Raw genomic sequence first — 111,395 nt, forward strand, 5'->3', positions numbered from 1 at the left:
TCGGTGGCGGGGTCGTAGGAGAGCTTGGCGGAGGACTCGAGCAGCCGGCGGGCCGCGTCGCGCTCGGGCTGCCGGGCCTGCTCCGCCGGCCGGACGGTGCTGCTTGCCATGGTGCGGCTCCTTGAGGACCTCGGGGGGCGGGAAGGGAGGCTTGTTAGACACCGTGTCTAGCAAGCTGTTGGACGGAAGGTATAGCAAGACGGCCCGCTCGCCTACCCGTCGGTACGAATTCCTTGCCGCGGACCGCCGGCCGGGAGAGGATGCGGCCATGATCGAGACCACCGGGAACGCCACGGAGCAGGCCGCCGTCGCCGCCGCCATGGCCGGCGAACTGCGCCTCATGGACCCCGCCGCCCGCGTCTCCGCGGCCGAGGCGCGCGACCTCCTCGACCCCGAGTTCGTCGAGGTCGGCGCCTCGGGCCGGCGCTGGACCTACGAGGAGATGCTCGCCGCGCTGCCCGAGCTGGACGGGGCCACCGAGGACGGCCCGCGCTACGAGCCCTCCGCGATGCGCGGAGTTCTCCTCGCCCCCGGCCTCGTCCACCTCACCTACGAGACCGTCATCGCCGGCCGCCGGGCCCGCCGCAGCTCCATCTGGCGTGCGCGGGCGCACGCCGGCGCGGGCGCGGACGGAGCCGGCTGGCGGCTCTGGTACCACCAGGCCACCCCCGTCCCGGAGAGCTGAACGCACGTGCTTTCATGAGGCGTTCACGCAGGTGGGACGACCGGGGGAGTGGCAGGACATGACGACGACCGACGACGGCGCGGCGCTGACCGAGCGGTTCGAGCGGGACCGGGGCCACCTCCGGGCGGTGGCGTACCGGATGCTCGGCTCGCTCGCCGAGGCCGACGACGCCCTCCAGGAGGCGTGGCTGCGCGCGAACAGCGCCGGGACCGCCGGCGTGGAGAACCTCGGCGGCTGGCTCACCACCGTCGTGTCCCGGGTCTGCCTCAACATGCTCAGGTCCCGGGACCGGCGCCGCGAGGACTCCCTCGAGGACCGGCTGAGCGAGCCCGACGCCGTCCTCCCCGGGCGCGACCCCGAGGAGGAGGCCCTGATGGCCGACTCCGTCGGCGTCGCCCTGCTCGTCGTGCTCGACACCCTCGGACCGGCCGAGCGCCTCGCCTTCGTGCTCCACGACATGTTCGCCGTCCCCTTCGAGGACATCGCGCCCATGCTGGAGCGCACGCCGGCCGCCGTGCGCCAGCTCGCCAGCCGGGCCCGGCGCCGTGTCAGGGGCGGCACCGTCGTCGCCGCCGAGAGGGACGTGGCCCGTCGGCGGAGCGTGGTGGAGGCCTTCCTCGCGGCGACCCGAGGCGGCGACTTCGAGGCCCTGGTGGCCCTGCTCCACCCGGACGTCGTCCTCCACGCCGACCGGATGGTCGTCCCGACGCCGGAGCCGATCGTCGTCGCCGGCGGCTGCACCGTCGCGCAGGGCGCCATGGCGGCCGTGGGCCGCGCCCGCTTCACCGGCGTGGCGCTCGTCGACGGCACGTTCGGCCTGGCGATGGCGCCGCAGGGCCGCCTGCGCGTGGTGCTCACCTTCACCGTCACGGACGGCCTGATCACGGGCATCGAGGTCGTCGCGGAGCCGGAGCGGCTCGCGGCCATGGAGATCGCGGTGGCGGAGGCGGACCTGAACCTGAAGGACCTCGACGAGCCGGAGGCCGGCGAGTCGGCGTGAGTCGCGGCGCCCCGGGGAGGGGCGCCCGTGACGTCGCGGTGCCCTCCGGGCACCTCGGCGTCTCTCGGTCCCGGCGAGCGCGCCGTCCCGACCCGCGCCACGGTCACGGGCCCGGCCTGCGCGCCGCTCGTCGGTTCGGCCGGGCTCGCCCGGGCGGTCAGGAACCGGCCTGGGGAACTCCCGCCCGCGGCGTCGACGGCGCCGCGACCCTGAGCGGGCCGGGAGCCGGGCGCGCCCGCCGCGCCCAGCGGACGGCCAGGGGGGCGACGAGGCCGGTGAGGGCGAACAGCGCCCCGATGACGTACCAGCCGGGCCGGCCCCAGCCGATGCAGAGGGCGATGAGCAGGGCCGGACCGAAGCCCTCGGCGAGCCCGGCGCCCAGCCCGAACACACCGAGGTACTGGCCCGTCGCGTGCTCCGGCGCGAGCGCGAAGGAGAGCTCGAAACCGGCGGCGGCGTGCCACAGTTCACCGATCGTGTGCACCACGACGGCGGTGAGCACGAGTGCCACGGCCGCCCAGGCGGGAGTTCCGGCGGCGAGCGAGACGAGCGCGCAGGACACCAGGAAGGCCACGCCCGCACGGCGGTAGGCCCGTGCGCCGGCGGCGGGGGAGTCGATGCCGCGGCCGGCCCGTACCTGGAGCACGATGACGATGACGGTGTTGACCAGCATGGTGCCCGCGATCAGCCCACGGGGCGCGTCCGTCGCCTCGACCAGCCACAACGGGATCGCCACGGTGAGGACCTTGAACTGGACCGACATCACGCCGTCGACGGCGGTGAGCAGCAGATAGGGCCGGTCCCGCAGCGCGATCCAGCGGGGTCCGCCCGCGTCGGGCACGGGCGGCACCGGCGGGAGCAGGACCAGGAGGGCCGCGGAGGCGGCGAAGCCGGCGGTGGTGCCGAGGACCAGCAGCTGGTACGCCGTGAGGGTGCCGGCCTGCACGGCCCAGCCCGCGCCCAGCGCGCCCAGCGAGATGCCCACGTTGGTGACGGCGCGGAGGTACGCCCGGAACTCCTGCGGCCGGTCACCGCCGTGGCGCCGGATGATCGGGCTGCGCGCGGCGAGCCCGGCGGCCTGCGCGGCGGTGGCCGCGCAGACGGTCAGGACGAACACCCACAGGCGGTCCGCGAGGAGGAAACCCCCGGTCGCCGCCGCCCGCACCACGAGCGTGGCCGCGTACACGCCGCGGGCCTCGCGCCGGTCCGCCAGATGCCCGGCGGCGATGCCCACGACCAGCGACACGAGTCCGGCCGCGCCGAGCCCGAGCCCCACCTGCGCCGCGGGGAGGCGCATCGCCTGGGTGAAGTACAGGACGCCGGCGGTCAGATAGAGCCCGCTGCCCATCGTGTTGACGAGGTTGGAGGCCGCGATGACGCGTTGTGGTCCGGTGTCCGGCACGAGCTTGGGCATGGCGAGTCTCCGCATCCTGGGCACACGTAAGGGCCCCACCAGCTTGTTGCACATTACTCGCAACAGCAAGAGGGATGCGGAGAAAGCCCGGTGACCTTCCGTCAGCTCCCCGAGTCCGACGGCACCGCGTTGCGCCACACGGTCACGTCCAGGGTCATGTACGTGCTGGGCGAGCCCTCCGGGGAGAAGCCCTTCACCGTGACCAGGCCCATGTGGCCGGTGCCCGTGGTGACGCAGACCTGTCGGCCCTTGGACAGCTTGTTCACGTAGACCTCCCGCGTGAACCGGGTTTCCGCGAGGCAGGTCTCCAGCGAGCCCTCCTGGCCGGGGTCGAGCAGCACCAGGTTGCCGCCGTTGCTCTCGGCGTCGAGGTAGCCGCCCGTGTCGTAGGAGAGTTCGTAGTTGCCGTCCTCGCCGTCCTGGGGCCGTACGACGTCCTCCCCGAGGGTCAGGTGATAGCCGGCCGTGAGATTGATGTTCTTGAAGTCGGCCGGCTGCGGCGCGGGCTTGGCCGACACCTTGGGGGCGGACGACGAGCCGCCCTGGCTCGGCGCGTCGCCGGTCTTGCCGTTGCCGCCGCCGTTGCCGTTGCCGTTCGCCGCGTTCGCCTGGCCCTTGTCCTTCATCAGGACGTACGCGGTCGTGGCGCCCCCGACGCCGAAGACGAGGGCGGCGGCGAGCCCGATGAGCAGCGCCCGCCGGCCCGCGTTGCGCGCCGGCGCCGGGGCCGGCGCGCCCGGTGCGCGGTAGGGCCCCGGCATCGGGAACGCGGCCGGGGCCGGGCCCTGCGTCGGGGCGTAGGCGTGCGCGTAGGCCTGGGCCGCCGGGTGGGGCACCTGGCCGGGAGCCGGCGTCGGGTACGCCGGAGTGGCCGGCACCGGTGCCGGCGGCGGGGTCGCGGCCGGCTGGGTGGGGGCCGCTCCGGCCGGCCCGCCCGGCGCGGTCGCGGGGTAGGCGGGGGCGGTGGGTGAGTACGCCGGCGCGGTGGGGGCGTGCGCGGGCGGTGCGGGGGCGTGCGCGGGCGCGGTGGGGGGCTGTGCGGGCGCGGTGGGGGAGTAGCCCACCGAGGGGGCCGTCGCCGGAGGGGGCGGCGTCTGCGCCGGCCCGGGAGTCGCGGTCCGGGCGGTGATGTCCGCCGAGACCGCGGTCGGCAGCCAGTCCTCCGGGCGTCGCAGTACCGTGGCCGCGTTCGCCTCCTGGCAGAGGCGGATCACCTCGGCGACGGACGGCCGGGCCTCGGGATCCTTCGCGAGACAGCGGCCCACGAGCTCCGACAGCCGCTCCGGGACCGCGCTCAGGTCCGGCTGCTCGTGGACGATCCGGTACAGCACGCCGTGCGAGGTCCCCTCGCCGAAGGCGGGGACGCCCGTCGCCGCGTACACCGCGACCTGCCCCAGGGCGAAGATGTCGGTCGCCGCCGTCACGCGGCTTCCCGCGGCCTGCTCCGGGGCCATGAACGAAGGCGTGCCGATGGTGACGCCGCTGCCGGTGAGCGAGGTCGCGTCGGCGGCGTGGGCGATGCCGAAGTCGATGACGCGCGGGCCGTCGGCGGCGAGCAGCACGTTGGACGGCTTGAGGTCCCGGTGCACGAGCCCCGCGCCGTGGATGACGTGCAGGGCCTCGGCCATTCCCGCGACCAGCAGCAGCACCGTCTCGACGGGCAGCGCCCCGTGCGCCACGACCGCGTCGGCGAGCGAGGGGCCGGGCACGTAGGCGGTGACCAGCCACGGCTGCGCGCCCTCGGCGTCGGCGTCGATGACGGGCGCCGTGAACAGTCCCTGCACCCGCTGCGCCGACCGCACCTCCTGGGCGAAACGACGCCGGAACTCGGCGTCCTCGCCGAACTCGGGCCGGATCACCTTGACCGCGACGGGGCGGCCGCCGGGGGTGTACGACAGGTACACCTTGCCCATGCCGCCGGCGCCGAGCCGTGCCGCCAGCCGGTAACCGGCGACGGTCGTGGGATCGTCGGCGGCGAGCGGCTGGAAGACCGCGGAGGATCCGGCGCCGGCCGGCTGCTGACCACTCATCAATTCTTTCTCCCCGTGCGGAACTAAGGATCCCGTTTCTCGCCGGGAACCCTATCGGCTGTACCGGGCCCGCGGGACCGGAGTCTCGCGTGCGAGGGGTGGCCGGAAGGCGCCGGCGGAAGACGCCGGCGGGAGCCGCGGCCGGGAGCGGGCCGGAACAGGGCGCGGGAGCGGGTGGGACCGACGGCGGGGCGGCGGGGAACGACGCCGGGAGCGGGCGGGAAGGGGGCGGGGCAGGAACGGGAAAGGGCCGGGAATGCGCCGGCGGGAGGAGCTGTTACACCCGGCGAGGCTGGCATGGCCGAGTCAAACGAGCTCGGACCGCGGCCGGAAGGAGCACCATGTCCCGAACCACCCAGCGCCCCGTGGTCACCCTCAGGTCCACCGCCGGTACCGGCGCCACCTACGTGACCCGCAAGAACCGCCAGAACGACCCCGACCGCCTGGTCCTGCGCAAGTACGACCCGGTCGTCGGCGCCCACGTCGAGTTCCGCGAGGAACGCTGACCCCGAGGTGCGGCCCGCCAGGGCCGCCCGCCGGCCCCCGGGCCCCCCCCCCCCCCCCCCCCGCCCCCCCCCCCCCCCCGGGGGGGGGGGGCCCCCGGGGCCGGGGTGCGTGAGGATCGCGATCCCCGCACGAGCGCGTTCCCTGCACGAGAGCGATCCCCGCACGGCGCGTTTACGTGCTCGTCGTCGCCCGCCGCGGACGTCAGTCCTCGGTGAAGGCCGCCACGACGAGGTCGGTGAGCAGCGCGCCGGCGGTGCCGTCGGGGTCGAGGTCGGGGTCGTAGATGGTGACGTTGAGCCCGACGCAGCGCGCCGAGCGGACGAGCGGGCGCAGCAGTGCGGTCACCTCGTGCGGCAGCAGTCCGCCGGGGTCGGGGCTGTCGACGGCCGGCATGACCGTCGGGTCGAGGACGTCCGCGTCCAGGTGCACCCAGAAGCCGTCCAGGGCGGGCGTCTCCAGGCTGAGCGCGGTGGCGGCGCCGAGCTCCGCCGGACCCCACGAGCGGAGTTCCGCGACGGTGACGACGGGGATCTTCCGGGCGCGCAGGTCGACGATCTCGGGGTCCTCCTCGTAGGCGTCGCGGGTCCCGAAGACCCGTACGTCCTCGTCCCGCAGATAGGGCCGCCGCCCCTCCAGGTCGGTCAGGTCGGCCTGGCCGCGCCCGGTCGCCAGGGCCAGCTCCTCGCCGCCGGCCGCGCCGATCCGGTCCGAGTTGCCCGGGTGGCGGAAGTCGGGGGAGGCGTCGACCGAGGCGAGCCCGTAACGGCCGAGCCGGCGCAGGGCGAGCGCGGCGCCCAGCTGGATGGAGCAGTCGCCGCCGAGGACGAGCGCGAAGTCACCGGCCGTCACGTGCCGTTCGATCCGGTCGGCGAGCCGGACGGTGTACGCGGCCAGCGCGGCGGCGTTGAACACACCGTCGCCCTCCCGCCAGTCGCCCCGGTCGTAGCGGGGCGGCACGACCACCCCGCCCTCGGACGCCCCGAGCCGCCGCACGATCCCGTTCTCGCGCAGCGCTCCCGCGAGCTTGTAGCACCCGGGCACGGTGCCGGGAGCGGGCGGCCGCAGACCGAGGTTGGAGGGGGCGTCGATGACCACGATGTTCCGCATGCCGCCCATCCTCACGGCCCGGCCACCCGACCGCAACGAACACGACCACGGCGGCGCCCCCTCCGGACGGCCCGCGTCGGCTTTGGAACGCGGCGTTCCGGGGTCGTTCCGACGGTGGGTCAACTTCCTTCGGTGTGCGCCCCCTTGCGCGCCTCCGGGGCGGCCCCTACTCTCGCCCCAGCGAAAGTTAGGAAGCTTTCCTATTAGTCTCCTCCGAGAAGTGGAGTGACATGCCCCCCACCATCAACGCGCTCCGGCGCCACCGCACGGCGGCCCTCGTCGCCGCCGCGGCCACCGGTCTTCTGTTCCCCGCCCTGTCCGGCCTCACGCCCGCCACCGCCGCGACCGGCAACCTCGCCCAGGGCCGCGCCGTCACCACCTCCTCCACGGAGACCAGCACCCTCACCGGCGCCAAGGCCGTCGACGGTTCGACCTCCACCCGCTGGGCCAGCGCCGAAGGCGTCGACAACCAGTGGATACGGATCGACCTCGGCGCGGGCACCGTCGTCAAGCGCGTCGTCCTCAAGTGGGAGGCCGCCTACGCCAAGGCCTACCGGGTCGAGGTCTCCGACGACGGCTCCACCTGGCGCCAGCTCTACGCCACCACCTCCGGCGACGGCGGCACCGACGACCTCACCGTCGACGGCACCGGCCGCTACCTGCGCGTCTTCGGCACCCAGCGCGGCACCCCGTACGGCTACTCCCTGTGGGAGGTCGAGGCGTACGGCACCGGGTCGACCACCCCGCCGTCCACCGGCAAGAACCTCGACGACCCGGCCAAGAAGGAGATCGCCATGAAACTGGTGTCCTCCTTCGAGAACTCCTCGCTCGACTGGCGTGCCCAGTTCGCCTACATCGAGGACATCGACGACGGCCGCGGCTACACCGCCGGCATCATCGGCTTCTGTTCCGGCACGGGCGACATGCTGGACCTGGTCGAGCGGTACACCGCCAAGAAGCCGAGCAACCCGCTCGCGTCCTACCTGCCCGCCCTGCGCAGGGTGAACGGCACCGACTCCCACGAGGGCCTCGACCCGGGCTTCCCCAACGCCTGGCGCCAGGCCGCCCAGGACTCGGTCTTCCAGCAGACCCAGGAGGAGGAGCGCGACCGGGTGTACTTCAACCCCGCGCTCTCCCAGGCCAAGGCCGACGGCCTGCGCGCGCTCGGCCAGTTCGCCTACTACGACTCCGCCGTGATGCACGGCGAGGACGGCTTCCGCTCCATCCGCCAGGTGGCCCTCTCCCGGGCCCTCCCGCCGTCCCGCGGCGGCGACGAGAAGGCCTACCTCAACGCCTTCCTCGACGCCCGCGAGGAGGAGATGCGCAAGGAGGAGGCGCACAGCGACACCACCCGCGTGAGCACCGCCCAGCGCCGCTTCCTCAACGAGAACAACTTCGACCTCAACACCCCGCTGTACTGGAGCGTCTACGGAGAGGCGTTCTCCCTCACCAGCTGACGCGGGCCACGCACGGCGCGGCGGCGGTACGGGGCGGACCCCCCGTACCGCCGCCGCGCCCCGTGCCGGGCCGTGCGAGCGGAGCTCAGGACGTCAGCGCCACGCCGGGTGGCCCTCCGGCACGTCGCCGGTCGTCAGGCGCCGCTCGCCCGTGCCGTCCGCCCGGACCGCCCAGACGACCGGCGTCTCGTACGGTCCGCGCACGAAGGCCAGCCAGCTGCCGTCCGCGGACCACGCCGGGTCCATCTCGTGCACCGCCGTCCGGACCAGCGGCCGGTCCCCGGTGCCGTCGGTGCGCACCAGATGGATGTCGCCCTGCGTCGCCCCCCGGTAGGTCCCGGCGGTGTACGCGAAGGTCTTGCCGTCCGGGGACCAGACGGCGTCGAGCGCCGGGTGCGGAAGCCGGGTCACCTGCTGGGGCTCCTTGTCGGGGTTCGACGGATCCACCAGGTAGATCTGCCAGTCGCCCGGGGAGGACGCCTCCTGGGAGACGGCGATGCGCGAGCCGTCCGGGGACCACGACGGATCCTCCACCCGCCCGGTCCCATGGGTGAGTCGGCGGGCCGAGCCGTCGGCGACCGTCACCTCGAAGAGCTGCTGCACCCCGTTCTCCTTGCGCAGCACCGCGAGCCTCGTGCCGTCCGGCGACCACGACACCCGCCCGCCCGAGATCGCCGCCACCCGCCGCGCCCCGGAGCCGTCGGCCTTCGCCGTCCACACCGCCGCGCCCTCGGACGTGATGCGCGTGAACGCGAACGAGGCCCGGTCGGGAGCCCATTGCGGCAGGATGTCGCACGTCCCGTTCGGCACCAGCTGCCGCGGCTCGTCCTTCGTCGACGGGCGGACGGCGATCACCGCGTGGCAGTTCCGGGGCCAGCCGGGCGCGGTGTCCCGACGGATCAGGAGCTGCGTGTCGGGGAAGGCGGCGGGGCCGCCGGCGGTGGACGACGTGCCGCCCCCGGGCTTCGTCCCAGGGCCGGGCTCACCCTTCCACGGCTGCCAGACGAGGAGGCCGGCGGCGACGGCCGCCGCCACGACGAGGGCGGCCGCCACGGCCGCGCGGCGGCGCCGGGGCGTGCGCGACGGGGCCGGATGCGTGGCGGGCCGGTCCGGCGACGGTACGGGCCCGGGCGGGGGCGTCGGCGCCACCGGCCCGGGGGTGGCGGGTCGCACCGGAACCGGAACGGGTGGCGGCGGAGTACCCGGCCCGGCGGCCGTCGGCTCGCCCGCCGTCCCGCCCCCGATCGGCGCGGTCGGCGCACCGGCCGTCCCGCCCCCGGACGGGGCCGTCGGCGCACCGGCCGCCCCTGGCGCGGAGACGTCCGCCGGCTCGCTCGCCGTCCCCGGTCCGGACGCCGTCCCCGGCCCGCTCGCGGCGGTCGGCTCGGGCGGGCCGCCCGTCGGCTCCGGCTCGACCGCCGTCGGCTCGCGCGGCGTCCCCGCCGCGCCGGGTTCCTCCCGTACGACCGAGGTGGGCGGATGCGCCGGGACGGTGCCCAGGAGGCGGGTGGCCGCGTCCGGGAGCCAGCCGCCGTCCGGGCGGTGGTGGACCGTCAGCGCGTCGAGGAAGGCCGCGGGGGTGGGGCGGGCCGCCGGGTCCTTGGCCAGACAGGCGGCGACGAGCGCCCGCAGGGACGCGGGGACGCGGCTCAGGTCCGGCTCCTCGTGGACGACCCGGTAGAGCCAGCCCACCGACGAGCCGTCGCCGAACGGCGAGCCGCCCGCCGCCTGGCCGAGGACGACTCCCAGCGCGAACATGTCGACGGCCGGCGTGATCGTGCCACCGGTGAGCTGCTCGGGCGCGAGGTAGCCCGGCGTGCCGACCTGGAGGCCGGTACGGGTGAGGGCGGCCGTGCCGTCCAGGGCGCGGGCGATCCCGAAGTCGATGACGCGCGGCCCGTCCTCGGCGACGATGATGTTCGCCGGCTTGAGGTCGCGGTGGACCACCCCGGCCCGGTGGATCGCGTCGAGGGCCTCCGCGAGGCCGGCGGCCAGGACGGTGAGGGTGTCCTCGGGGAGCGCTCCGACCTCGTCGAGCACCGCCCGCAGGGTGGGCCCGGGCACGTACGCGGTCACCAGCCAGGCCGGATGGCCCTCGGGGTCCGCGTCGACGACCGGCGCCGTGTGGAAGCCGCCGACCTGCCGCGCCGCCGTCACCTCACGCGCGAAGCGGCGCCGGAACTCGGGGTCGGTGCTCAGGTCCGGACGTACGACCTTGACCGCGACCGCCCGGCCGGACCGGGAACGGCCGAGGTAGACCACCCCCATGCCGCCCTGGCCCAAGCGCCCCATCAACCGGTACCGGCCGTGGCCGACCGATTCCGGATCCCCCGCCTCCAACGGCTTCATGCTGCCCCCTCACCAGACGTACTGTGCAGGGTTCTCCTACCAGCCGCGCGGTGCCCGGGTCGAGCACCGCGCGTTCCGAGCCTCGGGAGCGGCGACGGGCGGCTCCCGCTCAGCCCTCCAGGGAGTGCTCCTCCCAGGTCTCGTCGTCGGCGTCGTACTCGGTCCGCGCGGACTCCCACGTGGCGGAGGCCAGCTCCACGCCGGGGACCTCGCCGAGGAGGGCGATCGGGTCGATGAAGTGGGCGAGGGAACCGGACGGGTCGAGGTCGATGGCCTCGACGGACTGGGCGCGCTCCGCCTCGTCCATGTACTCGTCGTCCTGGACCTGGGCGAGCGCGGCGGCCTTGAGGGCCTCCTCGTCGGTGATCTCGGCGACGAGTTCGATGGTGACCCGCACGTAGCGCGGGCCGGACTGCTCGGATGCGGGTTCGAAGGTGGTCATCCGCGAAGCTTAGGCGACGTCCGGAACGCCGGCGTCCGGGCCCTCCGGGAGGGGGCGCGCGACGACGCCCTGCGGGGGTTGCTGGTGTCCGCCGGAGGCCAGGACGCGTACTTCGTCGCGGTCGCTGATCTCCGCGCGGATGATGCCGGTCGGGTCGGTGTAGATGGGATGGCCGCCGGGGCCGGTGGCCGTGGTGCGCTCGACGACGAGGACGTCCGGGGCGGAGCCTCCCGCGTCCGAGAACACCAGCTCGTACCTGCGTGCGCTCATTCGGCCATTTTACGCCCGCCCCCGGATCAGGGGCGGGCGTACGTCGTATCCCGGGCGGATCCGGGCGGACGCACCCGTAAGGGTTCGGGCAGCTAGTCGCCCGCCGCGTCCGTCACCGCGTCGACCAGGGCGGCCAGGGCGACGCCCAGGGCCCGCGCCCCCGGCCCGGCCGGACCGCCTGGCTCGGTCATGTACAGGTCGCGGCGGATCTCCACCATGAGCGCGCTCACCCGTCCGTCCCGGCCGTAGTGCGCGAGCGGCACGTACGCCCCGGCGAACGGACTGTCCGTGCCCACTCCGCCGAACCCCGCGAGGGCCCGCCGCGCCGCCGCCAGGAGGGCGGGCGGTGTGTGGAAGGAGTCCGTGCCGAGGCAGACGGGCGGCCGCGGGCCGTCGCCGTGCAGCTCGTACGGGAGCGCCGCGGTCGGGTACGAGTGCACGTCGACGACCACCGCTCGTCCGGTCGCCGCGAGCCGCTCGTCGACCGCCCGCGTCATGGCCTCGGCGTACGGATCGAAGTACCGCTCCACCAGCGGCGCGGGGTCGAATCCGGCCGGGCGGAGCTCGGCGCGGTGCGTGGTCCGCGTGTACACCGCGCCCATGCCGACGGCGACCATCTCCTCACGGTCGTCGGGGAAGCGTTCGGGGTCGACGACCAGCCGGGACAGGCGGTTGACGAAGCGCCACGGCGTGGTGGCGGCCGATGTCGCGGCCACGGCGGCGACGACGTCCGTGTGCCCGTCCGTGATGTGGTCGAGCTCGCGCTCCAGCTCCGCGTCGCCGAGGACGATGCCGGCCCGGACGTCCGGCGGGACGATCCGGGACGCGTGCGGCACGTGCAGCAGGACGGGCGAGTCCGGGTCACCGGCGACGAGTTCGAAGGAGGGTGCGGAGGCGGACGGCTGGGCGGCATCGGTCATCGGGCGGGACTCCTCGGGGCGGACGAACGGGTCGGCGGGGGCGTTCGCCGGGGGCGCGGTTCGGAGGGCGTTCGGTACGGATGCCGGCGGGAGTGGTGCGGGCCGCGCCGGCGGGGGCGTTCGGCCGCGGCCGCGAGGCGCCGGAGCGGGTGCGCCGCCGGACGCCCGCTACGGCAGGGCGGCACCGCGAGCGGTGATCCACAGCCGGTACCACTCCTCGTGGTCGAGGTCCGGGGCGTCGACGGCGGCGTCCCGGCAGGCGCGGATGCGCCCGGGATCGGTGGTGCCGACCACGGGCGAGACGCGGGCGGGGTGCCGCCGCAGCCACCAGAGCACGATCGTCTCCGGAGTGGTGCCCTTGGCCTTGGCGAGTTCGGCGACGAGCTCGGCCGTGGCGTACTCCTCCGGGGTCTGCTGGCGCCCGGTGTAGCGCCCCTGCGCCAGCGGGCCCCAGGCCTGGAGGGCGATGCCGCGGTCGAGGCAGTGCTCGACGGTGCCCGCGGGGAAGCCGACGCCCGCCGAGGCGGGCGTGTTGACGAGGACGCCGTCCTCCAGCCAGTCCCTGCGCAGCAGGCTCATCTCCAACTGGTTCGCGACCAGCGGCAGTCCGAGGTGCGCCTGGAGCCGCCCGATCTGGGCGGCGTTCATGTTGGAGACGCCGAAGCGGCGCACGATCCCCTGCCGGTGCAGCGACTCCAGGGCCTCGGCGACCTCGGCCGGGTCGGCGAGCGGGTCGGGCCGGTGCAGCAGGAGCACGTCGAGGAAGTCGGTACGCAGCCGGGTCAGGCTCTTCTCGACCTTCCGGACGATGGTCGGCCCGCGCAGGTCGTACAGGCCGGGCCGGTCCCCGTCGGCGAGCCGGATGCCGCACTTCGACTGGAGCGTGATCCGCTCGCGCAGCCCCGGCGTGCGCGCGAGGACCTCGCCGAACACGGCCTCGGCCTTGCCGTGCCGGTAGATGTCGGCGTGGTCGAAGGCGGTGATGCCGCTCTCCAGGGCCGCCGTGATCACGGCCTCGGCGGCGTCGACGTCGGCGGGGGAGTAGGGGCTGGGGTCCCAGCTGCCGCCGAGCCCCATGCAGCCGAGGAGGACGCGGTCGGCCGGCGGGCGGGGGTCGGTCGAGGTTTCGGTGGCGGTCACGGGGCTCACCCTGCCACAGCCGGCCGGCGGGCCGAACAGGTACGCCGGCCGGACCGAGCGGCCTGGTCGCCCTCGGCGGGGAGCCGGTGTGATCCCACCCACCCGCCTCGTCGCAGCTTCAACGATTTGTATACAATCCGGCTGGAGCGCAGCCCCCACCAGGGCGGCGCCGGCGTGGGCGCAAGGGCGGGCCGACTGTCGATCACAGAGTCCGTACGCCTGCTCTCCCCGATCCCCGTCCTCTCCCGGTCTCCGAGCTCCGGCCTCCTGCCGGCCCGGGATCGCCTGCCAGGAAACACCGTCCCATGAGCACCGACACCGCAGCCCCCGAGACCCCGGCCAGGCCCCGCATCGCGGGCCGCGCCCCGGCCCGCCCGGCCCCGGCGGCGGCGTTGCGCAGCGTCAGCACCGTCACCTTCGTCCTGCTCGGCCTGGTCGCGATCGGCGCGGCCATCCACGAGCCCGTGCTGATCCCGCCCCTGGCCGCGAGCGCCGCCCTGGTGCACAGCGCGCCCATGCTGCCCTTCTCGCAGCCCCGCAGCGTCGTCGTCAGCCAGCTCCTGGCGGCCGCCGCCGGTTACGCCACCCTCGCCGTGGCGGGCGCGGGCTCCGCCGCCGCGGCCGTGGCCGCCGGCGTCACGCTGGCCCTGACGACCCTCGCCCGCACCCCGCACGCGCCCGCGTGCGCCACGGCCGTGGTGATCGTGCTCCAGTCCCCGTCCCCGGCCCGCTTCGTCCCGCTCCTCGTCGGCGCCTCGGTCCTCCTCGTCCTCATGGAGTTCACGGTCTCCCGCATGCGCCGCGGCGCGCCCCGCTATCCGTCCTACTGGTGGTGACCACCGGTGCCGGGCCCGGTGTGCGGGCCGGACGGGCGTCCGCCGGGGCGGAACACGCGGAGGTCGCGGACCTCGTACGACATCGCCGTCGCGTCCGCGTCGGGCGCCGGGTGGTAGCGGCCCGCGCAGACCGACAGGTTGACGATCAGGTGGGCGTGCCAGCGGCGGCCGACCCCCCGGCCGTCCGCGAAGACCTCCACGTCGTCGAGCCACCACACCACGGAGCGGGCGCCGAACTCGGTGCGCAGCCGGATCCACCCGCCCGGCCGCACGGCGGCGGAGTGGTGGTAACGGTGCGTTCCGCGCACGTGGTTGGACAGCTCCAGCAGGTCGGGGTTGTCGGGGTGGTACTCGAAGACGTCGACCTCGTGCCCGCCGTCGCGCCATGTCCAGATCGCCGGCCACGCGCCCGTCTCCTCGGGCAGCCGCACCCGCGCCTCCAGCACGTCACCGGCCCGTAGCTCGAACCCTTCCGGACTTCCCTCGGTGGTGAGGAGGCCGGTGTCCCACAGGCCGTCCGGGCGGCGGGTCGCCCGGAAGACCCCGGACCGGGCGTACCCCGGATCGTCCGACAGATGGTCCAGTTTGTTGTCGCCCCTGTTGGTCGGTCCGCCGTCGGGATAGGCCCACGAGCGCCCCAGGACCCACTGCTCCGACGAGCCGAAGTCGGCGGTGAAGACCGGCTCCCCGGCCGGTGACGGTGTCGACATGACTGCTCCTCGCCTCGGTGGCCCCGCGGGGCCGGCCGTCTCCGGCTGACATGCCCGCAGCGCGCACCGGAATGCGGAAGGAGCCGCTCCTTGTCTGCAAGTCGCCATCCGAGCTCACGGACGAGGCGCGTCGTCCAGCTGCGTGGTCATCACCCGGGGCAGCGCGCCCGGATGCTCGCGCGACAGCCAGCCGACCAGCTCCTCCCGTACCGCGCAGCGGGTCGTCCACAGGTCGTCGGCGTCCTTGGCGGTGACCAGGGCGCGGACCGTGACGCAGGTGGGGGAGGTGTCGGTGACGGCCAGGTCCCAGGCGCGGCCGTCCCAGGTGGGGCAGGTGGCCAGGAACTCCCGCAGGTGTTCGCGCATCAGCGCGACCGGCACGGAGTGGTCGCACGCCACGAAGACCGTGCCGGTCATCTCGGCACCGCCGCGCGACCAGTTCTCGAACGGGCGGGACGTGAAGTACGAGACGGGCAGCGTGACCCGGCGCTCGTCCCAGGTCCGCACGGTCAGGAAGGTCAGGGTCACCTCGTCGACGACTCCCCACTCCCCGTCCACGACGACCGTGTCGCCGAGCCGGACCATGTCGCCGAACGCTATCTGGAAGCCGGCGAAGAGATTGCCCAGCGTCGACTGCGCCGCCACACCGGCCACGATGCCGATGATCCCGGCCGAGGCGAGCAGCGAGGTCCCCACGGTCCGGAACGCCGGGAACGTCACCAGCGCCACCGCCGCGGCCAGCACCCCGACGGCGACCGACACCACCCGCATGATCAGCGTGACCTGCGTACGGACCCGCCGGAGCCGGGCCGCGTCACGGGACCGCACCGCGTAGCGCGCGTACGAGGACTCCACGACGGCCGCGGCGACCCGTACGGCCAGCCAGGCGCCGCCGCCGATCAGGCACAGCACCAGGACGTGCTCCACCAGCGCGGCGTGGTCCTCCAGCGGCGCCCAGCCCGTCGCGCGGAAGGTCCACCCCAGCAGGGCGGTGAAGAGGACGACGTACAGCGGGGTGCGGCAGCGGCGCAGCAGACCCCACAGCGGGGTCTCCGGGTGCCGCGCGTCGGCGTGGCGTGCGAGCAGGTCCGCCGCGCGGACCGCGGCCAGGGCCACCGCCGCCGAACCGCCCAGGACGATCAGCAGTCGAAGAAGGTTCTCCATGGCTCCTCAGCAGATGGATGTGACGAGTGCGGGAGGCGTACGTACGGGGCGAGGGGACCGCGCACCTCAGCGGTCCACCTCGGCGGTCCACCAGCGGTCCACCGGCACCACCGCGCGCACCGTCTTGCCCTCGGGGCGCACGTCCACCGTCACCTCCCGGCACAGGTGCAGCACGATCGGCCAGCCGAAGCCGCCCGGCCGCAGGTCCCGTGGCAGCGTGTACCGAGGCGTCCGGCGGCTGGAGTCGCTCACCGACACCGTCACGCTGTCCCGGCCCACCGCCAGCCCGAAGCCGGTCACCCCTCCCGCGTGCCGCTGCGCGTTGGTGACCAGCTCGGACGCGACCAGCAACACGTCGTCGACCTGCGCGGCCGTCGCACCGGGCTCCAGGGCGCGCCGGATCGACCGGCGCGCCTGCGCCGAGGTACGGACGTGCGCCTCGCCGAGGCCCCTGGCGACACGGTGCTCCCTCACGGGCGCCTGCGGGTCGGACCGTGCGTCGCCCTGACTGTTCATCACGGGACCCTTTCCTCCCGGTTGGTGTATTTCGTGCAGTGCCCACCTGCCCGGGCGCGCCGGAAAGATGCCTGCCGGAATCCGGTACGCGTGCACGCGCGCAGGGCGGGTAGGCGAACTTCCACAGGCGAACGTTCGGCGAGAAACAGGAGGTTGTCCCCGTGCGGACCGAGATGGTCGAGGCGACGACAACGGCCGCGAACGACGGCACGTGCCAGGACCTGCCCGTGCTCGAGGCTCCTCACGAGGTCGCGCCCCAGGACGCGCGCGCCCTGACGAAGGTGTTCCTCCGCGAGTTGGCGGTGCGCGAGGAAGGAACGGAAGGCCACCAGTACGTCCGTGGCACCCTGATCGAGATGAACATGTCGCTCGTCCGGTACGCGGCAGGCCGGTTCCGCGCCCGCGGCGACGAGATGGAGGACATCGTCCAGGTCGGGACCATCGGCCTGATCAAGGCGATCGACCGGTTCGACCTGAGCCGCGAGGTGGAGTTCGCGACGTTCGCCGTGCCGTACATCGTGGGGGAGATCAAGCGCTTCTTCCGCGACACGACCTGGGCCGTGCACGTGCCGCGCCGCCTCCAGGAGGCGCGCGTGGAGCTGGCGAAGGCCAACGAGGACCTGAGCGCGCGGCTCGGCCGGCCGCCCCGCGTGGGCGAACTCGCGAAGGCGATGGACCTCTCCGAGGAAGAGGTGATCGAGGCGCAGATCGCCGCCAACGGCTACCACTCCACGTCGCTCGACGCCGCCCTCGGCGGCGCCGACGAGGACGACGACGCCTCGCTCGCCGACTTCATCGGCGAGGAGGACCCGGCGCTCGCGCTCTTCGAGGACTTCCACACCCTCGCCCCGCTCGTCGAGCAGCTCGACGAACGCGACCGGCTGCTGCTGCACCTGCGGTTCGTGGAGGAGCTGACCCAGTCGGAGATCGGCGCCCGGCTCGGCGTGTCCCAGATGCACGTCTCGCGGCTGCTCGCCCGCAGCCTCGCCCGGCTGCGCGAGGGGCTGCTGCCCGACCAGCCCGCCAGGCCCTGACCGGCCGGAGCGGGCACGCCGACGGCCGGGCCCGGGGCCGTACCACCTGACACCGTACGCCCCCGGGCCCGGCGCTCTACCACCGCGCGCCACCCCCGGAACGACCTGCCTCAGCATCGGACCGAGCCTCACCTGACGGAGCGCAGGAACGCCCTCGTCCGCGCGTGGGCCGGCGCGTCGAGCAGTTGAGCCGGCCGCCCCGACTCCACGATCCGGCCCCGGTCGAACATCAGGATCCGGTCCGAGACGTCCCGGGCGAAGCCCATCTCGTGCGTGACGCACAGCAGCGTGATGTCGGTGTCCCGCGCGACGTCCCGCAGGACGTCCAGCACCTCCGCCACCAGCTCGGGGTCGAGCGCGGACGTCACCTCGTCGAGGAGCAGGATCTCCGGCCGCATCGCCAGCGCCCGGGCGATCGCCACCCGCTGCTGCTGACCGCCGGAGAGCCGGGTCGGCCGGGCGTCCACCCTGTCGGCGAGACCGACCATGCCGAGCAGCTCCCTGGCGCGCGCCTCCGCCTCCTCGCGGCTCTCGCGGAGCACGTGCACGGGCGCCTCGACGACGTTCTCCAGCACGCTCATGTGGGGGAACAGGTTGAAGTGCTGGAAGACCATGCCGACCCCGCGCCGGCGCTCCGCGAGATACCGCTCGCTCGCCGGCACCAGTGCGCCGCCGGGCCCGCCCGGCATGTGCGAGTAGGGCGCCCCGTCGACGTGGATGACGCCCTCCGTCACCCGCTCCAGGGTCATGAGCAGTCGCAGGATCGTCGTCTTGCCCGAGCCGCTCGGCCCGATGAGCGTCACCCGCTCGCCCTGACCGACCGTCAGGTCGAGGCCGTCGAGCACCGTGTGGTCCCCGTACCGCTTGGTGACCCGGTCGAAGCGCACCGCGACGGCGGCGTCCGCCGGCGCGCCCCCGGTCTTCTGCAGCGGCAGCCGTCCGCTCCCGCCCTCGGGCCCTCGCGGGGGCAGCCGCCCCTCCAGGGGCGCCTCCCCGCTCTTGTTCTCAGTGGGCAAGGCGTGCCTCCAGTCGTCGTACCAGCACGGACGTCGGCCAGCTCGCCAGCAGGAACACCGCGGCGGCCAGCGTGAAGCTCTCCAGATAGGCGAAGTGCGTACTGCCGAACGTGCTCGCCGAATGCACCATCTCGTGCACCGTGATCACCGACAGCAGCGGCGTCTCCTTGAACATGGACACGGCGTAGTTGCCGAGCGGCGGCAGCACGTTGCGCACCGCCTGCGGCAGCACCACCGCCCGCCACACGCGCCGTCGCGGCAGCGACAGCGCCGTGCACGCCTCCCACTGGCCCTTCGGCACCGCGTCGATGCCCGTCCGGTACACCTCGGAGAGGTACGTGGCGTAGTGCACCCCGAGGACCAGGACCCCCAGCGCGAGCGCGTCCAGACCCGGGACGAGCACCCACGCCGCGAACAACTGCACCAGCAGGGGCGTCGAACGGACGAACGCGGCGGCACCGTTCACCGGCGCGGCCACCCACCGCGGGCCGGCGCGCCCCACGAGGGCCAGGGCCAGTCCCAGCAGCGCCGCCACTCCGAATCCGAGCACGGTCGCCACCAGCGTGACCCCGAAGCCCTCCAGCACGACGGGCAGCGCGGCCCACGCGGCCTCCCCGTCCCACATCACGCACCACCGCCCATCCCGAGCCGGGTCTTGGCGGCCCGCTCCAGCGCGTTCATCGACAGACTCAGGACCCCGGCCAGCGCCCCGTACACCCCGAGCAGCACCAGATACGCCGCCGCCGTGTCACCCGTCGCCGACCGCAACTGGTCGATCTCGAAGGTGAGGTCGGGCACCGTCACCAGCGACAGCAGCGGCGTCGCCTTCAGCAGCTGCACCAGCAGGTTCTTGAAGGGCGCGACCATCAGCGCGTGCGCCTGCGGCAGCACCACCCGCCGCAGCCGCAGTCCGGGCCCCATGCCCAGCGCGACCGCCGCCTCGGTCTGCGCCCGCGGCACCGCCGCGACGGCGCCCCGGACCACCTCGGCGCCGTACGCGCCGTAGTTGAGCCCGAGCGCGAGGACGGCGCAGGCCAGCGGCTCCAGCCGGAAACCCAGCATCGGCAGCGCGAAGAACAGCCAGAAGAGCTGCACGTAGAGGGAGGTGCCCCGGAAGAACTCCACCACCAGCCGCACCGCGCCGCGCACGGCGAGCCGCCGGGAGCGGGACAGGAGCCCGAGGGCGTACGCCACGACCAGGGCGGCCACGGCGCCCAGCACCGTGGCCTCCACCGTGACCAGCAGCCCCTCGCCCAGGCGCGGCAGGGCCCGCCGGAGCTCCGGCAGGAACTCCGTCATGCCGGCCCCTTGCCCGCGCACAGGTCGGCGGTCCGCAGCGAACGGGGCGGCGCCTCCTTCGCGGTGAACCCGTAGCGGCCGATCAGCCCCACATAACGGCCCGGGTCGCCGGTGATCTTCGCGAGCTCACGGTCGAAGGCGTCCCGCAGGTCCCGCGCCCCCGGCCGGAAGACGGCCCCGCCCGCGCTCCACTGCTCGACCCCGCCGACCTCGGGGACGAACGGGGTGCCCACCTCCACCGCCGCGCCCCGGTTCGTCCGGGCGAGCCAGCGCAGCGAGATGCCGGTCAGCGCGAAGGCGTCGATCCGGCCCGCGAGCAGCGCGTCGAGGCCGTCCTGCTGCTTGGCCAGCGTCTTCACGGCCTGGTCGGGGACCCCCGCGGCCTTCGCGTAGGAGGCCTCCACGGCCGCGGCGAGCACCCCCACGACGGCACCCTCGCGCGCACAGGACGCGAAGTCGCTCAGCCCCTTCGGATTTCCCCGGCGGACCATCAGCGCGGTGGGGGAGACGAACTCCGGCTGCGAGAAGATCACCTTGCCGCAGCGCTCGGGCGTGATCGACATCCCCGCGCTCACCACGTCGAAACGGCCCGCGAGCAGGCCCGGGATCAGGGAGCCGAAGTCGGTGAGCGTCGGCCGGAGTTCGCGCACGCCGAGCGCCCCGAATATCTCGCGGTGGAGGGTCGGGGCCTCGCCGGCGAGCTCGCCGCCGTCCTGGAAGCCGTACGGCGCCTCACCGGCGAAGCCGACCCGCACGAAGCCCTGCTCGCGCAGCTTCGCCAGCAGTCCCGCGTCCTCCTTCGGCGCCCCCGTGCCCACCTCGGTGCGGCTGCAGCCGGCCAGCAGTCCGCCCGCCGCGATCGCGGGCGCCAGGGCGAGGAAGCCACGCCGGTCGAGGGGTGCGGGACGGGACATGACGGTCCTTCCGGAAGGGGGGCGGGGAGGGTGGAGCGAAGGGCGTGGGGAGGTCACCCGACGGGCGTGAACTCGCGCGAGGCGACGAACGAGGGCCGCCGCACCGGAGCGGCGAACGGAGCCTCCGGGCGGTTCTCCACGCTGTTGAAGACGAGGAACACGTTGCTGCGCGGATACGGGGTGATGTTGTCGCCCGAACCGTGCATCGCGTTGCAGTCGAACCAGGTCGCCGACCCCGGCGCGCCCGTGAACTGGCGGATGCCGCACGCCTCCGCGAAGCGGGTCAGCGCCTCGTCGGACGGCGTGCCCGCGTCCTGCATCTGCAGGGACTTCTTGTAGTTGTCCTTCGGGGTCTCGCCGGCGCAGCCGAGGAAGGTCCGGTGCGAACCCGGCATGATCATCAGGCTGCCGTTGGTCGTGTGGTTCGCGGTCAGCGCGATCGACACCGACACGGTCCGCATCTGCGGCAGGCCGTCCTCGGCGTGCCAGGTCTCGAAGTCGGAGTGCCAGTAGAAGCCGCTGGCCCCGAAGCCGGGCTTCACGTTGACCCGCGACTGGTGGACGTACACGTCGGAGCCGAGGATCTGCCGGGCGCGCCCGACGACCCGGGGGTCGGCGGCGAGGCGGGCGAAGACCTCGCTGATCCGGTGCACCTCGAAGACGGAACGGATCTCCCGCGAGCGCGGCTCCACGACGGCCCGCTCGTCCTCGCGCACCTTGGGGTCGGTGACGAGCCGGTCCAGCTCGGCCCGCAGCTCCACGACCTCGTCCGGGGTGACGAGCGCGTCGACCGTGGCGAAGCCGTCGCGCTCGAACTCCTCCAGCTCACGGGCCCAGAGGGGGCCGGGCGTTCCGGGGGCGGACCAGACGACGGGGTCCTTGCGGCCGATGAGCACCTCTTCGGTGCCGCGGGTGGGGTAGAGGTCGACGGGACGGGTGGGGGCGGAGGTCATGAGGGGCGGTGCCTGCCTTTCTCGTGTCTCGGGTGTCTCGTGTCTCGTGACGTGTAAGGCCGCGGCGCGGACATGGCGCGCCCGCGGCGTGGCGTCAGGCCGGGTCCGGCTCGGTGAGCAGCGGGTAGACGCCGTTCTCGTCGTGGTCCTCGCGGCCCGTGACGGGCGGGTTGAAGACGCACAGGCAGCGGAAGTCCTGCTTGACCTTGAGGGTGTGCCGCTCGTGCCCGTCGAGCAGGTACATGGTTCCGGGCACGATCGTGTACGTGCGGCCCGTCTCGTGGTCGGTGAGCTCGGCCTCGCCGGCCGTGCACACCACGGCCTCGACGTGGTTCGCGTACCACATGGACGTCTCGGTCCCGGCGTACAGCACGGTCTCGTGCAGGGAGAAGCCCACCCGCTCGCGGGCCAGGACGATGCGCTTGCTCTCCCAGGTACCGGAGGCGGCACGGACGTGGCGGTCGGTGTTCTCGATCTCGGCGAAGCTACGGACGATCATGGATGAGGTCTCCTCTCGGCGGGGGTCAGGCGGCGACGCGGTCGGCGGCGTGCCGCACGGAGCGGGCCAGGATGCCGAGCCCCTCGTCGAGCTCGTCGTCCGTCGCCGTCAGGGGCGGCAGCAGCTTGACCACCTCGCCGTGCGGCCCCGAGGTCTCCAGCAGCAGTCCGAGCTCGAAGGCCCGCCGGCACACGGCCTCGGCGCGCTCGCCGTCGGCGAACTCCAGGCCCCAGACGAGGCCCCGGCCCCGGTACCCGACGCCCATGCGCCCGTCGTCGCCGCACAGGTCGCCGAGCGCCCGCTCGACCCGGTCGGCCCGGCCGAGGGTCCGGTCGCGCAGGGCGCCGTCACGCCAGTACGTGTCGAGCGCGGCGGTGGCGGTCACGAAGGCCGGGTTGTTGCCGCGGAAGGTGCCGTTGTGCTCGCCCGGCTGCCACTGGTCCAGCTCCGGGCGGAACAGGCAGAGCGCCATGGGCAGGCCGTAGCCGCTGATGGACTTGGACAGGGTGACGATGTCGGGCGTGATGCCCGCCTCCTCGAAGGAGAAGAAGTCCCCGGTGCGCCCGCAGCCCATCTGGACGTCGTCGACGATCAGCAGCATCTCGTGGCGCCGGCACAGGTCGGCGAGCCCGCGCAGCCACTCGGCGCGCGCCACGTTGATCCCGCCCTCGCCCTGCACCGTCTCGACGATCACGGCCGCCGGGTGGTCCAGGCCGGAGCCGGGGTCCGCGAGCAGTTTCTCGAACCACAGGAAGTCCGGCGTCAGACCGCCGAGGTAGTGGTCGAACGGCATCTGCGCGGCGTGGTTGAGGGGGACGCCCGCGCCGGCCCGCTTGGTCGCGTTGCCGGTGACGGCGAGCGAGCCGAGCGACATGCCGTGGAAGGCGTTGGTGAACGAGACGACGGTCTCCCGCCCCGTCACCTTGCGGGCGAGCTTCAGCGCCGCCTCGACGGCGTTGGTGCCGGTGGGGCCCGGGAACATCACCTTGTAGGGGAGGGCCCGCGGTTCGAGGATCGCCTCGCGGAAGGTCTCCAGGAAGTCGCGTTTGGCGGTCGTCGACATGTCGAGGCCGTGGGTGACGCCGTCACCGGCGAGGTAGTCGAGCAGGGCCCGCTTGAGGACCGGGTTGTTGTGGCCGTAGTTGAGGGAGCCCGCTCCGGCGAAGAAGTCGAGGAAGGGGCGCCCGTGTTCGTCGTACAGCCGGCTTCCCCGAGCCTGTTCGAAGACCACCGGCCAGGCGCGGCAGTAGCTGCGCACCTCGGACTCGACGGTCTCGAAGACGGACGGGGCGATGTCGGTGAGGGTCACGGTTCTCCCGGATCTCGATGAAATGGTCAGGAAAGTCGGGCGTGCTGCTCCGCCGGCTGTGCCGGGCGGAGGTGCCGGGCGCGGTGCCCGGCGGAGGTGCCGGGCGGTGCCTGGCGGTCGTGCCGGGCGCGGTGCCTGGCGGTGGTGCCGGCGGTGCCGGGCGGTGCCGGGCGGACGGTCAGGACGCCGGCGGGCCGATGCGGTAGAGCACCTCGGGCTCGTGGACGCCGGCCTCGGGCGCGTCCGGGAAGGCGGTCGTCGGGAACAGGACCTCCCGGGTCACCGTCGCGCCGTGACGACGCGCGTAGGAACGGAAGAGCCGGTCGGACGGCGCGTTCCCCGGCGTAACCGTCGCCTCGAGCCGGACCGGCCCGTGCTCGGCCGCCAGCCGGGCGGCCAGAGCGTCGAGCATGGCTCCCGCTACCCCGGTTCCGCGCACCGAATCATCCACGGCCACCTGCCAGACGAAGAGCGTCCCCGGCGCCTCCGGGCGCAGATACCCGGTCACGAAGCCGACCGCGCGGCCCGAGTCGTCGCGGGCGACGGCGCTGGTGGCGGCGAAGTCGCGGCACCACAGCAGATAGCTGTAGGGCGAATTGACGTCCAGTTCCCCCGACTCGCGGGCGAGGCGCCAGAGGTCGGCACCGTCCGCCGGCTCGGCGGGGCCGATGGTGACGCCGGTCCTCGGGGATGTCACGTGTGCTGTGGTCATGTGGGCCGAAGTTACCCAGCGCATCGATGAACTTCCTGGCCCGGAAGGGTTGTGCAACGCAAGCTGGCGTGATAGGTGTGCGCCACTCGTCCGGTGGGAGGTCCGTCACTCCCCGTCCGTTTAAAGGGGCGCATAACGGACCAAAATGCCCGTTTATAACGGCTGGATAACGGGTCTCGGGCGTTTGACTCGCCCGTCAGGATCTTGTGCGAACCTGCCGACCTTCACGTTTGAAGGGGCCTGGCGAGGTCAGGAGTACGGGTTCGGGGCACCGGGCGCGCACCGCGGGCCCCGCTTCGGCGGGCGCTCGCGTCAGGTCGGGAGCGTTCCGGAACCCGGTCCGCCGCTTCGCCGCCGCCTCACCGGCCGTCGCGCCTCGTCACTCTTCGTCGCACCTCGTCGTCCTCGCGCACCTCGGTCACTCCTCGTCGACGAGGTGCACGGCCGCCTCCTCGGCGGACGCCGCACCGCCGTCGATGCCCACGTCACGGGCGTAACCCTCCAGAGGGGACAGGGCGAGGCCGTTGTCCGCTGCGACGAGCCGGCCGGCCCTGCGGTCGCCCACCTCGCCGTCCAGCGGCTCACCGTCGGTGTCCACGGTGTCGCCGATGCCGTCCCAGTCGGGGTCCGGCGCGTTCTCGGGCAGCTCCTCGGCGAGCCGCTGGTCAAGCGTCTCGCCTTGCAGCCGCTCGGCCGCGGTGACCCCGGTGTGCTCGACGGCCCACGGCCGGTCCGGCGGCACGTACCCCTCCTCCACGGGTTCGACGGGCCCGACCAGCGTGTCCGAGGCGTCGAGCAGGCCCGCGTCGTCCTGCACCTCGCTGCCGTCGGGCTGGTAGACGTCGTCGCCCCAAGCCTCGCCGGCCTCGTTCTCGATCATGCGGAACACTCCAGCCTCTTCGATCGGCACGAGCCGCACTTCCATGCTCCGTGTCCGGCCCGCTACCCGCCACCCCACGTCCGCCGGACCGGTCGACGCCCCGGCGCCGGCCGCGTCCCATGGACCGGTCGACGCCCGCGCCGGCCGCGTCCCGCGGACCGATCGACATCTCGGCGCCGGCCGCGTCCCACGGACCGGTCGGGTGCCTCGCCGTCGACGACCCGCGCGCGCGGGTCACCGCTTCTTCGCCGGGGCTCGCCCCGGCGACTCACCCGTGCCGCATCCCCGACCAGGCCGGTCGCTCTCGTCCCCGGAACCGGTGGTCTCCTCGCCCTCCGGAGTCGCCGTGCGCCCCGCCTCTCCACCGGCTGGACCAATCCCGGATGTGAACCTGGGGCGCCCACGGGGTAAAACGATGGGCAACACCCCTCTCATTCGAACGGACACGCGCGCGTTGAGCATGCTTCCTGGATCACGAGTGCCAGGCAGGACCTGGACGATCCGACTCAGCGGTCACCCCGATCATTCCGCGACGGTCACCTGCACCACGGCGGGCTGCCGTATGCCCGCCCGGTCCAGGGACCTCCAGGCCCTGCGCGTCTTCGCCGCGGAGCACGCCCGCGCGCACGCCCGCCTGGCCAGCCCGCGCCCCAACGCCGCCTGCGCCTGCGGCGCCTCCGGCTGCCGGCACCACACCGCCCGCGCCACCTGCACCGGCCGGACGCTGCTCGTGCTCATCCACAACCCGGCCGTCGCCGAGGTCTGGACGCTCGCCGAGATCTGCCAGGCCTGCGCCCCTCTGATCTCGCACGCCACTGTCGTCGCGGGAGCAGGCCCGGGCGGAGCCCTCGAATCCCTGGCCGCCCGGGCCGCCGCGGCGGCGAACGCGGCCGATGCCTCCGGGGCGACCGGTGCCGCCGGGGCGACCGGTGCGGCCGGGGCGACCGGAGCGACCGGCGCGACGGGCGCCCCCGGGAGCGTCCCGCCGGTGACGTCTCCGGCCGGGCCCGCGGCCCCGCCGGCCGTACCGATGATGTTCTCGTCGCCGGAGGCCGCCGGCGGCGCCGGGGCTCCCGTTCCCCAGCCGAACCGCCGCCGCCCCCGCCACGGCGGAGGTCGCGGCGGGCAGGGCGGCCAGGGTGGTCAGGGCGGTCAGGGCGGGAACCGTCCGCGCCGCGGCCGTTCCTGACGGGCTTCCCGCCCTCCGCCGCACGAGGGAGGGCGGCCGTGCCGGCGCGGGCGAACCGGGCAGACCGCACGGGCGGGTTGCGCGGCTGCGCCCGCCGCGGACGATCACGACCGCACCCGGTGAACGGGGCCGTCGGGACGCTTTCTAGGCTGACCCCATGCCCGACGAGTCTCCCCTCATCCGTAGCCTGCGCGCCGCCGTCGCCGCCGCTCCCGAAGACGTGCCCCTGCGGCTGCACTTCGCCGAACTGCTCCTGACCGAGGGGCGAAGCGACGAGGCCGTCAGCCAGGCCGCGGTCGCGCTCCAGCACGCGCCGGGCGACCCGGCGGCGCGGGACCTGATGGTCCGGGCGATGAACCTGCCCGCCCCCACCGCGCCGTCGAACCCGCCCACTTCGCCGACGTCCAGCCCCGCCGAGTCCCCGAAGCCGCACACGACGGGCTCGGACGCGCCGCGCTCGGACTCGACAGGTTCGGACGCGCCGCGCTCCGACTCGACAGGTTCGGACGCGCCGCGCTCCGACTCGACGGGCTCGGGCGCGCCGGGTTCGGACTCGGCGGGCTCCGAGGCCCGCGGCTCCGACGCGGTCGCCTCCGGCTCCGCCGCCCAACCCCCCGCCGACCCGGACGACTTCGACTGGGCCGCCGCCGAGCAGGAGGTCGCGGACCTCGTGGGCCCCCGGTTCGCCGACCACCTCACCGAGCAGCCGCTGACCTCGGACGGCAGCGGCGACGCGGGGGACGCGTCCGCCTGGGACATCGACAGGCCCGGAGACGTACGCCTCGCCGACGTCGGCGGCATGCAGGAGGTCAAGGACCGGCTGGAGGCCGCGTTCCTCGCGCCGATGCGCAATCCCGAGCTGCGCCGCCTGTACGGCAAGTCGCTCCGCGGCGGCCTGCTCCTGTACGGGCCGCCGGGCTGCGGCAAGACCTTCATCGCCCGCGCCGTCGCGGGCGAACTCGGCGCCGGCTTCATGTCGGTGTCGCTCTCCGACATCCTGGACATGTACATCGGCACGTCGGAGAAGAACGTCCACGACATCTTCGAGGCCGCCCGCCGGCAGTCCCCCTGCGTCGTCTTCCTCGACGAGCTGGACGCCCTCGGCGCCAAGCGCTCCCGCACCCACCACAGCGGACTGCGCAACGTCGTCAACCAGCTCCTCACCGAGCTCGACGGCATCGACGGCGACCGGAACGAGGGCGTGTTCGTGCTCGCCGCCACCAACGTGCCCTGGGACGTGGACCTGGCCCTGCGCCGCCCCGGCCGGCTCGACCGCACCCTGCTCGTCCTGCCGCCCGACGCCCCGGCCCGGGAGGCGATCCTCCGCTACCACCTGCGCGAGCGGCCCATCGAGTCCGTCGACCTGGGCAGGGTGGTCAAAGTCACCGAGGACTTCTCCGGAGCCGACCTCGCCCATCTCTGCGAGACGGCCGCCGAGTCCGCGCTCCTGGACTCCGCCCGGACCGGCAGGATCCGCATGATCGGCACCACCGACCTGCTGCAGGCGGCCAAGCAGATCCGGCCCTCCAGCGAGTCCTGGTTCGCCGCCGCCCGCAACGTGGCCATGTTCGCCAACGACGGCGGCATGTACGACGACCTCGTCGCCTACCTGAAGAAGAAGCGGAAGCTGTGACCACGAACCCCCAGGTCGAACGGGCCCGGGTCCTCTACGAGATGATGCGCCCGGAGGAGGCCCACGAGGCCGTCGGCCGCGCGCTCGCCGAGGACCCGGACGACCACCGGGCGTGGAGCCTGCTCGGCCAGGTCCTGTGGACCCTGGGCCGCGTCTCCGAGGCCTACGCCGCCGCCATGGAGTCGCTCCGCCTCGAACCCGGCTTCCTCGACGCCCACGTCGTCCGCGGCCACGCCCTGCGCAGCCTGGGCCGGCTGGAGGAGGCCGAGGCGGCCCAGCGCGAGGCCATGCGCATCGACCCGTACGCCTGGGGCCCGCGCCGCCAGCTCGCCGAACTGCTCCTCGCGCTGCACCCGGACCGTCCCGACGAGGCACTCGAACACGCCCGGGCGGCGGTGAAGGAGGGCCCGGAGGAGACGTACACCTGGGTCACCCTGCACAAGGTGGCCACGTTCCACCAGCGGCCGGACCTGGCCGAGGAGGCCGTCCGCCAGATCATCCGGATCGATCCCACGCACACGCTGGCCGTCACCGTCGCCACCGAACGGGAGGCCGCGAGGCCCGGCACCTCGGCCGCCCGCGCCGCCGACCTGTACGCGGGCGGACTCGCCGCCGCCCCCCACTCCGAGGCCCTGCGCGACGACCTCGACCAGGCCGTCTACCGGATGCTCCGCGGCACCCGATGGCTCGCCCTGCTCTGCCTCGCGACGGCCGCCGTCACGGTCGACGTCTTCCCCACCGACGGAGAGCCGAAGGCACTCCCGGTCCACCTGGGCACCCGCCTGTGGGCGCTCACCCTCATGGGCGCCGTCTGGGGCTTCGGCGCCTGGCGCCGCTACCGGCGCATGCGCACCGGCGCCCGGCTGACCGTTCCCTCGCTCGTCCGCCGGTCGTTCTGGCCCCGGGTCGTCCTCGGCCAGGCCACCTGGGCGACCCTGTGCGCCCTGCTGCTCGTGATCCTTCCCTGGAGCGAGCGCACCGTCCCCCAGGTGCTGTTCTGGCTGGCGCTCGTGCCGAACCTGCTCAGCATCACCCACGACAGAGACAAGGTCTGATGAGCCGGACACTGGAACAGGCGGACGTCCTCTTCGACCTCGGTCGCTTCGAGCAGGCCGCCGAGCTCGCCGCCCGGCACCTCGGCAGCCACCCCGACGACGCCACCGCACTCGTGCTGCTCGCCCGCTGCCGGCACCGCCTCGGCGACGAGGAGGAGGCGCTCGCCACCGTCGAACACGCCCTGCGCGTCGCCCCCGAGTCCGTGGGCGCCTGGCTGATGCGCACCCACGTCCTGCTCGCGCTGAAGCAGTACGAGCAGGCCGAAGGCTCCGCCCGGCGGGCCGTCGAACTCGCCCCGCAGTACTGGGGGAGCCACTACACGCTCGGCACGGTCCTCGACCGCTCGGTCCGCCCGGAACGCAAGCGCGCGGCGTACGAGGCCGCCCGCACGGCCGTCGCCCTCGCCCCCGAGGAGGCCGACGCGCACTTCCTCGTCGGCCTGACCGCCCAGCGCAACGGCCACCACCGGGTCGCCCAGCAGGCCTACGAGACGACGCTGCGGCTCAACCCGGAGAGCAGTGAGGCGCACAACAACCTCTCGCTGCTCCACCTGCGTCGCCAATGGCTCCGCCCCGGCTCGTGGACCCGGGCCGCCGAGGGCTTCGTGCAGTCCGCCGCCCTCGACCTGAACGACCGCCAGGCCCGCTACAACCTGGAGACGATGGCCTGGGGGACCGTCTCGGGCGCCCGCTGGGTGGCCCTTGCCGGGGCCGTCGCGGTGTCGACCGGCACCTCCCACCTGCGGGCGGGCGCCGCCGGGATCGACGCCCTCGTCACGTTCCTGGTGTGCGCGGCGGTGCTGGTCGGCGCCTGGGGCGGCTGGCTGCTGTGGCTGACCCGGCGGGTCCCGCCGCACCTGCGCCGCCCCCTCCTGCTGGTGTCGCGCGGCTGTCGGCCGGTGCTCGGGATGGCGTTGCCCCTCGCGCTGCTCTTCGTCCACTCGGTCCTGGCACTGGTGCTGTGGCGCAGTGCTCTCTTCGGAGCCCTCGCCCTTCCGCTGTTCTTCTTCGCCGTCGTCACGTCCGTGGCCGGCCGCACCGCTCTCCAGCAGCGCGCGCCGAAGCCGTGACGGCGGGTGGGGGGTGACCGCCGGCGGTGGTCACCCCGCCGTCAAGACTTCACGTCATGGCGGGACGGATCCGCAAGTCGCGGGGGTCCGGGGGCAGTTGTGCCTTCATGGTCTGAACGCGCAGTCTTGACGTGTCTGGTTCAGACCTTTAGATTCGCCGGCCAGGAGGCTGGGTGGTGTTCACGTGCGTGAACATGCGCCGTGTCGCCCCCCAGCTCGCACGGCACGCCCCCCACACGGCAAGCCCCACGAGGAGCCGCATGCCCACGCACCCGCCCCGCTCGCTCCGTCGTCATCGCCCTCGCCTCGGCACCGTCCTCGCCGCCGCCGGCGCCCTGGGCGGCTCCGCCCTGGTCGCCTTCTCACCCGGCTCCGCGGTCGCCGGACCGGCGGCCCCGGCCGCCGCCGCGCCGCCCTCCGGCTGGGTCACCGTCGTCAACGCCGGCAGCGGCAAGTGCCTCGACGCCCGCGCCGCCGCGACGGCCAACGGCACCGTCGTCCAGCAGTACACCTGCAACGGGACCACGGCCCAGCAGTGGAGCGTCACCGCCGGCTCCGACGGCTACGTCAGGATCGGCAACCGCAACGACTCCGCCCAGGTCGTCGACGTCAGCGACGTGTCGACCGCCGACAACGCCCCCGTCCACCTCTGGACGTACGGCGGCGGCCTCAACCAGCAGTGGCAGGCCGTCGACGACGGGGCAGGCGCCTACCGTTTCGTCAACCGCAACAGCGGCAAGTGCCTCGACGTGCCCGCCGCCTCCACCGCGGACAGCGTGCAGCTCGTCCAGTACACCTGCAACGGCACCGCCGCCCAGCGCTTCCAGGTGACCCCGGTCGCCACCTCGCCCGGCGACGTGGACCTCGGGCCCAACGTCGTCGTCCTCGACCCGTCCATGCCCTCCTCGACGATCCAGGGCCGGCTCAACACCCTCTTCCAGCGCCAGGAGACCAACCAGTTCGGGCAGGAACGTTACGCCGTCCTGTTCAAGCCGGGCACCTACGCCAACGACGTCAACGTCGGCTTCTACACCCAGGTCCTCGGCCTCGGCCAGTCGCCCGACGCGGTGACGATCAACGGCGCCGTGCACGTCGAGGCCGACTGGTTCCCGCCGCAGAACGCCACCCAGAACTTCTGGCGCGGCGCCGAGAACCTCTCCGTCAACCCCACCGGCGGCACCGACCGCTGGGCCGTCTCCCAGGCCTCCGCGTACCGCCGCATGCACGTGCGCGGCAACCTGGAGCTGAGCGACGGCGGATGGTCCAGCGGCGGCTTCATGGCCGACACCAGGATCGACGGCCAGGTCCGCTCCGGCAGCCAGCAGCAGTGGCTCACCCGTAACTCCCAGCTCGGCAGCTGGACCGGCTCGAACTGGAACATGGTCTTCGTCGGCAGCCAGGGCGTCCCCGGCACGACCTTCCCCGCCCCGCCGTACACCACGGTCGACCGCGCCCCGGTCGTCCGCGAGAAGCCGTACCTCACCGTGGACGCCCACGGCGCCTACCAGGTGATCGTGCCCGCCGTCCGCACCGACTCCAGCGGAGCGAGCTGGACAGCGGGCGGCACTCCCGCCGGGACCGCGCTCGGCATCGACCGCTTTCACATCGTGAAGCCCGGCGCGACGGCCGCCCAGATCAACACCGCCCTCGCCGCGGGCAAGGACCTCCTCGTCACCCCCGGCGTCTACCACCTGGACCAGACCCTCCGGGTCACCCGCCCCGACACCGTGATCCTCGGTCTCGGCCTCGCCACCCTCGTCCCCGACAACGGCATCACCGCCATGACCGTCGCCGACGTCGACGGAGTGAAGATCGCGGGCCTGCTCTTCGACGCCGGCACCGTCAACTCGCCGACCCTCCTGGAGCTCGGTCCCGCCGGCTCGTCCGCCTCCCACGCGACGAACCCCAGCTCGCTCCACGACGTGTACTTCCGCATCGGCGGCGCCGGCGTCGGCAAGGCCACGACCAGCCTGGTCGTCAACAGCGACCACGTCATCGGCGACCACATGTGGATCTGGCGCGCCGACCACGGCAGCGGCGTCGGCTGGACCACCAACACCGCCGACACCGGACTCGTCGTCAACGGCGACGACGTGACCATGTACGGCCTGTTCGTCGAGCACTACCAGAAGCACCAGACCGTCTGGAACGGCAACCGCGGCCGCACGTTCTTCTACCAGAACGAGATGCCGTACGACCCGCCCACCCAGGCCGCCTGGATGAACGGCGCCACCCAGGGCTACGCCGCCTACAAGGTCGCCGACTCCGTCACCAGCCACCAGGCCTACGGGCTCGGCAGCTACTGCTACTTCAACGTCAACCCCGCCGTCACCGCCGAACACGCCATCGAGGCCCCCAACCGCCCCGACGTCCGCTTCCGCAGCATGGTCACCGTCTCCCTCGGCGGCACCGGAACCATCCGACACGTCGTCAACGACCGAGGAGGGCCCTCGAACGCGGCCGGCAACGTCGCCTATCTCGTGAACTACCCGTGACCCGGCGATAAATCGGTGTTCCGCCCCGCCCGCCGGTGCCTAGACTCCAGCCGAACCGACGAGCCGGGGAAGTCCCGGCGGGACGATCCAGATCACCGAAGGGAGACGACCATGCGTGCGACCACTCCCGCGTCCGCCGCCACGGTCGTCTCCCGCGCCCGGTACGACGTGATCCTGGCCTCTTCGTCGCTCCGGTGCCGGCTGCGCGGCCGTCACCGCTGACCCGCGACGAGAGAGGCCGTACGCCCCTCGGCTCCGTACCCCCGTCGTCACGGGAATCGCGCTGCCCTGCGTCCGCATCGCACGCGAATCGAGAAGCACCATGCGTCACCGTCACACCATCCGCAACCTCGGCATCCTGGCCCACGTCGACGCCGGCAAGACGACGCTCACCGAGCGCTTCCTCTACCTCACCGGCGCCACCCACAAGCGGGGCGAGGTCCACGACGGCACCACCGTCACCGACTTCGACCCCCAGGAACGCGACCGCGGCATCACCATCTTCAGCGCCGCCGTCAGCTGCGACTGGGACGGCCACCGGCTCAACCTGATCGACACGCCGGGGCACGTCGACTTCGCCGACGAGGTCGAACGCGCGCTGCGCGTCCTGGACGGCGCCGTCGCCGTCTTCGACGCCGTCGCGGGCGTCGAGCCGCAGAGCGAGTCCGTGTGGCGCCAGGCCGACCGGCACGGCGTCCCGCGCATCGCCTTCGTCAACAAGCTCGACCGGGCGGGCGCCGACCTCGACACCGCCGTGGACAGCATCCGCACCCGCCTCGGCACCGTGCCGCTGCCGGTGCAGCTGCCCATCGGACGCGAGGACGCCTTCACCGGCGTCGTCGACCTCGTCCGCATGCGGGCCGCCACCTGGCCGGCCGGCTCCGGCACGTACGAACTCGGTCCCGTACCCGAGGAACTGCGCGACGAGGCCGTACGCCGACGACGAGCCCTGGAGGAGACCGTCGCGGAACTGCACCCCGCCGCCCTGGAGGAGTTCTGCGCGAAGGACGCGCTCGGCGAGGACACCCTGGTGGCCGCGCTGCGCGACCTGACCCTCTCCCGCGAGGCCGTGGTCGTGCTCTGCGGCTCCGCCTACCGCAACCGAGGGGTGGAGCCGCTGCTCGACGCCGTCGTCGCCTACCTGCCCGCCCCCGTGGACGTGCCTCCGGTACGCGGCGAGCACCCGGCCGACCCGGACGCGCCGCTCACCGCGCTGGCCTTCAAGGTGACGACGACGTCGACCGGCCGCATGACCTACCTCCGCCTCTACACCGGAACCCTACGGAAGGGGGACACCGTGCTCGACACCACCGCGGGACGCACCGAACGGATCGCCCGCATCCTGCGGGTCCAGGCCGACCGCACCACCGAGGCCGACCTGGCCGTCGCCGGCGACATCGTCGCCGTCGTGGGCCCGAAGACGGCCCGCACCGGCGCCACCCTGTGCGCACCCGGCGCACCCGTGCTCCTCGAACCGCCCGTCTCCACCACCCCGGTGGTCTCGGTGGCGGTCGAGGCCCGGAGCGGCCGTGACACCGAACGTCTCGCCACCGCCCTGGCCCGCCTCACCGAGGAGGACCCGTCGCTGACGGTACGGACCGACCCCGAGTCCGGTCAGACCGTGCTGTCCGGTCTGGGCGAGCTCCACCTGGAGGTGGCCGTGGAGAAACTGCGCCGCGCCCAGGAGCTCGACGTCACGGTCGGCCGGCCCGGTGTCGCCTACCGGGAGACGCCCGCCGGGACGGTGACCGGTCTGACGTACCGGCACGTCAAGCAGGACGGCGGCGCCGGCCAGTTCGCGGTCGTCGTCCTCGACGTGGCACCGCTGGAGGAAGGAGAGGCCGTACGGGAGGAAGGGGCCACGTGCGACGGCGACACCCCGCGTGGCGGAGCCGGGGCCTTCGCCTTCCGGTCCGCCGTGACGGGCGGCCGCGTGCCGCAGGAGTTCGTCCGCGCGGTCGAGGCCGGCTGCCGCGACGCCCTGCTCGAAGGACCGCTCGGCGGCCACCCGGTCACCGGTGTCCGCGTCACCCTCACGGACGGGGCCACGCATGTGAAGGACTCCTCGGAACTCGCCTTCCGTGCGGCGGGCCGCCTCGCCCTGCGCGAGGCGCTCCGGAAGGCCGGCACGACCCTGCTCGAACCGGTCGCCGAGGTCACCGTCACGGCACCCGAGACCGCCGTCGGCACCGTCCTCGGCGACCTGACGGCCCGTCGCGCGCGGATCACCGACTCCACCACGCACGGGGGCACGGCGGTCCTGACCGCCACCGTCCCGCTGGCGGCCCTCTTCGGCTACGCGACCCACCTGCGCAGCCGCACCCAGGGCCGCGCCACCTTCACCACCCGCCCCGCGGGCTACACCCCCAAGGCGTGACCCTCCAGGGGCCGGGGCCCGGCGCCACCGGCGCCGGGCCCCGGCCCGTTCGAGCCCTACGGCTGGGACTCCGGGGGCGCCTCGGCGCTGCCGGCTCCGGGAACGGCTCCCGGGGCACCTAGACCGTGTCCCAGGACTCCCGCGCGAGGAAGGCCGGCCGCAGTGACGGGTCCACCGGGTCGTAGTACCGGTGGAAGACCGGCGTCGCGGATCCGGAGACCGGCGGAACGATCCAGCTCCAGTCGGCCGGGGTGGGCCTGCCGTGCCGGCTCTCCTGCGCGATGTGCCGCAGGAACCGCTCCGACTCGGTGTGGTGGTCCGCCATCGTCACCCCCGCCTGCTGGAAGGAGTGCAGCACCGCCACGTTCAGCTCGACCATCGCCCGGTCCCGCCACAGCGTCCGCTCCGAGGAACGGTCCAGGCCGAGGCGGTCGGCCACCACCGGGAGCAGGTCGTAGCGCTCGGCGTCGGCGAGATTCCGCGCGCCTATCTCGGTCCCCATGTACCAGCCGTTGAACGGCGCCGCCGGATACCGCACCCCGCCGATCTCCAGCACCATGTCGCTGATCGCCGGCACCGCGTACCAGCGCAGCCCCAGTGCGGCGAACCACGCGTGGGCCGGGTGCCGCAGCGGCACCTCCCGCACGGCGTCGTCCGGCAGTTCGAACCACTGCGGCCGGGTGCCGGGCCGCTCACGCACCATCAACGGCAGCACCTGGAAGGCCTCTTCGTCCCGCTTCCACCCGAGCTCGCGGGCGCCGGCGGTCAGCGAAGCGCTGCGCGGATCACCGACCCAGCGGCCCGCCTCCGTACGGTGCCCGGCATAGCGGACCAGCTGGTCGTTCACGATCCGCGGCCCGGGCCGGCCCGGCCGGTCCGGAGCGAACACCGAGATCACCGGACGGATCCGGCCCCCGTTGCCGGCCAGCCGCAGATGCTCGAAGCACTTCTCGGCGATGTCGTCGGGTGCCGTGACATGCCGCAGATCCCGCACCACCAGACTGCGCCAGTAGAGCCTGCCGATGCATCGCGCCGCGTTGCGCCAGGCCACGCGCGCTCCGAACGCGAGCTCGGCGGGGGAGTGCGCGTAGGTCCCGGTCCGGTCGATCTCGGCCGCCACCTCACGCATCCGCCGCTCCACGTCGCCCGCGTGCGCCTGCTCGTGATGGAACTGCCGGATGAACCGCTCCGCCTCCTGCCGCACCGACGCCGAAGGGTCGGAGAGGACAGCCGGCGGAGGGACGGGCCCGGGCGGGGGCACATGCGCGTGCGCGTACGGGCAGGCGCCGCTCACGGGCACCGACTTACGGCGACGACTCAGACTGAAGACCAAGGTGATTCCCTCCCTGGCCCATGACTACCGTACGCATGCGCACAGGTGTGGAGAGTAGCCAATTCCGCGCCACCATGACCCTGGTCCTGCTAGAGTGCCCGCTTTGTGCCCTCGCCTCGGAGGAGGACGGGCGGACCGCCGGCCTCCCCGACCCCCGCCGCGCTGCCGGCGGTCATCGACAACCAGCACGACGGCCCCTTTGCCTGCCCGCATCGTGCTGGCCTGGCAGGCCGGCGGCCCTTCGAGCCCGGCGGCCAGGGTTCTCCTCGACCGCCTGCGGGAAGTTGTCCCCAAGCCGTCCGATTCCTAGGCTGCCCTGTCCCTGGTCGTCGTCGCCCCCGGATGAGGACGGCGGCGAGGTGGCTGCGGCCTGGCAGGCGACGGCGAGTTCGTCGGTTCGCACGGCCAGGCCGCACCACTGCTACGCCCTAGTCGACCGGCTCCACGACGAAGAGCGGGATCTCCCGTTCGGTCCTGTGCTGGTAGTCGGCGTAGTCGGGGAACGCGGCGACGGCCCGCTCCCACCATGCCCGCCGCTCCTCGCCGGTGACGATGCGGGCCTTCATGTCCCACACCTTCGGGCCGTCCCGCAGCTCGACCCGTGGTGACGCCACCAGGTTGTGGTACCAGACCGGGTGCCTCACCGCGCCCCCGTTCGACGCGACGAGCGCGTACGCCCCCTCGTGCTCCACCCGCATGAGCGGCGTCTTGCGGAGCTTGCCGCTCTTCGCGCCGACGCTGGTCACGAGGACGACGGGCAGTCCCCGGAGGGTCGTCCCCTTGGTGCCGCCGGACGACTCGTACAACTCGACCTGGTCCCTTACCCACTTCGTCGGGCTCGGCTCGTACACACCTTCAAGTGCCATGGCTGACCTCCCGTCACACGCCAACCGGAGGGCACCGCGACGCTATTCCCGGACCCGGGCGACGGCCGCCCTCCCCCCGTTTCGGAGGGCGGCCGTCATGGCCGGATCAGTACCAGCCGGTGCAGCGGATGTTGCCCGTGGTGTCGTTCCAGGCGCACGCCCGCATCTTGTAGCCGGCGTCGTTGTACGCCGGGGTGTGGGTGTCCGAGCCGGTGCTGACGGTGGTCATGCCCAGCGGGCCGTCCCAGGACGTGCCGCCGTTGCTGGAGCGGTCCACCCAGACCTTGTCGCCCGGGTCGGCGTGGGTGATCCGGCCCCAGGCACAGCGGCTGGACGTGCTGTACCGCAGCTCGATGTAGATGCCGTCGACGCTCGCCGTCCTCGGGGAGGTGGCGTTGCTCGTGCTGCAGGCCAGGGCCGCCGCCGGAGCGGGAGCCGGAGCGGCCTGGGCCGCCGCCGCGCCGCCGAAGCCGAGCAGCAGGGTGGCCGTCGACACCAGGACGCCGGTCCGCTTTCCGATCCTCATGAGTTCCCCCTGTGTGGTCGAAGGGTGGGATGTGGCGCATACCGTGCTGTGCGGCAGGCGCCGAAGCCCGACCACCATCGCGCGGCGACCCCGGCGGGGGCGTCCACCACGGAGTGGAGACCGTGGGTAAACCCCCGCGGCAGCGCGCTCCGGCGTGAACTGCTCCTCTGGTATGACGATCTCCCGCCCGGCGGGCACATAGCATCGCGCGATGCGCATCAGGGCCCTGTGGGCGGTGTGGTTCCGCGGCGTGGATCCCCGGCTCGTCGACGCGACGCTGGCCGTGGGCCTGGTGGTGGCCGCGGCCGCGGTCGGCCACCAGTACCACCCGGCCGGCTGGCCGCCGTTCGACGCACCCGCGTACGTGCTGAGCGCGCTGGTCGGGCTTCCGCTGGCGCTGCGCAGGGTCGCGCCGGTCGGCGCGCTCCTCGCCTCCTGCCTGGCGTTCGCCTGCTACCTGGCCGCCGGGTACCAGCCCTCCTTGAACTTCTGGGGACCGGCGATCTCCCTGTACGGCGTCGCCGCCCAGCGGCCGCCCCGGACGACCGCGGCGGCCGCCTCCCTCGTCGCCCTCGTCATCCTCTACAGCGGCCTGACCGCCCCCGAACTCGGCGTCGCCGTCGCCGTGATCCAGGCCCTGGCGGTCCCGGCCGTCGTCTGGGTGTTCGGCAACAGCGCCCGCCGGCTCGCCCGGCGGAACCGGCAACTCGCCCTGCTCACCGCACAGCTGCGCCTGGCGCAGGAGGAGCGGGCCAGGCGGGCGGTGGCCGAGGAACAGCGCCGCATCGCCCGCGAGCTCCACGACGTCGTCGCCCACCACATGTCGGTGATCAACGTGCAGGCGGGCATGGCCGGTTACGTCTTCCGGTCCGAGCCGGACACGGCCCGCGCGGCCCTGGACACCATCGCGCGGACCAGCCAGGAAGGACTGCGGGAACTGCGCCGCATCCTCACCCTCCTCCGCTCCGAGGCGCCCGCGACGGGAGGGACGCCGGACGGCGGCGACGACGCGGGCGCCTGGTACGCCCCCATGCCCGGCCTGGCCGGCCTCACGGACGTGGCGGAACGCGTCCGGGCGGCGGGCGTCCCCGTCGACCTGACCACCACGGGCGCCCTGCGGCCCCTGCCGCCCGGCACCGAACTCTGCGCGTACCGGGTGGTGCAGGAAGCACTCACGAACGTCCTCAAGCACGCCCGACCGGCCCGGGCCGCCGTGCTCGTGGAGTACCGCCCCGGCGAACTGCGCGTCACCGTCACCGACGACGGCCGTCCCGAACAGCAGGATCCGGCCAAGCTTCCGGCAAGCCCAGGACACGGCTTGATCGGCATGCGGGAACGCGCCAGGCTCTACGGCGGAACAGTGGACGCCGGCCCTCGGGCCGAGGGGGGATTCCGCGTGTGCCTGAGACTGCCCGTCACCAGCGAGAGCTCCGAACGGTGGGGGAGCCCGCCGCCGGCATGACCAGAGTGCTCGTGGTGGACGACCAGGACCTGATCCGGGCCGGCCTCGTCGCGCTCCTCCGGGCGGCCCCGGGCATCGAGGTCGTCGGGGAGGCCGCCGACGGCGAGTCGGCGGTCGGCTGCGCGGCCCGCGTCCGGCCCGACGTGATCCTCATGGACATCCGCATGCCCGGCATGGACGGCACCGCGGCGACCGAGCGCATCCTCGCCGAGGCCGCGGCCGACGACTCCGACGCCCCGCCACCGCGGATCCTCGTCCTCACCACCTTCGACCTCGACGAGTACGTCTACGCGGCGCTGCGCGCGGGCGCCTCCGGCTTCCTCCTCAAGGACACCGGCCCGCAACGCCTCATCGACGCGGTCACGGCGGTGGCCCACGGCGACCTGCTCTTCGCCCCGAGCGTCACCCGCCGCCTCATCGAGGCCTACGTCACCACCAACGCCGACACCGACCCCGCCCCGGCCCAGACGACCGACCTCGACGTCCTCACCGCCCGCGAATGCGAGGTCCTTCGCCTGACCGCCCGAGGCCTGTCGAACACGGAGATCGCCCGACAGCTCTACATCGGCGAGGCGACCGTCAAGACCCACCTCAACCGCACCATGAGCAAACTCAACCTGGACAGCCGCGCCCAGGCCGTCGTCCTGGCCTACGAAACCGGCCTGGTCGTCCCGGGCGGCCCGACGGCCTGAGCACCGACAGGGGCGGCGCGGGCGATAGCGTCACGCCATGACGCACGACTGGCGAACCGACCGCATCGGAACCGCCCTGCGAGGCGAGAACCCGACCGTGCTCCGGCGCATGTCCTCGGGCTTCGCGGTGATCGGCGACGTGCAGTTCCTGCCGGGCTACTCGGTCCTCCTCGTCGACGACCCCGGCGTCTCGCGCCTGTCGGACATGCCCCGGCGCAGGCGGCTGTCGTTCCTTTCGGACATGGACTGCCTCGCGGAAGCGGTCGAACGGGCCTGCCTCCGTCTGGACCCGGCCTTCCGCCGGGTGAACCTGGAGATCCTGGGCAACACGGACCCGTTCCTGCACGCCCACGTCTGGCCGCGCTACGCGTGGGAGCCGGCCGAGTTGGCCGGCGGGCCCGTCTGGCGGTACCCCCGCGACCGGTGGACCGACGACCGCTCCGGGCTCGCCCCACGGCATGACGTGCTCCGCGAGGAGATCCGGACCGAGTTGGACCGCTTGCGCGCCACGACCGGAGACGGGTGACGGCCGACGGTTCACGGCCGGATGCGGATACCGCTCGCCGACCCCAGGGCCCTCCCCCGCCGGGCCTCTTCCCCGGTGCCGTCCTAGATGCCGGGGCCGTAACCCGGATCGGGTGCTTGCCGAGGGTGCCAGACGGCGAGCACTCCCGAGAGGAACAGGGCGAGCACCGCGAGCGCGGCGAGGGCGGCGACCCACGGCCGGCGGGTGCGCCGCAGCGCCAGTGCCGAGGCGACCAGGGGCAGCACGGTCGCGCCGAGCAGGATGAGCGGGAGGTCGACGAAGACGACGCTCAGGTCGCGCGCATGGGCCTCGAAGCCGCCGTCGATGCTGAAGGCGGCCCGCGGCGCCCACACGAGGAGCCCGCCGAGGGCACCGACCGCGGGCAGCAGGCAGCCACCCACGCTCTCCGCGACCGCCCCGCGCTCCGCCGGACCGCTGCCGGACTCTGTGCTCATGCCTCTCATGGACGTCCCTTCGCCGGTCGCGGTTGCGGCCGCGAGGTGCCGGTTCGGCCGTGACGGGTGGGACTGTGCGGGTGGGCGTGCGACTCAGGGGGCGGCGCACGGCCTCGCGCGTACCGCCGGCCACCGCGTATCGCGCCCGAATCCCGCCTCGCCGGAGCCCGTCGGGGACGTCGACCCTCACCTTATGGGGGAACTCGACGCTGTACACGTGCCGGTCGACAACGCTCCTGTCTGGGAGGCGGTGGACCGGGCGCAGGCCCTGGAGGAAGGCGCGGACGGCCCCGCGCCGCCCGCGCGACCGGCGTGTCCGCGCTGCGGGCACGTGGGCGAGCGGAGGGCCACGTACTACGGCGCGTACGTCCTGTTCGAGGACGCCGAGACGTACCCGGCGCACCTCGTGCCCGTCGGTCACCGGTGGTACGCCGACCCGGGCGGCCGCGTCTGGAACGGCGGCACCGACGAACCGGTGCCCAAGGCGCGGTCCTTCGTGGCGCACCGGCTGCGGTGCCCGGCCCTCGCCCTGGTGGAGCCCGCGACGCGGGGCGCGGGCCAGGGCTGAGGGATGCGGCGAGTGGGCCGGAGGGCGTCAACCGAGTGATGCGTGAGGGTGGTTGACGAAAGGTATGGACCAATCTACGGTCTGCGTGAGCGTCGCACGCCATGCCCAGGGTCACCCCCACGTCCCAAGGAGCACGCATGCCCGGCCATCGCATCGCCAAGGTCCTCGGAAGCGCCCTCGCCACCCTGCTCGCCGCCACCGTTCTCACCGCCCCCGCGGCGGCCGCCGCGCCCGCCGCCGACGCGGAGACCTGCGCCCTCAAGCCGAAGCCCGCCGGAAAGGTCCTCCAGGGCTACTGGGAGAACTGGGACGGCGCGGCGAACGGTGTCCACCCGCCGTTCGGGTGGGCGCCCATCGACGACCCGCGCTTCGCCGCCCACGGTTACAACGTCGTCAACGCCGCCTTTCCCGTGATCCGTTCGGACGGCACGGTGCTCTGGGAGGACGGCATGGACAGCACCGTCCGCGTGGCCACCCCGGCCGAGATGTGCCGGGCCAAGGCCGCCGGCGCCACCATCCTGATGTCCATCGGGGGAGCCGCCGCCGGGATCGACCTCAGCTCCCGCGCCGTCGCCGACCGGTTCGTCGAGACCGTCGTGCCGATCCTGAAGAAGTACAACTTCGACGGGATCGACATCGACATCGAGACCGGCCTGGTCGGCAGCGGCAGCATCACCACCCTCTCCACCTCGCAGGCCAACCTCGTCCACATCGTCGACCAGGTGCTCGCCCGCATGCCCGCCGGCTTCGGCCTGACCATGGCACCGGAGACGGCGTACGTCACCGGCGGCAGCGTCGCCTACGGCTCGATCTGGGGCGCGTACCTGCCCATCGTCAAGAAGTACGCGGACAACGGGCGCCTGTGGTGGCTCAACATGCAGTACTACAACGGCAGCATGTACGGCTGCTCGGGCGACTCGTACTCCGCCGGCACCGTCACCGGATTCGTCGCCCAGACCGACTGCCTCGCCCGCGGTCTCGTCGTGCAGGGCACGACCGTCCGGGTGCCGTACGACAAGCAGGTGCCCGGCCTCCCCGCCCAGCCGGGCGCGGGCGGCGGCTACCTGGCACCGTCGGCGGTCGCACAGGCGTGGCGGCACTACAACGGAGCGCTCAAAGGCCTGATGACCTGGTCCGCCAACTGGGACGGCTCGAAGGGCTGGACCTTCGGCGACAACGTCAAGGCCCTCCAGGGCCGTTAGCGACCCGGCGCCTGGCTCTGCCGGGAGGGGTCTCCCGATCACGGCGGGCCCAGGGCGGCGAGCGCAGCCCGTAGCGGCTGAGCGGGCGTCAGGCGGTCGACGCCGGATGACGGCGTCGTCCGCCCTCCGGTGAGCCGCGACGCGGCCGGGGCGGACGGCGGGGTTACGGTCGACGCCATGACCGATGACGGCGAGGCGGCGGCAGCGCGAGCGGCAGAGGCCCAGGCCCAGGGACAGGGACAGGGACAGGGACAGGGACAGGGACAGGGACAGGGACAGGGACAGGGGCAGGCCCAAGGACAGGGACACGCACGGACAGAGACTCAGGCCGACGCCGACACAGAGGAGACGGACCGCTCCGCGCGCCACGGCGCGCGCCGCTGGCTCCGCTGCCTGCTCGCCGGAGCCGTCTTCGTCGTCTGCATGGCCGGCACCACCCTCCCGACCCCGCTCTACCCCCTCTACCAGGAGAAGTTCGGCTTCTCCGAGCTCACGGTCACCGTCGTGTACGCGGTGTACGCCTTCGGGGTCATCGGCGTCCTGCTGCTCGCCGGCAACGCCTCGGACACCATCGGCAGACGCCCCGCCCTGCTCTGGGGCCTCGGCTTCGCCGCGGGGAGCGCCGTCTGCTTCCTGAGCGCCTCCGCCCTCGGCTGGCTCTACGCGGGCCGGCTCCTCTCCGGCCTGTCGGCCGGGCTGTTCACCGGCGCCGCGACCGCGTACGTCATGGAACTGGCCCCGCCCGGCGGTGCCTCCAGGGCCACCCTCGTGGCGACCGCCGCCAACATGGGCGGCCTTGGCTGCGGCCCGCTCCTCGCCGGACTGCTCGCGGAGTACGCGCCCGAACCGCTGCTCCTGCCCTTCGCCGTCCACCTCGTCCTGGTGGCCGTGTCGGCACTGGTCCTGCTGCGACTTCCCGAGACGGTACGGGACCCGCGCCCCCTCACCGCCGTACGCCCCCAGCGGCCCGCCCTTCCCCCACAGGTCAGGGCGGTGTTCGTACCGGCCGCGATCGCGTCCTTCGTGGGATTCGCCCTCTTCGGCGTGTTCACCTCCGTCAGCCCCGCCTTCCTCGCCCGCTACCTCCACGTCGACAACCACGCCGTCTCCGGCCTCGTCGTGGCCCTCGCCTTCTTCGCCTCCACCGTCGGGCAACTCGCCGTCACCCGGGTCGGAGTCGCCCGCTCACTGCCGCTGGGCTGCGCCGTCCTCTTCGCCGGACTGCTCCTCCTCGCCGGTGCGCTGTACGCGGACCTGCTGGCCCTCGTCGTCCTCGCCGCCCTCGTCGGCGGGACCGGCCAGGGCCTCGCCTTCCGCGCCGCCCTCTCCGCCGTCGCGCAGGCCGCCCCGGCCGACCACCGCGCGGCGGTCATCTCCACCCTCTTCGTCGTCGCCTACACCGGCATCTCCGTGCCCGTCATCGGCGTCGGCCTGCTCGCCGACCCCCTCGGTCTCGAAGGAGCCGGCCTCGCTTTCATCGCCACGATGCTGCTCCTGGTCGTCCCGGCCGCCGTGTACCTGCTGCGCCGCCCGGTAGGGGAGGAAGGCCGGTGACCGGCCCTGATCGGGTGGTGGACCGACCCGCCCCCACGGGCCCGGACCGGCTCGCGGTGGTCGCCGGTGGCCGCTCGGTGGCACGCTGAGGGTATGCAGGATCCGTGCCGACGAGACGCGGGAGGATCCGATGGGCCGAGACGTCCCGGCGCAGGAGTTCACCCGTGACGACCGCCGCCGCTTCCGCGAGCGGCTGCACAGCTGCCTCGACGTGCTGGCCCGGATGCTGCGCGAGTCACGCTTCGAGATCGAGCGACCACAGGTCGGGCTGGAGATCGAGCTGAACCTCGTCGACGAGGCCGCCCGGCCCGCCATGCGCGGCCCGGAGGTCCTCGACGCCATCGCCGACCCCGCGTGGGCGAGCGAGCTGGGCCGGTTCAACCTGGAGATCAACATCATGCCCCGGCGGCTCACCGCGGGCGGCCCCGACTCCTGGGAGCGCGAGATCCGGGACGCCCTCGACCACGCCGAGGCGAAGGCCGCGTCGGTCGGCGCCCACCTCGTCATGATCGGCACCCTGCCCACCCTCGAACGCGCCGACGTCGACCACTCCGCCCTGTCCGAGAACCCCCGCTACCACCTCCTCAACGAGCAGATCTTCGCCGCCCGCGGCGAGGACCTGCTCATCGAGATCGACGGCATCGAGCGCCTGCGCACCTACGCCGACACCATCACCCCCGAGGCCGCCTGCACCAGCACCCAGTTCCATCTCCAGGTCGCCCCCGACGAGTTCGCCGACCACTGGAACGCCGCCCAGGCCATCGCCGGCGTGCAGGTCGCCCTGGCCGCCAACTCGCCCTTCCTGTTCGGCAAGGAACTGTGGAGCGAGACCCGCATCCCCCTCTTCGAGCAGGCCACCGACACCCGGCCGGACGAGATCAAGATCCAGGGCGTACGGCCCCGCGTCTGGTTCGGCGAACGCTGGATCACCAGCGTCTTCGACCTCTTCGAGGAGAACGCCCGCTACTTCTCCGCCCTGCTCCCGCTCTGCGACGACGAGGACCCGGAGGAGACCCTGGAGCAGGGCCGGATCCCGCACCTCGCCGAGCTCACCCTCCACAACGGAACCGTCTACCGCTGGAACCGCCCGGTCTACGCCGTCGTCGACGGGGTCCCGCACCTCCGCGTCGAGAACCGGGTCCTGCCGGCCGGTCCCACGGTCGCCGACGTCCTGTCCAACGGCGCCTTCTACTACGGCCTCGTCCGCGCCCTCGTCGACGAGGACCGCCCCGTCTGGACCCGGATGTCCTTCGCGGCCGCCGAGGACAACCTCCACATGGCCGCCCGCCGCGGCATCGAGGCCGAGCTCTACTGGCCCGGCATGGGGCAGGTCCCGGTCACCGAACTCGTGCTGCGCCGGCTGCTGCCCCTCGCCCACCGCGGCCTCGAACGGCTCGGCCTCAACACCGACTGGCGCGAACCCCTCCTGGGCATCGTCGAACAACGCTGCGTCTCCGCCCGCAACGGCGCCGTCTGGCAGTCGGAGATGTTCCACCACCTGCACGACATCGCCCACCTCGACCGCCCCGAGGCGCTGCGCCGCATGACCCGCCAGTACATCGACTACATGCACCTCAACGCTCCGGCGCACACCTGGCCGGTGGACTGACACCGGCTCCGGCGTCGTCTTGGCGGGGCGGTGGGGACGGTCCGGCCGGACCGTCCGCACCGGGCCGGCCGGGCGGGCCGGGCTCGGGGACGGCGGGCTCCCTGAGGGTGCGGAAGAGCAGCCAGCTCAGCGCGGGCATGGCGATCAGCGGGACCAGGGCCGTCCGCAGGGACGTGGCGTCGGCCAACCTCCCCAGCAGCGGACTCACCAGGCCGCCGGCGCTCACCGTCAGCCCGAGCGTGACACCGCCCGCGGTGCCGACCCGGGAGGGCAGATAGTCCTGGCCGAGGGTGACCTGGAGGGAGAAGGGGACGTACAGACCGGCGGACGTGAGCGCCACGAAGGCGTACAGGGCCGGCCCCGGCACGGCGACCACCCCGGCCACGGCGACGACCGCGACCAGGCAGGACCAGCGGGAGACGCGCACCCGGTCGTAGCGGTCGGCCAGGTAGCCGCCGAGCACCGAACCGACGGCCCCGCCCAGGAACAGGACGGACAGGGCGACGGTCCCCGCGGCGAAACCTCCGCCCACGCGCTCCCGCTTCCGCCGCACGTTCGGCCACACGCCGGGCTCCCGCCCGTAGGGCCGGAGCCTGCTCCGCTCAGAGGAAGCACGCGAGGATCAGCGGCAGGTCCTCCAGCCACTGCTGCAGATGGACCCGTCTGCGGGCGGCGATCAGGGACCGGTGGACGAGTCCGTTGTGCAGATGCACGGTGACCACGAGGTGTTTCCCGCCCCAGGCCGCGTACTCGACGTTCCTGACCTCGTGCCAGTTCAGGTGCACGTCACCGGCGTCGGAGCCGAGTGAGACGCCCGCGGAGTCGATGACCAGGGAAGCCTTCGCGTCGACCGCCATGAAGGACGGGTCGGCGCCCGACGGCGCGACGGGGGAGGGGGCGGCCATCGGGCCCGGGGACCCCGGAGCCAGGTACGCCGGGGCGGCGTACGGCGGGACCCCGTGCGGCGGGAACGCCTGCGGGGGAAAGGCCTGCGGCGGGACGGCTTGCGGCGGGATGCCCTGAGGGGAGGCGGTCTGCGGCGGGACGGCCTGTGACGGGATGCCGTGCGGCGAGGTGGTCTGCGGCTGGACGGCCTGCGGCGAGGTGGTCTGCGGCGGCACGGCCTGCTGAGGCGCGGGCGTCGGGGACGGCGCGTAGGCGGGCGGCGGAGGCATCACCACCGTCGGCGTGTACGCGGCGGTCTGCGGCGCGAACAGGTCGAGCAGCCCCGCCGGCGTCGGCCGACGCTCGGGCTCCTTGGCCAGACACGACTCCACGACCGTCCGCAGCCCGCCCGGCACCGTGGTCACGTCCGGCGGCTCGTGCACCGACCGGTACATCAGGCCCATCGGGGTACCGGCGCCGAAGGCACTGCCGCCCGCCGCCGCGACCAGCACCGCACCCAGCGCGAACACGTCCGCGGCGCCGCTGACCTCCTGGCCCAGCGCCTGCTCCGGCGCGAGGAAGCCCGGTGTCCCGAACGCCGTCCCGGTCGCCGTGAGACGGCTCGACTCCAGAGCCCGCGCGATACCGAAGTCGAGGACCCGCGGCCCGTCCGGGGCCATGATGATGTTCCCCGGCTTCAGATCACGGTGCACCAGACCGCAGCCGTGGATCGCCGCCAGCGCCTCGGCGAGCGCCGCGCCCAACTGCCGCAGCCCCGCCTCGTCCATCGGCCCCTCGGCCTCCAGCAGCGCCGCGAGGGTCGGCCCGGCGACGTACGCCGTGGCCAGCCAGGGCAGCGCCGCCTCCGGATCCGCGTCCACCACGGGAGCCGTATGGAAGCCGCCCACGCTGCGCGCGGCGGCGACCTCGGCACGGAACCGCTCCCGGAAATGCGCGTCGGAGGCGAGCTCGGGACGCGCCACCTTCACGGCCACGGCCCGCCCGCCCCGGGACCGCGCGAGATAGACGGTGCCCATCCCGCCGGCGCCCAACACCCGCTCGACCGTGTACGCGCCGATCCGTTCGGGTAGCGCCGCTGCGCCCGCCCACTGCTCCATGTGCTGTCTGTCTCCCCTGTGTTGAGCCGACCCAGTATGACGCAGGTACGGCGGAACACCGACACCGCGGGAGAGCCGCCCCACCTGGAGGGGCGCGCGCCGTACCGGCACGCAACCACTTGCCCCTGACATATGCCAGGTTCGCCCGCGGGGCACCGGCCCTGCCCGGCATCCTGGACCCGGCGGCCGCGCGGAACGGACCGGCCTGCCACGGCCGAGAGGGAGGACCCGTGATGCTGCCCTGGGTACGCAAGGGATTCGAGTCGCACGAAGGGACGGCGGCCGCGCTGCCGGCGAACGGCAGCGAGCCGCGGCCGGGCGTCCTCGACGCCGGAAGCGGCGGACACCTCCAGGAGTCGTCCGAGGGGAGCCGCCACGGCGGAACGCTCGGCAGGCCGACGGCCCCCTCGATGCGCGGCTCGTGCACGTGCGGCTGGCGGGGCGAGCGCACGTACCCCCTCGACCGGGAGCACACCTGGCCCGACGACCGTGACGTCCACGACACGTCCGGGCCGAAGCGGGACTGGGAGGCCCACATGGAGCAGGTCGCCGCCCGCGCGGTCGCGCTGCCCGACGACCTCGCCGTCCTGCTGGACCAGCTCCGCGACCGCCTGGACGCGCTGCTCGACGACGCCCCGCTGACCGCGCTGAAGGCCGCCGACGCGCTGGAGTCCGTGGTGGCCTCCACCGGACCCGTCGCCGCCCTGTTCCTCACCCGTGCCGCGGACGTGCTCCCGATGGCGCGCATCGCCGAACTCCTCGGCATGACCGAGCAGGCGGCCGGCTCACGCCTCGCCCACTACCGGCACCTGAACCGATGACCCCGGTCGTGGCCGTGGCGCGCCCCGCGCCGGTCACGGCCAGACGACCGCCTCGGAGAACGCCCGTCGCATCAGCCAGACCCCCACCACCGTGAGGACGGCCACGATGCTCCAGCCCAGCACGCCCATCGGATTGAGCCCCAGCATGTTGTACGCGACCATCAGGTACGGCACGGCGAGCACCAGCCAGCCGCCGACCAGCGGGAAGAGCCACAGCCCGAACACCGCCAGCCAGGCCCCCGCCAGCAGCAGCCAGCCGAGGAACAGCCAACCCGCGGACGCCCATTCGTCGCTCGTCAGATAGCCCTCGGTACGGCCCCGGGCCATCAGGCGCACCACTTCTCCGTGCCAGAGGCGCAGTCGTGCCTCGTCGCCGCGGTTCACCGCCCGGTAGGTCTTCCGGTCGACGGTCAGCGACTGGGTGCGCTCCCCGAAGCGGACCTCCACGGAGTAGCTGGTGCTGCAGGAGCTGAGCCCGTTGCTGTCCGTGGTGCAGGACTCGGTCTGCGCCTTGCCGAGGATCTCGCCCGTCGTCGTCGCCACGCAGTCGCCGGCCGTCTCCCACCGTGTTCCGTCAGGGCACAGAGAAGCCCCCCGGTACACCTTGACGGCCTCGGCCTGCGCCTCGACACGATCCGCGCACATGAGGACCCCCGGCACCGCGACCGCGAGAATGAGCACGCGCAGGAACGCGATCAGCCAGACATCACGCCGCTCGGCCCGCCCGCGCCGACGCCTCACCATATGACGCCCCCTCAATCGTCCCGGACGACACACTCACCCGACAAGACTCGGCCATCCGCCCGGCGGAGACAACGGGCGCGCGGGGGCACGGCGCGGGGAGACGCGGCGAACACGACGGCAGGCGCAGGTCGTCAACCCCTGTGCGACGCAGGGGAGTCGAGCTCTTCTCAGCGGTGAAGCAGCTCCGGCCAGTTCCGCGGGACGCGGTCGGCCGGGCCGGGAGCCGTCTGGTCGGACGGGTGGCCGGTCGGCGGGGTCAGTTCGGGGCCCGACTCGTAGAGCGCGTCGGTGGCGTAGTTCCAGAACCACTCCTCGCCCGGCTCGAAGCTCTGCACCAGGGGGTGCCCGGTGGACCGCCAGTGCGCGGTGGCGTGCTGGGCCGGCGAGGAGTCGCAGCAGCCGACGTGGCCGCACTGGGCGCAGCGTCGCAGGTGGAACCACCAGCCGCCCACCGCCTCGCATTCGGCGCAGACGGTCCCGCTGGGCGGGACGCTCGGGTCGATGCCGTCGATCTCGGTCATGCGGGCTCCTCGGCGCTCCTGGGTTCCGTTCCCGTGTCCGTGTCTGCGCCGGCGTCGGTCACCGGGCTGGTCAGTGGCAGCAGCACCTGGAAGCGGGTGTCGCCCGGCACGGACTCGACGTGGAGGCTGCCGTGGTGCTTGTGGACGACGATCCGCCAGGAGATGTCCAGACCGAGGCCGGTGCCCTCGCCGACCGGCTTCGTGGTGAAGAAGGGGTCGAAGATGCGGTCGCGGATGTCCTCGGGGACCCCGGGTCCGGTGTCGCGGAACTCCACGAGCAGCCGATCGCCCTCGCGGGCCGTGCGGACGGTCAGGACCCCCTCGCCGCCGGTGCTGCCGATGGCGGCCACCGCGTTGTCGATCAGGTTCGTCCACACCTGGTTGAGCTCCGCCGGATACGCGGGAATCCGGGGGAGCGAGCGGTCGTAGTCCTTGACCACCCGCACCCGCGGGCCGATCTTGCCGGAGAGCATCAGCAGCGTGCTGTCGAGGAGTTCGTGCACGTCGACGTCGCGGTGCGGGGCGCGATCGAGCTGCGCGTACTGCTTGGCGGCGTCCACCAGGTGCGAGATGCGGGTGGTGGAGTCGTCGATCTCGTCCATCAGCAGCTCGGTCTCGACCGTGTAGTTGAGCCAGCCGATCGCCCCCGTCAGGATGTCCTCGGGCACGGTCGCCGCGACCTGTTCCAGCCAGTCGGTGTCGAGGCCGGCCTGGACGAAGGTGGGCGCGACCCGCCAGCCCTCGGGGATGCCGTGGTCCTCCAGCCAGTCCACCAGCTCGTCCTCCCGGTCGGAGGCCTCCAGCGGGGTCAGCACCGGTGCCTTGGCGACGCGTTCGGCCGTGCGCTCCTGGATGTCGATGAGCTCGGCGAGCGCCTCGCGGGAGTACGGGCCCCGGGCGATGATCGCCAGCTTGTGCCGCATCTTGCCGACCCGCTCACGCAGCGCCGCGGTGGCCCGGACGGCGGCCGCCGCCGGGTTGTTCAGCTCGTGCGTGAGCCCGGCGGACAGCGATCCGAGCGCCAGCAGGCGTTCCCGCTGGCCGATGGCCCGCTGGGTGTTCCTGGATCCGAAGAACAGCCCTTCGAGCAGGTGCGCCGCCATCGGGAACCACTCCCGCATGATGTCCGCGAACGACTGCGCGGGCAGCACGAAGAACCGGGTCGGCTCGGTCACCCGCAGGGTGTTGACGTAGGTCTGCGGGACCCGGTCGCCCAGATACGCCTGCATCGCCCCCGCGTACACGCCGCGCTGCGACGTACGGCTGACCTCCACGTCGTCACCGCCGACCCGCCGGTACAGGACCACCGTTCCCTCGACCATCACGTAGAAGCAGGTGGCCGGTTCCCCCTCGGTGTACACCGGACCGGGTTCGAAGCGCTCCATCCGCCCTTCCGCGCACAGCCGCCCGAGCTGCTCGGGGGTGAGCTTCTCGAAGAGGAAGAGCGAGCCGATCTCGTGCGGGTCGCAGGGCATGGCCGAGGTGCTCATGACTGCTCCAGGTAGCGGTGGACGAGCATCACGGCCATGGCACCCTCTCCGACGGCGGACGCCACGCGCTTCGCCGACTCGGCGCGCGCGTCGCCCGCCACGAAGACACCGGGCACGCTGGTCTCCAAGTGGTAGGGCGGCCGGTCCAGTTCCCACTCGGGCGGCGGCCCACCGTCCGGCGTGAGGTCCGGACCCGCCAGGATGAAGCCGTCCTCGTTCCGCAGCACCGTTCCCTCCAGCCAGTCGGTCAGCGGGGCCGCGCCGATGAACACGAACAGCCACTGCGCGTCGACGACCTCGGTGGCACCCGTCCCGACGTCGCGCAGGGTCAGCCGCTCCAGGTGCTCCGCGCCGTGGGCCTCCTCCACGACGGTCCGGGGGCGCACGGTGATGTTCGGGGACTCCTCGATCTGCTGCACCAGGTAGTACGACATCGACGCCGTCAGCGACTCGCCGCGCACCAGCAGGGTCACCGACTTCGCGCCCCGCGCCAGGAACACCGCCGCCTGTCCCGCGGAGTTCGCGCCGCCGACGATGTACACGTCCTGGCCCTCGCAGGACGACGCCTCGGTGAGGGAGGAGCCGTAGTACACCCCACGGCCGGTCAGGTCGTCGCAGCCCGGGGCCCCGAGCTGCCGGTACGACACCCCTGTCGCCAGGATGACGCTGTGCGCGGCGACCGCCGAGCCGTCGGAGAAGCGCACCACGCGCGCCGCGCCGTTCACCTCGAGGCCCGTGACCTCGCGCGCGGTGAGGATCTCGGCGCCGAAGCGGCTCGCCTGGCGGCGGGCACGGTCGGTGAGCTGCGCCCCGGACACACCGTCCGGGAATCCGAGGTAGTTCTCGATGCGGGAACTCTGGCCGGCCTGTCCGCCCGTCGCCGAGCGCTCGACCAGGACGGTACGCAGCCCCTCGGAGGCCCCGTACACCGCCGAGCCGAGCCCGGCCGGTCCGCCGCCGATGACGACCAGGTCGTAGAACTCGGCGGCCGGCGTGGTCGCCAGCCCCACGCGGGCGGCCAGCTCCGGCGCCTCCGGCGCGATCAGCGCGGTGCCGTCCGGCGTGACCACCAGGGGCAGCCGGTGGCCGTCGGCCCCCGCCGCCGCGAGCAGCCGCTGCCCTTCCGGCTCGTCGGACGAGTACCAGCGGTACGGCACCTGGTTACGGGCCAGGAACTCGCGCACCCGCGAGGACGGGGCCGACCAGCGGTGCCCCACCACCTTGGTGGCGGGTACCGGCCGGTAATCGCTGGAGCGCCAGGCGGTGAGCAGGTCGTCCACGACCGGGTACAGCTTCTCCTCCGGCGGGTCCCACGGCTTCAGCAGATAGTGATCGAGGTCGACGACGTTGATCGCGTCGATGGCCGCGTTCGTGTCGGCGTACGCGGTGAGCAGCACCCGCCGCGCCCCCGGGTAGACGGCGAGCGCCTGTTCGAGGAACTCGATGCCGTTCATCTGCGGCATGCGGTAATCGGCGAGGATCACCGCCACCAGGTCGCCGCGCAGCTTCAGCTCACGCAGCGCCTCCAGCGCGGATTCGCCTGACTCGGCCCGTACGATCCGGTAGCCGCCGCCGTAGTGCCGCCGCAGGTCACGGGCGATGGCGCGGGAGACTCCGGGATCGTCGTCCACCGTCAGGATGACGATCCGCGCCGCGTCCGTGCCCTGTGCCATGCCTCTTCCGCCCTGCCTGCTCCGGCCGGCCGGCCGTACGCCTGCCGGCGCCGGCTCCCGCGCCCATCGTATGTTCGATCGAGCGGGTCCGCTCCGGCTGCCGAGACCGCGTGGCTCAGAGGCGGTCGGTGCCGAACGCGCCCCGTGCCTCGGCCACCAGCTTCCGGCGCGCCGCGTGGTGGTGCTCCTTGTGCTCCTCCCTCTCCCGGCGGGCGGTGTCCCGCTGCCGCCGGGTGCCGGCCAGCAGGAGGGACGCCTGCTCACCGGCGAAACCGGGGAGGTCGTGGAGCGCCTGGCTCGCACGCGCGTACTCCGGCGACGCCTCCCGCACCGGACGCGGCGCGTCCTCGTCCGTCTCCCACAGCCGCTCCACGGCCTCCTGCGCCCGCACCGCCTCCGCTTCGCCCTCCCCCGCGCGCCTGCGCAGTTCCTTGTGCGCACGGTGGGCCGGGCCGGCCAGCTGGGCGCTCCAGTACATGCGCCCCACCGCCTTGCGAAGGTCGTCGATCCGGGGCAGCAGCGCAGCCGGCGCCGCCAGTTCGGCCTCGGCGTGCGCGAGCGAGAACGCGTACCACTGCCGCCGGGCCTCCGGCAGCGAGTCCGTCGCGTAGAGCCGGTCCGAGGCTTCCACGCATTCGCTCGCGGAGCGCAGGTAGGCGGCCAGCACCGCCCAGCGGCGGTCGTACAAGGCCTGCGTGTGCGAGGCCTCCGCCGCTATCCGGGCCGCCTGCTGGGCGGCCAGGGCCTGGGCCTGGCCGCCCCGGGCCTGCACCCACCCGCCGAGGACCGTTCCCAGGGCCGTGCCGCCCACGGCGACGGCCCCGATCAGCGCTGACATGATGCTCGCGTCCAAGAGGTGCTCCCCCGAGTCGAGTGGTGGTGCGGTGCCGGCGGTGGCTCCCGGTCCGCGGGGACCGAGCCCAGGACCGCCCCCGACGAACCGCCGAAATGCCGTTCGTTCCCCGGCCCTACGGGGTCTCCCCGCCCGACCCCGCGAAAGGCCCGCCCGCCCCGAAGACGTACCGCGCGAAGCGCTCGCCGATGCGGCGGTGGGTGGCGGCGTCGGGGTGGAGGTTGTCGGGGAGGGGGAGTTCGTCCGTGTCGGCCGGGCCGTAGAGCTCTCGGCCGTCGAGGTGGAAGAGATGGGGGTCGTCGGCCGACCGCTGAGCGACGACCCGCGCCAGCTCCGCCCGTACGACGCCGAGCGTGAGCCTGCCCGCGGCGGTGTCCGCGGGGTCGCCGCCCGCCCGGAAGGAGAGCCGGCCGGCGCTGAGCGCGGACATGTCCGGGAGGGTGGGGCCCGGAGTGTCCTCGTGGATGGGGCACTGGATCGGCGACACCACGAGCAGCGGTGTCGTCGGGTGCCCCTCGCGGATCGTGTCGAGGAAGCCGTGCACCGCCGGGCCGAGGGCGCGCAGCCGCAGCAGATCGGTGTTGACGAGATTGATGCCGATCTTGAGGCTGATCAGGTCGGCCGGGGTGTCGCGCAGGGCGCGGGCCGTGAAGGGATCCAGCAGCGCGCTGCCCCCGAAGCCGAGGTTCACCAGGTCCACGTCCCCGATGCGGGAGGCGAGCGCGGGCCAGGTGGTGCTGGGGCCGGCCGCGTCGGAGCCGTGGCTGATCGAGCTGCCGTGGTGCAGCCACACGCGGCGGTCCCCGGTGCCGAGCGGCGTGACGGGCGCGTCGGCGCGCAGGGCGACGAGCTCGGTGGTCTCGTTGTGCGGCAGCCAGATCTCCACGTCCTTGGCGACGTCCGGCAGATCCGCGAAGCGCAGCGTCGCGACCGGTCCGGGTTCGGTCCGCGAGGCGCCGGTGGCCAGGTCGACGGTCATCACGTTGCCGCCGTGCGCGACCGCGCTCGCGACCGGACGCCCGTCGACGTGCAGCTCGTACACGCCGTCGGGGCGCGGGGGAGCACCCGGATAGACCCGCTTGGTGGGCCGTGTGTCCAGCTCCACGACGGTCGCCCGGGTACGGAACCTGAGCCGCACGCCCGAAGGCTGGGCCTCGGCCATCGCCAGCTGCGGGTCGGTGTTCTGGGCGCGCGCCCGGGCGGGCAGCCGGTGCGGCAGCAGGCCGTTCGCCGTGCGCTCGAGCTCGAGCGCGCCGAACACGAGGCCCGGGTCGAGGGGGGTGGGGGTGAGCGCGGGGTCGGGTATCGAGGTGGGGTCGGTGTCCATGATCTCGTTCGTCGTCCTTCCTGTCAGGGCTGCCGCAGCGGCGTGCGGCCCGTCGGCCAGGTGCGCAGGGTGACGTCCAGGGCGTCGATGATGGTGGCCCAGCTCTCCCCGCTGTCCGGGGCGCTGTGGCTGAAGGCCCCGCTGAGTTCCAGGTCCGCGTAGCCGTGGAAGACGCTGCCCAGCAGCCGTACGGCATGCGTCGCGTCCGGCTCGGCCAGGTCGTAGCCGCGCAGGATGGCGCGCATCATCTGAGCGTGCCGTGGTCCGGCGCTCGCGGCGGCGGTCTCCGGACTCAGCGGCAGCCGGGCGGCGGCGTAGCGGCCGGGATGCCGTCCGGCGTAGTCGCGGTACACCTCCGCGAACGCCCTCAGCGCGTCCTTGCCGGCCCGCCCCGCGAGCGCGGCAGCTCCCAGGTCGGCCATCTCCTCCAGGGCGAGGAGGGCGATCCGGGTCCGGAGGTCCTCGGAGTTCCTCACGTGCGAGTACAGACTCGCGGGCTTCACGCCGACGTGCCGGGCCAGTACGGAGAGGGTGACCTGGTGGAACCCGAGCTCGTCCGCGAGATCCGCGGCCGTCCGCACGAGACCGTCGGCGGTGAGCCCTACGCGTGCGGCCACGCCTGCCCCTCTCCCGATGTCCCTGCGCACGGGCGTCTGCGCCCCGTGCCTAAAACCATTAGGCATGATCCTGATGGCTTTAGGCAAGTGGAGGGGAGGGGATCGGCGGAGGAGGGGGAGGGGCGCGTGCGCCGTCGAAGCTCGGTCCCGGGGACGAGGTGACGGTCGCCATGACCGTACGGCCGTGGCCCCCCCGCCGCGGCGGCAGCGGAGCGGGTACCCACGCCGGCCGGTCGCCGGCGGGCGAGCGGTTACTCGGGGTCCTGCTGCTTGCGGTTGCGCATGAAGAGGTGCCAGAGCAGCGCCAACACGGGCTGGGGGACGAGCCAGGTGACGAGCAGCCACCCCCACCAGCTCACCGCGCGGGCCCGTCTGCGGTTCGCGGAAGGGCAGGACGGCCGGGCGACGTCGCGGCGGGCTGGCGGTCGCGACACGGCATGCCGTGACGGAACAAGCGGGCCTCCTGTCGGGCGGGCGAGCCCGCCGTCGGAAACGGCCGGACGCTCCGAGGCCCGGCACGGGCGCCGACTCGCACGACGCCCCGCCCGACACTAGGGCAAGATCGAGTTCCGTTTTCCGACGCCGACGGCGCCGCGGACCACCCGCCACCCGGACACCGGTTCGGAGGCGGGGAACATCAGCAGGTAGGCGAAGTCCGCGGGCGCGGTCAGCCGTCCTGGCGAGGACCGCGGCCCGTTCCGTCGGTCGGAGGCGCGCTGTTGACCACGGGCCCCGCCGGCGCGCGGTCGCACCCCGGGGGAACCGCCGCGGCCCTCAGTAGATGTGGCCCACGTGCGCGAGCGCCTGACGCAGGAGTACGCCGTGACCGCCGGGCATCTCGCCCTGCACGGCCGGAGAGGCCGCTTCCTGCGGGCTCAGCCACACCAGGTCCAGGGCGTCCTGCCGCGGACGGCAGTCTCCGGTGACCGGCACGATGTAGGCGAGCGACACCGCGTGCTGACGCGGGTCGTGGTACGGCGTGATGCCGGCCGTGGGGAAGTACTCGGCGACCGTGAAGGGCTGAAGCGAGGCGGGGATCCGCGGCAGGGCGACCGGCCCCAGATCCTTCTCCAGGTGCCGCAGCAGCGCGTCGCGGATCCGCTCGTGGTGCAGGACGCGGCCGGACACCAGGGTGCGACTGATCGTTCCGTCGGCACCGATCCTCAGCAGCAGTCCGATGCTGGTGACTTCGCCGCTGTCGTCCACCCGCACGGGCACGGCCTCGACGTACAGAATCGGCACCTGGGTCCTGGCGGTGTGCAACTCGTCGGTGCTCAGCCAGCCGGGCGTGGTCTCGGTCATGTCGGACATCTCTTGATCGTACTTTCCCGGGTGCGACTTCGGCACGGATTGCGTGTCAGTCGACCGGGTGTTCGGGTGGCCCGGCGGCGCGCGGCCCGCGCCGCCTCCGCAACGCGCCGACCACCGGTTAGCCTCCGGTGGGGTGGGGACCTCTCCCCGGTCGACGGCCGGGGCTCCGTTCGACAGGCAGGGAGACCCCTTGATGGCCAGCGACAAGACCGTCCTGATCACCGGCACCTCCTCCGGCATCGGCCTGGCCGCCGCCGTGGCCGCCGCCCGGGCCGGCTGGACCACCGTCGCCACCATGCGCGACACCGGAAAGGCCGAGGCCCTGCTCAAGGCCGCGGCCGAGCAGGCGGTCACCGACCGCATCCAGGTCAAGCGTCTGGACGTGGCCGACCCCGACAGCGTCGCCGCCTGCCTGGACGAGGTCATCGCCGACCACGGCCGACTCGACGCGCTGGTCAACAACGCCGGAGCCGCCCAGGTCGGCACCGTCGAACAGATGAGCCTCGACGACGTCCGCTCCACCATGGAGGTCAACTTCTTCGGTGTCGTCACCACCACCCGCGCCGCCCTGCCCCACCTGCGCGCCGCCCAGGGCCGGGTCATCACCGTCACGAGTGTGGGCGGCGCCGTCGGGCAGCCCTTCAACGAGGCCTACTGCGCCGCCAAGTTCGCCGTCGAGGGCTTCATGCAGTCGCTCGCCCCCGTGGCCGCCACCGTCGGCGTCGACGTCACCGTCGTCGAGCCGGGCGCCGTGGCCAGCGAGTTCGTCGCCAACCTCGGCCTCGACATCCCGGCCCTGCTCGCCGCGGCCGGACCCTACGCCCCGGCCCTCGAGGCGTACATCGCCCGCACCCAGAAGACCTTCGGCAACGCCCAGACGCCGGCCGAGGCCGCGGCCCCCGTCATCGAGGCGCTGACCGCCGACCACCCCCCGTTCCGCGTCCAGACCTCCGACTGGGCCCGCGAGTTCGTCGGCACCTCGCTCGGCGACCTCGACGGCTCCGCCGTCCAGACACTCACCCGCGCCTGGCTCCGCTGAACTCCTCCGTCGGATCGGGCGGAGCCCCGGCGGCCACGGCCGGACGGGCGGCCGGTGGTCAGACGAGGTGGTCGGCGACGAGCGCGGCGAACTCGTCCTCGGTCAGCACCCTCGTGCCGAGCTGCTCCGCCTTCGCGAGCTTGGATCCGGCGCCCTCGCCCGCGACCAGGATGGTCGTCCTCTTCGACACGCTGCCGGACGCCGTCCCGCCCGCGCGCTCGATGAGCTCGTTCATCTCGTTGCGGTTACGTCCGGCCAGCGGTCCGTGCATGCCGCCCGTGACGACCACCGCCTCGCCGGCGAGGGGCTTGTCTCCCGCGTCCGTGACGCCGGCAGCGGGCTCGGTCATGTTCACCCCGGCCTCGGCCAGCTTGTCGATGACCGGGCCCAGGACGGCGATGTGAGCGGCGATCTTCGGGGCGTTGGCGCCCGGCAGCTTGTTGACCTCCGCCAGCTCCTCCGCCGTGGCGGCCCGGATGGCGTCCATGGTCCCGAAGTGGCGGGCGATCTCCCGCGAGAGCGTCCGGCCGGTCCGTACGACACCCAGCGCGCAGAACACCCGGTTCAGCGGCTGCTCCTTCGCCTTGGCCAGCTGCGCCATGAGCGAGTCGGCGCGCTTGTCGCTGCCGGTCGCCGCGGCGAGCTGATCCCGGGAGAGGAAGAAGAGGTCGGCGACGTCATCGACCAGACCGGCCTCGACGAGCGCCTCCAGATACGTCACGCCCAGACCGTCGATGTCGAGCTGGTCGCGGCCGACCGCGTACTTCAGCGACGGCAGCCTGCCGCATCCGCCGCCCGCCCCGCCCGCGCACTCCCACCGCTCGCCCGACCTGTCGATGTCCCCGCCGCAGCCCGGGCACGTCTCGGGCAGCACGATGTCGGTCTCCTCGCCCGTCCGCAGCGCCACCACGGGCGCTTCGACGCGCGGGATGATGTCACCCGCCTTGTAGAGCAGGACGGTGTCGCCCACCTTCAGGCCCGTGTTGCGGATGAAGGCCGGGTTGTGCAGCGTCGCGTACGTGACGGTGCTGCCGTCGACCTCCACCGGCTCCAGCACGGCGCGCGGGGCGATGTGTCCGGTGCGGCCGACGTTCCACTCGACGGCGAGCAGCCTGGTCCGCGCCTCCACCGGCGGCAGCTTGTAGGCGACGGCCCAGTGCGGATGACGCGTCCCGGAACCGGCGGCCTGCTGCTCGGCGTGGTCGTTCGCCTTGACGACCACCCCGTCGATCCCGAACGGCAACGCGGGCCGCAGCCGCTGTATCTCCTCCACCCGGGCCTGCGCCTCGGCCGGTGTGGCGTACACCCGCAGTCCGACCTCGGTGGCGGCGGTGGTCTGCACGCCCAGGGCGGCGACCTGTTCCATGACCGCCGCGTGGGTGGTGCCGGTGAGGAAGCCGGCGCCGTCCAGATCCACCGCTCCATAGGCGAAGAAGGTGGTCTCGACGGTGTACGGCCGGTCCTTGGCCCGCAGGGTGCCGGCCGTGCCGTTGCGCGGGTTGGAGAAGATCTTCGCGTTGTGCGCGGCGCGTATCTCGTTCGCCTTCTCGAACTGGGCCCGGGTCAGCAGGACCTCACCGCGGATCTCCACGGTGGCGCCGCCGGGCACCTGGGCCGGAAGCCCCACGATCGAGCCGATCGCGTGGCTGAGGTCCTCACCGTGCGTGCCGTCACCGCGGCCGACGAGCTGCACCAGGCGCCCGTCGCGGTAGCGGGCCGCCATCGCGGCCCCGTCCAGCTTCGGCTCCACCGCGTAACCGCCCTCGACCGGCCGGCCGATCCGGCGGGCGACGGACGCGTCCCACTTCACCAGGCCCTCGGCGTCGAAGACGTTGTCGAGGGAGAGCATGGCCACGGTGTGCGCCACATCGCCCACCGGGGCCGCGCCCCCGCCGACCTTCCCGGTGGGGGAGTCCGCCCGGACCTGGTCGGGGTGGGCGCGCTCGTACGCGGCGATGCCGCGGGCGAGGGCGTCGAAGGAGGCGTCGTCGAGCGTCGTGCTCCCGTCCCCGTAGTACGCCGCACTCGCGGCGAGGGCCTGCTCGACCGCGTGGTCGTAGGCAGCACGGTCGGTCAGCGAAAGAGCGGATGCGGCAGTCGTCATGCCGATGATCCTCGCGCAGGGGTCTGACAGTGAGACCTCCCCGACGACACCCGCCGGCCGCGCCGGCCCCGCCCGACGGGCGTCTCGGCCGTCCCTCCAACCCCTGGGCGGCGACCGGGAACGGACGTCGACCGACGCGCCCGCGGGATCTACGGCATGATGATCGATCCATGCAGGCGACAGAGGGGCCGCGAAGTGGCCGACGGAAGGGGAGTTCGGACCACGTGAGAGAACCCGCCGCCACGCGCGACGACCTGAGCGGTCACTCCGAGGAGGCAGAGGAGGCAGGGGAACGCCGCCGCGGCTGGCTGCCCTTCCTGGCGATGACCGCGGCAGCGTGCCTTCTCGCCGCTTCCGGAGCCGTATGGCTGTTCTGGGACGACCTGATGTACCCCGTCGGCGACCCCCGTGCCTGCGAGGGCAGCGACACCGCGCTGCCGGGCGTGATCGCCCCGGGTGGCGTGGAGCTGCCTCCCGACGCCTCCCAGGTCCGGTACCACACCCACGAAGGGCGGGCGGTCGTCTCCTTCGTCAGCGAACAGGTGCCCGACTTCCTTCTGCGTGCCGGTCTCGTACCGGACACCGCACCGCCGATCCTCGACCGGAGTCACGGGACCGCCTACGGCTTGGGCGACGACGAACGCGAACTCCCCGAGGGGCTGTGCGGAGAAGGCGTACGAGGACCGGCATGGATCTTGTCCGGGCCCGGCACGGGCGACGTCCTCCTCGAGATCTCGCCCGACGACCGCTACGCCCTGCGGACCCCGACGCGGGTCCAGGTCACCTTCCGGCTGGGGACCGCCGGCGGTTGAACGCACCGGCCCGTCGTCCGAACGCACCCGTCGTCCGAACGTACCGACCCGTCGCCCCCTGACCCCTTCGGTCGGGATGGGCCGCGGGCGCCTCGGCCACCTGGTCCCCTGGCCGCATCGTGAGTGCCCGCTCGTCCACGTAGTGGACGCCCCTGTGGCGGATCTTGTCGCCTCGCTGGTGAAACCGCAGGTCAGAGCGGTGCGCACGGGGCGTCAGGTGGCGCAATACTGTGGCAACACCATCGGCGGCGCTGCCCGGGTACGTTCCGTGCCATGCCAGCCGAACCCACCCCCGCAGCCCGCCCGGTCGCCGCCGCGCGCCGTCGACGGCTGCGCGCGGACCGGGCCCGACAGCTCGCCGATCTGCTGCGTCACCAGATCCTGGCGGGCGGCTTCCCCCAGCGGGTCCTGCCCCTGGAGGACGTCATCGCCGCGGACTACCGGACCAGCCGCAACACCGTGCGACAGGCCCTCGACCTGCTGCGCGGCGAGCAGCTCGTCGAACGCCAGCCCGGCGTCGGCACCGTGGTGGTGTGCGAGAAGTACCCGCACGGCCTCGACCGCCTCCAGGGCCTGGCCGAGACCCTGCACGAGCACGGCAGGGTGACCAACGAGGTCCGCACCGTCGGCCCGGTCTCGGCCCCCGGCCCGGTGGCGCACCGCCTCGGGCTGCCCGAGCACAGCGACGTGCTCTGCATCGAGCGGCTGCGCCGCCTGAACGGACTGCCGCTGTCCCTGGACCTGTCCTACCTGCCCATGGACGTGGGCGGTGAACTCCTCGCCTGCGACCTGGAGAACACGGACGTGTTCCGCCTCCTGGAGACGCTCACCGGCGGCCCGCTGGGCCACGCCGAGATCACCCTGGAGGCCGTCACCGCCGACGCGCACTCCGCCGCGGTGCTCCAGGCCCCGCGCGGCGCCGCCATCCTGATGCTGGAGCGGCTGACGTGTCTGCCCGACGGGCGCCCGGTGGATTTGGAGTTCATCCGGTTCCGCGGCGACCGCATCACGATGAGCGGCGTGCTGCGCCGGTCACTCTGACGCGGAACGGCCACCCGGCCGGCCGCGCCTTCCTTCCCCGGCCCGCCCGCGGTCCGGCTCGCTCCCCCTCCTGCGCAGCCCTGTTTCCCGTTCCCCGCTCCTGTCCCCCTCCCCGTCCCCTTCCCCGTCCCCTTCCCCTTCCCCTTCCCTCTCCCCGTTCCCTGCCTGCCCTTTCGGGTCTTGGAGACCGCCATGCCTCTTGTTCCGCAGCGCGCCGACGTGCCCGTGACCATCGACGAGTCCAAGTGCATCGACGGCTGCACGCTCTGCGTCGACATGTGCCCGCTCGACTCGCTCGCCATCCGCGAGGACAACGGCAAGGCGTACATGCACGTCGACGAGTGCTGGTACTGCGGCCCCTGCGCCGCCCGCTGTCCCACCGGTGCGGTCACCGTCAACATGCCCTATCTGCTCCGCTGAAAGGCCGGCCTCCCATGCCCCGCAAGAGAACTCTCCTCCTCCCGCTCCTCGCCACCGCACTGCTTCCCCTCGCCACCGCATGCGGCGGCGCGGCAGGCGCCGACAGCGACGACGCCAAGACGGTCACGGTGACCGTCGGCTACCAGTCCAAGACCATCAACACCGTCACCGCCGGCACACTGCTGCGCTCCCTCGGCTACTTCGAGGAGGAGCTCGCGGCGCGCGGCAAGAAGGACGGCGTCTCGTACAAGGTCGTCTGGCAGGACTACGCGACGGGAGCGCCCATCACCGCCCAGATGACGGCCGGGAAGATCGACATCGGTTCGATGGGCGACTTCCCGCTGCTCATCAACGCCGCCCGCGGCAAGCAGCTGGGCCGGCCCACCCGGCTGGTCGCGGTCACCGGCTACAACCTGCGCGGCGGGCTCAACACCGTGGTGACCGCCCCCGGTTCGCCCCTGAAGTCGCTCGCCGACCTGCGGGGCAAGAAGGTGTCCACCAGTGTCGGCTCGGCCGCCGACGGCACGCTCGTACGGGCTCTGGAGCGGGCCGGTCTCGACCCGGACAAGGACATCCGCAAGCTCAACCAGCAGCCGAGCGTGGGCGCCTCCGCGCTGACCGCCGGCAGTGCCGACGCCCTGTCCCAGTTCGTCGCCTGGCCGGGCCTGCTGGCCTTCCAGGGCCGGGCCACGGCCCTGTACGACGGCGCGGTGCTGGATCTGCCGACCTTCCACGGGGTCACGGTGCGGGAGAAGTTCGCCCAGCAGCGCCCCGGCGTCCTCGACGACTTCCTCAAGGCGCAGCGCCGGGCGACCGACCACCTGCGCACCGAGCCCGTCGCCGCCGCCGAGTCGGTGGCGAAGGCCACCGGGCTGCCCGCCGAGGTGGTCTACCTCTACAACGGCGCGAACGGCATCTCCACCTTCGACCCGCAGCTCCGTCCCGAGCTGATCGCCGCGCTCAAGCAGGACGTGCCGCTGCTGAAGGCGGCCAAGCTGGTCGGCGACGTGGACGTGGACGCCTTCGTCGACCCGGCGCCGCTGAAGCGGGCCGCGTCGACCCCGGCGTACCCGAAGGCCGCCGCGGCCAAGCCGGAACTCTGGCTCAAGGGCCGGTCCACCACCCGGTCCTTCGCCACTCCCGAGGAGCTGCTGAAGGCCGTCAAGGGCGCCGCCGTACGGGCCGCCTACGTGCCGGACGCGCTGACCGGCACCCTGTGGTTCGCCGACAAGGCGGTCTGGGTCGCGGACGGTGAGCGCCTGCGGGCCTTCGTCACCCCGTCGAACGCTCAGACGTACGTCTCCGCGCACCCCGGGTCCCGCGTCATCGGCTACGCGGACGCCGTGCGGCTGGCGTCATGAGCGCGGGCCGCCGGCTGGTCCGGGCGGGTTCGCTCGCCGCGGCCCTCGTGGTCTGGCAGCTGCTCACCTCCCTGGACGTCAACCTGTGGCTGCGGTTCGAGCAGTTCCCCACCGTCGTCGAGGTGGCCTCCGCCTTCGCCGACCGGGTCGTCACCCCGACGTACTGGCAGGACCTGGGCCACAGCCTGGGCCGGATCGCGGTGGGCTTCCTGCTGGCCGCCGTGCTCGGTGTGGCGGCCGGTACGGCGGTCGCCCGCTCGCGGTGGGCCGCCGACCTGCTGGGCCCGCTCGTCGAGGTGGTACGGCCCGTGCCGGCCATCGCCCTGGTCCCGGTCGCCATCCTGCTGCTGCCCACCAACGAGCAGGGCATCGTCTTCATCACCTTCGCCGCCGCCTTCTTCCCCGTCCTCGTGTCGACCCGGCACGCGGTCCGGGCGCTCGCGCCGGCCTGGGAGGAGGCCGTGCTCACGATGGGCGGCGGCCGGCTGCGGGTGCTGCGCTCGGTCGTGCTGCCGGGCGCCCTCCCCGGGGTCTTCGGCGGCCTGTCGGTGGGCATCGGCGTCGCCTGGATCTGCGTGATCTCCGCGGAGATGATCTCCGGTGAGTACGGGGTCGGCTACCGGACCTGGCAGGACTACACGGTCGTCGACTATCCGGGGGTGTTCGTCGGCATGACGACCATCGGCATCCTCGGGTGGTTCACCTCGACGGCCGTCGAGTTCCTCGGCCGGCGCGCGACGTCTTGGCTGCCCCGCCCCGCCGGGCGCGGAGGAGCGGACGCCCCGCGCCCGCTGTTCCGCCGGGCCGCCGCGGCAGCCCGTACGACCCCTGTGGCGGTCTCCGCCGACGCCCACGCGGACGGGGACGGGGACGCGGATCACGATGCGGGCGTCCATGCCGACGCCGCCCGCGTCGGCGTCCACCCCGACGCCGCGGAACCCACCGCCGAACCCCGGAAGGAGCCGGTTCCATGAGCACCGCGCCCGCGCCCGCCGGCGCCGAACTCACCCTCGACGCCGTACGGCTCGGCCACCCCGACGGCGCCCCGGTAGCCGGCACCGTTTCGCTGAGCATCCCGCCCGGCGAGCTGCTCGCCGTGGTCGGACCCTCCGGCTGCGGCAAGTCCACCCTGCTGCGTACCCTCGCCGGGCTGCTCCGCCCACTGGAGGGAACCGTCAGCCAGGACGGGGAGCCGATCGACCGGCCCGCCGCCGACCGGGCCCTGGTGTTCCAGCACGACGCGCTGCTGCCCTGGCGGTCGGTCCGTTCCAACGTGGAGCTGCCGCTGGCGATCCGCCGGATCCCACGGGCCGAGCGGCGGCGCGTGGCGGCCGACTGGCTGGACCGGGTCGGTCTCGCCGACCACGCCCACAAGCTGCCCCACCAGCTGTCCGGCGGCCAGCGGCAACGCGTCCAGCTGGCCCGGGCCCTGGCCGCCCGCCCCCGCGCGGTCCTGATGGACGAGCCCTTCGGAGCGCTGGACGCGCACACCCGGGCCGGCATGCAGGACCTGCTGGTGGACATCCTCCGAGGCACCGGCGCCACCGTCGTCTTCGTCACCCACGACGTGGACGAGGCCCTGCACCTCGGCGACCGGGTCCTCCAGCTCGGCTCCGGGCAGGTGCTGGACGTACCGCACCCGCGGGAACGCGACGCCCGGACGGCCCCCGGCACGGCCGAAGCACGCCGCCGCATCCTCGCGTCCCTCTGACCCGCCGGCCCGGAACTCCGCCCGGTGCCGACTCCGCGAACCCACCCCCGAACCCACCCCCGCTCCCATCCGAGAGTCATCCGAAAGGCACCCCGTGGACACCCTGGTGGACACCATGGACACCCCTCCGGCCATCCCCGCGCTCGCCGACGCGACCGAACTGTCCTGCGACGTCCTGGTCATCGGCGGCGGCACCGCGGGCACGATGGCCGCGCTGACCGCCGCCGGACGCGGCGCGTCCGTGCTGCTCCTCGAGAAGGCGCACGTCCGGCACTCCGGCGCCCTCGCCATGGGCATGGACGGGGTCAACAACGCGATCATCCCGGGGCGGGCCGAACCCGACGACTACGTCGCCGAGATCACCCGTGCCAACGACGGCGTCGTCGACCAGTCCACCGTCCGGCAGACCGCCGTCCGCGGCTTCGGGATGGTCCAGCGCCTGGAGTCGTACGGGGTGAAGTTCGAGAAGGACGAGCACGGCGAGTACGCCGTCCGCCAGGTGCACCGGTCCGGCTCGTACGTGCTGCCGATGCCGGAGGGCAAGGACGTCAAGAAGGTCCTCTACCGGCAGCTGCGGCGGCGGGAGATGCGGGAGCGGATCCGGATCGAGAACCGGGTCATGCCGGTCCGGGTGCTCACGCATCCGGAGGACGGGCGGGCTATCGGCGCGGCGGGGTTCAACACCCGCACGGGCGAGTTCGTGACCGTACGGGCGGGCGCGGTGATCCTGGCGACCGGCGCGTGCGGCCGCCTCGGCCTGCCCGCCTCGGGCTATCTCTACGGCACGTACGAGAACCCGACCAACGCCGGTGACGGCTACGCCATGGCCTATCACGCGGGGGCCGCGCTGACCGGGATCGAGTGCTTCCAGATCAACCCGCTGATCAAGGACTACAACGGACCGGCGTGCGCGTACGTCGCGAACCCGTTCGGCGGGTACCAGGTGAACCGGCACGGCGAGCGCTTCGTCGAGTCGGACTACTGGTCGGGGCAGATGATGTCCGAGTTCGCGGCCGAACTGGCCTCCGACCGGGGCCCGGTGTACCTCAAGCTCAGCCATCTGCCGGAGGAGACCGTCGGCGCCGTCGAGTCGATCCTGCACACGACGGAGCGGCCCACCCGCGGCACCTTCCACGCGAACCGCGGCCACGACTACCGCACCCACGACATCGAGATGCACATCTCGGAGATCGGGCTGTGCGGCGGGCACTCCGCCTCCGGTGTACGGGTGGACGCGCACGCCCGCACGACGGTGCCGCGGCTCTACGCGGCCGGCGACCTGGCCTGCGTCCCCCACAACTACATGATCGGCGCCTTCGTCTACGGTGACCTGGCCGGTGAGGACGCGGCGCGGTACCGGGCGTACGAGGGCGAGTTGCCCGCGGACCAGCTGGCCGCCGCGCACGAACTCGTCTACCGGCCGCTGCGCAACCCCGCCGGACCGCCGCAGCCGCAGGTCGAGTACAAGCTGCGGCGGTTCGTCAACGACTACGTGGCCCCGCCGAAGACCGGGGCGAAACTGTCCCTGGCGGTCGAGGCGTTCACCCGGATGTCGGGGGAGATCGAGGGGATGGGGGCGCGTACGCCGCACGAACTGATGCGGTGCGCCGAGGTCTCCTTCATCAGGGACTGCGCGGAGATGGCCGCCCGGGCCTCCCTGGCCCGCACCGAGTCGCGATGGGGCCTGTACCACGAGCGCCTGGACCATCCGGGGCGGGACGACGGCGGCTGGCTGCACCACCTGGACCTGCGCAAGTCCCCCTCCGGCGCTATGGAGTTCACCGCGCGGCCGGTCGAGCCGTACGTGGTGCCGGTGCCGGAGTTCACGCCGGTGCCGGGCCCGGAGCGGCACCTCGGCGAGGTCGCGCTGGTGCCGGTGGCCACCGCGGGACCGAGGGAGGCCGCCCCGGCCCCTGTCCCTCTCTCCACCCCCGCTTCCGCCCCCGGTTCCGCCCATGTGTCCGCCTCCGGCTCCGACGAAGGGAACGAGGACGCGGCAGCCGCAGGGACCCCGGCCGGGACCAGCCCGGCCCTTCTCCGCCTTCTCTCCCTGGCCGAGGAGTCCGCCGAGCTGGAGGAGCTCCGTCCGTACCTCACCGACGCCGACCCCTCGGTGCGGGCGGCCGCCGTGGCCGCCGTCGGCGAGACGGCGCCGGCCGGCGCCGGGCCCGTCCTCGCCGCGCGCCTGCGGGACGACGTACCGGCGGTCCGGGCCGCCGCGGCGGAGGCGCTGCGCGAGTTGGTCGAAGTCCTGCCGCCGGACGCAGAGTTGGGCACCGCGCTGCGGGCGGCGCTGGACGTCCCCGATCCCGTCGCCCGAGGGGCCGCGCTCGACGTGCTGCGCGCCCTGCGGCTGGGTGACGCCGGGGCCTACTCGGCCGCGCTGTCGGACGACGACATCGAGGTGCGCATCGCCGCGGTCCGGGCCCTGGTGTCGGTGGACGCCGTCGAGGAACTCGTGGCGGCCGCCGGCGACCCGGCCCGTGAGGTGCGGGTCGCGGTGGCCCGCGGGCTCGCGGCCGTGCACGCCCCGGCCGCGGCGACACTGGACCCCTTGGTGGACGACCCCGACCCGCTCGTCCGGGGCGCCGCCCTGGCCGCGCTGGCCGGGACCGGCTGCCCGTCGCCGTACGCGGCGCGGGCCGCGGCCGCCCTGGCCGACCCGGCCTGGCAGGTCAGGGCGGGGGCCGCGACCGCTCTCCGGGCGGCCTCGCCCGCCGGGGCGGTCACGGCTCTCGCGGGAAGCCTGACCGACCCCAACGCGGATGTCCGCAAGGCCGCGGTCCTCTCCCTCCTGGCGCACCGGGCCGACCCCGAGGCCCGGACCGCCCTCGCCACGGCCACCCGCGACCCGGACGCCGACGTCCGCGCCTACGCGTCCCGCGCGAGCGCGTGACGCCAAGGGGTGTCAGGGAGCCTCAAGGAGCCTCAGGAGGAGCCAAGGGCCGAACGCGGTGCGGCGCCCGTCACGCATCCCGGCCGCCTCGCCCCGGCGAACGCGGGCCGGCCAGGCCCACCGCTCCCCGGGACTACCGGGCGGGCCAGTGGCCCAGGTCGTTCTGCTCGGTGTCCGCGGCTCGCCGGAGCGCGTCGGCGCGGCCGACGATGCCGTGGGGGAGGTAGCCGGAGCGGACCCGCAGTTCCCAGCCGTGCACCTGGACGGCCAGGGCCGCCAGGGCGAGCGTGTCCAGGGGCAGCAGCGTGCGCGGTGCGGGGTCCGCGTCCAGGCCGGCACGGTGCTCCTCAAGGCGGGCCACCAGGGCCTGTTCGAAGGCGGCCTGGTCGTCGTCGAGCAGGACGCGCAGCAGCCGGTGGTCCGCGGTCAGGGCGCCGGCCGTGTCCAGCCGGGCGGCGGCCTCGGCGCGCTCCTGCGGGCCGGGCTTGCGCAGGGGCACGGTCGGCCAGTCGCGGTGCAGGTGCCCGCTCGCCTCGGCCAGATAGCCGCACAGTGCGTCCATAGCCGCCAGATCGCCCGGCGTCGACGTCGACGTCAGTCTCGAGTACGGCACGCCGTCCCGGATGGCGGACGCGAAATCGTCCCGCAGCAGCAGCCCGGTGACCCGCTTCCAGTCCCACACGAGGCCGCCGGCCACGACGGCCGCGAAGGTGTCCAGCCACGTCCGCGCCGTGGGGGCCTCGTCGACGACGTCCTGGAAGGCGAGCTCCTCGCTCGTCAGCTCCTCGCGGACCAGCGGGAACCTGATCTCCTGGTCGCCGTTGGGAAAGCAGCCCAGGCTGATGACGCCCACCGCGCACTCGGCCGCGGTCCGCAGCGCGACGCGTGACACGTCGTCGAGTTCCGGCGCGCTCAGGCTGCGCGCGGCGACGTGGTCGAGCAGCTCGTCGCTCATCTCCCGCAGCCCGTCGAGGCGGAAGGAGCCGTAGCGCATGCCGTGCCAGCGGCCGAAGGCCCGCCCCTCGATGTCGTCGAGCGCCTCGGCGAGACGCTGTTCGCTCACCTCGTGATGTGCCACTTCCCGCACGACTGCCGTCCCTTCATGATCGATTCGCCGGAAGCGGCACGCTATCAACGAGCGCTGACACCCCTGCCCCGTACGGTCGCGAGCCGCGCCTCCGCACGGTCCAGGAGGGTGTCCAGCAGGACCGGATAGGCGCTGTGGTTCATCCGGTCCGCCAGCAGGTGCGCCGTGGCGGCGATGTGCGGATGGGTGGTGGAGGGCAGCCGGGCGTACGTGGAGGTCCACATGTCCTCGTCCGCCGCCCGGGCCTCGTCCTTGACGGCCAGGGCACCCGCGTCCAGGGCCGCGAAGGCCAGAGCCAGGTCGATGAAGGCGTGGTACAGGCCGACGGCGTCCACGTCACCGAAACCGGCGCCGCGCAGGATGCCGAGGATCGTCTCGTCGACCTCGATCTCCCGGGGGCGCCCGGTGACCCGGCTGGCGGTCAGCAGCGCGGCCTGCGGATGGGCGAGGTAGGAGGCGTGGATCGCCAGGCCGAGCGCGCGCAGGTCGGCACGCCACTCCCCGGTGGCCGCCCAGCTGTCCAGCGCCCGCCCCATCAGCTCCTCGCCGATCGCCCGGGTCAGGTCGTCGAGGCCGGCGAAGTAGCGGTAGAGCGTGCTCGGGTCGGCGCCCAGGGCGCTGCCCAGGCGGCGCGCGGTCAGCCCGGCACTCCCGTGCTCACGCAGCATCCGCAGCGCCGTCCGCACGATCAGCTGCTCCGACAGCACGGTGCCCTGCCGGGTCGGCCGGCGCCTGCGCCGTTCCGCCTCCGGAACCACCTTCTTGGCCATCGCGCCTTCCCTCCGCACCCTCGCTGCCCCGCGCCCCCGCGACCAGCCTTATGCCAACGCCGTAGACCTTAACCGACCCCCTCGTGTTGCATCGAGCCGTCCCCGGGCGCCCGGCCCCTGGACCGTCCCGACAAAAGGGTGTGTGACATGCGCGTACTTCTCGTGGGTGCGGGCGGCGTCGGAACCGCCGTCACCCGTATCGCGGCCCGCCGTGACTTCCTGACCCAGATGGTCGTCGCCGACTACGACCCGGCCCGCGCCGAAGCGGCCGTCGCCGCGCTGGGGGACCAGGAGGGCCGCTTCAGCGCGCGTCGCCTGGACGCCTCCGACGCGGCGGCGGTCGGCCGCGTCCTGCGCGAGGAACGCTGCGACGTGCTCCTGAACGCGACCGATCCGCGCTTCGTGCTGCCCCTCTTCGACGCCGCGCTCGCGGCCGGCACGCACTACGTGGACATGGCCATGTCGCTGTCCGCACCGCACGCGACCGCCCCGTACGAACAGTGCGGGGTGAAGCTCGGCGACGAGCAGTTCGCCCGGAGCGCGGACTGGGAGCGGACCGGCCGCCTCGCCCTGGTCGGCATGGGGGTGGAGCCGGGCCTGTCGGACGTCTTCGCCCGCTACGCGGCCGACGAGCTCTTCGACGAGATCGAGGAGATCGGCGTCCGCGACGGCTCGAACCTCACGGTCGAGGGCTACGACTTCGCGCCCTCCTTCAACATCTGGACCACCATCGAGGAATGCCTCAACCCTCCCGTGGTGTACGAGAAGGACCGCGGCTGGTTCACCACGGCGCCGTTCAGCGAACCGGAGGTGTTCGACTTCCCCGAGGGCATCGGCCCGGTGGAGTGCGTGAACGTGGAACACGAGGAGGTGCTGCTGATCCCCCGCTGGGTGGACGCACGCCGGGTGACGTTCAAGTACGGCCTCGGCGACGACTTCATCGCCAAGCTGAAGACCCTCCACGAGCTGGGCCTGGACGCCACCGCGAAGGTCCGCGTCCCCGGCGCCGACGGGCCGGTCGGCGTCGCGCCCCGGGACGTCGTGGCCGCCTGCCTGCCCGACCCGGCCACACTGGGCGACCGGATGAAGGGCAAGACCTGCGCGGGCACCTGGGTCAGGGGAACCCGGAACGGCGCCCCGCGCGAGGTGTACCTCTACCACGTCGTCGACAACGAGTGGTCGATGCGCGAGTACGGCTCCCAGGCCGTGGTCTGGCAGACCGCCGTCAACCCGGTGATCGCCCTCGAACTGCTCGCGAACGGGACGTGGAAGGGCGCCGGCGTCCTCGGCCCCGAGGCCCTCCCGCCCCGCCCGTTCCTCGACCTGCTCACCGCCTACGAGTCCCCGTGGGGGCTGCGCGAGCAGCGCTGACGAGCCGCCGCGTCGCCGGCGTTCAGAGCATGACGTGCTTGGGCCGGGTGTAGTCGAGGAGCCCGGACAAGGACAGGTCGCTGCCGTAGCCCGAGTGCTTGGCTCCGCCGTGGGGCATCTCGGAGACCGTGGTGCCGTGGGTGTTCACCCACACGATCCCGGTGTGCAGGGCCCGGGTCGCGCGCATCGCCCGGTCGTGGTCCGTGGTCCAGACGCTCGCGGCGAGCCCGAAGCGCACGTCGTCGGCGAGCCGCAGCGCCTCGGCCTCGTCGGCGAAGGACTGCACGGTCACGACGGGCCCGAAGATCTCCTCCTGGACGATCTCGTCGTCCTGCCGCACCCCGGCGACGACGGTGGGGGAGTGGAAGAAGCCGGGCCGCGCGGGCCGCGTGCCGCCCGCCACGATCCGGGCGTGCTCCGGCAGCCGGCCGAGCAGGTCGCGGACCGAGGCCAGCTGGGCCGCGCTGTTGAGAGGGCCGAGGTCGGTGCCGGGGCGCAGTCCGCGCGCGGCGGCGGCGAAGGCGTCGAGGAAGGCGTCGTGGACGCGGGCGTGGACCAGGAAGCGGGTGGGCGCCGTGCAGTCCTGGCCGGCGTTGAAGAAGGCGACCTGGGCCAGCGCGGCGGCGGTGGCGGGGACGTCGACGTCGTCGTGGACGATCACCGGCGCGTTGCCACCGAGCTCCAGATGGACCCGCTTGAGGCCCGCCGCGGCCGCGGCGGCGATCTCCTGGCCGGCACGGACACTGCCGGTGAGCGCGATCAGGGCGACGGCGGGATGGGCGGTGAGCGCGCGGCCGGTGTCGCGGTCGCCGCAGACCACGTTGAGGACACCCGGGGGAAGGTGGGGAGCCGCGATCCGGGCGAGCAGGACCGACGAGGAGGGAGTGGTGTCGGCGGGTTTGAGGACGGTGGTGTTGCCGGCCGCCAGGGCGGGCGCGATCTTCCACGCGGCCATCATCAGCGGGTAGTTCCACGGGGTGATCTGGGCGCAGACGCCGACCGGCTCACGGCGCAGCAGGGAGGTGCGGCCCTCGGCGTACTCGGCGGCGGCGGCGCCCGGGAGGCTGCGCGCGGCCCCCGCGAAGTAGCGGAAGACGTCGGCGACCGCGGGGAGTTCCTCGCCGCGGAACTGGTCCGCGGGCTTCCCCGTGTCGGCGGTCTCCGCGGCCGTCAGCTCGTCCGCGTGGGCCTCGACGGCGTCGGCGACGGCGAGCAGCGCCCGCTGCCGCACGGCCGGCGTGGTGGCCGACCAAGGCCCGTACGCGGCCGCGGCGGCCGCGCAGGCGGCGTCGGTGTCGGCCCGGCCGGAGCGCGGCGCGCGGCCGTGCACGCGTCCGGTGGCGGGGTCGACCAGCTCGGTGGTCGCGCCGGAGGCGGCGGGGCGGTCCTGGCCGCCGATGTGGTTGAGCAGGCTGTCAGCCACGGCGCAGCGCCTCCTTCGCGGCGGCGCGGCCGGTCCGCACGGCGCCCTCCATGTATCCGGCCACCCACTGGTCCGATCCGCAGACGTAGAAGGGCGGTTCGTGGGTGCCGTGGCGGGGGCCGACGGCCAGCACGTCGCCCGGGGCCCACTGCGTGACGTACCCCTGCGTCCAGGGGTCGGTGCCCCACAGGCGCAGGTGCGCGACGAGGGGCCGCAGGGCCTCTTCCCCGTACAGCCGGGCGATCTCGGCGAGGAGTTCGGGGATGCGCAGCGGCGCGGGGGCGCCGAGCAGCACGCCGTACCGCTCGGGCGGGACGAGGGCGGACAGGACACCCTCGTTCTGCGGCCAGGTGCTGCCCACCACCCCTTCGCACTCCGACAGGCCGCTGAGCCCGCGCTCACGCCAGAACGGCCGGTCGTAGGCGGCGACGAACTTCGCGGCGAGCGCGTGGCGCTGCCGGCGCAGCGAGGCCAGGCGCTCCTCGCCGACACCGGTCACGGAGAGCGCGCGGAAGGGACCGGCGGGCAGGGCGCTGACGACCGCGCCCGCGGTGAGGGTCTCGCCGCCGGCGAGGCGCACGCAGCAGCCGCCGCGGCGCACCACGAGTGCCTCGACGGGCGCGCCGGTACGGATCCTGCCGTCGAGCCCGGCGGCCATCCGCAGGGCCACGGTCGCCGAGCCCTCGGCCACCCGCAGGCCTTCCCACGCCTCGTACTCGTAGTGGCCCAGACCCGGGACGGCGGCGTGCTTGCGCAGCGCGGCGAGCAGCGAGGTGCGTTCGTACGAGCCGTCGGCGAGGGCGAGCTGGCCGATCTCCCAGAGCCGTACGACGGCCGGGCTCGCCCCCTCCTCACGCAGCCAGCCGGCCACGGACAGCCGGTCCAGCGCGGAGGCCCGCGGATGGGACCACGGGTCGGCGGGGTCGACGGTCGCGGCGAGCGCGGCGAAGGCGGCCGTGACCTTCCGGTGGCACGCGTCGTCGCCGGGACCGAACCAGTGCGGCGGGTCGCCGGCGCTGACGCCTTCCGGGGTGGCGCGGGCGAGAGCGCCGGGTTCGGCGACGTAGCTGGGCACGAGCGTGAGGCCGAGTTCGGCGACGAGCGCCGTGTACGCGGTGTGGGCCGAGCCGACCACCTCCCCGCCGAGCTGCACGAGGCGGCCGTCGGGCAGCGTGGTCTGCTCGACGCGACCGCCGACCCGGTCGCGGGCCTCGACGACGAGGACGTCGGCTCCGCCCGCGGCGAGGTCGCGGGCGGCGGCGAGTCCGGCGAGTCCGGCACCGAGCACGATGACGTCGTGGTTCATGGGTGTTCCTCCGGTGGGGCCGTCGTCAGTCCAGGACCAGGCAGTGCTCGGGCCGCCAGCCGAGTTCGACCTCCTCGCCCCCGCTCCAGCGGTCCTCCCGGCGGGAACGGGCGGTGTTCTGCTCCAGCACGTGCACGGTGACGCCGGGGGCCAGCTCGATGAGGTAGGTCGTGGTGGGGCCGGAGTAGACGGTCTCCCGGACGACGCCGGTGACCCGGGCCATGCCGGGCTCGAAGTCCGACAGCCAGATCTTCTCGGGGCGCAGCGACAGGCTGACCCGGCTGCCGTCGGACACGCCGGGACGGTCGCCGACGGGCAGCTCCGGGCCCTGGTCGAGCAGCACCCGTCCCGCGCGATAGGTACCCGGGACCAGGTTGGAGGTGCCGAGGAAGGAGGCGGTGAAGCTGCTGGTGGGGCGCTCGTAGACGTCCTCCGGTGTCCCGCACTGCTCGACGCGGCCCTCGTTCATGACGGCGAGGCGGTCCGACATCGTCAGGGCCTCGTCCTGGTCGTGGGTGACGAACAGGAAGGTGATGCCGACCTCGCGCTGGATCTGCTTGAGCTCGACCTGCATCCGGCGCCGGAGCTTCAGGTCGAGAGCGGCGAGCGGCTCGTCGAGCAGCAGCACCTGCGGGCGGTTGACCAGGGCACGGGCGAGGGCGACGCGCTGGCGCTGGCCGCCGGAGAGGGTGGGCGGTCTGCGGGCGGCCAGGTCGCCGAGCTGCACGAGGTCGAGCATGTCGGCGACCCGGCGGCGGATCTCGGCGCGGGCGACGCCCTTGCGCCTGAGGCCGAAGGCCACGTTGTCGGCGAGGGAGAGGTGGTCGAAGAGGGCGTAGCTCTGGAAGACGGTGTTGACGTTGCGCCGGTGGGGCGGGAGCCCCGTCACGTCCTCGCCGTCGAGCAGCACGCTGCCCTCGGTGGGGTCGGCGAAGCCGCCGATCATGCGCAGCAGGGTGGTCTTGCCGCAGCCGGAGGGGCCGAGCAGGGAGAAGAACTCGCCGGTTGCGACGTCGAGGCTGATGTCGTGGACGGCGTACGCGGCGGCGGCGCCGCCCGGGCGGCCCGCGGAGCCGGGGTAGCGCTTGGCGACCCGGTCCAGCCGGACGGCGGGGTGGGGGAGCCCGGCCGGCGGACGCGGCGGCCGGGGTGCCCGCGAGGGCTGTGGATGCGGGGGGCGAGAGGTCATGGCGTTCACTTCCCGGAAAGCAGGTCGAGGCCGCCGCGCCGGCCGAACAGACGCGGGATGACGAGCGCGAGGGCGACGAGTCCGACGGAACCGGCCAGCATCAGCGTGCCGACGGCGTTGATGGTGGGCTGGACACCGAACCGGATCGCCGAGTAGATGCGGACCGACAGCGGCTGCGGATCCACACCGGTGGTGAAGTAGGCGAGCACGAAGTCGTCGAAGACCAGGGCGAAGACGAGCACGGCGGAGGCGAGGATGCTGGGGAGCAGCGCGGGCAGGGTCACCAGCCGAACGGCCTGCCGGCGGGTGGCCCCGAGGTCCATGGCGGCCTCCTCGATCTCCGGGTTGAGCGCGGCGATGCGGGAACGCAGGATCACCGTCACGTAGGAGATGGAGAAGGTGATCTCCGCGAGCGTCACGGTCGTCGTGGACAGGGTGATCCCGAGGCCCTTGAAGAGGAGCATCGCGGCGACGCCGGTGACGATCTCCGGAGTGATCAGCGGAACGAGCATCACCAGCCCGGCGAAGGACCCGAGCCGGCCGCGGCCGCGGACCAGACCGAGCGCCAGGGCGACGCCCAGCACCACCGAGCCGGCCATGGCCAGGAGGGAGACCCGCAGGCTCATGCCGAGCGAGTCCAGCAGCACGTCGTCGCGGAGGAACGCCCCGTACCACCGCAGGCTGACCTCGTCGAACACGGTCAGGGACTTCTGCGAGTTGAAGGAGAACAGCACGACGACGCCGATGGGGACGTAGAGGAGCGCGAAGAAGACGGCGGTGACGGCGATGGCGAACCGGGGCCGGCGCTCGGCGCCCCGGCGGCGGCCGCGCGCGGCCGTCAACGGACCGCCTCCGCCTCGTCCTTGCGGGTACGCCGCAGGTAGCCGAGCATGCCGAGGAGGAGGACGGCCATCAGCAGCATGGTGAGGGCCGCGCCCAGCGGCCAGTTCTGGCCCTGGAAGAACTTGTCCTGGATCAGGTTGCCGATCATGATCTGGTCGGGTCCTCCCATGAGCTGGGCGCTGACGAAGTCGCCCATGGCGGGCAGCAGGACGAGGACACAGCCCGCGGCCGCGCCCTGCCGGGTGGCCGGGACGGTGACGAAGAGGAAGGTCCGCAGCGGGCCGGCGTAGAGGTCGCGGCCGGCCTCGACGAGCGAGGTGTCCATGCGCTCCATGGCCGCGTACAGCGGAATGATCATGAAGACGACGAAGCCGTAGACGAGACCGGCGACGACGCCCGCGCCGGTCTGCAGGATCCGGGTCCCCCCGTCGGCGACGCCGATCGCGCGCAGCGCCCTCAGCAGCGGGCCGCCGTCCGACAGCACCACGGACCAGCCGTACATCCGCACCAGGTAGTTGGCGAAGAAGGGGACGACGATCGCCGCGATCAGCAGGTTCTTGTAGCGGCCGCCGCTGGTCGCGATGGCGTAGGCGACGGGATAGGCGACGACCAGGCACACGGCGCAGGTGACCAGGGCGTAGCCGAGGGAGCGCAGCAGGACGGTCCGGTACGCCGGGTCGCCCAGCGCGGTGACGTTGTCGAGGGCGAACCCGAAGCGCGGGTTGCCGAGCGGGTCGGTGGTGCCGAACGCGAGGGTGGCCACCAGGACCAGGGAGGCGACCAGGAAGACGGTCATCCAGAGCGTGCCGGGCAGCATCAGCCAGGTCCACAGCAGGTCCTGCGCCCGCCTTCTGACGGTGCGTGGCGGGGGAGCCGTGTCGGTCACCTCAGCCCGCCTTCACATCGGTCCAGGCGGCGTCACGGGCCTTCTCGCCCGCGGGGGTGCCGTTGCGGAAGTAGAGGTCGTCCTTGAGGTCGTCCGCGGTCACGAGGCACTGGGGGAAGGGTTCCACGAGCGCGGCGTAGGTGTCCTCCGTGCCCCGCACCGGCATCGGGTAGCCGATGTACTCGACGTTCCGCTTCGCGTTCTCCGGCCGGAGCATGTAGTCGATGAAGAGCATGGCGGTGCCGGGGTGCGGCGCGTCGGCGGGGATGGCGTAGCAGTCGGAGTTGACCGGGGCCCCCTCGCGCGCCGTCTCGAAGCCGAAGACGGACGGGTCCTTCGCCTGGGCGAGCATCGCGGCCATGTCCCCGCTCCACGCCTGGGTCATGTCGGCGTTGCCGTTGAGCAGGTTGTTGTAGCTGTCGCTGGAGAAGCCGCGCAGCCGGGGGCGCAGGCCGCGCAGGGTCTCGGTGACGCGGTCGAGGTCGCCGGGCCTCTCGGTGGTGAGCGGGAGGCCGTGCTTGAGCGCGCCGATGCCCAGGACCTCGTCGCGGTCGTCGAGGACGAAGACCTTGCCCTTGGCGCGGTCGTTCCACAGGTCGTCCCAGGAACCGGTGAGATCCCCGAGCCGGTCCCGGCGCCAGCCGATCCCGGTCTTGTACATCGTGAAGGGGACGGTGTGCGCGGAGCGGCGGTCGTACCAGGGGTCGGCGAAGTAGGCGTAGCTGCCGAACACGGCCTCGGCGTTCTTCAGCCGTCCGTGGTCGATACGGCGCAGCCGGCCCGCGCGCGAGAGGCGCTCGGCCCACTTCGCGGTGGGGAAGATGATGTCGTAGCGGTTGCCGGCGTTGAGTTTGGCGGCCATGCCTTCCATGGAGTCGTAGTTCGACTGGACGACCTTGACCCCGTACTCCTTCGAGAAGCCCTCGAAGACGGCCGGGTCGACGAAGTCGGCCCAGTTGAAGTAGACGAGGTCGCCGTCGACCTTGACGTCGATGGGAGTCTCGGCGGCCTCCTGGCCGGCCGCGTCGGATCCGGGGGAGAATCCGCAGCCGGCCGCCGTCAGACCGAGGGCGGCGGCGGTGCCGCCGCGGAGCAGTGAGCGGCGGGACAGGGAACGTGCCTCGGGGGACATGGGGTCCTCTCCGTAGGGCCGCTGGGGGACGGCGGGCGAACGAACGGCGCGTCGGCGCGCGGGGGTCCGGGCCGGCGCGTAGGGGGGTGGCGGGGCGGTGCCGCGGTGGGCAGTGGGCGGTGAGCGGTGGGCGGTGGCGTGGTGGGGCGGCGCGGTGGGCGGCGCCGCGGTGGGCGGTGGGCGGTGGCGCCGTGGGTGGTGCCGCGCGGGCGGTCCGTGGGTACGGCCTATCGGCCGGCCCCGTCGGAGCCAGGGTCGGGTACGGCGGGCGCGGGCGCGGGCGCGGGAGTGGGAGCGGGGGTGGGGGTGGGGGCAGGCGCGGGCGTGGCCGCGGCGGCGGGGGCTGCGGGGGCGGCGAGGTCGGTGCGGATGCGGTCGGCGAACCAGCCGACCGCGAGCTCCCGCCGGGACAGCGGTCCGGGCTCGAACCCCGGGGTGGCCAGGCCGCGTTGGACCCGGGCGACCAGTTCGGCGTCCTCGTCGTTGGTGATCCACCCGATGTGCATGTTCAGGCGCCGGGCGAGACGGGTGCGCAGCCCACTGCCCCGACGGGTGTAGAAGCCCCCCGGGACGGCCACCCGGTCGACGGCGGTCGGCAGTGCGGTCCAGGCGAGCACGTGGTCGGGGTAGAAGTCGATGAGGGTGTTGGGATAGATCACGGCGTACCGCCAGACCCTGCGGTCGGCCTCGGTGAGGCCGGGCATCGGCTCGGCGACGCGCTGGTAGAGCCGCTCGGCCCAGTTGGAGGACGGCTTCTCGCGCAGCGGCGAGGTGAACAGCACGTAGGAGTCGTGGATCTCGCAGCCGTACCCCTGGTAGTCGAGCAGCCGCATCAGGCCGGGGTGGGCGACGGGTACGTGATAGCCCTCCAGGTAGTTGTCGACCGCGACCTTCCAGTTGGCCTCCTGGACCTCGGCGCGCGCCAGGTCGTGGATCCGGTCCCGCCCGACCGGCACCAGGTCCGCTCCGGCGTAGTGCCCCACGGCCTCGGCGAGTCCCGCGCAGCTCTCGGCGAGCGGTACGGCGTCGGGGTCGAGGTTGACGAAGACGAAGCCGAGGAAGGACTCGACCCGAGCCGGGAACAGGCCCAGGCGGGGCCGGTCGAGGCAGGGGATCTGCCGGGCCTCGGGGGCGCCGACCAGGCTGCCGTCGAGGCGGTAGGTCCAGCCGTGGTACGGGCAGCGGATCGCCTTGCCGGCGGGTTCGGGGGCGGTCACCAGGCGGGTCCCGCGATGGCGGCAGACGTTGAGGTGGGCGGCGAGGCCGCCGTCCACGGTGCGCACGACCAGGACCTCGCGGTCGGCGACGGTGGCGGCGAGCCGGGCACCGGGCCCGGGCAGGTCGGACTCGTGGCACACGAGCTGCCAGGACCTGGCGAAGACGTGGCGGACCTCCGCGGCGGCGAGGTCGGGATCGGTGTAGTGGCCAGCCGGCAGCGCGCGGGCGGGGAGGGCCTGGGCGGGCGTGCCGGGTGCGGTGGGTCGGGTGATGCCGGCGTGCCGGGTGGGGTCGGTAGGCCCGGTGACTCCGGTCGGTGGGGTGGGGCCGGTGGGTCGGGCGAGCTCGGGTGCGTGGGGTGCGGGGGCTCTGGGGTGCATCGGTGACTCCTCGGGCCGCGGGGCGGGCGATCGGTGTCGGGCGTCGATGGCGTGCGAACCGGCTGCGGGCAGCGGGTCGGGGCGGGAGCCGGGACCGGGCTGACCGATTGGACAGTCAGAGTGGTGGCTGAATTCCGCCGGGTCAAGACTTGTACGCTGACCGATCGGTCAGCTAGCTTGGTTATTGCCTGACCGATCGGTCAGCAAACCTCTTCCTTGTCGCTGCTCCGCCGTAGTACCGCGCCTGACCTGCACGTTTGCAGCTGACCGCCAGGTGGCCCCAGGCCCGGCGCCGGACGCAGCCCGGCGTGCCCGGGCACCCGCCTCGGGCATGCGCTTCCCCTTGCTCCGCCCCCTTCCCCCACCGCCGTCGACCGTGAACGGGCCCAGGGCCCTTGCTGCCCGTCGCACTGCCCACCCGCACTGTTCAGCCGCCCGCCCGCCTGCCTGGCCGGCAGGACCGGCGGCCGGCCGACAGGCACGGAGACAGGTCACGGCACCCCCTTCCCTCCCGGAGGCACGCATGAGCGGTCATCGGCATCTGGACTGGCTCGGGCTCACGCCCGAGCCGGAGCGGGAACTGCCCGAGGCCGTCGCCGTACTGCGTGCCTCCGCGCAGGCGACACCCCACCCGACGGCGGACCGGGCCCGGCTCGCGGCCGCCGAGCGTCGCCGGGTGGAACACCTCGTCCTGCGGGGCAGCCGTCGCGGCTGGCTGCGCTATCTCGCCGAGGTCACCGCCCTGGTGACCGCCGTGACCGCCCGGCTCGACGAGCCGGGCGCCCGGAAGGACGGCCATGCCTTCGCGGATACGGACGCCGAGCCGGACACGACCCCGGAGAAGGACGCCCGGACCGAGGCCGCGCTGCTCGCCGCCGAGGTGGTCCTCGACCACCACCGGATGCTCATCGGCCTTCCCGGAGCGGGATACAGCCGCACCGCGGGGGACCGCGCCGCGCTCGAAAGCGCGCTGCGGCTCCTGCGCACCCGGTCCCGTACCGCCGGACCCGCCCCCACCGCCCCTACAGGAGACGGCAGATGACCACCGACCGCCCCCTGACCACCGACCGCCCCCTGACCACCGACCGCCCCCTGACCACCGACCGCCCCCTGACCACCGACCGTCCCCTGACCCCCGACAGCCCTCCGACCACCGTCGTCCGCCACTCGATCACCCCCGCCCCGGGCTCCCTTCTGGGCGCGACGCCATACGCGACGGAGAGCGCGAAGGCGTACGAGGCCGTCGGCGGCTACGCCGGCGCCGTCACCCCCGACGAGCTGCTGCGCCACCTCGAGGCCTGCGGCCTGCGCGGGCGCGGCGGCGCGGGTTTCCCGGCCGCCGTGAAGCTCCGTACCGTACGCGAGCACGGGCGACGCGGCCGGGGGAGCGGGGCGTACGGCGAGCACGCCACAGACACCGGCGCTCCCGTCGTGGTGGCCAACGGCGAGGAGGGCGAGCCCGGTTCGGTCAAGGACCGTTGGCTGCTGAGGGCCCGCCCGCACCTGGTCCTCGACGGCCTCGTCCACGCCGCGGCCGTCACCGGCGCCGAACGCGGTTACGTCTACCTCTCCGACCACGAGGCGGCCCGCCGCGTCCGCCGGGCCCTCGCCGAACGCGAACCGCCGCTGCCCGTCGAGGTCGTCGAGACCGCGCCCGCCTACGTCGCCGGCGAGGAGACCGCGGTCGTCCGCCGGATCGACGGCGGACCGGCCCTGCCGACCGCCAAACCGCCCCGACCCTTCGAGCGGGGGGTCCGCGGCGCGCCGACGCTGGTCGCCAACGTCGAGACGCTCGCGCGGATCGCGCTCGTCGCCGCCCGGCCCGACCTGCGGGAGCCCATCGCGTGCTCCGCCCTGGTCACCCTGTCCGGCGGCAGCGCGCCACCGGTGCTCACGGAGGTGCCGTACGGGGTCCCCCTGCGCGGACTCGCAGCCGGCCACGGAACCTCCGCCCCGGTCGGCGCCCTGATGGGCGGGCTGTTCGGCGGACTCGTCGACGCCCGCGCCCTGGACCTGCCCCTCGAACCCGAGGCGCTGGCCGCCGCGGGCACCGCGCTCGGCTGCGGGGCGGTCCGCTTCCTCGCCGCCGACGCGTGCCCGGTGAGCGTCGCCGTCGACGCGGTCGGCCACCTCGCCGCCGAGAGCGCGCGGCAGTGCGGCGTGTGCGTCTCGGGTACGGCCGCGATCCGCGACGCCCTGGACCACCTCGCCGCCGGAACCGCCGGACCCGACACCGCCGAGCGGCTGCACCGCTGGGCGCGTGAGCTGCCCGGACGCGGCGCCTGCGGGCTTCTCGACGCCGCCGCCGGCCTCGCCGGCAGCCTGCTGCGCGCCTTTCCCGGACAGGTCCGTGCCCACCTCGACACGCCCTGCCCGGTGTGCCGGGCCGAAGCCGCCGCACAGGACCCGCCCCGCCGCACCCGCCTGATGGTGCCGGTGCCCGCCGTGAGCGCACCCCTGGTGGTTCCACCCGCCCAGCCACCACCCACCCCCACCCCCACCCCCATCACCACCCCCACCGAGCCCCCGGCCGTCGTAAGGGAAGGAACGTCATGAAACTGCTGCTGGACGCCACGCTGTGCAACGGCTACGGCCTGTGCCAGGAGAACGCCCCCGAACTTGTCGAGCTCGACGAGTGGGGCTACGCGCGGGTGGTCCTCGTCGACGTGCCGCCCGCCGCCGAGGACCGGGCCCGCGCCTGCGTGGACAGCTGCCCCAACTCCGCCCTCCGCGTGGAGGGATGAGATGGCCCGCGACCTGACGGCGCTGTTCGACCCCGGCTCCGTTGCCGTCGTCGGCGCCAGCGACGACCCGGCGAAGTACGGCCACGCGGTGGCCGCGCAGGCCCTGCGCGCGCCTGGTCGGCGGCCGGTCCACCTGGTGAACCGGCGCGGCGGCACCGTGCTGGGCCGGAAGGCGGCCACCTCCCTCGGCGACATCGGCGAGCCGGTGGAACTGGTGGTGATCTCCGTGCCCGGCAGCGGCTTCGAGGCGGCCGTCGACGACGCCCTCGCCTGCGGGGCGAAGGCGATCGTCGCCATCACCGCCGGCTTCGCCGAGGCGGGCCCCGCCGGTCTGGCCCGTCAGCAGGCCGTCGCCGAGCGGGTCCGGGCCGCCGGAGCCGTGCTCGTCGGACCCAACTGCCTGGGCATCGCCGACAACACCACCGAGCTGTACCTGGCCTCCGACCGCTTCGCGCCCGGCCGCGTCGCGCTGCTCAGCCAGAGCGGCAACCTGGCCCTCGAACTCCAGCTGCGCGGTGCCCCGCACGACCTCGGCTTCTCCCGGTTCGTCTCGCTCGGCAACCAGGCCGACGTCACCCTCGTCGACCTCGTCGAGGACTGCGCCCGCCATGAGCCCACCTCCGTGATCGCCGTGTACGCCGAGGACTTCGGCGACGGCCGGGCCTTCGCGCGCGCCGCCGCCGCGGCAGACAAACCCGTGGTGCTCCTCACCGCCGGCCGAGGCACCGCCTCGGCCCGCAGCGCCCGGTCGCACACCGGCGCGCTGACCACCTCGGCCGACGTCGTGGCCGCGGCCTGCCGCGACGCCGGCGTCGAACTCGTTCGCACCCCACGGGAGATGACGGTGGTGCTCGCGGCCCTGACCGGCGGGCGGCGCACGGCGGACGGGCGGCGCACGGCAGGCCGACGGACCGCGATCCTCACCGACGGCGGCGGGCACGGCGCCGTGGCCGCGGACGCCGCCGAGGACGCCGGCCTCGACGTGCCCGAACTCGGCGCCCCGGCCCAGGACCGGCTGCGCGGCGTGCTGTGGGAGCAGTCCGCCGTCCGCAACCCGGTCGACCTCGCGGGCATGGGCGAGCAGCGACCCCTCTCGTACGCCGACACCGTCCGTGAGCTGCTGGCCGCCGACGAGATCGACGCCGTCCTGATGACGGGCTACTTCGGCGGATACGCCGCCTCCGAGGGCGGCCTGGGCGGCGGGCCGGCCGGCGGCTCCGTGCTCGCCGAGGGCGAGACACGGGCCGCGAAGGAGATCGTCGCGCACCTCGCCGCCGCACCGAAGCCGCTGGTCGTGCAGTCCATGTACCCGCGGTCGCCCAGTTGCCGGGTGCTCGCGGAGGCGGGGGTCCCGGTGTACGCCGCGACCGAGGACGCGGCCCGCGCGCTCGCCGCGCTGACCGGCCGCGCGACGGGCCCGCGCGCGGGGGTGGCCCCGCCGCCACCGGCCGCGGCGCCGTTCGGGGACCCCTCGTACCACGGTGTGCGGGCGCTGCTGCGGGCCGCCGGAGTGCCGTTCCCACCGGCCCGGGAGATCACCGACGAGGCCGGGCTGCTCGCCGCCGCCGCCGCGTTCGAGGGGCCGTACGTCCTCAAGGCCCTGCACGTCCTGCACAAGTCCGACGCGGGCGGGGTGGCCCTCCGGCTCGCGGACCGGGACGCGCTGCTGGCCGCGTACCGGGACATGGACGCCCGGCTCGGGGCCCCGTCGTACTCGGTCGAGGCCATGGCGGACCTTTCGGACGGCGTCGAACTCATCGTCGGTGTCCAACGCGATCCCCGGTTCGGGCCGGTGGCGATGGTCGGCCTCGGCGGAGTGCTCACCGAGACGCTCCGCGACGTGGCCTTCGCCCTCGCCCCCGTCGCCGCCGGGCCCGCCGAAGAGCTGCTGCGGGGACTGCGGACCGCCGCCCTGCTCGACGGCGTACGCGGCGGGCCGGCCGGGGACGTGGCCGCCGCGGCCGCCGTGATCGCCCGCATCACCGAGGTCGCCGCGGCCCACCCCGAGATCGCCGAGCTGGAGGTCAACCCGCTGCTGGTGCGCCCCGACGGCGCCCTCGCGCTCGACGCGCGCGCCGTCCTCGGCTGACCCCTCCTCGCAACCCGTCCTTCCCCCCTTCCATCCCGGAGGAGACCCGCACCATGGACTTCCGCTACACCCCCGAGCAGACCGAACTCAAGGCACGCGCCGCGGCCTACACCCGGCTCCTGATGCGGTACGAGGAGCAGTCGGAGGACGCCGGCGGCCCGTTGCCGCCCGACACCGTGCGGGAACTGACCCGGGCCGCGATCGACGCGGGCGTCTACGCCATCAACATGCCCGTCGAGTGGGGCGGCGCCGGACTCTCCCTCCTGGACCAGGTCATCGTCGAGGAGGAGTTCGGCAAGGTGACCAACTGCCTCTGGGACATCCCCTGGCGGCCCGCCAACGTCCTCGCGTACGGCACCGAGGCACAGCGCGAGAAGTACCTGCTGCCGGTGATCCGAGGCGAGCGCTTCGACGCCTTCGCGGTCACCGAGCCCGGGGCGGGCTCCGACCCCGGCTCGGGCACGAGCACCGCGACCCGTACGGCGGGCGGCTGGCTCCTGAACGGCGAGAAGTGGTTCGTCACCTGCGGCGACATCGCCGATTTCCTGTTGGTGCAGGCCGACGCCGGACCGGAGCGGGCGGCGACGCTGTTCTTCGTCGACAAGCGGGCGCCGGGGGTCGAGCTGACCCGGGTCCCCCGGTTCATGCACTCCGCGGTGAACGGCCACCCCGAGTTCCGCTTCACCGACGTCTTCGTCCCCGACGAGGACGTGCTCGGCGGCGTCGGCAAGGGCTACGAGCTGACGAAGGAATGGTTCACCGACGAGCGCCTGATGATCGCCGCCCGGACCGTCGGCGCGGCCGAGCGGGCCCTGGAACTGGCGCGTGACTGGGCCGTCGGGCGCCGTCAGTTCGGCTCCCGCATCGCGGACTTCCAGCTGATCCAGGGGATGCTCGCCGACTGCGCCGTCGACATCGCCGTCAACCGCGCCTACACCCACCAGGTCGCCTGGGAGGCCGACCAGCCGCACACCGACCGCAAGACCCTGCACGCCAAGGCCTCCACGGCGAAGCTCGCGGCGAGCGAGGCGGCAGGGCGGGTCGTCGACCGGTGCCTGCAGATCTTCGGCGGACGCGGCTACGACCGCTCGTACCCCGTCGAGCGGATGTACCGGGAGCTGCGCGTCGACCGCATCTGGGAGGGCACCTCGGAGATCCAGCGGCTGATCATCGCGAACGAGCTCGTCAAGCGCGGCACCGGAGCGCTGGCCCTGCCCAGCTGATCCGACCGCCGCCCCGGCCTTCGACGCGGGCCGCCGACCGCCGCCGTCGACCCCTCTCTCGGCGGGCGACCCGCACACCACCCCCTTCGCACCCCACCCCACCCATTCGCAGTCGCCCCACCCCGCACCCCCACCTCACCCACCCGCACCGTCACCGACCTCCGAAAGGACCAGGACCCCCATGGACTTCCGTCTCACCGCACGTCAGCAGGAGCTCAAGGAATCGGCGCGCGACCTCACCGGGTTCATCATGAAGTACGAGCTCGACTGCGAGGAGAACAACGGACTGCCGCCGGAGGCCCATGCAGAGATCCGCGCGGCCGTCCTCGACAGCGGCCTCCAGGCCGTCAACATGCCGGTCGAGTGGGGCGGCGCCGGACTCACCGTCCTCGAGCAGGTCGTGGTCCAGGAGGAGCTGGGCCGGCTCACCGGCGCCCTGTGGGACACGGTGTGGCGACCGGCCAACGCCCTGGCGCACTGCACGCCCGGGCAGCGCGAGCGGTACCTCGTACCCGTGATCCGGGGACGCCGGCGCGACTGCTACGCGGTGAGCGAGCCCGAGGCGGGTTCCGACCCGCAGAACCTGCGGACCACCGCGACCCGGACCGCCGACGGCTGGGTGCTGAACGGCGAGAAGTGGTTCGTCACCGTCGGCGACCACGCCGACTTCATGATCGTGCTCGCCGCCGCGGGGGAGGAGCGGGCGCCGACCCTGTTCCTCGTGGACAAGGACACGCCCGGCATCGAGATGACCAGGGTGCCCCGCTGGATGCACACCTTCGTCTACGAACACCCGGAGTTCACCTTCACCGACGTGCACGTCGCCGAGGACGCGGTGCTCGGCGGCGTCGGCAACGGCTACGACCTCACCCGCTCCTGGTTCTCCGAGGAACGGCTGATGATCGCCGCCCGTACGATCGGCGCGGCCGAGCGGGCCCTGGAACTGGCGCGTGACTGGGCCGTCGGGCGCCGTCAGTTCGGCTCCCGCATCGCGGACTTCCAGCTCATCCAGGGCATGCTCGCCGACTCGGCCGTCGACATCGCCGTCAACCGCGCCTACACGTACCAGGTCGCCTGGGAGGTCGGCGAGGGCCGGACCGACCGCAAGACCCTGCACGCGAAGGCCGCGATCGCCAAACTCGCGGCGAGCGAGGCGTCCGGCCGGGTGGTCGACCGGTGCCTGCAGATCTTCGGCGGACGCGGCTACGACCGCTCGTACCCCGTCGAGCGCCTCTACCGGGAGCTGCGCGTCGACCGCATCTGGGAGGGCACCTCCGAGATCCAGCGGCTGATCGTCGCGGGCGAACTCGTCAAGCGCGGCACAGGTGTCCTGCAGCTGCCGGTGACCTTGTGAGCGACCTGAGACGGGCCGGGGCTTCCACCCGTACCCGGAGCGCCGGGCGAGGCAGGATGGGCAGGGATGATGTCCCCACACCCACCCCACACCCACACCCACAGCCACACCGGCACTTTCACCGACACGGGGAGTTGCGAACGTGAGCAAGGCCGAGCGCGCACTCGAGACACGGGAGCGGATCCTCAAGGCCGCCTGCGAGGTGATCGCCGACATCGGTTTCGAGAACGTCAGCATGCGCAAGGTCGCCGAGCACGCGGGGGTGTCGAAGGCCCTGCTCCACTACCACTTCGACACCCGCGAGAAACTCTTCGCCGAGGCGATGACGCACTCCTTCGCCCAGACCGGCACGGACCTCGACGGCGGCGACGCGGACGTCCCCTCCGCCGACCTCCTCGCCCGCATCGTGCGCACCATGCTGCCCACGGACGAGGAGCTGCGCCAGGACTGGAAGCTGTGGCAGGAGCTCTGGGTGCGCGCCCAGCGCGACGAGGCGGCCCGGCAGCTGGCCGTCGACCTGTACGACCAGCTCCACGCCTGGGTCGGCGGCGCCGTGGAACGCGGCATCGCGTCGGGGGAGTTCACCCCCTGCGACGTCGCCGCGGTCAGCACCCTGGTCCTGGCCCTGTGCGACGGCCTGGGCATCCGCGTGATGCTCGCCGACCCGCACGTCGGCCTGCCCACGGCGCAGTCCGCGATCTGGTCGGCGATCGCCCCGTCGTTGGGTATCCCCGCGGCCTTCCCGGAGGTCTGACACGACGGGCCTGACGTGGCGGCCCGACAAGACGGGCCGGCCGCGGGACGAGAACCATCCGGTGCGAAGTCACTCCGGACAGATCCTGTTGCAGTGGCCGTCATGGTTCGGCGGCCACTCGCAGCAGGCGTGGTGCGCGGACCGCGTGCCCTCGACCGTGTCGCGGTCGACGAATTCCGTGACGATGCGGCCGTCCTCGATACGTGTGACCCCTACCTGCTTGTCGAAGTCGATCTTCAGTATGTCGAGCTCCAGCCTTCGGCACGCCACCGCATAGCGACCGGCGGCCTCGGGGTACCTGGCGAACAGCTTGTCGACCTCGTCGAAGAAGTCAGGGTCGCGCTCCGGCCCACAGGCGGGCTTGGTGTTCATGATCATGCTCCCCAGCGTCGAGTGCTCGGAGCCCCAGGACCATCGTCTCGCAGCCCTCAACCCGTTGCCACACGGGCGCCCGGCGCAGGCGGAGGCCCGTGCACGCTCCCCCGCCCGAGCGGCGCCCTGCACGCCGTACGGACGGACCTGAGCGCACGTCAGCCGCCATGCCGCCCTGCTGCCCGGTCCCTCCCCCTCCCGTCCTCCACCGGCCCGACTGATGCCGAACTCCACGCCATGTGCCCGCCTCGCCCTCCGCCTCGCCGCGTCGCCCGCGTCGCCCGCGAGGGAAGGGTGGGAGATCGTGGTGGGATGAGGGACGAGCGCTTCGGCATGTGGGCTGCCGGCGATGCCTACGATCGGTACATGGGCCGGTGGAGCCGTCTGGTCGCGGATGGATTCGTGGCGTGGCTCGACGCCGGGGCGGGTCTGCGGTGGCTGGACGTGGGGTGCGGTACGGGCGCCTTGGCCGCGACGGTGGCTGCGCGGTGCCGGCCCCGGACGGTGGTGGGCGTGGACCGGTCCGCCGGATTCGTGGCGTCGGCCGAGCGGGCCCGCCGCGCGCCGGGCGGCTTCGTGGTCGCCGACGCACGTTCGCTGCCGGTGCGCGACGCGGCGTGCGACATGGCCGTGAGCGGACTCGCGCTCAACTTCCTTTCCGAACCGGTCGTGGCCGTGACCGAGGCGGCCCGGGTGGTGCGACCGGGCGGGACCGTCGCCGCGTACGTATGGGACTACTCCGAGGGCATGGCGTTCCTCCGCTGCTTCTGGGACGCCGTGGTCACGCTGGAGCCGTCGGCTGCCGCACGGGACGAGGGCCGCCGCTTTCCGCTGTGCCGCCCGGAACCGCTGCACGCCGTGTGGGCGGAGGCGGGCCTCGAAGACCTGATGGTCGTTCCGATCGAGGTGCCCACCGACTTCTCCGGCTTCGCGGACTTCTGGGAGCCGTTCCTGGCCGGCCAGGGCCCCGCCCCGGCCTATGTCGCTTCCCTCGCGCCCGCAGAACGGGATCGACTGAGGGACACGCTCCGTCGGGCCGTACCCGCAGGGCCGGACGGGCAGATCGCGTTGACCGCCCGTGCCTGGGCCGTCCGCGGAAGGAAGCCGGGCCGCGACGGCGAGGACAGGCCGCCCAGCTGAGCCGCGTGGCGGCCGCCGCCACGGTTGCGTGAGAGCGCGTGCGGTGCGCACCTCGACAGAGGATCGGTGACCGACGGCCCCGACGGCCCCGACGGCCGCAAGGCGAGGCCGGCCCTGCGGGCCTGCCGAACGGTAGCCCTGAAGGCGTACCGTCCGCAGCCGAGGCGACTCCGAACGGCGGCGCAGGGCACGGGGTACGCGGCGGCTTCGTCCGCGACCCGGTACTCCGGGTCAGAGAGGAGCCGTTCCAGCAGCGCTTCGCCGAGCCCGGGATGCCGGGCGACCCGGGCGCGTACGAACATGTCCGGATCCCGGGCGAGCCGATCCGCCCTCCATGAGAGGCGCCCGCGCCCGGGCATGGACGGAAACGCCGCACCCTCGGCCGGCCAGGCGTCGCGCGAGACCCCACGCCACGAGGAAGGCAGTGGTCCGGACGCTCCGCCTCACCGGGTCACGGGCAGGCACTCGGCGAGCAGGTTCACGATGTCCTGCCAGGCTCGCTCGGCGTGCCGGGGGTGGTGGCCGACGCCGGGGACCACGGCCTGGTCGACCGGCGGGTGGTGGAAGGCGTGCAGGGCTCCGCCGTAGACCACGAGACGCCAGTCCACGCCCGCTGCCTCCATCTCGGCGGCGAAGGCGTCCCGTTGCTCGGCGGGCATGATCGGGTCCAGCGATCCGACCCCGGCCCACACGGGGCACCGAATGCGTGACGCCTCGCCCGGTCGGCCGGTGGTGAGCGCGTTGACGGTCCCGATGGCCCGCAGGTCGACGCCGTCGCGCCCGAGTTCCAACGCGATGGCCCCGCCGGTGCCGTAGCCGATCGCGGCGATCCGTTCCGGATCGGTCCGCGGTTCGGCGAGCAGGACGTCGAGTGCCGCGTGGCCGATGCCCCGCATCCGATCGGGGTCGGCGAGCAGCGGGGTCACGCGCGCCAGCATCTCCTGCGGGTCGGTGAACCACCGCCCGCCGTGCAGGTCGAAGGCGAAGGCCACGTAACCCAGTTGGGCGAGAGCGTCCGCCCGGCGGCGCTGGAAGTCGTTCAGGCCCGGCCCCTCCGGCCCGATCAGAACCGCGGGCCGGCGGTCCGCACCGGCGGGGAGCGCGAGGTGCCCGATCATCGTCAGGCCGTCGGCCGGGTAGGCGACCGTACGCGTGGTGATCGTCGTCATGAGACGGACTGTAATGACACCGGAGCCCCGCCCGAGCCGGCCTTCACCGTCGGCTGAACGGCGCCGGATGCGATTCTTCGGGCCGGTGCGGGGGAAGGCGCGCGCGGAAGCCACCGCCTCCACTGGAGGCTCGGCCGAAGAAGCGCTTGAAGCCCTTCGAGTGCTCCGGGCGGGACTTCCCCGTTCCGTTCGACCGCCCGCCAGGGTTCAGGAACCGGGCGATGTCCTCGGGGACGTGGCTGCCGGCGAGCTTCAGCGCCGCCGCCTCGGCCGCCGCCCGGGTCCCCTCGACCTCTCTGGTCTGCGACAGGTGCCAGCGCGGGGAGTGGTCGGAGGGGTACAGGCCACCGCATCGGCGACGACCGGGCGTCCAGCGCCCCAAGCCTTGCTAACGTCGGCGTGTGACGACCTGCGCGGAATGCGACTTCGTGTACGACCTTGCCCAGGGCCCCGCGGTCCCGGCGCTGGCCAGGAGCTACGCGGACGCGTACGCCGAGCTTCTGGAGGCAGAGCCGACGGTGCTGCGGCGGCGCCCGGCACCGCTGGTGTGGGCACCCCTCGAGTACGCCTGCCACATGCGCGACGTGCTGCTCGTGCAACGGGAACGCCTGCTGGCCGCGCGGCGGTACGACACGCCGGTCGCCGAACCCATGGGTCGCGACGAGCGGGTCGAGCACGACGGGTACGCCGAACAGGAGCCGGCCGACGTCGCCCGCCAACTCCGGGACGCGGCCATGCTGTTCGCGCACTCCCTGGAGCGCCTGTCGGCCGCCGACTGGGAGCGCACGCTGATCTACTCCTATCCCGAGCGGACGGAACGCTCCCTGAGCTGGCTCGCCGTACACACGCTGCACGAGCTCCGCCACCACCTGCTCGACATGCGCCGCCAACTGCACCACTCCGAGGCGGCCGCCGCGCCCCTCCGGCGGCAAGAGGCGTAAGGCAGCAGCCCCCGCCGGTGGTCGGCGCCGGAGGTCGGACACGCCCTCGCGGCAAGGTCCATCGAGGCGTCGCGGCGAGCCGAAGCGCGCGGAGAGCAGAGGGGGAGGGGGAGAGAGGCGTCTGGCCGGAGCGATCAGGGCGTCAGCGGGGCGAAGAGACCCTCTTCCGCGTCGTCGAGGACGAAGCCGTTGTCGAGACGGACGCGCACGGTCACCCGGGCGCGACTCTCTTCGTACGCGCGCCACTCCGGCTCCAACGCCGCCACCTGCTCCTCCAGCTGCTTCCTGCTGGCGGGTGGCATCTGGGGACCGTAGGCGTCGAGGAGGGACGAGAGCCGGAGGTACTCGCGTGCCTCGGGGGTCTCCTGGCGGGGGTGCTCGGTGACGCGCTCGACGATGCCCTCGTTGCCTGCCGCAAGGAGAAGAGAAGGGCCGTCGAAATCATCGGCCAGAGGCAGTCTCAGCTCACTCGCCAGCCGCACGCGCCGGCCCTCGTCCAGTGTCATGCCCCCATTAGGCCACATCGGTCCCCCGGCCACGGTACGGCAGACCTCGGCCACCTGCGCCGACGCGACACCAGCCGCCGAACGAAGGACCCCCTGCGAGGTCTGGTTCAGGCGAGCGACGGCCACCGGTCGGACGCCCACTCCAGCCATCCCGACCATCCAGGAGGCGGACCTCCGATCTCATGCCCGTCGAGTTCGTCGGCGCCGGGCTCCTCGAAGAGCGTCCTCCAGCGCACGAGGTCCGCTTCGCTCATCGGGAAGGTCTGATCCGGGGTGGCCGACTGCCGACGGGCGATCCGAGAACGTTGGGTCTCATGATCCACCGGCACGTACACAAGGCGACAGGATGCCCCCACGGAGGCCACCAACCAGCGGATCGCGGATCTCTCGTCACGGGACCAGCACCCGAAATCGAGAACGACGTCGGTTCCGAGCCGGAGCGCCTCCAGACCTAGCCAGAGCAGCCGGCCTTCCAGCACGTCCCGCTTTCCCTCCGCCTCGGGCTCGCCGAACAGCGGAATCATCCACTCGTCCGGCGTCAGCCGCAGGGCGTTGTGCTCTTCGGCGAGTCGCCGAGCTCTGGTGGTCTTTCCGGCCCCCGGCAGGCCGACCGTCAGAAACAACATGGTCATGTCGAGAATCCCATCACGAAGCCCGTCCGGGAGGCCTCTCCCGGGGCGGCGACGCCGGGGCGTCGGGAGCCGGCGCGGGTAGCTCGACGACGAAGAACAGGAAGCAGGGTGTGGTCGAAAGGCTGTGGAAATCGTCGGGGAACAGCTCCCGGGCGGCCGGATCGGGCTGTGGCTCGCTGATGACGGCCAGCCGGAAGCCCGCGGCGGTGAAAGCGTCCGTCATCGCGTGCAGTGGCTTGCGCCAGAACCTCATCGGGACGGACTGCCCGCCGAACGTCCAGTCGAAGGTATAGCTCGTGGTCGCGGCGTAGTCGGGGCGGGGATCCTGGAACGTGTACGCCACGAACGGATGGTCCACCGACGCGATCAGCCGTCCTCCGGGCCTGAGCACCCGCCGCAACTCCGCCAACGCCGGCCCCCAGTCCTCCAGATAGTGCAACACGAGAGAGGCGACCACGTCGTCGAACGCGTCGTCGTCGAAGGGCAGCCGCCCGCTCAGGTCGGCCTGGTGCAGGGGTATCCCGTCGCCGAGCCGTCGCCTTGCCAGTTCCAGCATCCCCGCGCTGACATCGACGCCGGTGACCGCCGCACCGCGGGCCCGCAGCGCGGCGGACAGCGGGCCCGAGCCGCAGCCGGCGTCCAGGACCCGACGGCCGGCCACGTCTCCGGCGAGGGCCAGCATCGCGGGCCGCTCGTAGTACGCGTTCACGAGGTTGTTCTCGTTCTCCGCCGAGTACGCCTCGGCAAACCGGTCGTAGTCGTTCACCCGCTCCGGCGGCGCCGACCGGCAGAGGCCTTCGGGTCCGTTGGCTGCTCGCTCCATCGTCGCAGCCTAGGACCAGTCCCGCCGATCATGTGACTATTGCGCCCTGGGTGGCGGACGGAACGGATGACCGAACGCAGCTTCTTGCCGGGACGGTAGAAGTGAAAAGCGGCGATCGATGCTCATTGCAACCCTGTTGCTGTCGGCGGCACCGGCGGTGATCAAGGAGGCACACCGGTGGAAAAGGTGACCGCGAGGCACTGATGAACGTCTGTCGACCGAACAGGCTCTAGGTGGAGGTCCTGTCGTACGGCCACGGGTTCTGCGTTGCCCTGCCGCTGCCCCTGCCTCCCCTGCGGGCCTTCTTCGGGTGACGCCGGTAGAAGGTCGCGAGTTCTTCCAGGGCCCGGGCCGCGCGGGCGGTCACGTCGGCCTTGCCGGGAGGGCGACCGGGAACCAGACCGTGCCAGGCTTGTCGTCCCAGGCGTAGACGTCCGGCGCAGACGCGCGGAGGTGGCAGATCGTGCCGACCGCGTTGGTGTCAAAGGCGAGTTCGAGCGGTGATGGCCGCCTTCTTCGCCGAGGGGTACAGCCGGGTCGAGGCTCGGCTGACGGACGACAGGATCCCGAACGTCGCCCAGCGCCAGTACTACCTCCAGACGTATTACCTGGAGGACCCGAGCCGGAAGACCGAGGCCTTCGCGGAGATCGAGGTCTCCGTCCTCAACAGTCAGGTCGGCGCCCTCGTCCTCGTACGCCGTCGTGACCGGGACCGGTTCGGCAGCTGGGACCAGAGGCCGCCCGCGCTGTCCTTCCCCGTAGCCCATCACGAGGTGGGTGAGGCCGACCTCGTTCCTCGCCTGCGCGAGGCAATGGCCGACCTCGTCCGGCTGGAGCGGTTGCACCGGATCTAGGACTTGTCCGGTCGATGCCCGGGTGACCGTCGTCGTGCGCGCTCGAAAACCAGTAGAGCGGCGGCGCCGGCTTCCGTACCGTGCTGCTTGACCCAGTCGTCTGGTGAAGGACGTGCCGTTGTACACCCTGTGAGACCTCCCGAGCGCTGATGTGTCGCGCGTGCGCCGTGTGCGCCGCGCCCCTTTCTGCTGCGGATTTCTCACTGAAACCGGTGTATTTCTGTGCTCAACAACTGGGTGGTTGTGCCCACCTGCCTGCCGCTCGTTCGCCGGCGTTGCCACGCGTGCGCGTCCGAGCTCTTCCGGGCGAGCGGCAAGTTCCGTGTCAACGCGAACCACAAGGTCATCGACGCCTGGCTCCTCGTCCTCTGCACGGGCTGCGGGGAAACGGCCAAGCTCACCGTCCTGGAGCGGATGAATGTGCGCTCCGTACGACCCGAGCTGCTGGAAAGGCTGCATGACAACGACCTCGGCCTGACGGCTGAACTGCTCCAGGATCCCGTCCTGCGGCGCCGTAATCGCATCGCCCTGGACTGGGACAACGCCTGGCGCCTCGACACCGGAAACTCGGATCACCTGGACCTTGAGGTGATCGACGTCTCGGTCCGCTTCGCGGCGCCGATTCCCGTCCGGCCGGTGCGCCTGATCGCTGAAGGCTGCGATCTCCCGCGGGCCGAGGTCGAGCGGCTGATCAGGGACGGAAGGCTCGTTTCGGCCGTGCGGCTGAGCGGCAGGCTCTCGGGCGACTTCACCTTCACGCTCAAGCGCTGACCGTTCGTCAGGACCACGGGCCTGTCCGGCGCGGTTCGCCGGACAGGCCCGTCGGTCCGTGCGACGGGTGCCGTCGCGCGAAGCGGTTCAGACCGCGGGAAGGGTCGGGTCGGGGATCCAGGGGGTCGGGGCGGTGACGGCCCAGCGTTCGTGGTCGCGCCAGTCGCCGTCGATGTAGAGGTAGGCGGGCGAGACCCCCTCGTAGCGGAAGCCCAGCCGCTGGACCAGGGCGAGGGACGCCTTGTTCCCTGGCTGGATGCTGGCCTCCAGCCGGTGGAGCCGGAGCTCCGTGAAGGCGTGCCGCAGGGTGAGGGCGAGCCCCTCGGTCATGTACCCGTGCCCCGCGGACGGGGCGAAGGCCGCATAGCCGAGGGACGCGCCCTGGTAGCGGCCCCGGATGATCGAGTTGATGTTGACCAGGCCGGCGGCCGCGCCGGTCTCCCGGACGCGGACCAGGAACCCCAGGTTGCTGCCGTCGTCGAAGCGACGCATCCAGGCCTGGAACTCCTCCTCCGTCGCCGGGAGCTGCATCCACGGATGGTGCAGCTCGGAGCTGGCCTGTACGAGCGTGCAGAACTCGTCCTGGTCGGAAGGGGTGAGCGGGCACAGTTCGACCCGTGACGGCATCTTGAGCATGGGCCAACGGTAAAGCGTGTTTCGGAAGTACTCCCTGTCTTTCTGGCCGTACGACTTGCGGCGTGGAGGCGCGAAGCTCGAAGGCACGAAGGTGCGGGCGACCGACCGGCCCGCCTCGCTGCCTCAGGTGACCGCGGGCGGCGGTCCCCACGGTTGCGGCTCCGGCGAGTAACGGGCTCCCTCGCCGACGCCCGGCGTCCGATTCCACCGCATCCGGCACCACGGCAGCGTCAGCTCGCTCTGGTCCCGTACCTCGCGCGGAGCAAGGCCGGCGATCGGGGCGGCCTCCTGGTGGCGGCTGTAGACGGTGTCGACATAGCGGTGCCCGGTGTCCGCCGCGATGAACAGGACCGTCCGTTCGGGTGCGCGGTCGTGTTCGTGGCGGGCCGCGAGATAGGCGGCGCCGGCCGAGAGGCCCGCGAAGACGGCGTGCCTCCGCAACAGGTCGACGCTGCCGGACAGCGCCGCGTCGAAGGCGACCCAGTGCAGGGTGTCGTACAGCGCGTGGGAGACGTTCCCGAAGGGAATGGAGCTGCCGATGCCGGCGATGATGATCTCCGGGTCGGAGACGTGCTCGGCCCCGAAGGTGACGCTTCCGTACGGCTGGACGCCGACCAGCTGGACGTCGGCAGTCGGGACGTCGGCGGTACCCCACCCCACCTGGCCCGCCCGCAGGTAGCGGGCGAGCGCGCCGGTGGAGGCGCCGGAGCCGACGCCCCCGACGACGGTGAGGCGTTCGGTGCCGACGGCCTCGCGGATGCGGTCGGCGACCGACCGGTAGCCCAGGTAGTGGATGTCGTCGTGGTACTGCCGCATCCAGTGGTACTCGGGGTGTTCGGCGAGGATCTCGTGGATCCGCTCCACCCGTCGCTTCTGGTCGAGCTTGAGGTCGCTGCACGGCTCCATCTGTTCCAACGTCACCCCGAGCACCGCGAGTTGCGTGCGCAAGGTGTGGTCGACGGTGGAGGAGCCGACGATGTGGCAGCGCATGCCGTGCCGGTGACAGGCCAGGGCCAAGGCGTACGCGTAGATGCCGCTGGAGCTGTCCAGGAGCGTGTCACCGCGCCGTACCGCCCCCGTGTCGAGCAGGTGGCGTACCGCGGCGAGCGCGGAGACCACCTTCATCGTTTCGAAGCGCAGGCATACGAGCCGGTCGTCGAGCCGTATCAGGTCCGGCCGGCCGATCGCCTCGGCGATGTGCTGGTCCATCGAGGAGCTCCTTGGCAGGGATCGTGGGGCTAGTCGTGAAGGTCCTGGTGGTGGGGATGCCGTGGGCCCGCAGGCCGTGCAGGCAGCGGCGGACGCGATGGCGCAGACCCGTCGCCGCCGGGTCGAACAGCACGCCGGCGACCGCCCCGCTGTGCGCGATCTGGACCCCCACGGCCCCGGACCGGCGTGCGACGGAGCACAGCGTCTCGAACTCCGCGTGGCGAAGGATAAGTTGGCCTCGCCGTGCGCTCGCGGTGGCGACCTCGCCGACCAGGGCCGCGTCACCGGTGGCGACGGCGCGGCGCAGAAGCCCGCGCAGCCGCTCCCAGGCCCGGACGTCGCTGTCGTCCACGTCGGCCGTCGGCAGGGAGAGGGTGTCCACCGGCGCGCCGCCCCCGAGCGTGCAGCCGACCACGACCAGCGGCGGCAGCGCGGGACCCAGGACCTCCAGGACCCGGCCTTCCCGTTGGGCGAACAGGACCGGGCGGCCGTCGTCCAGCATCAGCGGGTCACTGGCCGTCTCCGCCCGGACGGCCAGCCGGGCGACCGTTTCCGGCGCCATCCGTACCCCGTAGGAGGCACCCACCGCACGCAGGGCGGCGATGACGTCGCTGGTGGAGCTGCCCATGCCCAGGCCCACGGGTACGTCACCGGTGAGCCGCAGTTCCCCTCCGCTCGGCGGAAGACCTGCCGCGTGGGCGCACTCGCCGACGGCGAGGGCCGCGGCGCGGGCGGCCTTGCGCCGGTCGGCGGGGGTCACGGTGAGGGACCGCGGCGCCGTGCCGGGTCGGCGGACGAACTCGGCGCGGCTGCCGGGACCGGCCATCGGAAGCGTGACGAGACCAGGGCGCCGCACCCCACCGTCGAGGAAGACGCCTTGGAGGATCTCACCGTGGTGGCAGGAGGCGTACCCGATGCCGGTGAGAAGGGCATCAGCATCAGCGCCGGCACCGGGATGGGGGCGGGCACCGGTACCGACGTCAGCACCGGTATCGGGATCGGCTTCGGCACCGCCATCGTTACGGGGTAGCGCCTTTCGAGCAGTCTGGATCACGCGCCTCCCACCCCCCGGTAGCGGTACAGAACCGTCTCCTCAGCGCTGAACTGGGAGAAGGGGAAGGGTTCCGCGGACAGGGCGGTCACGCCCGCGCCGAGGAACGCCCGGGCGACGGCGCTCCCCGACTGGGCGTAGACGACCAGGGGGGTGTCCTGGGCCCGACAGCGCTCCAGGATGGTGTCGAACGAGCCGTTGCTCAGGGTCATTCCGGTGGCCACCACGGCCTCGGCTCGCGAGAGCACCTCGTGCATGTCGTCGGTCACGGGATCGCCCCACTGGGTGGCCTTCAGATTGAAGTCGCAGGGCAGGGGTTCGCCCCCGCGCTCGCGGATCGCCGCCACCAGCGGGTTCACGACTCCGATGAGGCCCACCTTCGCCCCCGCCTCGATGTCGAGGAGGCCGGCGATGGCCGCGTCGCGTGCCACGGCGCGGAGTTCGGGCGTCCCGCCGGGGAGGGTGACCGGCTCGGCCTCTCCCGTACGGGCGGCGACTCGGTGCGGCCGGAGGTGGCCGAGGTAGGCGTCGAGCGCGGCGATGCGCAAGGGGCGGGACTCATGGCGCAGGAGAACGTCGAGCGGACTGCCGGAGGCGTCGCCGCAGATCCTGGGGTCTACTTCGCCGCCCTCGAAGGCACAGCCGCCGAAGGAGTCGCCGAGACGGACCAGGACGTACTGGTTGCGGTACGTGGTCGAGCCGCCCGCCAGACGGGTGCCGTGGTGGATCCAGAAGACGCTGGTGGCGACGAGTTCGTGCGGCGCCGGGCCGCCGAGCCCGCCGGCCAGTGCGGCTTCGAGGAGGCCGTTCACCGAGGTGAAGGGCGGAACAGAGGCGATACCCGAGGTGGGAGCAGCAGCGGCGGGGGGAGGAGAGGTGGGAACCCCGGCGGGGGGAGAGGTGGTGACAGAAGCGGCGGCAGAGCCGGGGGCAGCGGCAGAAGGGCCGGCGGTAGGGCCGGCGGTAGGGCCGGTGGTAGGGCTTGCAGCCGGGCCGGGGGACGACGGAGACATGGGATTTCCTTTCACAGGGTGGGCCGGTGCGACGGCGTCGTGGCGTCGATCGGCCCGCGATAGGCGACCAGAGGGTGGCCGAGGGAGTCGGCGGTGAGTTCGGCGTCGACCTCGAAGACCGCGGCGAGCCGCTCGGCGGTCAGGACGGCGGCCGGTGGGCCGGCGGCGATCAGCCGGCCGTGGTGCAGCAGGAGCAGCCGGTCGCAGTGGCGGGCGGCGAGCGACAGGTCGTGCAGTGCGACGAGCACCGTCTGTGGCGTGCCGGCCAGAAACCGCATGAGCTCCAGTTGGTGCTTGACGTCCAGGTGGTTGCAGGGCTCGTCGAGCAGGAGCGCGTACGGCCGTTGGGCGAGCGCGCGGGCGATGTGGACCCGCTGGCGCTCACCGCCCGACAGCGCCTTCCACGAGCGTCCGGCCAGCGCCGTGAGCCCCACGTGTTCGAGGGCGGCGGCCACGACGGCCCGGTCCGTGGCGTCGGGCCCGCGCCAGCGGTCCCGGTACGCGGTACGCCCCAGCCCCACGACGTCGGCGACCCGCAGGTCGCTGTCGGCGCCCGAGTGCTGCTCGACGAAGGCGAGGTGGCGGGCGATCCGGCGCGGACTCCAGCCGTCGAGGGGCACGCCGTCGTACCGTACGGTGCCCGCGTCGGGGGCCCGCAGCCCGGCCAGGCAGCGCAGCAGCGAGGACTTGCCGGAGCCGTTCGGGCCGATGAGCCCGACCGTCTCGCCGGAGGTGATGTCCAGACTCACCCCGCGGATGACCGGCGCGCCCGCCACTGACCAGCTCAGGGACTCGGCGGTGATCCTCACAGCTCGCCCCTCCTGCGCAGGACCAGCAGGAACAGCGGCACACCCAGCAGGGCGGTGATCACGCCCACCGGTACCTCACGGGGAGCGAAGGCGATCCGTGCCAGCGCGTCCGTCCACACCAGGAACACCGCTCCCGCGAGCGCCGCGTGGGGGAGCAGCGACCGGTGCAGCGGGCCGACGACGAAGCGCACTCCGTGCGGGACGATCAGCCCGACGAAGCCGATGGCACCGACCGTGGCCACGGCCACCGCGGTCAGCGTCGCCGTGACCACCAGGGCGACCGTACGCGCCTGCCGCACGCCGATTCCGAGCGAGGCGGCCGTGTCCGTACCGAAGGCGAGTCCGTCGAGGGCGTTCGCGTACGTCCACGCGAGGACCAGTCCGACCGGGGTGACGAGCGCGCACACCGCGACGCTGCTCCAGCGGGCAGGGGCCATCGATCCGAGCAGCCAGTGGGTGACGGCCCGCGTGGTGTCCGCGTCGGCCGACGCCATCAGGACGAGGGAGGTCAGCGCGGAGAAGAGCTGACCGACCACCACTCCGGTGAGGACGATGCGCGTCGAGTCGAGGCCGCTGCGCCGCAGGAGGAGCAGAAGCAGGCCGAAGGAGAGCAGCGCACCCGCGAGCGCTCCGCCGGTCACGCCGAGGGAGCTCGCACCCACGCCCAGGACCACCACGACGACGGCCCCGGTCGACGCGCCCGAGGACACCCCGAGGAGGTAGGGGTCGGCGAGTGCGTTGCGGGTGACGGCCTGGAGCACCGTGCCGCACACGGCCAGCGAAGCGCCGACGAGCGCGGCCATCAGCACGCGGGGCAGCCGCAGGTCCCAGACCAGCGAGTCCAGCAGCGGGGGCAGCGGCTCGACCGACAGGCCCAGACGGGTGCCCAGGACCCTTGCCAGATCCCCCCAGCTCACGTCGGCGGTGCCGACGCGTACGGCTGCCACCACCGACACGGCGAGCACAACGGCACCGAGCAGCAAGCCTCCCGCCCGGGTCGCCGCGCGGATGAGGACCCGCCCAGGGCCGAAAGCCCGCCCTGGGGGGGTGAATTCCCGTCCGGAGCCGCCGAAGAGCAACGCCGTGTCGGGACCGAGGCCGGGACCGGGACCGGGACCGAGGCCGGGACCGAGGCCGGGACCGAGGCCGGGACCGAGGCCGGGGCCGGGGCCGGGACGGAGGCCGGGACCGAGGCCGGGACCGAGGCCGGGGCCGGGGCCGGGACGGAGGCCGGGACCGTGACCGAGACCGGGACCGTGACCGAGACCGGGGCTGTGACCGGGACCGAGACCGGGGCTGTGACCGGGACCGGCACCGAGACCGTGACCGGGGCTGAGACCCGTATCAGGCCCGAGCCAACCAGATGCCGCTCCGTCACCCGACGACCCGGCACCGTGTCGGGTCGTCGGGTCAGCGGACATGGCCGAGGTCCTTCATGCCGTCGGCGAGCAGCCCGAGAGCGTGCACCGACCGCACCGACGGGTCCAGTTCGATGCCGGGCACCTCGAGGATCCTGTTGTGGCTGACCGCGCCGAGCCGGGAGATCACGGGGTGCGCGGTCATGACGGCGCGCTTCTCGGCGGCGCTGTCGCCCGGGCGGCCGCGCTCGGAGAGGTCGCCGATGACGATGAAGTCCGGGTCGCGCTGGGCGACTTCCTCCCAGGTCACCTCCGGCCAGTCCTCGTCGATGTCGTCGAAGGCGTTCTTCGCGCCGACGATCCGGCTCATCTCGCTGGGCAGGCCTGTTCCGCCGGCCACGTACGGCATGCCGTTGAAGACGGAGTAGAGGTAGACGACGGTCGGCCGTTCCGCGTCCCGGGGGACCTTCGGGGTGTTCGCCCCCGCTTGCGTCCCCGCTTTCGCCACCGCTGACCGCTGGCGGGCGGCGAGAGCGGTGGCGCGTTCCTCGACGCCGAAGATCCGGCCGAGGTTCTCGTAGTCGGAGAACAGCAGCTCGAAGGGCGGGGTGCCCACCGGGTTCTGCCGGGGGCAGTCCACCGCGCTGACGAAGGTGGGGACCTTGAGGGCGGCCAGTTCCTCCCGCGTCCCGGCCCGGTCCGCGGTGAACAGGTCGGCGGAGCTCGCGGCGACGAAGTCCGGGGCGGCCGCGCGCAGTTGCTCGACGGTGGCGATCTTCGGGGCGATCACCGGGACCTCGGCGTAGGCGGCGGCGTAAGCGGCGGGGATCTTCGCCTTGAGGTTGGCGGTGCCGGCCATGCGGTCCTGCAGCCCGAGTTCGAGCAGCGTCTCGGTCGTGGCCTGGTCCAGGGAGACGGCCCGTTCCGGGGGCCGGGTGAACGCGGTCGGGCGGCCGCAGCTGGTGACCGAGACCGTCGTGGCGGACGTGCTGTCCGCCCGATTGCGGCCGCCGTCCTCCTGGCGGCCACCGGCCGACGTGGAGCAGCCGACGGTGGCGAGGACGAGGGTCAGGGCGATGCCGAGGCGGGCGGGATGGCGCATGGGGTTCTCCGGTCGGGGAGGAGGCGTGGGTGTTGACGTGCACCGGGCAGGAGTGCCGCGTTCGAAGGGTACTGTAATGGAAATCATTTCCATTAACGACCGGGGTCCGCTCGTGCCGAGCCGCCCCGGCCCAGCCCGAGGGAGCCCCTGCCACCGTGACCACCACCCCGACCCCCAGCTCGGTCAAGTCGCCTGCCCCACCTGGAGGTTCGGTCCTGCGGGACCCCGCCTTCCTGCGTCTGTGGGCCGGCACGACGGCCTCCGGACTCGCGACCTGGGCCCTGCCGTTCGTCCTGGGACTCGCCGTCCTCCACCGCGACCTCGACGCCGGCGGGCTGGGGCTGGTCCTCGCCGCCCGCACCGGCGGATTCCTTCTCGCCGTCGCCATCGGCGGCGTGCTCGCCGACCGGCACTCCCGCCGGGTCGTCGTGCTCTGGTCCGCCCTCGCAGCGGCCGTCGCCGCACCCGCCCTCGCCGCCGGCCTCGGCCGCTCGCTCCTCCTGATGACGGTGGCGGCCGCCCTCGCCGGCGCCGGTCAGGGCGCCTGCCGCCCCGCCTTCCAGGCGCTCACCGCCGAGACCGTCGCCCCCGCACGACGACAGCAGGCCAACGCCGCCATGACGATGGCCGTACGGTCCGCCACCCTCGCCGGCCCCGCCCTGACCGCCCTCCTCGCGGCCTTCCTCGACGTCCCGGCCCTGCTGCTCGGCATCGGCGTCCTGTGGCTGGTCGCCGCACTCGCACCGGCCAGGAGCACCGGGCCGACAGCGCGACCGGCGGCCGAGCCGCCGACCCGGCGCACCGCGATGGGCGCCGAATTCCTCGACGGCATACGCGAGGCGCGGCGCCACCCCTGGTTCCTCGCCGGACTGACCGCCCTCGTGGCGGTGATCGCCCTCGGCTACTCCGCCACCAGCGTCGCCCTGCCCCTGATCAGCCGGGACCGCTACGACACCGAATGGGTGCTCGCGGCCTCCATGACCGCCTACACCGTGGGCGCCCTCGCCGGGGCGCTGCTCATCGCCCGTTGGCGGCCCCGCTCACCGGGCTGGGCGGCCCTCGCCGCTCTCGGCGCGTACGGTGTCGCCCCGCTCAGCCTGATGTTCCCCGTGCACCCGGTGCTCGTCGTCGCCGCGTACGCCCTCGCCGGCATCGGCATCGAACTGTTCAACGTGCCCTGGTTCACCGCCACGCAGCGCGAGGTGGCCCCCGACAAGCTGGCCCGCGTCTCCTCGCTGGACTTCCTCGTCTCGTACGGCCTCGCGCCGGTCGGCCTCGCCCTGATCGCCCCCGCCATCGCGCGTTTCGGGGTCACGGCGGTCCTCGGCGCCTGCGCCGCCGCCTGCTTCCTCGTACCGGCGGCAGCGGCACTCGTACCGACCACGCGCCACTTCTCGCGCGCGGGCGCGGCGGCGGGTGACTGACACTTCCGCGACCCGCCCCGCGGCCTGCGCGGCCCGCCCCGCGATCCAGGAGCGCACCTTCCGCGACCCTGGAGGACCCGCCCGCGCCCCTGGAGCGCATCGCCCACGCCCCTGCAGGACCAGCCCCGAGCCCCAGGAGCGCACGTCCCGCGCCGCCCCTGGAGGACCCGCCCGCGACCCGGGAGCCCATAGCCCGCGCACCGCAGGACCACCCCGAGCCCCAGGAGCGCACCTCCCGTGCCGCCCCTGGAGGACCCGCCCGCGACCCTGGAGCGCACGCGCCCCGCCACCCAGGAGCGCACGCCCCGCCCTGTCCGCGACCGCGAGCCGCGAAGCCTCACTCCCCGTCGCGCAAGCGGAGCAGGTACGTCGCGGTGAGGGCGACCGCGCGGTCCTCGTCACGCGACAGCTCCGCCAGGGCGCGTGACGCCGTCGCCCCAGGGATGTCGGCGAGCGCCTGGGTGAGCCGTCCGCGTGCGGGCGCACCGGTGGTGCGGTGGGCGAGACGGTCGACGAGGAGCCTCGCGATCCGGTCCGCGGCCGCGGCGTCGTGCGCCAGCGCGCCCAACGCGTCCGCCGCGTCGGTGTCGTTGGCGCCGTCCACGATCATGTCGATCAGGACGGCCGTCGCGTCGGCGACCCCGCGCGGCCCGAGGGTCAAGGCCGCGTGCCGGCGGACGGCGGTGTCGGGGTGGGCGAGCGCGCCGCAAAGTTCGTCGGTGGCGCGGTCGCCGGGCAGTTCGGCGAGGGCCTGGACGGCGCGTTTCCGTACCGCGGCCTCCGGCGAGTCGAGGCCCCGCGCGAGGAGGGCCGGGCCGTCGTCGGCGCCGGATCGCGCCAGAGCCCAGCGAAGGGCTCCGGCGACGTTCGTGTCGGTCTCGCTCAGGGCCGCTTCGACGAGGGCCTCGACGGGGACCGGCATCTCCTCGGCCGAGGTCAGGGCGGCGCGTTGGCGGATGTCGGCGTTCCGGGACGCCAGCGCGTTCAGCAGCGCGACGGTCTTGAGGACGTCCGTCCAGTCCGTGGGCTCGGAGGCGTCGATCCGGTTCAGCTGGGTGAGCAGCTCGGTCTCCGCGGCGATGCGCTCGCGTGTCCGGCGGGCGAGGTCGCCGACGAGCGTCGCGGGGGTGAAGCCGGGGTCGTCGAGCGCGCGCCCGATCTCGCGCAGCGACAACCCCAGCGACCGCAGGCTCTCGATGTGGAAGATCCGCCGGATGTCCTCCCCGGAGTACTCCCGGTAGCCCGAGCCCGTACGGCCCGAAGGCCGTACCAGACCCAGCTTCTCGTAGTGCCTGAGCATCCGGGCGCTGACTCCGGACCGTCGCGCCACCTCACCGATCAACACGCCTTATTGTCCCGCCCCGTCGGCGGGACCGAGAGCCACCACGCGCTTCGCCTCCTCGATCGCGAACTCGAACCCGCTGTCCGGGTCACCGAGCAGACGCTCCGTGGCGAGCGCGTGCGCCGCCACGACAGGGTCCAAGGACGCCGCCGCGGCACGCACGGACGGCACCATCGCCTCACCCAACGCGACCAGGGCACGGCTCAGACTCAGCTGCGTCTCGCGGTCGCCGCGCCCGAGCTGCGTCGCCAGCACGATCGCCAACGCGGACTCCTCGCCCTCGGGCGCGAGCACGACCGCGGCGCGCCAGGCACTGCGGGCCACGTCGTCATCGGCGTCGGTCAGCAGCTCCCCGGTGATCGCCGGCCACGCCTGCCGGTCTCCGACCTTGGACAGGGTGTGCAGGGCCTGGCTCCGTGCCTGCGGACGGCGCGAGCGGACGGCGCGGATCAGCAGGGGGACCGTCACCGACGCCGGGTGGCGCGTGAGGGCCCAGGTCAGCATGTCGCGGACGAAGAACTCGGGCTCGACCGCGCAGCGCTCGACGAGCGCGTCGACGAAGCGCGGGTCCGGTGCGGTGCCGATCGCCAGGGCGGCCCGCAGCCGCACGGACGAGCGGCTGTCCCCGAGCGCCTCGAGCGCTCGCGCCGCGGCGGTCTCCTGTGTCGTGATCGTCATGGGATCACCTCCTGGCCCCGCAGTGAAGTCCTTGTCACGGTGTCAAGGTCAAGCGCGTGCGTCCGCGTGGGCCCGCAATTCCCCAGAGCTCACACGTGGGGTATCGAACTCGCATACGAATGTGGCTATGATCATCCGAAGCAAGGCCGTAGCGCAGAGGTCGTCGCGCCCACGCATCGAGCTGGAGGACGTCGGTTCGAATCCGACCGGTCTTGCGCCTACTTGACGTCGACCTCGTCGATCACGTCGGCGACGCGTCGGCGCGTGTACGTGTCAACGTGAAGGTCGAAGCGGAACGCCGGTCGCCGGCGACAGACCGGTGGAGTGGTGATGGACCAGCCGACAACGCCCGTACGCTGCCCGGCGATCGAACACCCCGATCTGCCCCTGGCCGACCCCGCGCGGCTCACGCCCCTGCTCGACCGCCTCGCGGACGAACGTTCCGTCACCGGTGACGAGACCTTCCCGCTCGGCACGCTGCGCGCCGACGGCCGCGTCGACCTGTGCAAGCAGGGCCTCGGCCCCGGCGGCGCCGCCCGTCTCGTCCCCGCGGCCCTCGCCTCCCCGCACGCCGCGCATCTGCTCCTCGGCACCAACTCCCTCGGCGACGAGGGCGTACGCACCCTCGCCGAGGCCCTCGCCGGTGCGCGCCGGGCCGGCACCGGCCACGGCGTGCGCACCCTCTACCTCGGTTGCAACCGCATCGGCCCGGCCGGCGTGACCACCCTCGCCGAGGCGCTCGCCGACGACACCACCGTCCGGGCCCTGTGGCTCAAGCGGAACCCGGTCGGGGAGACCGGCGCCCGCACCCTCGCCGGCCTGCTGCGGCGCAACACCACGCTGCGCTCCCTCGACCTGGTCAACTCCGGCATCAGAGCGGCGGGCGTACGTGCCCTCCTCGACGCGCTCCTGGACCGCGACGCGCCGCTCGAACGCCTCTTCCTCGGCGGGAACGGCCTGACCGCCGCCGACGCCCCGCTGCTCGCCGCGCTCGTCCGCGACGCCGGCGTCCGCGAACTGTACGTCCCGGCCAACCACCTCGGCGACGCGGGCACCGCGCTCCTGGCCGAGGCCACCGACCCCGCCCGCCCCGTCCGGCTCGGCCTCGGCGGCAACGGCATCGGCCCGTCCGGCGCGCGGGCCCTCGCCGACGCCCTCGACGGCATCGACACCCTCGACCTCGGCCGCCCCATGTCCGAACGCAGCCTCGGCGCCCCCGGCAACACCACGGGCGACGACGGCGCCCACGCGCTCGCCGCCGCGCTGCCCGGCAGCCCGCTGCGCCGCCTCGAACTGCGCCACACCGGCATCACCGGCCGCGGCGCGAAGACGCTGCTCGCCGCGCTGGACGACGGACACCACCTCGAGTACGTGGGCCTCGGCCCCGGACTGCCCCGCCGGGTCAAGCGGTCCTTCACCGAACGGATGCGCCCGGCCCGCCCCACCCATCCCGACCTTCGCGCGATCGGCAGCCTTTACCGATGAGCCGGCACACCACCCCACCACCCGCGGCCCTCTCCCCGGCCGACGCCTCCGCCTGGGCCCGCATCCGGCGCTTCGCCGTCCCCCGCTGGATGATCGAGCGCGCCACCGAGGCCCGGCTGGCCGGCGACTGGCGGGCCGCCTGCGCCGCCGCGGCCGTCGACGTCCCGGACGAGCTCGACCCCGAGCGCGTGGCCGAACGCCACGGCCCCGAGGCCGCCGCCCGACTGGCCGACGACCTGCGCCACTTCGCGCCCGACCTGCTGCGCTGGCACCTGCCGCGCACCCTGGGCGGCCACACCACCCTCGCCACCTCCCGTCGCGTCGTCCTCGCCGCCTACGGCACCGCCGGACCCGTCCTTTCCGTCACCAACCTGCCGATGCTGGAAGGGCCGCAGCGGCTGCGCCTGCACCTCGGCCCCGCCCGCCCCGCCGACGCGCCGGACAAGCTCAACGGCGTCTACTACGGCACCGAGGACTGGACCTGCGCCCGCCGCTTCTGGGACGCCCGCCGCACCGGCGAACTGCGCCTCAGCGCCGGGCCCGCCCCCACCGGCCGCCTGCCGTTCCTGCACCCGGACGGCACGCCGCTGACCCCGGACGAACTGCCCGACGAGGACCCGGGGAGCGCGGACCCGGCCGCCCTGGCCGAATGGATCGCCGTGCTGCAGGCCCGCGGCGCGCACGCCGAGGCCTACGCCGCCGCCGGGCTCGACCTCGGCCTGACGCCCCCTCCGCAGGGCCAGTACTCCTACCGGGAGCTCGACGTCGCCGAACTCGTCGGCCACGGCGCCGTCGACCTCGCCCGCCTCGCGCCCGAAATCCGCCTGCTGTGGAACGCCGGACGGGGTACGGCATTCCGCCTTCCCGTCCACTGGCGCGCCCACCTCCGCGCCACCCTCGACGTCACGAGCACCGACGTCACGAACACCGACGTCACGAACACCGACGTCACGAACGCCGCCGAGCCGGTCGTACGGATCGCGGGCCGCGAGCGCGGTCAGGAGGAGGGCGCACCGGTCCTGCCGGAGTACGCCTGGCGGCGCCTGCCCGACATCGGCCTGCTGCGCGCGGGACGGATCAGGCCCGAGGAGCTGCACCCGCTGGTGGCCGCCGCCCTGTTCCCCGAGGCCGCTCCCGCCACCGGACCGGCCGGCCCGCGTGCGGCCGAGCCGGTGCGGGTCCGCTGCGGCGGCGGCTGGCACGAGGTCGTCTCCAGGAACGGCGTCCTGGACATCCCGCACACGCAGCAGGAGCAGCAGCGCGAACAGGCCCTGCGTGCCTTCGGCGGCACCATCTCCGGCTGCTTCGCCGCCCAGGTCGCCTGGACGACGGGCGAGGGACGGCTGCCCCGTGCCCTGCGGGAGCAGCGGCGCGAGCTGTTCACGTACGCCCAGCACGGCGACACGCCGGCGGTCACGGCGCTCCTCGACGCCGGCTGGGACCCGCACGTCCGCGACCGCAGGGGCCGCACCCTGCTGCACCTCCTGCATCTGCTCGACCACCGGGAGCTGCTGCCGCGGCTGCTCGCCGCCGGGCTCGACCTGGAGGCGCGGGACAAGACGCACTCCACGCCCCTGCAGCACGCCGTCGCCCAAGGCGGTTCGGCCGCCCTGGTACGGGACCTCCTCGACGCCGGCGCGCGCATCGACGTCATCGACGAGATGGAGCTCTCCCTCGACCAGGTGATCCGCCGCTACGAGCGCACCGACCTGATGTTCCTGCGCCGGCGCGTGCGGAAGGAGCATCCGGGCATCGGCTCCGAGTGGTTCGACGACTACCTGGACGAGCGGAACGGGAACGACGGCTGGGACGAGGAGCCCGGCCTCGACGACGAGCCCGGCCGCGACGACGAGCGCGAGCCGGACGCCCTCGACGGACCGGACCCGTCCGGCGAAGCCGACCCGTTCGGCGCCGGCGACCCCTTCGACACGCCCCGGCCCGCCGCGCCGGGGGACGCTGACGCCACCGCGTCCGCGCCCGACGGCGAGGACCTGGACGAGGACACCCCCGCATGACGACCGCCTCCACCACACCCCGCGCCGACGCCGTCCCCGCGGCCCTCGCGGCGGCCGACGCGCTCAACGCCCGCCTGCGTGCCACCCGCACCGAGGCCTCCGCGAACCCGCAACTGGAGGCGCTCGCCCTGGCCGTGACGGCGAACCAGCCCGTCCTGCTCTGGGGCGAGCCGGGCATCGGCAAGTCCGCCGGCATGGCGCAGCTCGCCGACGCCCTCGGCGTCGAGCTGGAGACCGTCGTCGCCAGCGTCCACGAGCCCTCCGACTTCGCCGGCCTGCCGATCGTCGGCGACGACCCGGCCACCACCGGCGTACCGATGGCCCCACCGGACTGGGCCGTCCGGCTCGCCCGTACCGGCCACGGCCTGCTGTTCTTCGACGAGCTCTCCTCGGCGCCGCCCGCCGTGCAGGCCGCCCTGCTGCGCGTGGTGCTCGAACGCCGCGTCGGCAGCCTCACCCTCCCCGAGTCGGTACGGATCGTCGCCGCCGCCAACCCGCCCTCCAGCGCGGCCGACGGCTGGCACCTCAGCCCGCCGCTCGCCAACCGGTTCGTCCACCTCGACTGGACCCACGACCCGCGCACCGTCGCCCGCGGCATGGCCGGGACCTGGCCCGAGACCGCCCTGCCGACCGTCGACCCGGCCCGCGCCTCCGGCTCCGTCGCCCGCGCCCGCGGGGTGATCTCCGGCTTCCTCACCGCCCGCCCCGGCCTGGTGCACCACCTGCCGAAGGAGGCCGAGGGCCGCGGCCGCGCCTGGCCGTCCCCCCGCTCCTGGGAGGCGGCGCTGCGCCTGCTCGCCACCGGTTACGCCTCCGGGGCCGGGCAGCAGGCCACGGCGGCCGCCGTCATCGGGGCGGTCGGCGAGGCAGCCGGCATCGAGCTGCTCTCCTACCTGGAGAACCTCGACCTGCCCGACCCCGACCGCGTGCTCGCCGACCCGTCCGCCTTCGCCCTGCCCGAACGCGGCGACCGCCAGCTGGCGTTCCTGGTCGCCGTCGTCGCCGCCGTGCAGAGCGAACCCACCCGTCCGCGCTGGGAGGCGGGCTGGGAGGTCCTCGCCAAGGCCGTCGACGCCGGAGTCCCCGACGTCGCCGCCCGCGCCGCCCGGGACCTCGCCGTCATGCGCGAGCCCGACTGGCCCATCCCGCCCGGCATCGACGCCTTCCTGGAGCTACTCCAGCTCGCCGGCGCCCTGCCCGGCGCGCGCTGACCGGCGCCGCCGACGTGTCCGCCACGCCCGCCGCCGCGGCGCCCGCCGGGGGCGAACCGGCACAGGAGCTCGACCGGGCCAAGCTGCTCGCCGCGCGCTACAAGGCCGCCGAGGCCCGCCCGTACCTCGCCTCCGCCCTCTACGCCCTGACGATCGTCCCCACCCACCACGTAGGCACCATGGCCGTCGACCGCCACTGGCGCTGCTACGTCGCCCCGGCCTTCGTCGCCTCCACCGGCATCGAGGAACTGGCCGGCGTGTGGATCCACGAGGCGGCCCACCTCCTGCGCGACCACCACGGGCGGGCGGAGAACCTGCCCGCGGCCGACCAACGCGACCGGCTGCGGATCAACATCGCCCAGGACTGCGAGATCAACGACGACCTGCTCGCGGACGGGCTGCGCCTGCCCGAAGGCCGCATGGAGCCGGGCCGCTTCGGGCTGCCCCAAGGCGGGCTCTTCGAGGAGTACCTGCCCGGCATCCCCGCCACCCCGCCGCACGCGCTCGACTGCGGATCCGGCGCCCACGGCGTCCCCGCCCCCTGGGACCTCGGACCCGGCGGGCAG

General features: G+C 73.6%; 104 protein-coding genes and 3 pseudogenes (2 of these 107 only partly in view). 48 read left to right on the forward strand and 59 right to left on the reverse strand.

The features are described 5' to 3' along the window. Positions 1-110: the beginning of a diiron oxygenase gene (locus ACIGXE_RS07715; RefSeq protein ID WP_399744559.1), read on the reverse strand. The gene continues 805 nt to the left of window position 1, outside the view; only the first 110 of its 915 coding nucleotides appear in the window; the start codon lies at positions 108-110; its stop codon lies beyond the left edge, outside the window. Between the two features lie 158 nt (positions 111-268). Between ACIGXE_RS07715 and ACIGXE_RS07720 the strand changes: the two genes are divergently transcribed. Next, complete coding sequence (locus ACIGXE_RS07720; protein WP_399744561.1) at positions 269-685, forward strand: DUF4440 domain-containing protein; 417 nt, start codon at positions 269-271, stop codon at positions 683-685. A 58-nt stretch (positions 686-743) separates the two neighbouring features. Next, on the forward strand, positions 744-1,685 hold the full coding sequence (locus tag ACIGXE_RS07725) for a sigma-70 family RNA polymerase sigma factor (protein ID WP_399744563.1): 942 nt from the start codon (positions 744-746) through the stop codon (positions 1,683-1,685). A gap of 157 nt (positions 1,686-1,842) precedes the next feature. Here the strand turns inward: ACIGXE_RS07725 and ACIGXE_RS07730 are convergent, their stop codons facing one another. Both ACIGXE_RS07730 and ACIGXE_RS07735 read right to left on the reverse strand, forming a co-directional pair. Next, positions 1,843-3,099: an MFS transporter gene (locus tag ACIGXE_RS07730; RefSeq protein WP_399744565.1), complete on the reverse strand. Its 1,257-nt coding sequence runs from the start codon at positions 3,097-3,099 to the stop codon at positions 1,843-1,845. Between the two features lie 101 nt (positions 3,100-3,200). Next, entirely contained in the window at positions 3,201-5,129 is a 1,929-nt protein-coding gene (locus ACIGXE_RS07735) for a serine/threonine-protein kinase (RefSeq protein ID WP_399744567.1), read from the reverse strand. 341 nt (positions 5,130-5,470) lie between these two features. On the opposite strand from ACIGXE_RS07735, the gene rpmG reads away from it, so the two are divergent. Continuing rightward, on the forward strand, positions 5,471-5,635 hold the full coding sequence (rpmG, locus tag ACIGXE_RS07740) for a 50S ribosomal protein L33 (RefSeq protein ID WP_399744569.1): 165 nt from the start codon (positions 5,471-5,473) through the stop codon (positions 5,633-5,635). Between the two features lie 202 nt (positions 5,636-5,837). Here rpmG and ACIGXE_RS07745 read toward each other — a convergent pair whose 3' ends face one another. Beyond that, positions 5,838-6,743 carry an arginase family protein gene (locus ACIGXE_RS07745; RefSeq protein WP_399744571.1) on the reverse strand — a complete coding sequence of 302 codons (906 nt, stop codon included), beginning with the start codon at positions 6,741-6,743 and terminating at the stop codon, positions 5,838-5,840. Between the two features lie 230 nt (positions 6,744-6,973). Here ACIGXE_RS07745 and ACIGXE_RS07750 point away from each other — a divergent pair. Further along, positions 6,974-7,396, forward strand: a pseudogene (locus ACIGXE_RS07750) (discoidin domain-containing protein); the annotation flags it as partial. A 51-nt stretch (positions 7,397-7,447) separates the two neighbouring features. Next, positions 7,448-8,200: a chitosanase gene (locus ACIGXE_RS07755; protein ID WP_399745156.1), complete on the forward strand. Its 753-nt coding sequence runs from the start codon at positions 7,448-7,450 to the stop codon at positions 8,198-8,200. A 93-nt stretch (positions 8,201-8,293) separates the two neighbouring features. Here ACIGXE_RS07755 and ACIGXE_RS07760 read toward each other — a convergent pair whose 3' ends face one another. The 5 genes from ACIGXE_RS07760 to ACIGXE_RS07780 form a co-directional block, all read right to left on the reverse strand. Continuing rightward, positions 8,294-10,549: a protein kinase gene (locus tag ACIGXE_RS07760; protein ID WP_399744573.1), complete on the reverse strand. Its 2,256-nt coding sequence runs from the start codon at positions 10,547-10,549 to the stop codon at positions 8,294-8,296. Between the two features lie 109 nt (positions 10,550-10,658). Continuing rightward, a complete protein-coding gene (locus tag ACIGXE_RS07765) occupies positions 10,659-10,991 on the reverse strand; it encodes a hypothetical protein (protein WP_399744575.1) in 333 nt (110 codons plus the stop codon). A gap of 9 nt (positions 10,992-11,000) precedes the next feature. Further along, entirely contained in the window at positions 11,001-11,261 is a 261-nt protein-coding gene (locus ACIGXE_RS07770) for a DUF6296 family protein (RefSeq protein ID WP_399744577.1), read from the reverse strand. A gap of 92 nt (positions 11,262-11,353) precedes the next feature. Further along, positions 11,354-12,181, reverse strand: a complete 828-nt coding sequence (locus ACIGXE_RS07775; protein ID WP_399744579.1) for an N-formylglutamate amidohydrolase — start codon at positions 12,179-12,181, stop codon at positions 11,354-11,356. 168 nt (positions 12,182-12,349) lie between these two features. Continuing rightward, entirely contained in the window at positions 12,350-13,321 is a 972-nt protein-coding gene (locus tag ACIGXE_RS07780) for an aldo/keto reductase family oxidoreductase (protein WP_399744580.1), read from the reverse strand. Positions 13,322-13,626: 305 nt separating this feature from the next. Between ACIGXE_RS07780 and ACIGXE_RS07785 the strand changes: the two genes are divergently transcribed. After that, entirely contained in the window at positions 13,627-14,157 is a 531-nt protein-coding gene (locus ACIGXE_RS07785; protein WP_399744582.1) for an HPP family protein, read from the forward strand. Here the strand turns inward: ACIGXE_RS07785 and ACIGXE_RS07790 are convergent. The 3 genes from ACIGXE_RS07790 to ACIGXE_RS07800 form a co-directional block, all read right to left on the reverse strand. Next, positions 14,145-14,867 carry a beta-glucanase gene (locus tag ACIGXE_RS07790; protein WP_399744584.1) on the reverse strand — a complete coding sequence of 241 codons (723 nt, stop codon included), beginning with the start codon at positions 14,865-14,867 and terminating at the stop codon, positions 14,145-14,147. The genes ACIGXE_RS07785 and ACIGXE_RS07790 overlap by 13 nt on opposite strands. 114 nt (positions 14,868-14,981) lie before the next feature. Next, positions 14,982-16,031, reverse strand: coding sequence for a mechanosensitive ion channel family protein (locus tag ACIGXE_RS07795; protein ID WP_399744586.1), 1,050 nt, complete (start codon positions 16,029-16,031; stop codon positions 14,982-14,984). A 66-nt stretch (positions 16,032-16,097) separates the two neighbouring features. Beyond that, complete coding sequence (locus ACIGXE_RS07800; RefSeq protein ID WP_399745158.1) at positions 16,098-16,547, reverse strand: ATP-binding protein; 450 nt, start codon at positions 16,545-16,547, stop codon at positions 16,098-16,100. A gap of 173 nt (positions 16,548-16,720) precedes the next feature. On the opposite strand from ACIGXE_RS07800, the gene ACIGXE_RS07805 reads away from it, so the two are divergent. Next, complete coding sequence (locus tag ACIGXE_RS07805; RefSeq protein ID WP_399745160.1) at positions 16,721-17,581, forward strand: RNA polymerase sigma factor SigF; 861 nt, start codon at positions 16,721-16,723, stop codon at positions 17,579-17,581. Between the two features lie 128 nt (positions 17,582-17,709). On the opposite strand, the gene ehuA is transcribed toward ACIGXE_RS07805, so the two are convergent. From ehuA to ACIGXE_RS07850, 9 genes are all read right to left on the reverse strand, one after another. Further along, positions 17,710-18,516 (reverse strand): ectoine/hydroxyectoine ABC transporter ATP-binding protein EhuA, encoded by an 807-nt coding sequence (gene ehuA, locus ACIGXE_RS07810; RefSeq protein ID WP_399745162.1) that lies wholly within the window; start codon positions 18,514-18,516, stop codon positions 17,710-17,712. Positions 18,517-18,586: 70 nt separating this feature from the next. After that, entirely contained in the window at positions 18,587-19,222 is a 636-nt protein-coding gene (gene ehuD, locus ACIGXE_RS07815; RefSeq protein ID WP_399744588.1) for an ectoine/hydroxyectoine ABC transporter permease subunit EhuD, read from the reverse strand. Beyond that, the gene (gene ehuC, locus ACIGXE_RS07820) at positions 19,222-19,896 is read right to left on the reverse strand and encodes an ectoine/hydroxyectoine ABC transporter permease subunit EhuC (RefSeq protein WP_399744590.1); all 675 of its coding nucleotides are present in this window, start codon (positions 19,894-19,896) and stop codon (positions 19,222-19,224) included. The genes ehuD and ehuC overlap by 1 nt, the downstream gene beginning before the upstream one ends. Then, complete coding sequence (gene ehuB, locus ACIGXE_RS07825; RefSeq protein WP_399744592.1) at positions 19,893-20,810, reverse strand: ectoine/hydroxyectoine ABC transporter substrate-binding protein EhuB; 918 nt, start codon at positions 20,808-20,810, stop codon at positions 19,893-19,895. The genes ehuC and ehuB overlap by 4 nt, the downstream gene beginning before the upstream one ends. A 53-nt stretch (positions 20,811-20,863) precedes the next feature. Continuing rightward, complete coding sequence (thpD, locus tag ACIGXE_RS07830) at positions 20,864-21,763, reverse strand: ectoine hydroxylase (protein WP_399744594.1); 900 nt, start codon at positions 21,761-21,763, stop codon at positions 20,864-20,866. Between the two features lie 94 nt (positions 21,764-21,857). After that, the gene (locus tag ACIGXE_RS07835; protein WP_399744596.1) at positions 21,858-22,262 is read right to left on the reverse strand and encodes an ectoine synthase; all 405 of its coding nucleotides are present in this window, start codon (positions 22,260-22,262) and stop codon (positions 21,858-21,860) included. Between the two features lie 25 nt (positions 22,263-22,287). Then, positions 22,288-23,571 (reverse strand): diaminobutyrate--2-oxoglutarate transaminase, encoded by a 1,284-nt coding sequence (gene ectB, locus ACIGXE_RS07840; protein WP_399744598.1) that lies wholly within the window; start codon positions 23,569-23,571, stop codon positions 22,288-22,290. 178 nt (positions 23,572-23,749) lie between these two features. Then, a complete protein-coding gene (gene ectA, locus ACIGXE_RS07845; protein WP_399744600.1) occupies positions 23,750-24,283 on the reverse strand; it encodes a diaminobutyrate acetyltransferase in 534 nt (177 codons plus the stop codon). 418 nt (positions 24,284-24,701) lie between these two features. Beyond that, positions 24,702-25,163, reverse strand: a complete 462-nt coding sequence (locus ACIGXE_RS07850; RefSeq protein WP_399744602.1) for a DUF5709 domain-containing protein — start codon at positions 25,161-25,163, stop codon at positions 24,702-24,704. A 562-nt stretch (positions 25,164-25,725) separates the two neighbouring features. On the opposite strand from ACIGXE_RS07850, the gene ACIGXE_RS07855 reads away from it, so the two are divergent. The 6 genes from ACIGXE_RS07855 (at position 25,726) to fusA (ending at position 34,982) form a co-directional block, all read left to right on the forward strand. Continuing rightward, positions 25,726-26,352, forward strand: a complete 627-nt coding sequence (locus ACIGXE_RS07855; protein ID WP_399744604.1) for a hypothetical protein — start codon at positions 25,726-25,728, stop codon at positions 26,350-26,352. A 157-nt stretch (positions 26,353-26,509) separates the two neighbouring features. Continuing rightward, positions 26,510-27,985 (forward strand): AAA family ATPase, encoded by a 1,476-nt coding sequence (locus ACIGXE_RS07860; protein WP_399744606.1) that lies wholly within the window; start codon positions 26,510-26,512, stop codon positions 27,983-27,985. Beyond that, complete coding sequence (locus tag ACIGXE_RS07865; RefSeq protein WP_399744608.1) at positions 27,982-29,040, forward strand: tetratricopeptide repeat protein; 1,059 nt, start codon at positions 27,982-27,984, stop codon at positions 29,038-29,040. The genes ACIGXE_RS07860 and ACIGXE_RS07865 overlap by 4 nt, the downstream gene beginning before the upstream one ends. Continuing rightward, a complete protein-coding gene (locus tag ACIGXE_RS07870; protein ID WP_399744610.1) occupies positions 29,040-30,110 on the forward strand; it encodes a tetratricopeptide repeat protein in 1,071 nt (356 codons plus the stop codon). The genes ACIGXE_RS07865 and ACIGXE_RS07870 overlap by 1 nt, the downstream gene beginning before the upstream one ends. Positions 30,111-30,370: 260 nt before the next feature. Continuing rightward, the gene (locus ACIGXE_RS07875) at positions 30,371-32,605 is read left to right on the forward strand and encodes an RICIN domain-containing protein (RefSeq protein ID WP_399744612.1); all 2,235 of its coding nucleotides are present in this window, start codon (positions 30,371-30,373) and stop codon (positions 32,603-32,605) included. 322 nt (positions 32,606-32,927) lie between these two features. Further along, positions 32,928-34,982 (forward strand): elongation factor G, encoded by a 2,055-nt coding sequence (gene fusA / locus ACIGXE_RS07880; RefSeq protein ID WP_399744614.1) that lies wholly within the window; start codon positions 32,928-32,930, stop codon positions 34,980-34,982. A gap of 118 nt (positions 34,983-35,100) precedes the next feature. Here fusA and ACIGXE_RS07885 read toward each other — a convergent pair whose 3' ends face one another. The 3 genes from ACIGXE_RS07885 to ACIGXE_RS07895 form a co-directional block, all read right to left on the reverse strand. Beyond that, the gene (locus tag ACIGXE_RS07885) at positions 35,101-36,186 is read right to left on the reverse strand and encodes a nitric oxide synthase oxygenase (protein ID WP_399744616.1); all 1,086 of its coding nucleotides are present in this window, start codon (positions 36,184-36,186) and stop codon (positions 35,101-35,103) included. Positions 36,187-36,743: 557 nt separating this feature from the next. After that, a complete protein-coding gene (locus ACIGXE_RS07890) occupies positions 36,744-37,181 on the reverse strand; it encodes a nitroreductase family deazaflavin-dependent oxidoreductase (protein WP_399744618.1) in 438 nt (145 codons plus the stop codon). 106 nt (positions 37,182-37,287) lie between these two features. Continuing rightward, positions 37,288-37,707 (reverse strand): DUF2690 domain-containing protein, encoded by a 420-nt coding sequence (locus ACIGXE_RS07895; RefSeq protein WP_399744620.1) that lies wholly within the window; start codon positions 37,705-37,707, stop codon positions 37,288-37,290. A gap of 211 nt (positions 37,708-37,918) precedes the next feature. On the opposite strand from ACIGXE_RS07895, the gene ACIGXE_RS07900 reads away from it, so the two are divergent. Genes ACIGXE_RS07900 through ACIGXE_RS07910 form a run of 3 tightly spaced genes read left to right on the forward strand, consistent with a single transcriptional unit; the run spans position 37,919 to position 40,387 of the window. After that, the gene (locus ACIGXE_RS07900; RefSeq protein ID WP_399744622.1) at positions 37,919-39,169 is read left to right on the forward strand and encodes a sensor histidine kinase; all 1,251 of its coding nucleotides are present in this window, start codon (positions 37,919-37,921) and stop codon (positions 39,167-39,169) included. Continuing rightward, positions 39,166-39,861, forward strand: a complete 696-nt coding sequence (locus tag ACIGXE_RS07905; RefSeq protein WP_399744624.1) for a response regulator — start codon at positions 39,166-39,168, stop codon at positions 39,859-39,861. The genes ACIGXE_RS07900 and ACIGXE_RS07905 overlap by 4 nt, the downstream gene beginning before the upstream one ends. A 37-nt stretch (positions 39,862-39,898) precedes the next feature. Then, a complete protein-coding gene (locus ACIGXE_RS07910) occupies positions 39,899-40,387 on the forward strand; it encodes a diadenosine tetraphosphate hydrolase (RefSeq protein ID WP_399744626.1) in 489 nt (162 codons plus the stop codon). 83 nt (positions 40,388-40,470) lie between these two features. On the opposite strand, the gene ACIGXE_RS07915 is transcribed toward ACIGXE_RS07910, so the two are convergent. Then, entirely contained in the window at positions 40,471-40,842 is a 372-nt protein-coding gene (locus ACIGXE_RS07915; RefSeq protein ID WP_399744628.1) for a hypothetical protein, read from the reverse strand. Positions 40,843-41,059: 217 nt separating this feature from the next. On the opposite strand from ACIGXE_RS07915, the gene ACIGXE_RS07920 reads away from it, so the two are divergent. From ACIGXE_RS07920 to ACIGXE_RS07935, 4 genes are all read left to right on the forward strand, one after another. Next, positions 41,060-41,410 (forward strand): DUF6083 domain-containing protein, encoded by a 351-nt coding sequence (locus ACIGXE_RS07920; RefSeq protein WP_399744629.1) that lies wholly within the window; start codon positions 41,060-41,062, stop codon positions 41,408-41,410. 137 nt (positions 41,411-41,547) lie between these two features. Continuing rightward, positions 41,548-42,612 carry a chitinase gene (locus ACIGXE_RS07925; protein WP_399744631.1) on the forward strand — a complete coding sequence of 355 codons (1,065 nt, stop codon included), beginning with the start codon at positions 41,548-41,550 and terminating at the stop codon, positions 42,610-42,612. Positions 42,613-42,789: 177 nt separating this feature from the next. Continuing rightward, entirely contained in the window at positions 42,790-44,166 is a 1,377-nt protein-coding gene (locus ACIGXE_RS07930) for an MFS transporter (RefSeq protein WP_399744633.1), read from the forward strand. A 130-nt stretch (positions 44,167-44,296) separates the two neighbouring features. Beyond that, positions 44,297-45,775: a glutamate-cysteine ligase family protein gene (locus ACIGXE_RS07935; protein WP_399744635.1), complete on the forward strand. Its 1,479-nt coding sequence runs from the start codon at positions 44,297-44,299 to the stop codon at positions 45,773-45,775. On the opposite strand, the pseudogene ACIGXE_RS07940 reads toward ACIGXE_RS07935, so the two are convergent. Both ACIGXE_RS07940 and ACIGXE_RS07945 read right to left on the reverse strand, forming a co-directional pair. Next, positions 45,741-46,316: pseudogene (locus tag ACIGXE_RS07940) on the reverse strand (MFS transporter); the annotation flags it as partial. The gene ACIGXE_RS07935 and the pseudogene ACIGXE_RS07940 sit on opposite strands and share 35 nt — an antisense overlap. A 61-nt stretch (positions 46,317-46,377) precedes the next feature. Continuing rightward, positions 46,378-47,778 (reverse strand): protein kinase, encoded by a 1,401-nt coding sequence (locus tag ACIGXE_RS07945; RefSeq protein ID WP_399744637.1) that lies wholly within the window; start codon positions 47,776-47,778, stop codon positions 46,378-46,380. A 233-nt stretch (positions 47,779-48,011) separates the two neighbouring features. Here ACIGXE_RS07945 and ACIGXE_RS07950 point away from each other — a divergent pair, with 233 nt between their 5' ends. Continuing rightward, the gene (locus ACIGXE_RS07950) at positions 48,012-48,599 is read left to right on the forward strand and encodes a hypothetical protein (protein WP_399744639.1); all 588 of its coding nucleotides are present in this window, start codon (positions 48,012-48,014) and stop codon (positions 48,597-48,599) included. 33 nt (positions 48,600-48,632) lie between these two features. On the opposite strand, the gene ACIGXE_RS07955 is transcribed toward ACIGXE_RS07950, so the two are convergent. From ACIGXE_RS07955 to ACIGXE_RS07990, 8 genes are all read right to left on the reverse strand, one after another. Then, complete coding sequence (locus tag ACIGXE_RS07955) at positions 48,633-49,343, reverse strand: hypothetical protein (RefSeq protein ID WP_399744641.1); 711 nt, start codon at positions 49,341-49,343, stop codon at positions 48,633-48,635. A 167-nt stretch (positions 49,344-49,510) separates the two neighbouring features. Beyond that, entirely contained in the window at positions 49,511-49,864 is a 354-nt protein-coding gene (locus tag ACIGXE_RS07960) for a UBP-type zinc finger domain-containing protein (RefSeq protein ID WP_399744643.1), read from the reverse strand. Then, complete coding sequence (locus tag ACIGXE_RS07965) at positions 49,861-51,354, reverse strand: ATP-binding protein (protein WP_399744645.1); 1,494 nt, start codon at positions 51,352-51,354, stop codon at positions 49,861-49,863. Before ACIGXE_RS07965 ends, ACIGXE_RS07960 begins: the two co-directional genes overlap by 4 nt. After that, positions 51,351-53,027, reverse strand: coding sequence for an FAD-dependent oxidoreductase (locus ACIGXE_RS07970; protein ID WP_399744647.1), 1,677 nt, complete (start codon positions 53,025-53,027; stop codon positions 51,351-51,353). The genes ACIGXE_RS07965 and ACIGXE_RS07970 overlap by 4 nt, the downstream gene beginning before the upstream one ends. A 115-nt stretch (positions 53,028-53,142) precedes the next feature. Further along, on the reverse strand, positions 53,143-53,880 hold the full coding sequence (locus ACIGXE_RS07975; RefSeq protein WP_399744649.1) for a hypothetical protein: 738 nt from the start codon (positions 53,878-53,880) through the stop codon (positions 53,143-53,145). Positions 53,881-53,995: 115 nt separating this feature from the next. Further along, positions 53,996-55,207, reverse strand: a complete 1,212-nt coding sequence (locus tag ACIGXE_RS07980) for an SGNH/GDSL hydrolase family protein (protein ID WP_399744651.1) — start codon at positions 55,205-55,207, stop codon at positions 53,996-53,998. Positions 55,208-55,230: 23 nt separating this feature from the next. After that, entirely contained in the window at positions 55,231-55,824 is a 594-nt protein-coding gene (locus ACIGXE_RS07985) for a TetR/AcrR family transcriptional regulator (protein WP_399744653.1), read from the reverse strand. Positions 55,825-56,598: 774 nt separating this feature from the next. Then, positions 56,599-57,126 carry an NUDIX hydrolase family protein gene (locus ACIGXE_RS07990; protein ID WP_399745164.1) on the reverse strand — a complete coding sequence of 176 codons (528 nt, stop codon included), beginning with the start codon at positions 57,124-57,126 and terminating at the stop codon, positions 56,599-56,601. A gap of 202 nt (positions 57,127-57,328) precedes the next feature. Here ACIGXE_RS07990 and ACIGXE_RS07995 point away from each other — a divergent pair, with 202 nt between their 5' ends. After that, complete coding sequence (locus ACIGXE_RS07995) at positions 57,329-58,174, forward strand: SDR family oxidoreductase (RefSeq protein WP_399744655.1); 846 nt, start codon at positions 57,329-57,331, stop codon at positions 58,172-58,174. Positions 58,175-58,232: 58 nt separating this feature from the next. On the opposite strand, the gene ligA is transcribed toward ACIGXE_RS07995, so the two are convergent. Further along, a complete protein-coding gene (ligA, locus tag ACIGXE_RS08000; protein WP_399744657.1) occupies positions 58,233-60,278 on the reverse strand; it encodes an NAD-dependent DNA ligase LigA in 2,046 nt (681 codons plus the stop codon). 224 nt (positions 60,279-60,502) lie between these two features. Between ligA and ACIGXE_RS08005 the strand changes: the two genes are divergently transcribed. The 7 genes from ACIGXE_RS08005 to ACIGXE_RS08035 all read left to right on the forward strand — a co-directional run bounded on the left by ACIGXE_RS08005 (position 60,503) and on the right by ACIGXE_RS08035 (position 68,519). After that, positions 60,503-61,090 carry a hypothetical protein gene (locus tag ACIGXE_RS08005; protein WP_399744659.1) on the forward strand — a complete coding sequence of 196 codons (588 nt, stop codon included), beginning with the start codon at positions 60,503-60,505 and terminating at the stop codon, positions 61,088-61,090. 273 nt (positions 61,091-61,363) lie between these two features. Next, positions 61,364-62,131, forward strand: coding sequence for a GntR family transcriptional regulator (locus tag ACIGXE_RS08010; protein ID WP_399744660.1), 768 nt, complete (start codon positions 61,364-61,366; stop codon positions 62,129-62,131). Between the two features lie 192 nt (positions 62,132-62,323). Further along, positions 62,324-62,551 carry a ferredoxin family protein gene (locus ACIGXE_RS08015; protein ID WP_125741086.1) on the forward strand — a complete coding sequence of 76 codons (228 nt, stop codon included), beginning with the start codon at positions 62,324-62,326 and terminating at the stop codon, positions 62,549-62,551. Between the two features lie 14 nt (positions 62,552-62,565). Further along, positions 62,566-63,912, forward strand: coding sequence for an ABC transporter substrate-binding protein (locus tag ACIGXE_RS08020; protein WP_399744663.1), 1,347 nt, complete (start codon positions 62,566-62,568; stop codon positions 63,910-63,912). After that, positions 63,909-64,886 carry an ABC transporter permease gene (locus ACIGXE_RS08025; protein WP_399744665.1) on the forward strand — a complete coding sequence of 326 codons (978 nt, stop codon included), beginning with the start codon at positions 63,909-63,911 and terminating at the stop codon, positions 64,884-64,886. Before ACIGXE_RS08020 ends, ACIGXE_RS08025 begins: the two co-directional genes overlap by 4 nt. Continuing rightward, positions 64,883-65,623, forward strand: coding sequence for an ABC transporter ATP-binding protein (locus tag ACIGXE_RS08030; RefSeq protein ID WP_399744666.1), 741 nt, complete (start codon positions 64,883-64,885; stop codon positions 65,621-65,623). Before ACIGXE_RS08025 ends, ACIGXE_RS08030 begins: the two co-directional genes overlap by 4 nt. Positions 65,624-65,738: 115 nt before the next feature. Then, positions 65,739-68,519 (forward strand): fumarate reductase/succinate dehydrogenase flavoprotein subunit, encoded by a 2,781-nt coding sequence (locus ACIGXE_RS08035; protein ID WP_399745166.1) that lies wholly within the window; start codon positions 65,739-65,741, stop codon positions 68,517-68,519. A 133-nt stretch (positions 68,520-68,652) separates the two neighbouring features. On the opposite strand, the gene ACIGXE_RS08040 is transcribed toward ACIGXE_RS08035, so the two are convergent. Then, positions 68,653-69,606, reverse strand: coding sequence for an immunity 49 family protein (locus tag ACIGXE_RS08040; protein ID WP_399744668.1), 954 nt, complete (start codon positions 69,604-69,606; stop codon positions 68,653-68,655). A 44-nt stretch (positions 69,607-69,650) separates the two neighbouring features. After that, positions 69,651-70,376, reverse strand: coding sequence for a TetR/AcrR family transcriptional regulator (locus tag ACIGXE_RS08045; RefSeq protein WP_399744670.1), 726 nt, complete (start codon positions 70,374-70,376; stop codon positions 69,651-69,653). 147 nt (positions 70,377-70,523) lie between these two features. Between ACIGXE_RS08045 and ACIGXE_RS08050 the strand changes: the two genes are divergently transcribed. Continuing rightward, positions 70,524-71,747, forward strand: a complete 1,224-nt coding sequence (locus ACIGXE_RS08050) for a saccharopine dehydrogenase family protein (RefSeq protein WP_399744672.1) — start codon at positions 70,524-70,526, stop codon at positions 71,745-71,747. A gap of 22 nt (positions 71,748-71,769) precedes the next feature. Here ACIGXE_RS08050 and ACIGXE_RS08055 read toward each other — a convergent pair whose 3' ends face one another. The 7 genes from ACIGXE_RS08055 to ACIGXE_RS08085 all read right to left on the reverse strand — a co-directional run bounded on the left by ACIGXE_RS08055 (position 71,770) and on the right by ACIGXE_RS08085 (position 80,124). Next, complete coding sequence (locus ACIGXE_RS08055) at positions 71,770-73,170, reverse strand: aminobutyraldehyde dehydrogenase (protein ID WP_399744674.1); 1,401 nt, start codon at positions 73,168-73,170, stop codon at positions 71,770-71,772. After that, positions 73,163-74,476, reverse strand: coding sequence for a flavin monoamine oxidase family protein (locus ACIGXE_RS08060; RefSeq protein WP_399744676.1), 1,314 nt, complete (start codon positions 74,474-74,476; stop codon positions 73,163-73,165). The genes ACIGXE_RS08055 and ACIGXE_RS08060 overlap by 8 nt, the downstream gene beginning before the upstream one ends. Before the next feature lie 25 nt (positions 74,477-74,501). Then, a complete protein-coding gene (locus ACIGXE_RS08065; RefSeq protein ID WP_399744678.1) occupies positions 74,502-75,665 on the reverse strand; it encodes an ABC transporter ATP-binding protein in 1,164 nt (387 codons plus the stop codon). 5 nt (positions 75,666-75,670) lie between these two features. Beyond that, a complete protein-coding gene (locus ACIGXE_RS08070; RefSeq protein ID WP_399744680.1) occupies positions 75,671-76,507 on the reverse strand; it encodes an ABC transporter permease in 837 nt (278 codons plus the stop codon). Further along, entirely contained in the window at positions 76,504-77,394 is an 891-nt protein-coding gene (locus tag ACIGXE_RS08075; protein ID WP_399744682.1) for an ABC transporter permease, read from the reverse strand. Before ACIGXE_RS08075 ends, ACIGXE_RS08070 begins: the two co-directional genes overlap by 4 nt. Position 77,395: 1 nt before the next feature. Then, entirely contained in the window at positions 77,396-78,526 is a 1,131-nt protein-coding gene (locus ACIGXE_RS08080) for a spermidine/putrescine ABC transporter substrate-binding protein (RefSeq protein WP_399744684.1), read from the reverse strand. Positions 78,527-78,753: 227 nt separating this feature from the next. Then, a complete protein-coding gene (locus ACIGXE_RS08085; RefSeq protein WP_399744686.1) occupies positions 78,754-80,124 on the reverse strand; it encodes an aromatic ring-hydroxylating dioxygenase subunit alpha in 1,371 nt (456 codons plus the stop codon). Positions 80,125-80,647: 523 nt separating this feature from the next. Here ACIGXE_RS08085 and ACIGXE_RS08090 point away from each other — a divergent pair. From ACIGXE_RS08090 to ACIGXE_RS08120, 7 genes are all read left to right on the forward strand, one after another. Beyond that, positions 80,648-81,166: a hypothetical protein gene (locus ACIGXE_RS08090; protein ID WP_399744688.1), complete on the forward strand. Its 519-nt coding sequence runs from the start codon at positions 80,648-80,650 to the stop codon at positions 81,164-81,166. Further along, complete coding sequence (locus ACIGXE_RS08095; RefSeq protein ID WP_399744690.1) at positions 81,163-82,680, forward strand: NADH-ubiquinone oxidoreductase-F iron-sulfur binding region domain-containing protein; 1,518 nt, start codon at positions 81,163-81,165, stop codon at positions 82,678-82,680. Before ACIGXE_RS08090 ends, ACIGXE_RS08095 begins: the two co-directional genes overlap by 4 nt. Beyond that, the gene (locus ACIGXE_RS08100; protein ID WP_399744692.1) at positions 82,677-82,868 is read left to right on the forward strand and encodes a ferredoxin; all 192 of its coding nucleotides are present in this window, start codon (positions 82,677-82,679) and stop codon (positions 82,866-82,868) included. Before ACIGXE_RS08095 ends, ACIGXE_RS08100 begins: the two co-directional genes overlap by 4 nt. Before the next feature lies 1 nt (position 82,869). Beyond that, positions 82,870-84,957 (forward strand): acetate--CoA ligase family protein, encoded by a 2,088-nt coding sequence (locus ACIGXE_RS08105; protein ID WP_399744694.1) that lies wholly within the window; start codon positions 82,870-82,872, stop codon positions 84,955-84,957. Positions 84,958-85,010: 53 nt separating this feature from the next. After that, positions 85,011-86,180 carry an acyl-CoA dehydrogenase family protein gene (locus tag ACIGXE_RS08110; RefSeq protein WP_399744696.1) on the forward strand — a complete coding sequence of 390 codons (1,170 nt, stop codon included), beginning with the start codon at positions 85,011-85,013 and terminating at the stop codon, positions 86,178-86,180. A 181-nt stretch (positions 86,181-86,361) separates the two neighbouring features. Continuing rightward, complete coding sequence (locus ACIGXE_RS08115) at positions 86,362-87,534, forward strand: acyl-CoA dehydrogenase family protein (RefSeq protein WP_399744698.1); 1,173 nt, start codon at positions 86,362-86,364, stop codon at positions 87,532-87,534. A gap of 142 nt (positions 87,535-87,676) precedes the next feature. After that, positions 87,677-88,288, forward strand: a complete 612-nt coding sequence (locus ACIGXE_RS08120; protein WP_399744700.1) for a TetR/AcrR family transcriptional regulator — start codon at positions 87,677-87,679, stop codon at positions 88,286-88,288. A 69-nt stretch (positions 88,289-88,357) separates the two neighbouring features. On the opposite strand, the gene ACIGXE_RS08125 is transcribed toward ACIGXE_RS08120, so the two are convergent. Then, a complete protein-coding gene (locus ACIGXE_RS08125) occupies positions 88,358-88,666 on the reverse strand; it encodes a hypothetical protein (RefSeq protein WP_399744702.1) in 309 nt (102 codons plus the stop codon). A gap of 360 nt (positions 88,667-89,026) precedes the next feature. On the opposite strand from ACIGXE_RS08125, the gene ACIGXE_RS08130 reads away from it, so the two are divergent. Continuing rightward, on the forward strand, positions 89,027-89,800 hold the full coding sequence (locus tag ACIGXE_RS08130; RefSeq protein ID WP_399744704.1) for a class I SAM-dependent methyltransferase: 774 nt from the start codon (positions 89,027-89,029) through the stop codon (positions 89,798-89,800). A 443-nt stretch (positions 89,801-90,243) separates the two neighbouring features. On the opposite strand, the gene ACIGXE_RS08135 is transcribed toward ACIGXE_RS08130, so the two are convergent. Beyond that, entirely contained in the window at positions 90,244-90,969 is a 726-nt protein-coding gene (locus ACIGXE_RS08135) for a dienelactone hydrolase family protein (protein WP_399744706.1), read from the reverse strand. Positions 90,970-91,370: 401 nt separating this feature from the next. Here ACIGXE_RS08135 and ACIGXE_RS08140 point away from each other — a divergent pair, with 401 nt between their 5' ends. After that, positions 91,371-91,910, forward strand: a complete 540-nt coding sequence (locus tag ACIGXE_RS08140; protein ID WP_399744708.1) for a DinB family protein — start codon at positions 91,371-91,373, stop codon at positions 91,908-91,910. A 134-nt stretch (positions 91,911-92,044) separates the two neighbouring features. Here the strand turns inward: ACIGXE_RS08140 and ACIGXE_RS08145 are convergent, their stop codons facing one another. The 3 genes from ACIGXE_RS08145 to ACIGXE_RS08155 form a co-directional block, all read right to left on the reverse strand. Continuing rightward, on the reverse strand, positions 92,045-92,416 hold the full coding sequence (locus tag ACIGXE_RS08145; RefSeq protein ID WP_399744710.1) for a hypothetical protein: 372 nt from the start codon (positions 92,414-92,416) through the stop codon (positions 92,045-92,047). A 107-nt stretch (positions 92,417-92,523) separates the two neighbouring features. Next, complete coding sequence (locus ACIGXE_RS08150; RefSeq protein WP_399744712.1) at positions 92,524-93,048, reverse strand: AAA family ATPase; 525 nt, start codon at positions 93,046-93,048, stop codon at positions 92,524-92,526. Positions 93,049-93,061: 13 nt separating this feature from the next. After that, positions 93,062-93,871: a class I SAM-dependent DNA methyltransferase gene (locus ACIGXE_RS08155; protein ID WP_399744714.1), complete on the reverse strand. Its 810-nt coding sequence runs from the start codon at positions 93,869-93,871 to the stop codon at positions 93,062-93,064. 503 nt (positions 93,872-94,374) lie between these two features. Here ACIGXE_RS08155 and ACIGXE_RS08160 point away from each other — a divergent pair. Beyond that, a complete protein-coding gene (locus ACIGXE_RS08160; protein WP_399744716.1) occupies positions 94,375-94,725 on the forward strand; it encodes a hypothetical protein in 351 nt (116 codons plus the stop codon). 222 nt (positions 94,726-94,947) lie between these two features. Then, entirely contained in the window at positions 94,948-95,496 is a 549-nt protein-coding gene (locus tag ACIGXE_RS08165) for a DUF1062 domain-containing protein (RefSeq protein ID WP_399744718.1), read from the forward strand. An 87-nt stretch (positions 95,497-95,583) separates the two neighbouring features. On the opposite strand, the gene ACIGXE_RS08170 is transcribed toward ACIGXE_RS08165, so the two are convergent. The 3 genes from ACIGXE_RS08170 to ACIGXE_RS08180 form a co-directional block, all read right to left on the reverse strand. Continuing rightward, entirely contained in the window at positions 95,584-96,132 is a 549-nt protein-coding gene (locus ACIGXE_RS08170; protein WP_399744720.1) for a GNAT family N-acetyltransferase, read from the reverse strand. A 123-nt stretch (positions 96,133-96,255) separates the two neighbouring features. Continuing rightward, entirely contained in the window at positions 96,256-97,302 is a 1,047-nt protein-coding gene (locus ACIGXE_RS08175; protein WP_399745168.1) for a pyridoxal-phosphate dependent enzyme, read from the reverse strand. After that, complete coding sequence (locus ACIGXE_RS08180; protein WP_399744722.1) at positions 97,190-98,167, reverse strand: GHMP kinase; 978 nt, start codon at positions 98,165-98,167, stop codon at positions 97,190-97,192. Before ACIGXE_RS08180 ends, ACIGXE_RS08175 begins: the two co-directional genes overlap by 113 nt. A 51-nt stretch (positions 98,168-98,218) precedes the next feature. On the opposite strand from ACIGXE_RS08180, the gene ACIGXE_RS08185 reads away from it, so the two are divergent. Next, positions 98,219-98,371: a hypothetical protein gene (locus ACIGXE_RS08185; RefSeq protein WP_399744724.1), complete on the forward strand. Its 153-nt coding sequence runs from the start codon at positions 98,219-98,221 to the stop codon at positions 98,369-98,371. A 20-nt stretch (positions 98,372-98,391) separates the two neighbouring features. On the opposite strand, the gene ACIGXE_RS08190 is transcribed toward ACIGXE_RS08185, so the two are convergent. The 4 genes from ACIGXE_RS08190 to ACIGXE_RS08205 all read right to left on the reverse strand — a co-directional run bounded on the left by ACIGXE_RS08190 (position 98,392) and on the right by ACIGXE_RS08205 (position 102,674). Then, positions 98,392-99,204: a Rossmann-like domain-containing protein gene (locus tag ACIGXE_RS08190; RefSeq protein ID WP_399744726.1), complete on the reverse strand. Its 813-nt coding sequence runs from the start codon at positions 99,202-99,204 to the stop codon at positions 98,392-98,394. Between the two features lie 212 nt (positions 99,205-99,416). Continuing rightward, the gene (locus ACIGXE_RS08195; RefSeq protein WP_399744728.1) at positions 99,417-100,214 is read right to left on the reverse strand and encodes an ABC transporter ATP-binding protein; all 798 of its coding nucleotides are present in this window, start codon (positions 100,212-100,214) and stop codon (positions 99,417-99,419) included. Continuing rightward, entirely contained in the window at positions 100,211-101,170 is a 960-nt protein-coding gene (locus ACIGXE_RS08200) for a FecCD family ABC transporter permease (protein WP_399745170.1), read from the reverse strand. The genes ACIGXE_RS08195 and ACIGXE_RS08200 overlap by 4 nt, the downstream gene beginning before the upstream one ends. Positions 101,171-101,624: 454 nt before the next feature. Beyond that, entirely contained in the window at positions 101,625-102,674 is a 1,050-nt protein-coding gene (locus ACIGXE_RS08205) for an ABC transporter substrate-binding protein (protein WP_399744730.1), read from the reverse strand. A 155-nt stretch (positions 102,675-102,829) separates the two neighbouring features. Here ACIGXE_RS08205 and ACIGXE_RS08210 point away from each other — a divergent pair, with 155 nt between their 5' ends. Next, a complete protein-coding gene (locus ACIGXE_RS08210) occupies positions 102,830-104,098 on the forward strand; it encodes an MFS transporter (RefSeq protein WP_399744732.1) in 1,269 nt (422 codons plus the stop codon). A 337-nt stretch (positions 104,099-104,435) separates the two neighbouring features. On the opposite strand, the gene ACIGXE_RS08215 is transcribed toward ACIGXE_RS08210, so the two are convergent. Both ACIGXE_RS08215 and ACIGXE_RS08220 read right to left on the reverse strand, forming a co-directional pair. Further along, positions 104,436-105,443 (reverse strand): MerR family transcriptional regulator, encoded by a 1,008-nt coding sequence (locus tag ACIGXE_RS08215; protein WP_399744734.1) that lies wholly within the window; start codon positions 105,441-105,443, stop codon positions 104,436-104,438. A gap of 3 nt (positions 105,444-105,446) precedes the next feature. Further along, positions 105,447-106,118 (reverse strand): HEAT repeat domain-containing protein, encoded by a 672-nt coding sequence (locus ACIGXE_RS08220; RefSeq protein ID WP_399744736.1) that lies wholly within the window; start codon positions 106,116-106,118, stop codon positions 105,447-105,449. A 142-nt stretch (positions 106,119-106,260) separates the two neighbouring features. Here ACIGXE_RS08220 and ACIGXE_RS08225 point away from each other — a divergent pair. From ACIGXE_RS08225 to ACIGXE_RS08245, 5 genes and pseudogenes are all read left to right on the forward strand, one after another. Then, a pseudogene (locus ACIGXE_RS08225) lies at positions 106,261-106,333 on the forward strand. A 115-nt stretch (positions 106,334-106,448) separates the two neighbouring features. Beyond that, positions 106,449-107,603 (forward strand): gala protein, encoded by a 1,155-nt coding sequence (locus tag ACIGXE_RS08230; RefSeq protein ID WP_399744738.1) that lies wholly within the window; start codon positions 106,449-106,451, stop codon positions 107,601-107,603. After that, on the forward strand, positions 107,600-109,618 hold the full coding sequence (locus ACIGXE_RS08235; RefSeq protein WP_399744740.1) for an ankyrin repeat domain-containing protein: 2,019 nt from the start codon (positions 107,600-107,602) through the stop codon (positions 109,616-109,618). Before ACIGXE_RS08230 ends, ACIGXE_RS08235 begins: the two co-directional genes overlap by 4 nt. Then, positions 109,615-110,829 (forward strand): AAA family ATPase, encoded by a 1,215-nt coding sequence (locus ACIGXE_RS08240; RefSeq protein ID WP_399744742.1) that lies wholly within the window; start codon positions 109,615-109,617, stop codon positions 110,827-110,829. The genes ACIGXE_RS08235 and ACIGXE_RS08240 overlap by 4 nt, the downstream gene beginning before the upstream one ends. 14 nt (positions 110,830-110,843) lie before the next feature. Next, positions 110,844-111,395, forward strand: partial view of a VWA-like domain-containing protein gene (locus ACIGXE_RS08245; RefSeq protein WP_399744744.1) — the 5' portion only. The gene runs 681 nt beyond the window's last position; only the first 552 of its 1,233 coding nucleotides appear in the window; the start codon lies at positions 110,844-110,846; the stop codon falls past the right edge of the window.

The sequence above is a fragment of the Streptomyces sp. NPDC053431 genome, assembly GCF_044544925.1.
Classification (GTDB): Bacteria; Actinomycetota; Actinomycetes; order Streptomycetales; family Streptomycetaceae; genus Streptomyces.

Excerpts from the sequence above, each read along its gene's own strand:
- ACIGXE_RS07990 (WP_399745164.1), bottom strand. The coding sequence starts at position 57,126 with ATGACCGAGACCACGCCCGGCTGGCTGAGCACCGACGAGTTGCACACC.
- ACIGXE_RS07925 (WP_399744631.1), top strand. The coding sequence starts at position 41,548 with ATGCCCGGCCATCGCATCGCCAAGGTCCTCGGAAGCGCCCTCGCCACC.
- ehuB (WP_399744592.1), bottom strand. The coding sequence starts at position 20,810 with ATGTCCCGTCCCGCACCCCTCGACCGGCGTGGCTTCCTCGCCCTGGCG.
- fusA (WP_399744614.1), top strand. The coding sequence starts at position 32,928 with ATGCGTCACCGTCACACCATCCGCAACCTCGGCATCCTGGCCCACGTC.
- ACIGXE_RS07910 (WP_399744626.1), top strand. The coding sequence starts at position 39,899 with ATGACGCACGACTGGCGAACCGACCGCATCGGAACCGCCCTGCGAGGC.
- ACIGXE_RS07785 (WP_399744582.1), top strand. The coding sequence starts at position 13,627 with ATGAGCACCGACACCGCAGCCCCCGAGACCCCGGCCAGGCCCCGCATC.
- ACIGXE_RS07735 (WP_399744567.1), bottom strand. The coding sequence starts at position 5,129 with ATGAGTGGTCAGCAGCCGGCCGGCGCCGGATCCTCCGCGGTCTTCCAG.
- ligA (WP_399744657.1), bottom strand. The coding sequence starts at position 60,278 with ATGACGACTGCCGCATCCGCTCTTTCGCTGACCGACCGTGCTGCCTAC.
- ACIGXE_RS08155 (WP_399744714.1), bottom strand. The coding sequence starts at position 93,871 with ATGGAGCGAGCAGCCAACGGACCCGAAGGCCTCTGCCGGTCGGCGCCG.
- ACIGXE_RS07860 (WP_399744606.1), top strand. The coding sequence starts at position 26,510 with ATGCCCGACGAGTCTCCCCTCATCCGTAGCCTGCGCGCCGCCGTCGCC.
- ACIGXE_RS07795 (WP_399744586.1), bottom strand. The coding sequence starts at position 16,031 with ATGGAGAACCTTCTTCGACTGCTGATCGTCCTGGGCGGTTCGGCGGCG.
- ACIGXE_RS07870 (WP_399744610.1), top strand. The coding sequence starts at position 29,040 with ATGAGCCGGACACTGGAACAGGCGGACGTCCTCTTCGACCTCGGTCGC.
- ACIGXE_RS07835 (WP_399744596.1), bottom strand. The coding sequence starts at position 22,262 with ATGATCGTCCGTAGCTTCGCCGAGATCGAGAACACCGACCGCCACGTC.
- ACIGXE_RS07800 (WP_399745158.1), bottom strand. The coding sequence starts at position 16,547 with ATGAACAGTCAGGGCGACGCACGGTCCGACCCGCAGGCGCCCGTGAGG.
- ACIGXE_RS07980 (WP_399744651.1), bottom strand. The coding sequence starts at position 55,207 with ATGGACACCGACCCCACCTCGATACCCGACCCCGCGCTCACCCCCACC.
- ACIGXE_RS08240 (WP_399744742.1), top strand. The coding sequence starts at position 109,615 with ATGACGACCGCCTCCACCACACCCCGCGCCGACGCCGTCCCCGCGGCC.
- ACIGXE_RS08160 (WP_399744716.1), top strand. The coding sequence starts at position 94,375 with ATGGCCGCCTTCTTCGCCGAGGGGTACAGCCGGGTCGAGGCTCGGCTG.
- ACIGXE_RS07850 (WP_399744602.1), bottom strand. The coding sequence starts at position 25,163 with ATGATCGAGAACGAGGCCGGCGAGGCTTGGGGCGACGACGTCTACCAG.
- ACIGXE_RS08170 (WP_399744720.1), bottom strand. The coding sequence starts at position 96,132 with ATGCTCAAGATGCCGTCACGGGTCGAACTGTGCCCGCTCACCCCTTCC.
- ACIGXE_RS08030 (WP_399744666.1), top strand. The coding sequence starts at position 64,883 with ATGAGCACCGCGCCCGCGCCCGCCGGCGCCGAACTCACCCTCGACGCC.
- ACIGXE_RS08080 (WP_399744684.1), bottom strand. The coding sequence starts at position 78,526 with ATGTCCCCCGAGGCACGTTCCCTGTCCCGCCGCTCACTGCTCCGCGGC.
- ACIGXE_RS07720 (WP_399744561.1), top strand. The coding sequence starts at position 269 with ATGATCGAGACCACCGGGAACGCCACGGAGCAGGCCGCCGTCGCCGCC.
- ectA (WP_399744600.1), bottom strand. The coding sequence starts at position 24,283 with ATGACCACAGCACACGTGACATCCCCGAGGACCGGCGTCACCATCGGC.
- ACIGXE_RS08020 (WP_399744663.1), top strand. The coding sequence starts at position 62,566 with ATGCCCCGCAAGAGAACTCTCCTCCTCCCGCTCCTCGCCACCGCACTG.
- ACIGXE_RS08085 (WP_399744686.1), bottom strand. The coding sequence starts at position 80,124 with ATGCACCCCAGAGCCCCCGCACCCCACGCACCCGAGCTCGCCCGACCC.
- ACIGXE_RS07770 (WP_399744577.1), bottom strand. The coding sequence starts at position 11,261 with ATGAGCGCACGCAGGTACGAGCTGGTGTTCTCGGACGCGGGAGGCTCC.
- ACIGXE_RS07950 (WP_399744639.1), top strand. The coding sequence starts at position 48,012 with ATGCTGCCCTGGGTACGCAAGGGATTCGAGTCGCACGAAGGGACGGCG.
- ACIGXE_RS07725 (WP_399744563.1), top strand. The coding sequence starts at position 744 with ATGACGACGACCGACGACGGCGCGGCGCTGACCGAGCGGTTCGAGCGG.
- ACIGXE_RS07855 (WP_399744604.1), top strand. The coding sequence starts at position 25,726 with ATGCCCGCCCGGTCCAGGGACCTCCAGGCCCTGCGCGTCTTCGCCGCG.
- ACIGXE_RS08105 (WP_399744694.1), top strand. The coding sequence starts at position 82,870 with ATGGCCCGCGACCTGACGGCGCTGTTCGACCCCGGCTCCGTTGCCGTC.
- ACIGXE_RS08235 (WP_399744740.1), top strand. The coding sequence starts at position 107,600 with ATGAGCCGGCACACCACCCCACCACCCGCGGCCCTCTCCCCGGCCGAC.
- ACIGXE_RS08110 (WP_399744696.1), top strand. The coding sequence starts at position 85,011 with ATGGACTTCCGCTACACCCCCGAGCAGACCGAACTCAAGGCACGCGCC.
- ACIGXE_RS08230 (WP_399744738.1), top strand. The coding sequence starts at position 106,449 with ATGGACCAGCCGACAACGCCCGTACGCTGCCCGGCGATCGAACACCCC.
- ACIGXE_RS08100 (WP_399744692.1), top strand. The coding sequence starts at position 82,677 with ATGAAACTGCTGCTGGACGCCACGCTGTGCAACGGCTACGGCCTGTGC.
- ACIGXE_RS08135 (WP_399744706.1), bottom strand. The coding sequence starts at position 90,969 with ATGACGACGATCACCACGCGTACGGTCGCCTACCCGGCCGACGGCCTG.
- ACIGXE_RS07790 (WP_399744584.1), bottom strand. The coding sequence starts at position 14,867 with ATGTCGACACCGTCACCGGCCGGGGAGCCGGTCTTCACCGCCGACTTC.
- ACIGXE_RS07895 (WP_399744620.1), bottom strand. The coding sequence starts at position 37,707 with ATGAGGATCGGAAAGCGGACCGGCGTCCTGGTGTCGACGGCCACCCTG.
- ACIGXE_RS08220 (WP_399744736.1), bottom strand. The coding sequence starts at position 106,118 with ATGACGATCACGACACAGGAGACCGCCGCGGCGCGAGCGCTCGAGGCG.
- ACIGXE_RS07935 (WP_399744635.1), top strand. The coding sequence starts at position 44,297 with ATGGGCCGAGACGTCCCGGCGCAGGAGTTCACCCGTGACGACCGCCGC.
- ACIGXE_RS08015 (WP_125741086.1), top strand. The coding sequence starts at position 62,324 with ATGCCTCTTGTTCCGCAGCGCGCCGACGTGCCCGTGACCATCGACGAG.
- ACIGXE_RS07875 (WP_399744612.1), top strand. The coding sequence starts at position 30,371 with ATGCCCACGCACCCGCCCCGCTCGCTCCGTCGTCATCGCCCTCGCCTC.
- ACIGXE_RS08025 (WP_399744665.1), top strand. The coding sequence starts at position 63,909 with ATGAGCGCGGGCCGCCGGCTGGTCCGGGCGGGTTCGCTCGCCGCGGCC.
- rpmG (WP_399744569.1), top strand. The coding sequence starts at position 5,471 with ATGTCCCGAACCACCCAGCGCCCCGTGGTCACCCTCAGGTCCACCGCC.
- ACIGXE_RS08150 (WP_399744712.1), bottom strand. The coding sequence starts at position 93,048 with ATGACCATGTTGTTTCTGACGGTCGGCCTGCCGGGGGCCGGAAAGACC.
- ACIGXE_RS07945 (WP_399744637.1), bottom strand. The coding sequence starts at position 47,778 with ATGGAGCAGTGGGCGGGCGCAGCGGCGCTACCCGAACGGATCGGCGCG.
- ACIGXE_RS07930 (WP_399744633.1), top strand. The coding sequence starts at position 42,790 with ATGACCGATGACGGCGAGGCGGCGGCAGCGCGAGCGGCAGAGGCCCAG.
- ACIGXE_RS08050 (WP_399744672.1), top strand. The coding sequence starts at position 70,524 with ATGCGCGTACTTCTCGTGGGTGCGGGCGGCGTCGGAACCGCCGTCACC.
- ACIGXE_RS08065 (WP_399744678.1), bottom strand. The coding sequence starts at position 75,665 with ATGACCTCTCGCCCCCCGCATCCACAGCCCTCGCGGGCACCCCGGCCG.
- ehuD (WP_399744588.1), bottom strand. The coding sequence starts at position 19,222 with ATGTGGGACGGGGAGGCCGCGTGGGCCGCGCTGCCCGTCGTGCTGGAG.
- ACIGXE_RS08130 (WP_399744704.1), top strand. The coding sequence starts at position 89,027 with ATGGGCCGGTGGAGCCGTCTGGTCGCGGATGGATTCGTGGCGTGGCTC.
- ACIGXE_RS07775 (WP_399744579.1), bottom strand. The coding sequence starts at position 12,181 with ATGACCGATGCCGCCCAGCCGTCCGCCTCCGCACCCTCCTTCGAACTC.
- ACIGXE_RS08010 (WP_399744660.1), top strand. The coding sequence starts at position 61,364 with ATGCCAGCCGAACCCACCCCCGCAGCCCGCCCGGTCGCCGCCGCGCGC.
- ACIGXE_RS08145 (WP_399744710.1), bottom strand. The coding sequence starts at position 92,416 with ATGACACTGGACGAGGGCCGGCGCGTGCGGCTGGCGAGTGAGCTGAGA.
- ACIGXE_RS07745 (WP_399744571.1), bottom strand. The coding sequence starts at position 6,743 with ATGCGGAACATCGTGGTCATCGACGCCCCCTCCAACCTCGGTCTGCGG.
- ACIGXE_RS07915 (WP_399744628.1), bottom strand. The coding sequence starts at position 40,842 with ATGAGCACAGAGTCCGGCAGCGGTCCGGCGGAGCGCGGGGCGGTCGCG.
- ACIGXE_RS08115 (WP_399744698.1), top strand. The coding sequence starts at position 86,362 with ATGGACTTCCGTCTCACCGCACGTCAGCAGGAGCTCAAGGAATCGGCG.
- ACIGXE_RS07765 (WP_399744575.1), bottom strand. The coding sequence starts at position 10,991 with ATGACCACCTTCGAACCCGCATCCGAGCAGTCCGGCCCGCGCTACGTG.
- ACIGXE_RS07760 (WP_399744573.1), bottom strand. The coding sequence starts at position 10,549 with ATGAAGCCGTTGGAGGCGGGGGATCCGGAATCGGTCGGCCACGGCCGG.
- ACIGXE_RS07805 (WP_399745160.1), top strand. The coding sequence starts at position 16,721 with ATGGTCGAGGCGACGACAACGGCCGCGAACGACGGCACGTGCCAGGAC.
- ehuC (WP_399744590.1), bottom strand. The coding sequence starts at position 19,896 with ATGACGGAGTTCCTGCCGGAGCTCCGGCGGGCCCTGCCGCGCCTGGGC.
- ACIGXE_RS07960 (WP_399744643.1), bottom strand. The coding sequence starts at position 49,864 with ATGACCGAGATCGACGGCATCGACCCGAGCGTCCCGCCCAGCGGGACC.
- ACIGXE_RS08045 (WP_399744670.1), bottom strand. The coding sequence starts at position 70,376 with ATGGCCAAGAAGGTGGTTCCGGAGGCGGAACGGCGCAGGCGCCGGCCG.
- ACIGXE_RS07905 (WP_399744624.1), top strand. The coding sequence starts at position 39,166 with ATGACCAGAGTGCTCGTGGTGGACGACCAGGACCTGATCCGGGCCGGC.
- ACIGXE_RS08090 (WP_399744688.1), top strand. The coding sequence starts at position 80,648 with ATGAGCGGTCATCGGCATCTGGACTGGCTCGGGCTCACGCCCGAGCCG.
- ACIGXE_RS08035 (WP_399745166.1), top strand. The coding sequence starts at position 65,739 with ATGGACACCCCTCCGGCCATCCCCGCGCTCGCCGACGCGACCGAACTG.
- ACIGXE_RS07965 (WP_399744645.1), bottom strand. The coding sequence starts at position 51,354 with ATGAGCACCTCGGCCATGCCCTGCGACCCGCACGAGATCGGCTCGCTC.
- ACIGXE_RS07890 (WP_399744618.1), bottom strand. The coding sequence starts at position 37,181 with ATGGCACTTGAAGGTGTGTACGAGCCGAGCCCGACGAAGTGGGTAAGG.
- ACIGXE_RS08180 (WP_399744722.1), bottom strand. The coding sequence starts at position 98,167 with ATGGCCGGTCCCGGCAGCCGCGCCGAGTTCGTCCGCCGACCCGGCACG.
- ACIGXE_RS08205 (WP_399744730.1), bottom strand. The coding sequence starts at position 102,674 with ATGCGCCATCCCGCCCGCCTCGGCATCGCCCTGACCCTCGTCCTCGCC.
- ACIGXE_RS08060 (WP_399744676.1), bottom strand. The coding sequence starts at position 74,476 with ATGAACCACGACGTCATCGTGCTCGGTGCCGGACTCGCCGGACTCGCC.
- ACIGXE_RS08095 (WP_399744690.1), top strand. The coding sequence starts at position 81,163 with ATGACCACCGACCGCCCCCTGACCACCGACCGCCCCCTGACCACCGAC.
- ACIGXE_RS07955 (WP_399744641.1), bottom strand. The coding sequence starts at position 49,343 with ATGGTGAGGCGTCGGCGCGGGCGGGCCGAGCGGCGTGATGTCTGGCTG.
- ACIGXE_RS07900 (WP_399744622.1), top strand. The coding sequence starts at position 37,919 with ATGCGCATCAGGGCCCTGTGGGCGGTGTGGTTCCGCGGCGTGGATCCC.
- ACIGXE_RS07970 (WP_399744647.1), bottom strand. The coding sequence starts at position 53,027 with ATGGCACAGGGCACGGACGCGGCGCGGATCGTCATCCTGACGGTGGAC.
- ACIGXE_RS08125 (WP_399744702.1), bottom strand. The coding sequence starts at position 88,666 with ATGATCATGAACACCAAGCCCGCCTGTGGGCCGGAGCGCGACCCTGAC.
- ACIGXE_RS07730 (WP_399744565.1), bottom strand. The coding sequence starts at position 3,099 with ATGCCCAAGCTCGTGCCGGACACCGGACCACAACGCGTCATCGCGGCC.
- ACIGXE_RS07995 (WP_399744655.1), top strand. The coding sequence starts at position 57,329 with ATGGCCAGCGACAAGACCGTCCTGATCACCGGCACCTCCTCCGGCATC.
- thpD (WP_399744594.1), bottom strand. The coding sequence starts at position 21,763 with ATGACCTCCGCCCCCACCCGTCCCGTCGACCTCTACCCCACCCGCGGC.